Origin of the sequence: Streptomyces sp. ADI95-16 (assembly GCF_003721495.1) — a bacterium.
Lineage (GTDB): Bacteria > Actinomycetota > Actinomycetes > Streptomycetales > Streptomycetaceae > Streptomyces > Streptomyces goshikiensis.
In genome coordinates, this window is sequence record NZ_CP033581.1 from 8078121 (window position 1) to 8184000 (window position 105880).

The window sequence follows — 105880 nt, forward strand, 5'->3', positions numbered from 1 at the left end:
ACACACCAGGGTGTTCGCCGAGTTGATGAACAATCGCCACGGACACCGGCTCAAAGCCTGGATCGCACGAGTACAGGCCGACTCGATCCCAGCCCTGCAGACCTTCGCGACCGGCCTCGAACATGACCTCGACGCCGTCGTCGCCGGCCTGAGCCTGCGCTACAGCTCCGGGCCCGTCGAAGGCCATACTGACTTGAGCTCGTTGGGGTGAATCGTTGCGAAGTTCCTGATGGGTGTGGGTGGGTGACTGTATTCGTGGTGTGTGAGATATGCGGATGGGGGCGGGCTGACTCCGACAGGACGTCAGCGGCGCGAGGCGGTACGGCTGCAGGCGGCTGAACTGTTCGAGCAGAAGGTCAAGCCGTCGGAGGTTGCAGGGCGGCTGCGGGTGAGCGTGAAGTCGGCTTATCAGTGGCACCAGTTGTGGCGGGACGGCGGTGTTCAGGCTCTGGCCTCTCGCGGTCCGAGCGGGTCGCGGTGCCGTCTGTCCTCGCGGTGTCTGGAGAAGCTGGCCGTGTATCTGGAGGAGGGGCCGGCCGCGCACGGCTGGGTCGAGGACCAGGTGTGGACCGCATCGAGGGTGGTCACGCTGATCGGCAGGAAGTTCCACATCTCCTACAGCGTCTCGGGTGCCACCCGGTTGATGCACCGGCTCGGGTTCTCCCCGCAGGTGCCCGCGCGGCGGGTCGCCGAACGCGACGAGCAGGCCGTGAGCACGTGGCGGGAGGCGACCTGGGCGGAGGTAAAAGGGCCCGGGCGGCCTGCGGGGGCTACGTCTGCTTCGAGGACGAAGCCGGCTTCACCCGACGGCCGCCCCGGGGACGGACCTGGGGCCGGCGCGGCATCACCCCGGTCGTGACGGTCAGCGGGCGCCGCTCGGGACGGCTGTCGGTGGCCGGCCTGATCGCGATGCGGCCAGGCTCCCGGACTCGGCTGTGTCACCGCCTGCGGACCCACCCCGCCGGCAAAGGAACACGTCGCAGTATGGGCGAGCGGGACTTCATCGCTCTGCTCGACGGTGTCCATCAGCTGGTCAGGGCGCCGATCGTGCTGGTCTGGGACCGGCTCAACACCCACGTCTCCCGCAGGATGCAGGAATTCGTGGCAGAGCGTGAGTGGCTGACGGTCTTCCTGCTGCCCGCCTACTCACCCGACCTGAACCCCGTTGAATGGGTGTGGGCACACGTCAAACGCAGCCTCGCCAACCTCGCCGTCATGGCACTCGACCGCCTCGAAGCACTCGTCCGCAACCGGCTCAAACGCCTTCAATACCGGCCCCACACCCTCGACGGCTTCATAGCCGGCACCGGCCTCACCCTCGACGCACCAGCCTCACCTTGAAAAGCCGAAGTCAGTAACAACAAGATCAAGATGCTGAAGCGCCAGATGTTCGGCCGCGCCAACTTCGACCTCCTGCGCAAACGCGTCCTGCACGCCGCATGACGCCGGACCTCGCAGCGGCCTGGACGGTCACCAGTTCGCCGCGGACGGCGATGGTGTCGAGCATGACGTCATCGACGTGGTGGAACCAGAGGTCTTGGAGAAGAAGATCGTCGGTCACGAGGGTCCATGATCGCGGCTTCGGTGACGCTCCGTGGCTCTGCACCAAAAGTGATCCAGAACCACGATTCAAGCGCCGTCGACAGGCCCGGCCCCGAGTCCCGGCACGTCCTCAACGCCCACGTCCAGGCGCAGCCGCTTGACGCAATTCGCCGCACGCCAGCTCGGACTCATCACGCGCCGAGGCCAGCCCTCCACAGCCGTACGGCTCTTGCGAGCCGGGCTCCTCGCTGCAAGCCGGCCAGGTATGCATGTGTCGAATGGTGATCAATCTGCTGTATCGCGTTCAACGACGCCGTCTCTTGCTTGTTCGCCCAGCACGAGGCCACCAGCGGCCATGACCGTGCGGTGCGAGTGTGGGACACGGCCACCGGCGGCGCTATGGCCACGCCGCGAAGTCCGGCCCGGCCTGTTCCCGGAAAGTGCCGTGGACGCATTGCAGGGCGGCCTCGATGGCCTTGGAGTCAAAGCCGTCTGTGGAGTGGGCTTACCGGGATTTGGCTGAGCGTGGTCTGGTGGTGCGGAAGCCGCGGGTGGGGACGGTGGTGCGCAGTCGGGCGCGTGTTCGTGTTCCCCTCGAGCCGGTATGGCGCTGTGCTGCGGCCCGGTGGCGATATGGGTCCGTGGGAGACGGCGGCGGCTGGTGTGGGTGTGGGTGGCGCCGTGGTTCTGCGGGCTGTGGAGCGCATCGCCGCACCTGCCGATATTGCCGCGCTGCTGGGGCTGGAGCCCGGCACGCTTGTGGTCCGTCGGGCCAGGCACGCGCTGATCGAGGGGGAGGTCGTGCAGATACAGGAGGCCTTCTATCCGGTGGATGTGGCGGAAGCCTGTGGGCTCGACCAGCCGGGGAAGGTTGTCGGTGGTGTGCTGGGCGCGATGAGTGCTGGTGGGCTGGCTCCCGGGTTCGCTGATGAGAAAGTCACCGCGAGGATGCCGACGGCAGCGGAGGCGGCAGCGCTCGGGATGGGGGAGAGGGTGCCGGTTCTGTGTGTCGGGTGTGTGGTGCGCGGCCGTGGCGGACGCCGGTCGCGTCCTTGAAGGCTTTCATGTGGTGGGTGCCGCCGACCGGGTTGAGCTTCACTACGACGAACTGCCCTAGGCAGGGGGCGTGGTGTAGCAGCCGGGGAAACTCACCGGTGAGTCACCAGTACTGCTGTCACCTGGTCGTGATCCCGGTTGGGGCGTCATGGTGATCGGTTCGGTGACGTTCACCCTGTTGTGTCGAATATGACCTTGCCTGAAACCTTAAACGAGCCCCGCCACGAGTGGCGGGGCTCGCAAGTCCTCGTCCCGGGCCTGGTCCGCCTGGGCGGGGAAGAGCACCTAGTCGCAAGAACTGGAGGTGCGCTGAGTCATGAGCGTACGCGGAATCCCCCTGGGCGCGCCACATCGTGCCCTTCACATCGGACACGTGTTAACCCCACCATGGGTGGTGCGTTGTGGCGCTTGAACCGATTCTGTGGGCCCTGCATGACAGTCCCGTGGCCGGTACGACGGATCGGATGCTGCTGGCCGGTCTGGCGGAGAAGGCGGACTCCGACGGCTGCAACGCGTTCCCCTCACGCCGCACCCTGGCCAGGATCGCCCTCTGCGACGTGAAGACGGTCCAGCGGCGCCTGGCTTCCCTGGTGGAGCAGGGTGTGATCGTGCTGGGGGATCAGGACGTCGCCCGCTACATCCCCAAGCAGGCCCGCCCCAAGGTGTACGACCTGCAGATCCCGGCGGCCTGGTACGGCCCGGAGCGCCTTGCCCGGGTGAACCAGGACCGGGCCCACCGAGGCCTGCCGCCACTGACCAACGACAACCGCGCGCCACTTCCGCCGGCCCCGCCCCGCGCGCAGCGTAGCGACAAGGGAAAGCCGCGCCCTGGGGGAGGGGACTCTCAGTCCCCTCCCCCAGGGCACCCCGATCCCGACGGGAGGGGGGACTGTCAGTCCCCGGGCAGGGGGGACTCTGTGTCCCTTCAGGGGGGACTCACAGTCCCCCAACCCTCTCCCTTAACCCTCCCCGTAACTGAAACCCCCGTAGCGCCTACGGCGCGCAGCGCCGATGACGCCCGCAGGGCTGGTGCGGGTAGTAGTGTGCGCGAGGCCGGCGGCTCCGCCGCGCCCGCAGACGCTGACGCGCCCGCCCTGAGATCCGGTCGGGGAGCATCTGCCTCCCACCGCATCCCCCCAGCGCTGGCAGATGCCATCCGCGCGGTGGAAGCGGCATGGCCCAGGGAACTGGCCGCTCTGCTGCCAGACCACCGCCCGTCGGTGCTGAGGGAGGCGATCCTGCAAGCCCTGGACGGCGGGCGCACAGCACACCAGCTGGTGCAACGGATCCAAAGGCGATGGTGGACCCACGGCTACGCCCGCGCCCTGGCCGAGGGACAGCTCGCCTCCCCGGTGGGTGTCGCGGTCGCTCTGGTGCGCCCGTCCACGGACTGTCCTGATCCGATGTGCGAGGACGGCGTGACCCTGCACCTGGGCGATGGATGCCCGAAGTGCGAGCAGCGTCGCACGGACCGCCGCCGGGGACAGGTACCCGGATCGCGGGAGAAGGAGCCCGCGCCTCACTGGTGGGAGTGCGATGGTCAGGGCTGCACGGCTGCCGGAAAGGGGCCCCGGCCGGCTGACGGCCTGTGCTGGCAGTGCCAAGAACGGGTCGAGCAGGCTGCCGCGCAGACCGCCGTGCAGCGAGTGAGCGCAACCCTGGCAGCCGAGGCTCAGGCGGCAGGGGAAGCGGCACGCCTGCGGCAGACGATCCGCTGGGCGCGCATGCTCGACGAGGCCTACGCGGAACATGCCGAGCGCAGCAAGACGGCGCAGGAGCGGACCGAGGCGCAGCGGAAGGCAGCGGCTGACGCCGCACAGGTACGCATGCTGCGGGAGCAACTCCTGCGCGAGCACCCCGAACTGGGGGCATACGCACAGGAGCAGACGTGATCGCCTGTCCGGCTCCATTGGATGAGTTTGAGAGAGGTAGCTGCTTTCAGGGGCCCGGGTGTCGTCCCGCTGGCCGCAGGTCCGTCAACTGCCTGCGATTTCTACTAGTTTGTTCAGTCTTGTCAAACAAGGAGGTTGTGAGATGAGTTTGGTGCTGCGAATCGATGCGGACGGTGGGGCGGCCCTGGTGCCGTGGCCGGCTGATGCACTGGAGAGCGGCTTGTTGATCCGGGCCGGGGTGGGGGGCTCTGTCGATACGGCGGTCTACCACCGCCGGGCCGTGTTGCATGTCCACGGCAACGGTCAGGCTGAGCGTCTCCCGCTGAACTTGTCGGCATGGGTGCTGGCTTCGGTGTGGCGGGGGATCGAGTTGCCCTACGGTTTTTACGGCACGGTGATGGTGACCGGACCGCGGTCGGAAGCCTTGGGTGCCGATCTTGTGGAGGAGGTCCAGACCGTGTGTGCGGCGGTGGCCGAGGTCCGGGCCGAGTGGCAGGACCGGCCGCCGGTCGGCGAGAACGCTGCCCGCGCCGAACTCCTCGCGACGGGCCGGCATGCCAGGGATGCGCTGCGCGCTCCGATGGCCTGAGCCTTCACACATCAAGTGTGCTGGACGGCTGCGGGGAGCGGTGCTCCCCGCAGCCGTCCAGTGTGTGCGATGTCGTGTCAGACCCGCATGGTGTTCGCCTCGGAGGGTGCCGGCTTGCCGGAGAGGACGAGGGCGATGGTGTCCTCGGTGGTGTCTTCGAGGGTGATGTCGTACGTACGCGCCATTTGCTGGATGCGGGTGAGGGTCCGGCGGATCGCGGCGTCGTTCCCGGCGGCCCATTCGATGGTGAGCAGGTCGCGGTAGAGGACCTCGGAGGTTGCCTCGACTTCCAGGCCTTTGTGCACGGTGTGGCGGGCGGCGTCCAGGTCGGGTAGGGCGCCGTCGGTTTGCCAGCGGGCGAGGGTGTGGGCGGTGTCGGTGATCCTCGACAGCATGTCCTGGACGATCGGGTCGGCCCAGGGGAGCGTCCGGCCGTCGAAGGGCTTGCCCCGGACCAGTGCCATCGCTGCCTCCAGGTCTTCGGTCCCGGCGCGCGGACCCGCTGCGAGTCCCCGGCTGGCGAGGGCTTGGAACTGTGCCCAGTCGGAGGTGACGGCCGGGTGGAAGGTGTATCCGGCGCCGGTTTTGGGGCGGGGGAGGAGTGGCTGGCCGTCGGTGTGGAGGCCGACTGCGCCGCGCAGTTCGGACAGGCGTGAGTGCAAGGTCCGGGTGGACCAGGGGTTGGCGGGGTCCATGGCCTGGCACAGGGCGTCAGTGCTTCGTCCGGGCCGCAGGTGGATGAGGGCGGCGATGGCGGTGGTGCGCGGGCTGTGCGCGGTGCTGTCACTGCCGGTGATCCGCAGCGGCCCCAGCACCTCGATCCGCACTCCCGCGCTCTCGCCGGTGGCCGTCTGGCGGGGTAGCTGCGCGGATACCGGTGCGGGATCCGGCGCGACGACTACGGGGCTGCTGCCGGCTGCCTGCCCCGTGGCTGGCGCGCCGTCGGGTTCCGTACCGTAGTCGTTCGTTGTGCCTGCTTCGGCGGTGCCGTTGGTCTCAGCGGGCTCCGTGGAGGCAGGGATGAATCGGGCGGATCCGGCGAGGAGGGCGGGGAAGGGGTTGCCGGGGTCCAGCGATTCATCGCCGACGGCGTGCACTGTCAGCGGGGCCCCGCCGGCGGCCGCCTGGTCGTGGTCCTCGGCGTTCGCCCACTGACCGGCCGCGGCCTGCGGCTCCTGGGTGGACACCTGGAGGGCGTGGACGTACTGCCGGTATTGCTCATCGGTGATCCGCTGCAGATCCACCGACGTCTCCAGCACTGCGACGGTGGCGTCCTGGCCGCGGGCTACGTTGAGGACTTCAGCGTGGGGGAAGCACCGGCGGGCCGCCGCGGTGGCGGGCAGGACGACCGCGGTGTCCAGTGTCCGGCCGGCGGCGAGAGCGTCGGCGAGCTGCACCAGATGTTCCCCTTCCATGTCCCCGGCTCCGACGGCCAGCCACGGAAGAACCTGCTCCCCGCTCTGGTGCGCTTCCAGCATGAGCTCGCCGAGGTCGGCTGCGACGGCGGGAAGGTGCGGCATCGCCCGGATCCGGCCCTGCGGAAGGAGACCGGCGAGGCGGGCACCGAGACCGGTGGTGAGGATCTCGCTGTAGTCGGTCCACGCGCAGGTACCCAGCTCCAGCGCGACGGCACGCGCCACCTCCAGGACCGCCTCGTCGGTGCCGTCCAGGAGCAGGACCCGGCAGGTCATCAGGTCGATGAGGACCAGGCCGTCGGAGTTGGCACCGAGGGTGACCAGGCTGGGGTAGGGCGCTTGGACATCGGCGACCTCCTCGGCGGTGAAGAGTTCCGCCGTCGGGTCGAGAGTCCAGGTGCGCGTATGGGGGCCCGCGGTGAACGGGGCCACGGGCGGGGCGGGTTCGTCCAGCAGCAGGGTGACCCCGGCAGTGTCGAGGCGTGCTCCGCGCAGCGCTGGCAGGTCTCGGCCGTCGGTTGCGGCGTGGTGGGCGAGGGTGCGCAGCGCGCGGTCGAGCAGCTCGATCCCGGCTGGCCCCGAAGTCGCGGACAGGAGCTGCTCCAGCTCGGTCGGCTCCTCGTCCTTGGCGATGGTCTGCCCGGCTTTACGTTCGCGCTGTTGCAGGATCCGGCGGACGCCGAGCGCCCCGGAGAGTGAGGCGGCCAGCAGCGTTCCGATGCCGGCGATCAGCGCGAAGTTGACGTGGCTGCCCGCCGTCTCGTCTGCCGGTACCGCGGTGGCCGACAGAGCCGGCTGCGCTGCCTCGGCCGTCGCCGAGGGCGAAGCGGTCGCGGAAGTGGACGGCGACGGTGCGGGTTTCGTGGCGGAGGCGGATGGCGCCGGCGTGGGTGGTGCGGGTTTCGTGGCGGGCGGAGGGGTGGCACTGTCGTCGGTTCCGGGATCCGGTTTGGCCTCCTGCGGCGGGGCCGGGTTGGAGGCGCTGCCGGGCAGGGTGAGGTGCTGGCCGGGGTGGATCAGGTCGGGGTCCGTGAACGTCCCGCCGCCGGGCATCGGGCCGCCCTTGTTCAGGTCGAAGATCTCTCCGTACCGGCCGGCGTCTCCCAACTGAGCCTCGGCGATGCTCGCGAGGTTGTCGCCGCTCTTGACGGTGTAGGCCGTGCGGGTCGCGGTGCCGGACGGCTGCGGCACGTGCCCTGAAGCCGCCGGCACGGGGCGGGCGTCCGCGGGAAGGTGGAGGATCCATCCGGGCTGGATCGGCCCATCGGCGTGGAAGGTCCTGCCGTCAGTCATGGTGTTGCCCTCATTGAGGGCGGCGATGTCTTCCCAGCGTCCGCCGTCGCCCAGGCGTGCCTCGGCGATGGACCACAGGCTCTCGGCCGGCTTGGCGTCCCGCACCGTGTGCGTCGCCGCGGCCTGCTCCGTTCCGGCGGCCGTGGACAAATGGGTGGCACCGGTGCCGGGAACGGCAGCCGCCGTGGTGGTGGTGTGGGTGGCGGCCTGGGCGGGGGAGGGGGCCGCAGCAAGGGCGGTCCCGGTGGGCAGGGCCAGGAGGACGGCGCCGACCAAGGCGGCGGCGGCACGCTGGCCGACCAGGCCGCGGATCTGCGGGGCGGATCGGCCGCGTAGCTGGGCGGGAATCTCCAGCAGCACCGAGACGGCGAAGAGCGCCCAGCCCGTCCATCCTGCGACGGCGAGGGCGAGGAGAAACACCTGCCCGGAGTCGTCGGTGGTGAAGAGTGAACTGAGGGCTGCGAGTCCGGGGGGTCCGACGATGGAGGCGGCCCACCACAGCAGCACGGGCAGGCCGCCCAGCAGTACGAGGAGGACGGCCAGGCTGAGGAGCGCACGCAGCAGGGCGGCCGCGGTGCGCACCCCGCTGAGAGGCTTGCGGATGGTGGGCTTGGACATGAACGGGGCCCCTTCTTGCGCGGATTCGCTATTCGGGCTGGGTGACGCCGTGCAGCAGGCGGGCGCTGCCATGGCCGCTCACGCCCATGGAGCTGATCCCGGCGACGGACAGGAACTTCGTGGCGTAGGTGTCGGACACGGTGACGGTCAGCTGGGTGCTGTCCGCGGACAGGGAGACGCTGCCCTGGGTGCCGGCCCGGGCGAGGTAGGCGCGGGCGGCAGCAGCCGCAGCCTCCGGGTCGGCGCGCAGGCTCTCACCGGTCACGGCCTGGGCTGGGTCGATGGCCTGGCCGGCTGCGCGGGCGGCTTCCATCGCGACAGCGTCCGCCCGCTCTGTCGCGCGGAGCTTCCCCGCGCCGTCGAGGGCAAGCCCGATGATGCCCAGCAGGGCGATGGTGACGATCGCGGTGTAGACGGCGATCCCGCCCCTGTCCTCGCGCAGACGGCTGCGCCACAAGGCTTGTACTGCCCGCATCGGTAAGCCCTCCAGCGTCGGAAAAGTCGTAGGTTCGGCAGCTCCCGCTGTTGCAGGTTGTGCTCCGGTGCGGGCCAGGGGTGCCTCGATGGAGTGCAGTTCTTGAAGCATCTCGATGAATCGTGATGGTCTTCCGGGATTCCTGAAGCACCATTCGTCGACCACCCTGGCTTCGCCGGCACCAGCCCGTCTGCCTGACCGATCCCGCCGAACCTGGGGCAGAACCGCTCCCGTAGCCTCACGGCTATGCCCACCGGTCACACTCCCTGCCACTGCGTCCTCTGTCAGGGCATCAACGAGCTCGACCCCCGCACCCAGTCGATCGTCGACGCCATTCGTCAGCACGGCTGGCAGGTCTCGATGGTCCCCGCCGACGGCCAGGGACCCGGGTGGGCCTACACCGTTGGTCTGTGGCACCGCCACCGGATGCCCGAGCTTGCGATGTTCGGCCTGGACGTCCGCCTGATGCAGACAATCCTCAACGACCTCAGTCAGCGAGCCGTTGAAGGCCAGCCTCTGGAGCCCGGCCAAGAGTGGCACGACGTCGCAAGCGTCCCCCTGGTCCTCAGGCCCGTCGACTACCGCTGGTACAAGGCGTTCTTCGGAACCGCGATCAGCTACTACCGCAAGCCTCCGTTCCCAGTCCTCCAGGTCGTCTGGCCCAACCGCGACGGAGCCTTCCCCTGGCAGCCCGGTGGGGAAGACGCCCTGACCCACCAACCCCGGCTGGACCTGCACCCAGACGAACACCCTGCCGGCGTATGGACGCAGGACCTGTGAACGTACGACGGCGGCGTCGCGGACAATGACGATATGAGGCATTGGTTCCGCAGCTATTGGGCCGAGGATGACATTTGGTTCTACTTCGAGGTCGACGCGGACGGCTGGGTCGCCCGCCAGGTTGAACTCCAAGGTCCCCTTGAGAGGCCGCTCGCCGCGGCATCCCTGGCCGAGTGGCAAGCCGCCCAGCAGGCTGGAACGCTCGCGGGCTACGAGGCGACGTTCGGCGCCACGGCTGAGATTCCCGTCCAGGAGTGGGAAGGACACGAGCCGCACGACCTCACCCTCGACGAGTTCGAGACCGTCTGGTTCACAGCACGGGCGGCCTGCCGAGCAGGAGCCCGGAATCCCTCGACGGACGGAGCGTGAACCCGAGTACTCGCGCGCGCTCACTGCACGATCCCCATACTTCGGTTCGCACGCCATGGCCCTTCAGAATTCGCGAACCCGAGAGCTCTGGAGCGATAGGCGTCCACCACGGACGTGAACCGGCTTGTCATGGTCTTGTTGCCGGGCACTCCGGGCAGCAGAAGATCGGACACCGCCACCGTGCAGGAGATCGTGACGGTGACGGTGCCGACCTCGCCGAGGGGCACGGCCAGTCCAGAGACGTCGACGTTCGTGGATGACGACGCGCACCGGATGCCCTGGTCGTCGAGGGAACGGGCAGCCGCGGCGGCGGCCTCAGCCTGGGCGCCGCTGTAGGTGCGGGAGATCGACGCGGCCCGGGCGGCGTCCTCTGCGGCGGCATCGATCTTCGCGCCCGAGGTGACGATCCGGCCCCCGGCGATCACCAGGCACAGCAGCATCAGCAGCAGCGGGGTGACGATCGCCGCAGCGATCGTCTCACTACCCCGGTCCCCGCCCCCTGCCCGTCGGCGGACCCACGTCGCGTAGGGATTGGTCGTGATCAAGGGGTGGTCCACCGTTCACGCGGTGCGGATGCCGACTGCGAGACGCTCAGTCCGGACAGTCCCGGCATGAGGGAGAGGGCCTGGCCGGTGACGGTCACCCGGACCTCGGTCGCCGAACTTCCCGTAGTGCTCACGCTGCGGCCGGCAAGGCTGTCGCCCGCGATCCGGCCGAGAGTCTCGGTGGCCCGGGCCGCGCCCGCCCCTTCGGGGGCCTGGTAGACGCGGGCGGCCGCGACGCCTTCGCGAGCCGCGGTGAGAGCGATGTTGCGGGCGTAGACCCACATCGACGCCTGCACGACAGCCACGGTCACGAGCAGGATGAACGGGAAGACGATCGCCATCTGGATGGATGACTCCCCGCGGTCCCCGCCCCCTTGCGTGGCCTCGTCGGCACCGGGGACGCGCATGAGCCACCGAGAACGCCCAGCCCTGGCGGGCCTTCGGCCGCCGTCGTGATTCACCCCGTCTCCTTCCCGTCTCTGCGCGCCCATCTGGTCCTCTAGATGCCGGAGAGGCTGGTGTTGTACTTGGCGATCACGACGGCGATGGTCCCGGCGATCGCGAGGGCGCCGGCGGTCGCGGCCACCCAGATGATGATGGTCGTGATCGAGATGTCGCCCCGGTCGTCGGCCCCGCCCTGCTCGATACGGGACTTGAACCACGCGGCGGTGGCGGAGGCGGCGGTCGTGGCGCGGACGGCGAGCCTGGTCATCATGACGGTGTCTCCTCAGGTGTTGAGCATGCGGATGATGGCGGGGAAGGCGATCAGAAGCATCACCAGGACGGCGAGGAGCGCGCCGGGCGCGGTCATCTTCTCGCTGTCCGAGTTCGCCTCGGCTGCCTGCGCGGCCAGCAACTCGGTACGGAGGTTCTTCGCGCGGGAGCGCAGGGTCGCGTAGACGGAGGCGCCGTCGTCGGCGGACTGCCGCATGATCGCCGCGAGGTCGTCCAGGACGGGCAGGTCCAGTTTGGCGGTCAGACGGGCCAGGGATTCCCAGTGCGGGACCTTGTCGACGCGGGAGCGGGCCAGTGCTCCCTGGATCCGCAGGAACGCCCATCCGTGGCCGACTTGGGCGGCCTGTTCCATGGCCTGTTCGGCTGAGACGTTCCCGGCCCGGCGCAGCGCGACCAGGTCCAGGTAAGCGGCCATGGCGTGCGCGAACTCGGCCCGGGCCCGTTTGGCCTTGTCGCGCAGGGCGAGGTCGGGGGCGAACCACAAGACGATGGCGGCGAGAATGCCGACGATAGCGGGAAGGTAGAGGGGCAGGCCGACGAGCAGCAGCGGGATCGTGGACAGCGGCGGCAGCAGCAGACCACCCACCGCAAGTGCGACCTTCGTCAGCAGGAACCTGGCGGGGGTGGAGCCGGTCAGGGCCAGGTCCTTGTGCGGGATCCGTACGCCAGGGACGTCGGTGAGATGGTCCAGCAGCCACTGCCCCCACTGCTCATCCCGGGACGCCGGCCCGGCTGTGGGGGAGGCGGGGGCGGGCTGGTTCAGGCGGCGCAGCGCTGGCCCGAGCGCCGGGGCGGGCCGCAGCACCTCACGGACCAGCAGCGCGGCACCAGCGCCGATCGCGGCCCCGGACATGATCGCAGCGACGGGCATCATGCCGACACCTCCGTCGTCTGCGCGCTGTCTTCAGCCGGAACGGGGGCTGCGGTGACGGCGCTGCGCGGGTCGGCGATCAGGAACCGGGGGACCGGTTTGACGTCGGCGATCTGCCGCATCAGCGCGAGCACACCCACGAACCCCGCGGACAGGACGCCGAGGACCAGCTGCCCCAGGAGCGTTCCGTACGGAGCGGTGTAAGAGGGGATGAGGAACCCCGCCCCGGCGACACCGAGCGTGATGATCGTCATCCACCGCATCGTCGTACGCGGCTTGGCGCGGTCGGCCTCGATCGCCCGGCGCCGGGCCACTTCCTCGTGGACGGACTCGGCGAGGTCATCCAGCGCCTGGGCGAGCCCGGGGCCACGGTCGGCGGCCGACAGCACCAGCGCGGCGACCACCTTGTCGGCGGTCACGTCGCCCAGCGCGTCACCGAAGTGCCGCAGGGCATCCGTCGGCCGCCACCCGACGTGCAGACGGTCGACCAGGTCCCCGACCTCCCCCGCGATGTCCTCGGGACAGCCCTTCCGGGAGATCTGCAAGGCCTCATCCAGCCCGCGGCCCAGCCTGAGCACGTTAGCCAGGCGCTGCGTCCAGTCGCCGAGAGCCTCCAGCTTCCCGATCCGAGCTGCCGCCGACTTCGTGGGCGCCAGCAGCCACGGCACCCCCACCACCGCCAGGAACACCAGCGCCCCGGCGATGAATACGCCCGTGACCAGCCACAACACAACGCCAACCAAGGCACCGGCAGCCATCCGCGTACGCCGTGCCATCGCCGCGTCGCGTGAGGCCATGCTGCGCCCGGCCCGTAGACGGGCGGCCAGCGACGGCCCGGCCGGGGCACTCGTGCCGATGATCCCGGCCACCAGGCCGACCAGGCCGCCTGCGACGGCGAGCCCGCACAGCACCCACATCAGCAGTGCAGTCACAGTGCCCCGCCCCCCTCGGTCACCAGGAGCGGCAGCGCCGCCGGCCACGCCCCGCCGGGCTCACCGAGGAGAGAGGAATCGAATCCGGCGCGGCGCAGGTCGTTGATGCAGCGGGGGTGCATGAGCGGTACGGCCCGGTGCTCGTTCCACTCCGGGCGTGGTCCGAAGATGGCGTTCGTCTCCGGGCGTCCACCTTCCCCGATGCCGGTGACTTCCAGGACGTGGGAGACGAACCGGTGACGGTGCCCGCCGATCTTCGTCTCATCAGTGGAGGAGACGAACACGATGAAGTGCAGGCCGTTCGCGGCCTGCCGGTACGCCAAGGCTTCCGACATGTTGGCCTGGGCGAGGAGGTACAGCTCGGCGATCCGGTCAAAGACTACGGAGGGGTGGATGGCGTGCAGGGTGCACAGGTTGCCGCCGGCGCCGTTCGTCATGGCCTGGAGCATCGCCACGATCTCCGGGCCGCGGACCTCACCGACCACGATCCGGGTGAGCGTCATCCGCAGCGCCCGGTACATCAGATCCATCAGCGTGATCTCGCCGGCCGCGACTCCGCCGACCCTCTCGCCGTTGGACTCTCGGGCCTCCATCGGCACGACCTGCCGGTGATGGCCGTTCTCGTGGGCGAACAGCTCGTACTCGGTCTCCAGCGTCGCGAACCGCTCGTCCGGATCGATCTCCTTGAGCATGGCCCGCAACAGGGTCGTCTTGCCCGCCGCCTGCCCGCCGACGATCATCACGTTCTTCTCCGCGCGTACGCAGGCGCGCAGGAACTGCTCAAGGGTGGTGTCGAGCATGCCGCGGCCGACCAGCTCGGGCAGGTCAGCGTGGCGCATGCCGTGCCGGCGGATCGTGACGTACGTCCCAGGAGTCACGTCGATGACAGCCTGGAGACGCGACCCGTCTGACAGACGCAGGGCGAGGAACGGGTCCGCCGTCGACAGACTCCGCTCGCTCTGGCCCGTCGTCCTGCGGGCCAGGTCCCGCAGCAGTTCCCGCAGCTCGTCGTCGGAGTCGGCGACCGGCGCCACTCGCACACGCCGCCCGTCAGTGAAGTCCAGCCACACGTCCGTGTACGTGTTGATGAAGATGTTCTCCACCAGAGAGTTGTCCAGGTGCTGTTGCAGACGGCCCGCCCGGAACTGCAGGTCGAATACGGCCTGCGCGGTGGCGGCGTCCTCGGCGGCCGACGTCGCACTCCCGCGCTTGACGGCCTCGGCGTCCGACCACACCGCCACCTGCTCATTGATCAGGTGCCGGCCCTGCTGCTCCTGCGCGGCCGCACTCAGCCCCGGGCGGGAGCGCAGCAGCTCCGTGAGCCGGTCCCCGACCTCCTTCTTGATCAGGCGTACGGCGCTGTAGTCGATGGTGATCGGACCGCCCGGCGACGTCGCCGCAGCCGGTACGGGCCGGGTCCGGCGGGGATCGACCGGCACCGTACCTCCGGCAGCACCGGTGCCGATGGCGGGGCGGGGTACGGCGAGGCGGGCCTGAAGCGAGGTGTCCGCCACGACGGGGTTGTTGTGCAGGGGGCTAGCGCGCACCGTCCACACCCCCTGCCGTCACCGTGCCGGGCGGGGGAGGAACGAGACGCGAGCGGCGGATCGCCACCAGCTCCTGCACCCGCACCGCGGCTGACCGCGCCGCCCTCATCAGCTCTCCCGATTCGAACCGTCGCGGGGGCTCCGCCCCGTCCGAGAGCACCTTGGCGTCCTTGGGCCGCCACGGCAGGACAGCCGTCACCGGCACCTCCAGCCGCTTGCGGACCTCGTCCTTCGAGTACGGGCCCTCGTCCACGAGCAGCACGCCGACCTCTCCGGCGCCGCCCACCACTTCTCGCAGTGCTTTCAGGCGCACATCGGCGCTCTGCAGTCCGCGCAGCGTGTTGCGGGCCACCACGACAACAGCGTCGGCGCGCTGGGCCAGCACGGCGGAGCTGCCGACGGCGCCACGGCGGCCGAGGTCCACCAGGACGTCGTGCCTGTGCTCCTCGATCCCCGAGAACAGGCCCGCCAGCGGTTTCCACACCGGTTCCATCGCCGAAGCGTGCGCAGGGTCGTAGAGACCGGGCAGCACCAGCCGGTCGCGGGTCCCGGCATCGGTGACGTCCACCAGCTGCCGCCAAAACGCCTCACCCAACTGCCCCTGACGGCCCGCGACGGCAAGATGCCGCAACCCGTGCGTATTGCCGAGCGTGCCCTGCAGCGCGCCCGGCAGGATCGCCCCGCCGTCCGGGTCCGCCTCGGCAAGCACCACACGATGCCCCTCCAGCAGTGGCCACGTCATCAGCAATGCCATCGCCACAGTGGTGGCCCCCGGCGCACCCAGCCCGCCCGCGATCGCGACGACAGCCATCAGCCCTCCCGCGCGGCGAGAATCAGCGCCACCGCACCCGTCGCCACCCGCGCGGCAAGCGCCGGGCCGTCACTCGCGGGCACGGCCACATCCACGACCACAACCCCGGTTGCTGGAGCCGGCAGCCCCACCGCAACCACCGTGGCCGCGAGCGTCTTGGGCGCCGCCCCCGCAGCGCCCTCAGCAGGCTTCGCGCCCCCGGCCTGAGCTGCATCCGGGGTGGACACGATCAACACCTGCTGCCCTGGAGCCAGCCGGCTCGCCGGCAGCTGCGACGGCTTGAGCGCCACACCCACCAGCTGCTCACCCGGCTTGACCAGGGACACAGCAGTGACCTGCGACGGGGACAGCAGTGTCCCCGCCTTCAAAGCCACTGCGGCCCGCTGCCCGACCGTGCCCGACTTCTTCCCCACCGGCAGCGCCTTGACCGCCGGATCCAGAGCGAGGGAAGCCGTGGTCAGGTCCGCCTCGGTGATCGGCGCGCCGACCGGCACGTCCCGGGCCACCACCAGCACGGCCGTCCGCTGCCCCGACGCAGTGAACAACAGGGCTCCCGACAAGCCTCCGGCGGCGATCAGCGCGACGGACAGGGCGATCAGCCCCGGACGGCGCCGGCGCTGCCGCAGGACCCGCGGCGCGGCCGCCGACCCCCCGGCAGGACCGGCGGGCGGCGGGACGGAAGCCTGACCCGGCACGACCGGGGTGGTGGTGCTCACGTGCTGTGCCTCCTGAAAGAGGAAAAGGAAGTTTGTACGGTCGCTTGGGTCGCTACTGGCCGACGACCTGGAGTTCTCCGACTGACACGGTGAAGGGGGACTGGCGGACCTCGGTCAGTTGCCCGGTCTGTCCGCCGCCGATAACCGCCCAGTTGACCGTCCACGTGGTCGTCGCGGTGCCCTGGTACTTATTGGCTGGCTGGTGGGCCGACGGTGTGCGGTAGACGTGGCCACAATCCGGAGAGGGCGACATGCCCCGAGCCGCAGAGTAGGCAGTGCCTGGACCAGTGCATGTCACGGTGGAGCCGTCGCCCATGCGCCAACTGATGGATGACACCGTGGCCGTGGCGGTGACCGTGATACCGCCCGCCGAAGCGGAAGCAGTGTTCGGACCCCATGTCGTCGGGCCCGGAGTCACCCACAGCCACATGGGCACCCCCACCGAGTAGGTGCCTTCTGCTCTCGGGCTGGCGATCGCAGGACCCGTCAAGAGCATGCTGTCCACCGCCTGCTGCGCCAGCACCACCGGATCGACCGTGGCGGCGGCCGGATCTGCCGACCACTCCGTGGTGATGACGAAGTATCCGTCGACGGATTGAGTTGAACGGCATTCCTTGCGGTAGACCGCGCCATCGCCGGCCTGGTGTCCCTCCCATGCCGCGCTTCCCGCCGGGGGTTGGGGATTCAACAGAGTCCGGGTGCAATCCCACCGTGGCGGGGGGCCATCGCCCCTGTCGTTGCTGCCTTTGCCTTGGTGGCGGGTGCCATAGCTGCCCTCTTGGCCGGGCTTGTCGGCGCAGACGCTCACCCAGCCCGAGGCGCCCTCGCACACGCCCCCGCTGGCGTACGCCGGTGCAGGGCAGGCCAACGCCAAGGTAGCTGAGACCACGGACACCGCGAGCGCTTCTCGTCTCAGCACGTTCGGTCCCCGTGCCGGACGAACTTCGTAAGCATCCACTGCCCGCCTTGGAGCTCCGCATCGAATTCGGTGATGTAGCGCATGGGCTGCTCTGTAGGGAATGGCTTCGCCTGGCCGCTGGCACGATCGGTGATCTTCCAGGTGGACAGATCGAAGCAGTCGGAGATCGTGGCCGTTGGACGCTCGCCAGACATATTCAGCGCCGAGACCTCGGCGAGATGCCCTGGCGTGCCTTTCATCGCAGTGCCCGCTCGCTGCATGCTCGCAATATCGGTGAGTGTCTGGTTCAGCGCATCCTTGGACGCGTAGTTCACGAGCTTCGTGTCCTTCTCGGTCCCAGCCTCGTATGCCTTGACGGCTTCTCCCCAGAAGGCGTCATAGACGGCCAGAACCTTGGACTTCTCGGCTGCCTGAGGGTCGGCGGAGGGGCTAGGGGAAGCACTCGGGCTTGGGGGTGCAGGTGCGGGGTCTGCCGCCTTGTCGTCTTTGGAGCAGCCGGTGAGCAGGGCTGTGGCCGTGAGCACTGCAGCGGTGGTGGCAGTGAAGATCCGGCGGTGTACGGCGGATCGGGTACGGCGTGTGGTCACGTTGGTCTCCCCGGTTGTCGCCTGGCCGCGGTGGTCTCGGGATGCCCCTCCCCGGCGCGTGCAATCGCTGCTGCAACGGTTTGAGTTGCTGCGGCGTGTGTATTGGGCACCCTACGACGTCACTCCGGTACGTCCTATGGGGTTTCGTGGGGCGCAACTGCGCGGTCGTCGTGGTTTAGAAGTAAATACCTTCAATGTCAGTGCAGTTAATCCACTCTTGGTTGGCATGTCGTCCCAGCGCATGGGACGGTTTCGGTGCTATTTAGCCCGTCGGCAACTGCTGGCTGAAAATGGATGCTATGGCCGATTCTTTGCGCATGTGATGGTTTGTTTCGTTGCCGGTGGAGAGGGTGAAGTGGTCTTCCATCCTTGACGCCGAATGTCACCGGTTCACTCACCGGTGACGGTCGCGGAGGTCACGGTCAAGCCCCGCAACGCGTCATGCGGGGCGTTGCGTGGGGCTGCGGGTACGTTGAGGCGATCGGGATGTCGTCGCAGGTGTCGGTGAGGCAGGCTTTGCTGAAATCCCGGTCGGCGATCTGCTCCATGCCCTTGACGTGCTCGTCCTGGCACCTGCGGTCAGTCGGCCCAGCCCTCTTCGGAGAGGTCGGGCGCGTTGCCGCGGGCTTACAGCTGCGTCCACGGCTTGGGGTCGGCGGGCCCGGCGAGCGGTGTCCAGACGGGTGCTGAGGGGCTGGCTGTCTCGATGTCTTCCAGGACGGCGGCGCCGAGGGGGACGTGGGTGGCGAAGCGGGCGACGAGTTCGTGGTCCGCTGTCATGTGGCGCAGGTCCTGGATCCGCCGGGTCAGGGAGAGGCGTGAGGCTCCGGTGAGGATGAACAGGATGCGGGGGAAGCGGGGGTAGAACCGTTGCCAGGCGAGCATGGCGCCTTGTTCGGCGATGGTGTTGCGGCGTCCGGCCGGCTGGGGGGTGTAGTCGTGGAAGCGGGCGTAGGAGATCAATTTCCGGGCCAGTCGTTCGCTGCTCATGGTGGCGCGGTCGACTTCGACGAACGCCCGGTACTGGCGGCGGCGAGGGCTGGTGGCGGTGTAGTGGAACACGGCGTCGGCGATGACCTGTTCCTCGCCTCCGGTGTCCGGCAGGCGGTGGGCGGTCTCGGGCACCCAGTCCAGCGCCCCGTACTCGTCGCTCCGCTCGCGTGCGTCGGTGAGGAACGCGAGGTGGGCGCGGACGCCGGTCAGGGTGTGGGCGGCGCGCATGGATGCTGCCGCGTTGGTGAGGACGGCGGGGGCGCGGCCGCGGAGCTCGGGCCAGTCCCGGACGGTCTGCGCGCCGGCGGGGGTGAGGAAGTGCGCTTGGAGGAATTTGCCCCCTCCGAGCACGGTGTGGGCGATCAGTCCTTCGGCCCGGAGCGGCGCCAGCACTTTGTAGATCTTCCGCGGGGGGATGTCGGGGGCGAGCATCTGGTGGAGCTGGGTGCTGGTGACCATGCGGTGCTGCGCGATGAGGGCGAGGGCCTGGTGGGCGCGGGTGTCACCGGTCGGCGGGTGGCCGGCGGTATCGGTGGCGGTGGCGGTGGTCATGCGTACTGCTCCTGGGTGTCGTCTGTGCCGGCCGTGGATGTGGTTGCGGTGGTGGGGAGGGTGGTCAGGAAGGCGCGGACGGTATCGGTCTGGGCGATGGCCTGGGCGGTGAGTTCGTCCAGGGGGCGGGCGCCGGTGTTGGCGTGGGCGGAGTAGAGCAGGGCCTCGGTGTGACCGGGGCGGGCGAGGTGGCCGAAGACTTCGGCGAGGGAGGGGCCGCGTACCAGCAGCGGTCCGATCCGTTTGCCGGCCACGGTGAAAGAGGCGTAGTGCCACCACCGTTCGAGTTCGGCGGCGTCCTCGACGGTGACCTTTCCACCCCACTCACCGGTGATCTGCGCGATGGCATCCGCGGACCCGGCGGTCGTGGACAGGCAGGATGCGTTCTGCAGGAGCGCGGTGCGGGTGCCGCCGGAGAGGCGGTGCAGGAGCTGCGTCATCCCGTGGAGCCGGCACCCGAACTTCCGCAGTTGCTCGGTGATCTCTGCCAGCACCGTGGACGCGGCTCCGTCCAGGGAGATCAGCTCATCCAGGTAGAAGCGGAAAGAACTGCGGTCACGCTTGGGCAGGTCCCTGCGGGACAGGCCCGCGCGTAGGAAGTCACGGACCATGAGCGAGACCAGCAGCCGGTCGGTGGGCCCGGTCCCGGGCGGGCAGATCCACACCACGTGGCTCTCGTCCATCGCCCGTCGGATGTCGTAGCCGCTGAGCGGGCACCCCAGGAACGCCCGGATCACCGGGGACGCGGCGAGGCGGTCGAGCGGATTGAGGACGGTCAGCAGAGCGTCCTTGGGGATGTCGGGGAAGCTGGCGGCCCACCACCGGCGCGCCTCGTCATCCAGCGCCTTCAGGACCAGCTGCCGGAATGACGGTTCAGTCAGCAGCGGCCGGATCTGGAACAGCGTTGCCTGCCGCTCACCAGCCCCAGCCCCAGCCCCAGCGCCGGCTCCGGTCCCGGCGGTGGTGGTGACGGCGGCGGTGTTGACCGCGATGAGAGCTTCGACGGCCTTGGTGAGGATGGTCAGTGCGCGTGGTGCGGTGACGTCGCCCCAGCCGAGGGCGGTGGCGATCGCGTCGACGACGGCGGCGGTCACCTCGTATGGGCGCTGCCCGCTGGTCATGTCGAGCGGGTTCCAGCAGGCCAGCATCGCGTTCGTGCCGCGGATGGTGAGGTCGAACACGTGGATCCGGTCCATGACTTCGTCGTGGGCGAGGTAGGGAGCCACCTCGGTGAAGGAGTCGCCGTGCGGGTCGACGAAGGCGAGGCCGCGCCCGTTGTGGGCGCTGGCGACGGCCTGGACCTGGGCCCGCATGGTCTTGCCCCATCCGGCCTTGCCGGACTGGATCTCGAACAAGGTGTCGTCCTCGTGAGTGGCGAGCAGCCGCTCGCGACCGTCGGGCCCCTGGTACCAGCCCTGCGGCAGCAGGTCCTTGCCCGGCTCATAGGTGGGAATCTGCGCCTCGACCACCGGCACCCGTGCCGCCGCCGTCGGCGGCTTCAGCAGGCCGGCCAGCTCATCGATACGGGCCCAGCCCCCGGCGGCGGGCCGCATCAGCCCTGTCGCCCACCGAACGTCGAACCGCGGCCGCCACGGCCACCGGTCGGGCCCGATCCGCCACGGCCCGATCGACACGCCCTGCGCCCCGATCCGGGAGGCACCCGCATACACGTCCATGCCGGCGTTGACGAGCGACAGGAGCTGTTCGGCGCGGCCTTCGGTGTCGGAGGCGCAGCGCACCAGGATCTGCACGCGCATCAGGCCCGCGCTCTCGGCGAGCTTGCCCAGCACGCGCTCACGGTTGACCTGCCGGGGGCGCGGCGGCATCACGATGGGAGAGCGATGGGGCCCCTTCCACTCCGCCGGATCCAGCAGCCGGCCCACGGTGGCGGGCAGGCTGCTCGTGGACTGGGTGCCCACCCACCGCGCCTCGCGGACGGCTTCGCGGCGAGCCTCGACGCGGGCCTGCGCCACGATCTGCTGGCGGTGCAGGGCCAGCTGCCAGCGCGGGGCGGGGGAGAGGTCGACGCAGACCTCGGCGAGGTCGCCGAGTTCCGCGCGGATCCCGGCGACGGCGTCCACCAGCGGCTGCAATGGATCCGGCTCCAGAGGCACGTCTCGCAGCTTCGAGCCGGACTTCCCGTTCAACGTGAGTGCGGTCCGCACTACGTGGGTGCGCTTCTTGTCCGCGACCGGGGCGGCCGGGCTGACGGTGACGCGCGGACCGAAGGGGGACCGGTGCAGGAGCGCGTGGGCGGAGGCGGGAGCCTCGATCCGGTAGGCGAGCGGCGAGCTGCCGTCGGCCCGCAGCCGCACCCGAAGGGTGCGGGCACGTCGCGGTGTCCACCACGGTCCCGACCCTGCGGCACGGATCAGCTGCATGCCATGGCGCCAGATCTCCTCGTCCCCCGGCGAGAACTGTCCGGACGGCACCAGCTCGACACAGGTGCGCTCGGCGAGCGCCTTCGCGGCGAGGCGCTGCTGCAGCACCTGCCAACCAGCGGTCAGGGCAGCCGAGGCGAGCACCATCCACCACAGGTTCGCCCACGCCCATGCGCCCACCGCCCACAGGGCGGCGAGGACGTCACCGGCCGTTCCGAAGGCTCCGGCAGCCGACGGCGTCAGTGCATTCGGTTCCATGATCCGTCTCCGTTCTTCGTGAAGTGGACAGTGCCGGGGCGGCCATCCAGGAAAGTCCCGGCCGGGTCGGCGCCGGCCCACACCAGCCGCACCACCGCACGGCCGGGCACGCCGCCGTCGGCGGCGGTGGGGGTGTCGCGGCGGGCGGTCACCGCCTGGATCCGCACCCGCGTGTACCGGGCCGCCTCGGCCAGCCACGCCGCACGCCCCTGCCGCACCAGTAGTGCCTCGTCAGCGGGCGGAAGATCCCGGGGGCTGGCCTTGTCCATGACCTGCTGGATAAGGGGGTCGGCCGCCTCGCCGGATCCTGGGTGAGGCAATTCCGAGGCACCGGCCGCCAAATCGGCGGGCGAAGATGCCGCCGAGGGTGCGGCCGCTGTGGCAGGGGTGCTCGCCGAGGTGCTCCTGGTCCGGCCCGGTGGCCATACCGACGTCGGGGTGCCGGTGGTGGCCGGTCCCTCGTCGGCGCCAGCCATGACCGGATTGCTGGTTGTACGTACGGCCGTAGGAGCTGGCCGGGGCGCCGGCTCCTCGTCCTGCCCCTGCATGCCGAGGTGCAGTAGGAAGGTCCCGGCGCAGGCCAGGGCGGCGGCCGCGGTAATCATCCGGACCCCGCTCCACGGGGTGCTCACAGAGGCCTCGCCCCTCCGGCGTAGCCGGACATCGCGGTGACGGGGTCGATCTGCACGCGTAGGTCCGGCCGGGGAGCGTTGATCATCTGTCCGTCGCCGAGGTAGATCCCGACGTGGTGGATGCTGGCGTCCGATGTCGGGCTGTAGCCGTAGAACACCAGGTCGCCGGGTTGCAGGGCGCCGTATCCGGCGGAGGCGGGGATCCGCTGGCCGACGCCTGCCTGCGCGGCGGCCGTGCGGGGCAGGGTGATCCCGGCCTTGGCGTACGCGTACTGGGTGAGTCCCGAGCAGTCGAAGCCGGTGACGGTGCGGCCGTCCTGGCCGCGGGGGGAGCAGCAGATTCCGGTGGTGGCTCCGCTGGGCCCGCCACCGCCCCAGGAGTAGGGGATGCCCTGCTGGGCGAGGGCCGCCGCCACGACTACGCCTGCGTTCCCGGACAGGACGTCCGGGCTGGCGCCCAGGGCGTCGTAGCGGTCGATGCCCGAAATGACGTCGTCCACGTATGCCTGGGAGTGGTTGTAGACGTAGATGGCGGCACGCAGCTCTTCCCGTCTGTTCAGGTCGCGGCCGGCTCCGCACAGGTAGACGGCCGCCGAGACGGCGGCGTCGTCGGCGTTGTGCGGTGAGATGGTCCCGTCGCCGTTGCCGTCCTTTCCGTAGGCACGGAACGTCTCGGGCAGGAACTGGAACGGGCCGACGGCTCGTTCGTAGGCGCTGTCGCCGTCCCAGCGGCCGCCATCGGTGTCAGGGAAGGCGCTGGTGTTGCCGCCGGCACCGGATCCGTCCAGTCGGGGCCCGGTGATGGGCGGCGTAATGTCTCCGGCCGGGGTGATCTGCTTGCCGGCGGCGTGGTCGGACTCCATGCGGGCGATGCCCGCCAGGATCTGCCAGCGCATGCCCTTGCAGTCAGGGACGTACTCGGTGACCTGGGCGGCACCAGCCGTGTAGGCGGTGAGCATCCGCTTCGGGATACCGGCCGCCTTCGCGTCTACCGGTCCGCCCTGCCCGCCGCTTTGGCCGGCTGTGGCGGACATCAGCACCGGCGCGGTACAGCACGCCGCCATCGCCAGAAGCAGCACGAGCAGGCACCCCATCTTCCGCTTCCTCACTGCGTTCCCCCGTTGCCCTGGTCGTCCCGCGCCGCCTGGCGGCGTGCACGCATCACGGCGAGCAGCCGCGCCCGGTCGGCCGCGGCCTGGCTGGCCGCAGGGTTCGCAGCAGGAGCGGGAGACTGCGGGCTCGAAGGCCGGGATCCACTCCCGCTCGCAGTACCGGAACGGATGCTTCGGCTGGGTGCTCCTGCTCCGCTGCCGCTGCCCGGCGTGGCTCCCTGGCTGCCCGCACCTGGGGTGCCGGGACGGCTGCCGTTGCCGTTGCCGTTGGCGGTGCGGACCACGGGCCTGCTGACTGCATGGGTGCCGGTGCGTCGGGTGCCGGACGTGGCCGCGGCGGGGTTGTCCGGGCGGCTGATGCCGTGGGGGCTGGTTGTGCGTCCGCCGGCGGCCGGGGCCGTGTAGATGGCCGCGCTGATCGCGGTGTCGCGGGCGAGTCGGCCGGTGTTGACCGCGCTCCTGCCCACGGCCCGTCCGACGCCCTTCCACGCGTAGGCGTCGTCGCCGACGTAGTTGGCGGCCACCCGCAGCTGGGTACGGGCGTCGTCGGTGATCTCGCTCGCTCTTCTCTTCGCCGTGTGGACGGTGCGGGGCAGGCCGATGGTGGCGCCGTAGGCGGTGCGTCCGGCGCGGTGGGCGATGCGGTATCCGCGCAGCCGTGAGGCGTGCTTGTGGAACCGGGAGCCGAGCAGCGGCCGGTCGGTGGCGGGGTCGTGGAGAACCTCGCCGGTCCACTTGTCCACCTGCATCTGGCCCTTGGGCGCCGGTTGTCCGCCGCCGATACCTGCGTCCTTGAGGGCGGCGGTCAGAGCACGGGCGACCGGGTGCCGGTTCGCCGGCTTGGGTCCGATCAGCGCCGCGTGGGCTCCGCGCAGGGCCAGGGCGAACGGTGCCGTCCCCATGCGGGCGGCGGTGCGCGCCTCGAAGGCGGCACGCCCCAGCGAGAACGGCGCCCCACCACGGCCACCGCCTCCGGCCATCCCCATGGCTAGGCCGCGGGGGAAGCCGCTCCCGCCCAGGTTTGCGTACCGCATACGGATCGCCATGCGCTGGCCCACCGATGTCGCGGCGGCTGCTACCCGTTTGTGCATGACGAGGAAGGCGATGGCGAGGGCGTCCAGCAGGAGCAGTCGTTCCACCATCAGGTCAGGTCCGCTGTCAGAGAGCAGCACGTTGGCGGCGATCCCGAACAAGGGGATGGCCATGGCGGTGGCGAAGGTGACCAGCGCGGAGGTGACGAACACTCCCGCCCACCGCCACAGCAGCGTCCGGGTCGGGCCGGGCAGCATCGCCAGTACCCACACGACCGGTCCCGCGCCGGCCGCTGCGGCATCCGCCCCCTGGGCGCCGAGCATCACGAGGGACATGGAGACGACCATGGCCGTGACGACGGCGACGGCGATCAGCAGCGCCAGTGCCGCGAAGACACGGTCCCAGCTGGGTTCCTTGGCATACGAGGCGGCGGCCTTGCCCGCGGGCCCCGCCTTGTCCAGATCCTTCAGGACGTTGTTGAAATCGGCGCGTCTGGGGGCGGTGGAGCTTTCGCAGTACTCCCGGGAAACCCGGTCAAGCAACTCACACGGGTTCTCACGTTCGGGTTCCTCCTCGACCGGCTCACCGCTCTTGACCCACTTGAGGTGTGTCTCGTAGGCGGCTTTGTCGGTCTTGGGGTCCAGGATCCGCCCGTACTGCAGCAGCATGTACGGCTTGACGACGAGAGCGTCGGTCAGTGAGTCCTGGATGGGTTTGACCACGGCCTGCGCCCACATTCCCGAGCTCTCGCACGTGCTCTGCGCGGGCCCGTGGATCAAGTCGCAGGGGTCGGATGACGTCTTGGTGCCGAAGTAGCTGGACGTCGTGATCGACGCGACTTCGATGGCGGCCTTGTGGGTCTGGTCGAGGGGCCCGCCACGTCCGAGGAGGTAGTCGGGGCGGATGAGAACGCTCGCGGCCAGCGCCGCGATGACGAGGGTCGCGCCGATCTGCCCGAGCCCGGTGCCGACCTTGCCCCGGGCGAAGAGGATCAGCCCGAACACGAACGCCCACGCGAGCATCAGCCCCTTCAGACCGAGCGCGTCCACGATGTGGGCCTGGTAGGAGTCGGCGAGATGCTGGGCGGGACCGGTCAGCAACGTGAGCAGCGGGAAGCGGAAGACGAATCCGATGAGCCAGCAGCACAGGCCGACCAGCAGCCGGGCGAGGGTGAACAGACCGGACATCATCATGACCTGCGCCTGGCCGACGACGTCTGGCATGGCCGGCTCCGGGCGGTACGCCGCCGGGCGGCTCTCCAGTTGGTAGCCCTCCAGCAGCCCCCCTTCGGCGGTGCGCACGTTCAGCGGAGCCAGGAGCCCGCTGCCCCCGTCTGCGGTGCCGTCCGCGGCCGCGGCCACCGCCGTGTTCGTCACGAGGAACACCACCGTGAGCAGCGCGACGAACCCGGCGGCACGAAGGGTGCCGCGGTCGAAGCGGCGCAGCCTGGGCGGACGCAGTCCTATGGTCACTGGGCCCCCTCGGCTCGGGCGGGTGCCGTGGTGGGGGTGCGGCCGGGTGTGGTGAAGATCGATTTCCGCAGGCGGGGCACGAACGGGACAGCCACCTGGATTCGGCCGACTTGCATGCGGGGGTCGCGCAGCAGCATCTCGCCCTCGCGGCCACTCTGGCCGACGGGGGAGAGCCCGGTGGTGACGAGTTGCAGCAGGTGTTTGTCGTCGCCGTCCAGACCGAGGAACTTCAGCCCCTTAGCCGCACGCCTCTCGTCGGTGGTGCGGGCCAGGAACCGGTAGGCGATCAGCCCGGCGTCCTTGCCGAGTTCGTCGGCGTCGTGGGCCCCAAGGAACACGCCGGCGCCGTGCTTACGGCCGTCGTGGAGGATCTCGTGGACCAGTGCCGAGCCCTCCGCGGAGGAGGTCAGCCAGTAGGCCTCGTCCAGGGCAACCAGGCAGAACCGTCCCGGATCGGTGAACGCGGCCTGACGGGCGATCGCGGCGATCAGATACAGCACCGCCCGTCCGATCAAAGCCTCCAACGGCTGCTGCCGCAGGACTTCGGCGTCCGCGAAAGCCTCCTTCGGCGGCAGCGTCAGACCGGTGGTGGTCACCACGACCATGTCCGCGCCCAGATCACCGGCCAGCGTCACCACCGGCAGACCCGGATCGAACACCATCGCGGCGAGCGGATTGCTCTGCACAATCCCCAGCAGATCGGCCATGGTCTCAGCCGCATCAGCCCGCGTCGTGCCGCCCTGCGCGGCGAGAGCCTTCAGGACATCCAGCACCCTTCCCATCGACGGGTTGGGGCCGATGCTGACCTCTTCAACGGCGTGGTGGAGCACTGCGCCGGCCGCCGTCATCGCGCCGACCCCCAGCTGCAAGGTCAGATACGACAGGGCGTAGTGCGCGCCCACCGATCCGCCGAACACCCGCAGGGGATCGATGGAGAGCCGCGCTTGGGCAGCGTCGATGATCTGGCAGCGGTCGCCCATGGACGTCTCCGCGAAGCCGGCCCATTCGCGCATCGGGGTGCGGTCGATGACGATCGCCCGCCCGCCCCGGTCCACCACCGCCGCGGTGACCAGCTTCTCCAGCACCGACTTCCCCGCCCCCAGGTCACCGATCACCGCACTCGAAGCGCTCGCGTTGACCTGCGGGGCGTCCGCAGGGTTGAGCAGGACGGGGCGCAGGGTGCCGCAGTCCAGATCGCGGCCGATCAGGATCCCCGTCGGGTCCCCGACCCGCGACAGTGTCAGGGCGCCACAGGCAGCCCAGTCCTCGGAAAGCTGATGCTGGGTGAACTGGTGCAGCTTCGGGGCCCGCACCGCCCCGGGCAGCCCGAGGGCGAACAGTTCTTCCTGCATGCCGATCGGCCGCACCGCCCGGTAGTCACCGCCCGACAGGGCCGCCGACAGCTCCCGCGCCCGCGCATCGCACGTCGCCGCATCCGGGCCCCACACGCTCAGCACGGTCACCGCCTGGACCTCGACCTCCACCGACGTCCGCGCCATCCGCGCGTCCTGCTCCTCCAGATCCCCAGCCGCATCCCCCAGCGAATGCGGCATCCCCGTCGGCTGCGCCCCGTACTGATCGGCCTGATCCAGCAGCTCACGCTTCTTGCTCTGCACCTGCGCACGCGCCTTCTTAGCGGGCACCACCCTCAAGTCCACCGTCACATCGACGGGGAACGGCAGGCCTTCCAACTGCGCGAGAACGTCAGCACTCTCCACCGTGACCGCCGGCGGCAGCTCCGCGAGCACGAGATGGGATTGGTAGCCGGTCCCGGCCTCCGACTCGACTTGCAGCCACAACCGCCCGACCGGCGATGCAGTCCCGGCTTTGCGCCACCACGAACCTGCGCTGGCTTTCCTGTGGCTGACGTGGCGCTCCTGGCCACCTTCGGCGAGGCGGACCTGGCCGAGGTCTGCGTAGGAGGGGGAGAGCAACTGTCCGCCGTGGATCCGGCTCCCGTAGAGGGGACTGTCGGTGGCGTCGGACAGCAGCGGCTCCTCCAGCAGGCCGCGGTGCACGGCGTGCTGCACCATCCACACGATCTCCGCCGGCGACGCCGGACGCAGGCCGAGGCCGCCGCCCAGCGAAGTCTGAATACGCTCCGCGCTCTCCCGCGCGGCCTGAACCTCAGCCTGGGCGACGGGCACTGGGGCGATGTCGAGCGTCGCCGACACCTCCGCGTAGAGCACCCCGAGCGAGGCCGTGAGCGCGCCACCCTTCCCGGGCAGCGGCACGGCAAGCCATACGGTCCGCTCGTGCATCTCACCGCCGGCCAGCATGTCGACACCGGCCGCACAGGTCTCCGCCCACCCAGGCAGACGCTGCCAGTCCAGCCCCTCCACCATCCGCTCGGCCACCTCACCGGGATCCGTACGCGCCGCCAGAACGAACAGCCGCGGCTCCATCGACGGCATGGACCGCACCAGAGAGGTCACCCGGCCCAGCAATTCCTGGCGCACACGGGCCGGGAGGTAGCCGCCGGCGAGCGGCTCCACCCGCCACACGGCCCACACCACGCCCGAGGACGACCACAGAAGATGCCCGGCGATGTGCCGGAAGGGTGTCCGCGTCACGCGTCCGCCCTCCCCGCCCCGGCGAGCAGCCGGTCCAGCCCCGAACCCGCCGCCCGCACACCCGACGCATGAGCACCGCTCGTCACCACGCCCGTCGCCGGCCCGGCCGCCGCCACTCCCGCAGGGGCTGCCGCTGCGGGAGTGGCGGCGCGCGCGGGCTCGATGATGAACTGGCCCCCGAAGCAGCTGTGCTGCCTGTCGCGGGCGGTCCGGCCGCCGATCCGACCGGCAGGATGACGCGTCAGCACCACCAGGACACCCAAGATGGCTGTGAACGGGTTCTGACCGGCGATCTGCGCCCCGCGCACCGCCCACACCGACACCAGCCACGCCACGACCGGCACCGGCCCCGCCCACGACCACCAGCTGAACGTCTGGATCAGCACAAACGCGCCGCCGCCCAGCACCACCAACTGCGCCGGGGTATACGGACCGAACCACATCGTCCAGTCGCCGAGCTTCCCCAGTACCCACGGATGCCGGCGCGCGCTCGTGTACGACCGCGCGACACCCGGCCGCGTCTCCTCACTCACAGGACACCGCCCGCACCCTCGGCCCGCGGGCCGACGACGACCACGGCAGCGGCATTGGCCGGGTGGTTGATCTCGTCGGACACCATGTCCGACAACGCGTCACGGGACTTGTAGATACCCAGCGCGATGACCATGGCGATCAGCGCACCGATCGCCGCCTTCATGGACCACTTGGAGCCAATGGTCACCAGCACGAGGATGATCAGCGCGGCCGTGAGCCCGGAGCTGCCCCAGTCGGTCAGCGTCTTGATGAAGGAATCGCCGAACGCGTCGAACTTGCCCGCCAGGATGACCGAGTTCATCGAGCACCCCCGGAAACAACCGGAGCGGGCGAGGCCACGGTCGCCGAGGCCGACGGCGAGGACTTCGGCGACGTCGGCGGGGGCGCCGCGGTGGCGGCGTCCAGCGCACTGATCTCCCAACGGCCCGCCCGGGCGGTCACCTCCAGCCGATAAACCAGCGGCCAGCGCACCCCGGCACCATCCACGCCCGTCACCCGCAGACGCACCCGAGCCCGCGCCCCATCCGCCGGGGCACCGTCGGCGAGTGCACCCCGGCTGTCGGCGGCGACATCCTCGACATCCACCCGCTCATAGCCGGCCGCCGACGGCGCGGAGATGCGCACCCCGGGCGACAGGTACCGCTCGACCCCTGCACTCTGACCGCCGCCGAGGTAGGCGCGGACGAACTCGCCCAGCGACCCCGCCAGTACCCCGGTGGAGGGCACCGGTTGGTTGAATGTCTCCTCCTCGGCCGGGGCGGTCTCGGGGGCGGCGACCTCGCCCGGCGCCCCAGTCACACGCAGCGCACCGCCGTCCTTGCCACCGGTTCCGGCCACGGCGAAGTACCGCACCAGCGGCGCCCCCTCGACGGACTGCTCGCTGATCGCGGCAACGACGACCGTCCACCCAACCGGAGTGCGCGAGGTCCGGACGGCCGTGACCCGAGAAGCAGCCGGTGCCTGCTTCTCAGCACGGGGCCGCTGGGGCAGGTCGGCATCCGCAACCAGCGCCCGCACCGCGGCCGCCGCCGGACTGTCGGGCATGGACGCGTCCGCGCGCAGCCACAGGTCCACGAACATCTCCGCCATACCCGCCGGGTCGGCGACGGCCGCCTGCTGAGCGGCCGCCGCCTTCGGGGTGGGAGCGGCCTGGGCGACGGTCGTCCGCGGCACGGCAACCGCGACGGCCAGGGCCAGCGGACCAGCCGCCAGCGCCGCCCACACCCCAACCCGGGTGAACCGCGGCCCGCGCGCCACAGGCCGGCGGACCGCAACGGTCTCGGGCCGGGAGCTACGCAGCGTCGCCGTGGCGGGCCGGGAATCCGGGGCTGGTACGGGCCTGCGGCGACGGCGTGGGGAAGGGGGAGCAGGTGTCATGACGGCGTCCTTTCGTGGGAGGGAGCAAACGCTCTGCCCCACGAAACGGCGTCAGCCTCACCGGTCCGATCACCGCGGCGACCCCTGCGTAATCACGGATCGAGCACAGCCTCAGCAGTGACTCACCGGTGAGTCTCCCAACCTCCCCACCGCAGGTCACAGCGCCCACCCGCCCAGAAACTCACCGACCGCCGGTGAACTCACCAGCACCCCTGCGGCCACCGGTGACTCGTCTGGTGAACTCACCAGCGCCGGTGCGAACTCACCGGTGACATCCCCGGCAGCCTGTGCCGAACTCACCGGTGAGACGGCGAGGATCCGGGTGCGACCCGCGCGTCGCGGAGAATTCCATGCTCCCAGCAGCCTGACCAAGGTCCGGTGGACCGATGCGCGCTGGCGGGCCGCACCCACGACCTCACCGCGGTCCGCACCCACCGCACCATCCGGATCTGCGAACGCCAGGGCGTCCCGATCCTCGCCGACCGCGCCTACCAGGGCGCGGGCCCCTGGGTCACCACCGGACTCACACGGCCACCGGGCGGTGAACTCACCCTCACCCAGCGCACCGTCAACCGGGCCTTGGCCGCGGCGAGGACGCCGGTCGAACGCGGCATGGCACGGCTGAAGCCACGGCAGATCTTTCGCAAATCCCGCAAAGGCCCCAACCGCATGACAGTCATTACCAAAGCCGTCCTCACCCTGGAGAGGCAACGCTGAAAGTGCTCAGTGAACCGGGACCGGCGTGGAGCACCACGTGGTGGAAGAGTGTCCCCAGCTCGGAGAGCGGCTCGAACACCTCGGCCGCGTACGCCGGCGTGAGGACGGTCATCGGGACGATCACAGGTCCGGCGACGAGCTGATGGAGCTCGGTGATGAGACGGATGGTCAGGCGCCGCCAGGCGGCGTAGTCCTGGCAGTCGCCCACCCTTCGGGGGTGGCTGGCCATGCTCTGGCGAAGGAGAGCGCCGACGTCCTCCGGTTCTGCGATGACTGCTCCGTTCAACGCCTCGCGAAGCCCACCCGCCAGGTCGACTTGCCGGCGCCGAACGCCCCATTGATCCATGTGATCACAGCCCGGTGGCCCCTTCCCCTTCCCTGTCCTGCCCAACGCCTGGGTGGGCGGCGCCGTCACGCCCGGGCCAGCCGGTCACGATGCGCGTCTGGGCCTTCTTGACGATGTCGCCGACGGGCAGCGCGCTGTCGGGTGTCCTCGCTGGAAGGATGGTCAGGACGGGGGTGGCGCGGCCACGCAGTTCTCGGTCCCAGGTGTGGACGGCGCCGGCCATGATGTCGGCGGCGGTCTTGCCGTCGGGGCCGAAGCCCTGGACACGGAACTCCCACAGGGGCGTACCGGCATGTTCGTCGCGCTCGCGGGGCTCTACGACCATGCAGGCCAAGGGTCCGCCGGACACCATCGCCATGAGGTCCATGGTCTTCAGCAGCCGGATCGGACCGGGCCTCTCCCGGTCTCCCGTCAGCCGGCAGAACCCGGTCAGGGAGGTAGCCAGCCACAGCTGAAGGCGTTCGAAGGACTCGTTCTCGGCCACGGTCACCCCGGTCCGCACATCGGTCCCCGCCGTGGCGAGGGCCCGGCAGAGGCCAGGCCGCTTTCGCCGTTGCGGCGCAGGATGAGGTGGACGTCGCCCCGGACGGTGCTCCGGGCCCCGCTCATCGCGACACCTCGGGGCGGTGGGCGAGCAGCACGGTGAATACGCCGTCCTCGTGCAGGACTTCGTCCTGGGCGTGCTGTACGAGGAGAGCGTGGGCCTGTTCCTCGAATCGGACGTGGTCGGCGAAGAGGCCGGGCCGGGCAAAGCTGGTGGACCGCAGGTAGCCCAGGACGCCGCGAGGCGTCCAGAAGCGGGTGAAGGGGATGCGGTGCTCGGTGAGGTCACTGAATGCGGAGTCGGCCAGGTCGTCTTCGTAGCGGCGGCCGGGCTCGCGGTACGTGCCGGTGGTGCCGGCGCGGCGGTCTTCCCCAAGGTGGGACTGGATCAGGCCCCTGAGCGCGGCCGTCCAATCGGCCTGGTGGGTCCAGAGGCTGCCGTCGCCCATGACCGCGACGGCGGCGTGCGCTGCGGCCACCCGGTCGGCCATGGCCAGCACAGCGGGGCGGTCCATCCAGTGGAACGCACGGCAGCAGGTGATCAGATCAGCCTGGTAACCGGGTTGGGCGGGGACAAACTCCTCGGCCGGGACGGCGTGCACGGTGGAGGTGCGCTCGCCCAGGTGTGGTTGGAGCTCGTCGAGCGCCGTACGGAGCATGTCCTCGTCTTGGTCCACGAGGTCTAGGTGGGCCGTGGGAGGCAGAGCGGGGAGCATGGAGAGGGCGACCTGTCCGGTGCCGGCGCCCAGGTCCAGCAGCGTGGGCGCCTCAGCCTCCTCCAATTCGTGGGCCAGGAGCCGGACGACCTGGTCGGGCAGCCTGGGGCGGTAGCGGGCGTAGTGGTAGTCCACCGAGTCGAACAGGGACACGGGTCTCCGATCTCGTGGTACGGGCGTGGCGTTCAGCTGCGGGCGCGGGTGTCGGGGACCTGAGGCAGCCAGGGCACGGCATGCTCGCGGAAGCTCTGGTTGACCGGGACCAGTTCGGGCGGGTTGCCCAGCGCGGAGAGGGTGACCGCGATGCTGGTGGCTCCGTCGTCGAGGGCGCAGACCTGGCTGCCACAGTTCGGGCAGAACCCGCGCTTGGAGTCCGGCCACGTGTAGTGCCACGACGGTTCTCCGCTGCTCCATGCCAAGCCGGCCAGGGGGAAGGAGACCCATGACATCATCGGTGCCCCCGACAGACTCTGGCAGTCCCGGCAACTGCAGGTATGGACATAATCGGGCACGCCGGTGACCGTGAACTGGATGTTCCGGCACTGACAACGCCCGGTGCGCGGAGTGGCCCTGATGGCTGCGGTCATGCGTCGACTCCCTTGTCGATTACCTGCGCTGAACGGGGGTACCGGCGTGAGAGTGCGGTTGCACGGCTACGGGTCACATCGCTGCACTTGCCGCTCCCAGTTCCGCCACGAGTCCGCATCGCGGCGGGTGAGGTCAGATCGCCGGGTCGATGAGGAGCAAGCGGAAGCCGGCCGCGTCGTGCGGGAGTTGTCTCTCCTGCGGGCGGCCTTCGTCGAGGAACGTGAAAGGCAGGGGGCCGCCCGGGCCAGGGTCGACCCCTGCCGCGTACCGCGGGATCACGCGTGTGGAAATGGGGCAAAACGTTGCCGAGGGTGCAGTAGTTGGTCTTCAGAGGCCGGTAGCGAGCCTCGATGGCACGGCCGAGGTCCAGGGTCTTCCGGGAGACGCCCGTCCGCCGCACACCCGATTCCCGCCCGAGGATGGGTTCTCCGTCGTGCTGGATCAAGACGCTCTCACCGCAGTGCAGCACGTCGAGGAACTCCGCCCGGTCGGCGGGCACCGCCCAGTCCAACAGCTGCCACTGCACGGGAGCCTCGTACAACTCCGTACGCCGGACGTAGCCCTGCGGCATGAGGACCTCGCGGGGGATGGCCAGCAGGGCCTCCCGCACAGGTCCCCGGTGCAGGGCACCTTCCTGTTCGAGGCGCGCGACCATCGCGGCCCGGGCGGCCGCCGGACCGGGTCCGGGTCCTGGGAGCTGGCGGGGCACGGCTCCGGTGAGGCCGTCGGCAAGGGGCCGTTCAGGCATGGGGAGATCTCCTCGGCATCCGGGGACGGGACGGTGCGGTGCGGCAGATCTGGTGGGCTAGGTCCAGCCGAGCTCGGTGTACGTCTCACCGCGGCTGATCGCCTCGATCGCGGCCTGCGTGTACGTGACCATCGGCTTGGGAAGCCGGGCCGGGTCGGCCCAGATCCACTCCAAGCACTTTTCCGGCTCACGCACCTCGGGCGTGCCCGACCAAGTGCGGGCGCGGAAGACGAGCCCGAGCCGCGGCTGCCCGTCGGTGTTTTCGCCCTCGTCGAGCATGTGGATCGTGTGGATCAGATCCAGATCCTCGGGGGCGACAAGAAGGCCGGCTTCTTCCTCGGCTTCCCGGATCAGGCCGGCCTTGGCGCCCTCGCTCTCCAGGTGTCCGGCCAGGAAGTGGAAGTGGTCGCCGGCGAAGGCGACATCTGGGTGGCGTCGGCCGAGGAGGATCCGGCCGTCTTCGCGTTCGAGATAGAGGTGGACGCCGATCACGTTGAGCCGGGTCCGGCTCCTCCCGACCCGTGCGGGCGCGCTCGCGGACCGGGGGACCGGGACAGGGGCGGTCTTCTGGTGCAGGGCGATGACGTCGGCCGTCCATGGGCACATGGTCAGCCAGGCCGTGGTCTCGGCGGGAAACCACTTGAACATGATCCCTTCGGGACACGGCAGCGTGCTGTCGTCGCCGTCCCAGGTGCCGACGTACACCTGGATCTGGCCCTCGTCGCCGGTCGGCCCGTGGGCGTTGACGACGGTGAGGGGCTCCAGTGGGACGCTCAGGCCCGTCTCCTCGAACAGCTCGCGCTCGACGGCTTGGCGGCAGGATTCCTCGCCCTCGCGGTCACCGCCCGGGATGGACCACGTCCCCGGGTCACAAATGACCTTGTTCGCATCCCTCAAATGCAGGAGGTACTGGCCAGCAGCGTTCACGAGAAGGGCTGCGGTGCCGCGCGGCTCGGTGGAAAGGATCGTCATGGTGAGACTCCTCAAGGTCAGGGGCGAGTCGTGCCAGCGGGCGCGGTGGACGCGGGGACCGACATGGCGGTGAGGCGGGAGACCGGCGAGCGTCACAGGACGAGCACGGGCACGGTGAGTACGAACGCCCCGGCCAGCGGGACCGTCCACACGTTGGTGGCGGCGGCCAAGGCGCCCGCGGCCACCGCGCAGGCCGCCGTCGGCCGTGCCGTGGTGGTGCAGCGGCGCCAGGGCTTGGATCGGGCTGTGGTCCGCTTCAGCCCGGTCCGCCCTGTACTCGGCATCAACCTGGACCGGCTGGCTGAGCCGTCCTCGGCGTCGAAGACCACCAGGACCTCATGGCCGGCGCAATGCTCGCGGTGCGCCTTCCGCTGGAGCGCTACGAACCCGAACGCGCCGGTCACATCGGTGCCGTCCAGGTCCTGGAACCGCTTTGGGAACGTACGGCGACCGGTAGAGAAGATGGTGGCCGTCGACGAGGAGGAGCGGCGCGGTCACGTTCACGGCCATGATGGTGCCTCCGAGCATCCAAGGCGCCAGTCGCCGCGGCGCCCGGGTGCGCCGTGGCGGGCAGCCGCCAGAATGTCGGTCCCGCTCGGAGCCGGTCCTGTGATACGGAGTTCACGTCCGGTCCTCCGCGCGATCGACGACGGGCGCCCGCTGAGCGGGCACGCTGTCGGCGAAGGCCGCAGCCTGAATCAAGTAGGCGTCGCGGAATTCGCCCGTGCCGATGCTCTCGTCCATGAGCTCTTCGAACGTCCCAGACTCGGCGACCTGGCCGTCCTTCATGACGTGGATGACGTCAGCCTCACGCACCGAATGCAGGCGGTGGGTGATCAGGACAACGGTCTGACCCGTCGCGGCCACCGCGCGGATCTCGTCGAAGACCCGCTGCTCAGCTACCGCGTCGAGGGCACTCGTCGGCTCGTCGACCACCAGAATCCCGGCGCGCTTGTACCAGGCCCGGCTGATCCCGACCATCTGCCACTCTCCGCCCGAGGCCTCCTGCCCGCCTTTGTAGCCGCGCCCGAGCAGAGTGCCGAGCCCGCGGCGCAGTCCGGCGATGAACCGGTCAGCGCCGGAAAACACGGCAGCGTCCCGTACTGCCTGGTCGTCGATGGGGACGGTGGGTCGGCCGATCCCGATGTTGACCCTGACCGTGAAGGGCCAGCGGAAGAACGACTGAGACATGAGAGCGATGCGGGAGAAGATCTGGCTGCGGTCGGCCTTGGCTGCATCGACGTCGTCCCACCAGATCGTGCCGCCGCCGGCATCGGGGAGGTGCAGGCCGGCCAGGAGCTTGACCAGCGTGGACTTTCCCGAGCCGTTCGCCCCTACCAGGGCGATCACCTTGCCCATCGGGAAGGACAGGGACACCTCGCGCAGGGTCGGCTCCGGCGTCTCACCGCCGCTGCCTGGATAGGTGAACGTGACCTTCTCGAAGCGGACTTCCCGTACTTCCCCAGGGAGGTTCTCCCCGGTCTCCGGGATCGCCCGAGCCTTGGCCTCCGTGCAGAGCCGCTCGAAGTCGGCCACGAAGAGGGACTCCTGGTGAAGATCGGCCATCTGCACGACGAGGCTGTCCAGGCTGGAGGATCCGGTACGGATCGCGAGGACCGCGGTGCCCGCGACCGCGAGGTCCATCCGCCCGCTCCACAGGAGCACTCCCAGCGCCCCGTAGGTGAGGAGGGTCGCGACCCCGGACGCACCGTCGGCGATCAGCCCGATCTTCGCAGCGTTACGGGCGAGGCGGGTCTGCTCGCGTTCGCTGGTCTCGGCCATCTCGTGGAAGTGGCTGAGGAGGAACGGGCCGACCTCGTGGACCCGGACCTCGGCCGCGGCCTCCCGTTGGGTCAGCAACTGCCCGAGCAGGTGCCCGGCCCGCGCGTGCTGGACGAAGGTGTGGAAGCTGATGTAGCGCTGCTTGGAGATCGTCAGCGACCTCCACCCGCTCGGCAGGGTAATCAAGACGAGCAGGGGCAAAAGTCCGACGTGAAGGACGGTGAGGACGCTCGCCGCCGCGAGCAGGGAAATCGCCGAGTTCAGTGTGTTCGTGCAGTAACGGATCATCCGCCGGGCGGAGTCGGCACCGTAGCGGGCGGCGTCCAGCAGCCGGTGGAACTCATCGTCCTCGATCGCCGCGAGCTCGACCCGGTGCACCAGCCCCAGGTACTGCTCCGTCGCCACCCGCTGGACCTTCGGCTCCAGCTCGCCGGTCGCCGCGGTGGACGCGGACCGCAGCAGCGAGCCCACCAGCGCAGTGACGGCGACCAGCACAAGGGCCGGAACGGCCTGGAGCAGGCGCTCGTTGGTGGTGCCGCCGGCCAGGATGTGGCCCAGCACTGCATTGACCGCGACCAGCCCGATCGCCTGGGTGATGCCACGTCCGACCTCGGCGCCGAGGACCACGCGCAGGGCACGGGCATCAGCGAGGTGGGCGAGGTTCAGCCCGGTGGCGACCATCCGGGGTAAGGCCTTGGCCATGGTCCACAGGCCGAGTTTCAGCCAGGCGCCCTCGTGCCGATCCCAGCCGATGTCGTAGGCGAGCTCACCACCGAACAGCAGCCGCTCCGAGTCCGACACCGTCGCCTGCTCCACATCACCACTCGCCTCCGTGCTCACTTCGTCCCCCTCATATCCAGCCGTGCACTGCTGGTTTGGTCGCTGCTTGCGAATGGCCCGGTCTTCCCCCAAGCCGGGCCTGGGCCGTGCGCCTCGGCCGCGCTCTCTGCCGCCGGGGCTGCGGCTCCGTCGGCCGGGGCCGTTGTGGCCGCGGGCATGGCGATGGCGCTGTAAAGGGTGCCCGCGACGTACTGGTTGAGGACGGCGTGGGTCAGAGGCCGGCAGTCGGCCGGGGGACCGCCGGGGTCTGCCCACACCACCTCGCTGTACTCGCGGGGTGCGGAGTTGCGGGGCTCACCGGACCAGCGCTGCGTGGCGAAGACGGCGCACAGGCGGCCTGCGCCCCGCTCGCTGCGGTAGTGCAGGAGGCCACTGAGTTCGAGGTCCTGGACGCCCACCCCGATACCCAGCGTCTGGGAGGCTCCCCGGCAGGCGGCCTCGTCGAGCCACTCCGCCGGCCCCAGCGGTCCGCCCACCAAGGCCAACTGGCCCCGGTCGGGGTGTCGGGCCCTGCGGACCAGCGCCACCCGCCCGTCCGAGCGCAGCGCGAGCAGCACCACCTTCGTCAGCGGCCGGTACCCCGGCCCGGCCTGTTCGATTAGGGCAGCAGCCGTACGGGGGTGGTGCGTTGTCTGCACTGGTCCTCCCTGGATTGACGTGGAACCGAGCGATAGTCGAACAACCCCTCACGCCTGCGCGCCGTAACGGACACGGGAGAGGGAATTTTTCGAACTGAAATGCGATGCTGGGGTGTAAGGCAGTTCCTCTGAGGGTGGGAGCGTCTGAACTCACACGTTCGAGTGGAGATGGGATCACGGCACCCGATCAGGGTCTTGCGTGACAGATGTGCGACCTCCTCCAAGGGCGGGACGCGAGAGGCGTGCTTTCCGGTGGTGCTGATCCGTGGAGGCTGCGTGCGAGGGGCGGGGGCCTTGGGGCATCGCCTGAACTCCTGGGTTGTCCATCGAGGTCACAGCCTCTCCATCCTTCACTCGTTCGGCAACGGCACCGGCCAATCCCGATGTCAGGGTTGTCTGGTGTACGAGTACGCAACCCCGACATCCGGTCCGTCGCGGGCAGCCGAAGCCGGTCGCTGCACCGACTGCCGGCCTGACTGCCGAGTCCGGCGAGCGGGGCACAGAGCGGCTACTGTGTCGCGGGAGCGGACAATCAAGTCGTGAAGCCTTGCGCAGTCCACGAACTCGCGGCGGCGGGTGGGGAGCGACAGCCACGACCACGGGTCCGGTGCGGAGTCGAGTGCAGGTACCTCCACCAGTTCCGATTTCTTGGCTCCGCAGTGGAGGGTGCCGGGCGGCCATGTGAACTGGTCTGCGGTGCTCGGCGGGGTGACGAAGTAGACGGCCCCCGAGCCGGACGCTCGCTGGTAGATCCCGCCAGGGTGGCAGTCGAAGAGTTGGATGAGCCTGTCGGCAATCTGCTGTCCAAGCTCACTTCGGATGGTCACGACGTCGAAGTAGATGCCCGTGCGGAGAAGGATGTGTCCGCCAGCGGGAACCCAGTCGGGATGAAACGGCCTGATTCTGGTGAGGGGGGCGGCCCGGTGGATGAGGTGTGCGGTGTTCATTGACCGTCTCTCCTTGGTGAGGGGCGCGCCGGGAACGGTGCGTGGCACGGATGCAAGCGGCCCTTCAGAGGGCGTCGACGCTGCCGCCAGCCGATCCGTCGGCGGGCTTGAATGCGATGCCCGCGTACCCGGATGAGTAGCCCTTCGGTAGGGTCGCCCGCCGGGCGTGCCAGGAGTGGGTCTCGCTGAGGCCGGGCGCGAGGTGGGTGAAGTCGCCGAACAGGCCAGCGATCTGCGCGCGGCTCCGGGGCCGGAAGCCCAGGTCGGCATCGGCGAGGATGCCAACGAGTTGCGCAGTTTGGTCCGGTTGGGTGTCGGCCGTGGCGTGGACGATGGACAGTGCGCTCCCGGCAGGCAGCCATGCCCGGATCGCGGTCAGGAGGCTTGCGACGGCCTTGTCGTCCGGGATCCATTCGAGGACCTGGTGCAGCAGTACGGCAACCGGCCGCACCCTGTCGAACATGCGCAAGGCGTTCAGCAGCGCGTTGGCGTTGGTGATGTCGAGGAGCATGGCATCGTCCCCCGACGTTTCCACAACCTCGCATTTCACGTGCGCGATGACCATCGGGTCGTGGTCCACCGACACGTACCGGTACTGCGGGGACCGACCTGGGTCCGGTTGGGCGGTCTTCCTGACCAGTTCGACGAGGGGTCGGCCGTCCGCGGCTGGCAGTCCACAGCCCAGGTCGAGGAACTGGCGGATGTCGGTGTCGTCCAGGATCCGGGCAACCGCAGTGTGGGCGTACTCGCGTGCGGTGTGGGCGCTCCAGGAGAGCCAGGGAGCGACGGCCGTCGCCCTGGCGGCCAGTTCCCGATCGACAGCGTAGGCCTCGCAGCCGCCCCCGAAATGGTCGTAGAGGCGGGCCGACGTTGCGGCTTGCATCGAAATCTCGTGGACGTGCACGGCGTTCTCGGGGCTCCGTTCCCGGATTTCGTCGGTCGCGGTGGTCATACCGGCCTCCCGATGAGCGGCAGCGCTTGGTCGTGCGGGCGGCTGAAGGTGACCACGTGCTGGGTGGGGGAGCGGTCTGGGGTCACCCTGACGGTGATGCCTGCTCCAACGAGGCTGCTGAGCAGTTTCCTTAGCTGCTCCGGGTCCAGGCTGTGGCAGGTCCTGGTGCTCGCCGTGACCTGGTCCGGGACATGACTCCACTGCTCGGCCAGGTAGCGCCGTGACGCGAGATCCCCCGGGCTGGCGGGGCACGCTGAGGGCGCGGGTTCGGATCTCGGGGTCTTGTTCACCACAGGGTCGGTTCCTCTTCTGGTGTGGGGGCTCCGGGCAGGCCGGGCGGGACGGCTGCGGCGACGAGTTGGTCCCAGGTGTCGTATTGCTCGGCCATGGCCAGCAGGAGCTGGGCGGTGGCGTATGCGTCGTAGGTGGCGCGATGGCGGCCGACGGCGGGCGCATCAGTCAGGTCCGGCTGCTGCTGGATGATCAGCGCGTCGAGCCCGTAGGAGGGCAGGCCCTGGTAGGTGGCCTTCGCCAGGCGCAGGGTGTCCAGGACCCCGGCCGGCTCCCACTTCGGCAGATGCGCGGACAGGACCCGGTAGTCCACGTGCGCGTTGTGCGCGCAGATCCACGCTCCGGCCAGGAAGTTGCCCACGGCGCCGGACGTCTCCTGCCAGGAGGGGGCGGTGGCGAGCGCCTCGTTGGTCAGGCCGTGGACTCGGGTCGCGAAGGAGGTGACGGGCCGGGGCGGGCGGATGAGCCACGCCCCGGCGGTCGTCTTGTCCGGCTGGCCGTCGCGGACGGGCAGGGCCGCGACCTCGACCAGGTCGGGCGGGTTGGCGCCGTTGCCTTCGACGTCTACGACGAGGAGCTTGGTGGGCCAGGCGGTGATGTTCATGCGACTGGTGTTCCGTTCTCCGAGGTAATCCGCAGCGTCAGTTCACGAAGTTCGCGGCTGGTGTTCGTGATGTCGTATCGACGCGCGTTGTCGAGAGCCGCTCTGGCCAGAGCTTTGCGCCGGCGGAGGTCCCGACCCATCTCGTCTAGGGCCGTGGCCAGCGAGCACGGGTCACCAGGAATGTAGGGAACTCCGGTGTTCCCCAGGATTTCCCTTGCACCGGGAAGAGCCGAGTAGGCAACGGGAAGTCCGTGGGCTTGGGCCTCGACAAGGACGAGCCCGAATGCCTCCAGACCCCTGGTAGTGAATACGAAGGCGTCGAAGTCCGGCAGGCGGCGCCACAGTTCGGCTCGGGGCAGGAACGGCTCGAACTGGATCCGGTCCCGCAGCCCGAGTTCGACGGCCCGCTGTTCCAGATGCTCCCGAAGGGTTCCTTGGCCGATCACGGTCAGGTGATGAGGCTGGTCTGTCAATGCGAGGGCTTCGACGGCGGTGATCGTGGACTTGTTGTCGTCTAGACGGCCTGCGTGCACCAGGGACAGGGGTCCGGTCCCAGGCGGTTGATCGCGTACCCGGGCGTAGCCCAGGGGGATGCCCCACGGGATGACGGTGAGTCGATCGGTGAATCGGCGCCCGGTGAGACGGTCGATGCGGTCGGCTAGGGCGGAGGTCGGGGCGACGATCGCCGCGCTCGCGGCGGCAACGGCATGCAGGGATTCGCGTTCCCGCACGTCGCGCTCGGCGGCCATCACGTCGGGGCCGTGAGCGATGGTGATGATCGGAATGCTGCCGGCGGTCCGCGCGACCGCCAGGCTGAGTGCGAAACCGAGGTACTGGGCGTGGATCGCATCCGGCCGGATCTTCTCGATGAGCGCACCAACCTCACGCGTCAGCGTGTCGACGTAGAGGTCGAAGCCTGGACCTTGGGGCAGTTTGGTCGTGGAGAGGGTGATGAGCTGGTCAAATGCGGCACTCCATGCCTGATCGACCGGGTTTCTGCCCAGGAAGGTCGTGTGGGTGTCGGGCATCGCACGGTAGAGGTCGTGGGCAAGGATCATGCTCCCGGATGAGGGTTCGGAGGTGCGGTTGATGCCGGTCAGGATGTGCAGGTGCTTGGCGGTCATGCAGGTACCCCGTTCACGGGCGACCGTCGGGTGGGGATCGGCGACCGGGCTACCGGCACCAACTCGACTTGTGATCCGTCGGTGGCGTTGGGCGTCCCGCGCTGGCGGGGCGGTGCCCACCACGAGGCGAGGTGCGGGGTGGGGACTGCCGTGATCTCCTCGTCGGGGTGCAGGTAGCCCTTGCAGTCTTGTCGCGCAGTCCATACTCGGACTGCCGCTCGGGGGTAGGCGGGATTGATCCCGATTTCTCCCTTGGGGATGACTCCGTTGAAGGGGGTAGGGATCCCTTCGGTGTTCCAGTAGTCCCACGCCTCAAGGGCCTTGGATTTCTCGAAGCAGTGGTAGAGGTGCCGGTAGCGGTCCATGTACCGCATCTCACGGAAGATCATCTGGCCGATCAGCCCTGGCGCGGCTTTTCGGAGCGTGTCGAGGTCGGCGCCCTGGAAAGTGAGCGATCCCGCGTCCTGGGACGGGTGCAGCGCAGTCCGGGCAAACAGGTGGGACAGCCGACGTCGTACGTACTCGGCAGCTCCTGGGCCGAGGGCCGGTTCGATGCGTTCGACGAGCTGGACGAGCCGGTGGTGGCGCGGGTTGAAGCGGGCCAGATCGAAGAGCTGGCCCATGCTGTCGACGGCGGCGAAGGCGAGGCGTTTGTACAGCCGGTTGTTCAGCTCCCCCACCTGGGCGTAGGTCTTGGTTTCCGGGGTGGCGGAGTGGAGCATCAGGTATTCCGACAGAACCTCGAAGTACACGTAGCCGAGGAACGGCACGCCCGCGACGGCGTCGGACAGCATGTCGATGAACGCCGGTGCGGGCGTGGTGTGGCCGGCGGCGTTGCGCAGGGCGGTGTCGAGGAAGGGTGCTGCGGTGTGTAGCCCGGCCAGGATGGCGCGGTCGAGCTGTTCGTTCTCGGTTGGAGTGAGGAAGCTCTGGTAGCGCAGGTAGGTGCGCAGGTGGATGGGGCCGAGGTGCAGGTAGTCGATGCCCTTGGGCTTGATCGGGGCGTCCGGGGTGACCTCGATGACCAGGGGTGTGGTGGAGGGCTTCGTCTCCATCAGGTAGGCGCCGAGGTTGTGGGGGCGCAGCCCCGCGCGCTGGGTGACCAGGGGCGAGCAGTACAGGGCCCCGACCAGGCATCCGGTGGAGACGTGCAGCTGCCGGCTGGAGCGGACGGCTTCGATGCCCTTGGTGGTGTGCAGCAGGTACATCGGTTTTCCGCTGGCGAGCGCTTCGGTCATGGCGTTGTTTCGGATCAGACAGCCGTTGGGGGTGGAGTGCTCCAGGTGGTGGCGCCAGTCGCTTTCGGATTCGGCCAGCGAGGTAGGGGTCTGGCGCTGAGCGGGCCTGGTGTAGTCCGTGTGAGCGTGTTCCCATTCGTTGCGCAAGAGAGCTCCCGGGGATGGAGGATCAGCAGCGGGCCGGGCGGGGATTTCGAGGAGCTAAAGGGTCTCAACGTTCGGTCCCGAGAGGCGGTTTCGGCAGTCGAGAACGTACGGCGCGGTCTTCCCGATCATCGCGAGGTCGAAGGCCGCATGGTCCATGAGGAGCACCACGGCGTCAGCGGCCGCGATCTCCTGCGCGCTCGCGTCCACGAGCGGCACGTTCAGCTTGCTGGTCTCGCCGTGCGGGACGTTGGGGTCGGCGCCGCGGACCTTGGCGCCGAGGCCGATCAGGAGCTCGGCGACACGTGCCGAGGGCGACTCACGGAGGTCGGTGGCGTTGATCTTGTAAGTCAGGCCGAGCAGCAGGATCCGGGACCCGCTGATGGCCGTTCCGCGCTTGTCGAGCGCGTCCACGACACGCCGGACGACGTAGTCGGGCATGTGGCGGTTCACGTCGTTGGCGAGCTCTACGAACCGGAAGGGGACGCCGAGGTCTTCTCGGATCTTCCAGGAGAGGAACAGCGGGTCGACGGGCAGGCAGTGCCCGCCGACGCCCGGCCCAGGGGTGAACCGGGTGAAGCCGAAGGGCTTGGTCGCGGCAGCGTCGATCGCCTCCCAGATGTCCACGCCGAGGCGGTTGGTCAGCGTCGCTAGCTCGTTGATCATGGAGATGTTGACGAGCCGGAAGGTGTTCTCGATCAGCTTGGCCAGCTCGGCAACCTTGGGCTCGGACACCGGCACCGTGATCCGGAAGATGCCGTCGTAGAAACATTTGATCACATTGAGTGACTCGGCATCGATTCCGGACACCAGCTTCGGCGTCGTCTCGAACGACCACCTCTTCTTGTTGCCCGGGGCTATGCGCTCGGGGCTGAATCCGGCAAGGAAGTCCACCCCGGCCTTGAGCCCCGATGCCGTCTCCAGGATCGGCAGCAGCAGTTCCTCGGTGGTGCCCGGATAGGTCGTGGACTCCAGGACGACCGTTGCGCCCCGGCTCAGGTGCTCGCCCAGCCTCCTGGCGCAGGCCTCGATGTAGCTCAGGTCGGGCGTGCCGTCCCGCAGCGGGGTCGGCACGGTGATCACCGCGATGTCGAAGCCGGCCAGCGCGGCAGCATCGGCGGTCGCGGAGTAGGCCCCGCTGTCCAGCACCGCGCGCAGCCGGTCGGAGGTCACGTCCTCAACGTGGGACTGGCCGGCAGCCAGCTCCTGGACGCGGTGCGGGTCGACGTCGTAGCCGATGACACTGTGGCCCACCTCTGCGGCGCGTACGGCCAGGGGAAGCCCTACATAGCCCTGACCAGCGACAACGATCTGCATGGCAGCTCCTACTCGGTTGCGGTGCTTGAATGGGGAGTCGTTCCTGGTCTGGCAAGGAGAAGCGCTGTGCCCTTGGTGTCTGTAGTGATGCCCGTGTACAACTCGACCACCACTCTCGGCGCAGCTGTCCGATCGGTGCTCACACAGACCCACAGCGACCTGGAGCTGTTGGTCACCGACGATCAGTCCACCGACGGCTCCATGGATCTGCTCCGCGAGTTCGCCGAGCAGGACGAGCGCGTCCTGCCGGAGTCGGCACCCGAACAGGGCGGCGCCGGCCGGGCCCGAAACCTCGCGATCAAGCGGGCCCGCGGGGACTACATCGCCTTCCTCGACAGCGACGACATGTGGCTTCCGGAGAAGACCGAGAAGCAGCTCGCCTTCGCCGCCCAGGCCACTGCGCCCTTGACGTTCACCTCGTACTTCAAGATGGACGCTGACTACGACGGCGAGAGCACCGACTGGGTCCCGAACGGGCGGGTGGTCCGTGCGCGGGAGCGCGTCGACTACCGCGCGATGCTGCTCCAGGACCACATCGGCGCTCTCACGGCCATGTACGACCGCACTGTTCTGGGCACGAGGCTGATGCCCGAGATGCGCAAGCGCCAGGACTACGCCCTCTGGCTATCGATCATGAGGGGCGGTGCTGACGCCCGGGGCCTGAGCGAGCCGCTGGCGGTATACAGGGCCCACCAGGCGGGATCACTGTCCTCCAAAAAGCTGTCGCTCGTGCAGTACAACTGGGCCCTCTACCGCGAGCACGAGCACCTGTCGGTCCCGCGGGCGACGCGCGCGCTGGCTGGCGCCGTGTGGCAGTCGGTGCGCAACTCGCGCATCTAGCTCCGTGCACGGACCCGTGGACGCGGTGCGCGGCCGTTTCCGGCGGTGCCCCGACCGGGCCCCGCCCCGTGGCCGTGCCGCGTGCTCGGCGGCTGGACTCGGGGGCAGGGATGGGCGGGTCACCGGTGCCGTCGGCCGGCTACGTCCGAGCCGTTGCCCGTCCTCGCACGTAGGAAGAGCTGGAGGAGCAGCCGCCGCTCGGCGACCGGTACAGCCTCCTGACCGCTGTTGAGCGCCTCCCGACCATGTAGGAAGCGCCGCTGGTTCACGATGAGGTAGTCCCCGGGCTGGAGCATGAAGGCGACCTGCCCCCGGACGAGCTCCTCGGCAAGCCCCCTGGCCGCGTCGGCGTGCAGTTGGCCGAGCTGGGACCGCTCCAGCATCTTGGCGGTGAACCGGACGAACCCATCGCCCGGGTCGCAGTCCTCCAGGATCGGGAACGGCTTGTACTCCTCGCCGACACCGTGCAGGTCGAAGAAGGTCCCGTAGTGGTAGGCCGCCTCGGCCAGGAGGCCGCGGCTGTTCTCCGAAAGCCGTGCTACTGCCGCGTGGGCGTCGGAGAGGATGCTGGGGCCGCCGCCGAGCGGGTCGGGGCGAACGCACAGGAGCGTGGTGTAGTCCGGGGGCAGGGTAGCGTTCACCAGGTCCATGTGGAACGCGTTGTACCCAATGCCGCTGGACTTGCCTGGGTCCTTGTCGACCTTGACCCCGATGTCCTTCCAGAGGGGCCACCGCGGGAAGGGTGAGAAGGGGACGGCCACCTCGGCCGCGAAGGCCGTCACCAGCCGCCGGAACCGGACGCCGGTCCCCAGCGCCTTGGCGAGGTTCCCCAGGCACAGCACGGCGTATCCGCCGCCCTCCCAGGTCAGCGCGTGACGCAGGGCCGTGGCGGTCTCCTCGAACTGCGGGGCGGTCGTCAGCCGGGTCCGGTACTCCTCCATGGTGGACCGCGTCAGGAACGAACCGTCCAGTTCCCACGGCGGAAGAGAACGGTCGATCAGAGCAGCTTCGAGTTCGCTCGGGATTTTGATGAACACGTGGAGCCTCCTTCTCTACTTGGGGTTCTCGGGGTGCCGTTCGGGTGCTGCCGTCATCCGGGCGCTGAAGACGTCCCGGGTTTCGATCGGGCGAAGGTACTTGGCGATGGCGGCCTCGCTGTAGCCGTAGAACCGGCCGCGAAGAACGTCGTCGCGCCAGGCAGGCGGGATCTCTCCCCACTCGATGCAGAAGCAGGTGTCAGAGGAAGGCGGCCGTACCAGTCGCAGATCGGGGTAGCCGTGGCGGCCCTCAAGAAGGGCTCGGACGGCCAGGGCCACGGTCATGTCCGAGGTAGGGAAACTGCCGCCACGACGAGGGCCGCCGACCGCCACGGCAAGCAGCGGTGCACGGAAGACGCGGATGGCTACGCTGTAGTCCAGGACGGAGGGATCCGCCAGCTGGTCTCGGAAGTGCTCGAAGTTGTAGGCCGCGCGGGCCGGGAGAGCTGTCACGAGCAGCCGAGCGGAACCCGCCACGATCGTCGCGCCGCAGCCGAGGTCAGGGACCGGTGAGGGACGATGATCTGCCCGTCGGGCAGCAGTTCACCGGTGTCCTCGAAGAGCAGAACGCCGTTGCAGAGCAGGCTCCACCCCTGAACAGGGTGGAAGGCCACGGTGACGGCGGCATCGCGGTCGGCTCCGTCAGCTGCCGGGCACGGCGACGCGTGGTTGCACATGTTGGTCCTCGCTGGTCGTGAAGGGAGTGGGGGTCAGCTGCTTGCAAGTGCTGAGGGCGGCAGCCGGCCGAAAGCGCGGCGAACACCGGCAGGCGGGTTTCTGGTGGCCGCGAAAGTGCTGGGGGTGGAGCTGGTGGGTGGCCGTCGCACTGGCCCCTTCGCAGGGCTGCTCTTCGGCTCGTGGTCCGTCCGGAACGGTGTCGACTGGCTAGATGGCCAGGGTGATCGCTTCCGCGGCGGTTGTCGTCAGCATCAATGCGACGAGGCCCAGACCTTTGACGGAGGCCTCCGGTCACGTCGGTTGCGCGCAACGGAAGAAGGCCCACACGGCCTTCCCCGGACAATCTTCCCGCTCCTTGCGTGGTGCCGAGGTCCAGCAGTCGGAATGGGCGTTGACGAGAACCAGCCCACGTCCCCTGATGGCACCCGTGGACGGGCGGATCGTCGGGATCGGGCAACTGCTGGAGTTGTCGGTCACCATGAGCCCGAAGGCGAAGTTCGGCTTGAAGGCGAGCGCGACGCCAACGGTCTCGCTCTCATTCGACGGCCGAGTCCGTCCGTGGACAACCGCGTTGGTGACCAACTCGCTCAGGACGAGGACGACTCGGTCAATGAGAGCGTCGTCTTCATCCAGCCCCCAATCCACGAGCCGCTGTCGGACGAAACGGCGAGCCTCACCCACGTTACTGCGCTGGCTCTCGAACTCGACGGCGACTCGTTCGACGCCGTCACCGTGTACCAGTACCGCCAGGAACTGCCCACTCGACAACCGTGTCAACGCGTCTACCTCCCTGTCTGGGTAGCGACGGACACCGCCCCTCCTGGGCACTGAAGCCGGCTGGTGGGGTGGCGTCCGCCGCGGGCCCGCCAGCCGGGGCGTCAGGTTCGCCGGCCGTCGGGCAGCTTGTCGGGCTTCCGAGATAGGAAGGATTCGCCTAAAGACGGTGCCGAGCAACAGTGACGGTTCACTGATCCGCAACCGCACATCGTGGGGGTGAGTGATCCGTTCACTGATCCGCAACTTCACATCGTGGGGGTCAGTGACCTGTTCACTGATCCGCGCGGAAGTCACTGTTTTTGACGCAGAGTCGACGGGTTGTCACTACGATTTTGATGAGCGAGCCCGGTTGAGGAGGTACTGATGGACCGCACACCACACGGCCCGTCCTGTGCGAAGCGGTTACGTCAGGAGGCCACCACACACGGCGAGTCGTGCAGCCAGATCGCCGTCACGATTCAGGCCCACTGCTCCGTGTCCCTCCTGCGCGCCCACCGCCTCGCACGTGGGCTGACGCTGAAGGAAGCAGCGGAAGGACTGAACGCACTCACCGCGGGGCACCAGGGTGCTCCCCGGGCTGACGCCGATCAGCTGGGGCACTGGGAGACAGACAGGCAACCACGACCGGCCACGCTTGTGCTGTTGTGCAACTACTACGGCGGTCTGCGCCCCGAGGACCTCGGCTTCGAGAGCGCAGAGGCGACCGTACCTGCCTCGGTATCTTCCACCATGGTCCTCGCGGAACGGGCTCTGCCCTGGCCTGCTGCTCCGCGTGCTGAGATCGTCGACGAATCCCTGGAGCGGCAGGTCGATGCTGTGCGGCGCTCGGTCGATCGCACACTCGCGGCAGGAACCGTGAATTCGAATCAGCTCGACCTGCTCGACGAGCAGGTGATGTGGGCACGAGAGCAGTACGTCTACACACCACCAGCGCCCATGGTCAAGGTGCTCCTCGATCAAGTTGAGGAAGTTGATAGCCTCGCCGCAGACAGGCAGCCGGCAGCCGTACAGGTTCGCCTGTCCGAGCTGACCGCCATACTGGCGACCCTCGTCGCTGACGCCCTGATGAAGCTCGGGCACCTTCCCCGGTCCCGGTCGTGGTACGCCACAGCAAGGCACGCCGCGGACGACAGCGGCAACACGGAGCTCCGCGCCCGAGTGCGGGCACAGGCTGCCATGCTTCCCTTCTACTACGGACCCCTGGAAGCAGCGGTTGTCCTTGCCCGGGAAGCCAGGATCATCAGCCGCGGCCGTCCCAGCGCCACAGCGGCATTCGCTTCGGCAGCCGAAGCACGCGCTCTGGCCAAGCTCGGAGACGCAGAGGGAGCCGAGTCCGCACTCCGATACGCCACTGTCGCGTTCGAACAGAGCGGAGCGGGTGGCCCTGGCGACAACGAAGCCTTTGGGTTCCCTGAGCGCCGATTCAGACTCTACGAGAGCGGCACCTTGACCGCCCTCGGCCACACGAGCAGGGCACGTCGTGTCCAGGAGGAGGCCATCCGCCTATACCCGTCAAGAACCGGCATCGACCCTGCTCTGCTCAATCTTGAGACAGCACTCTGCATGGCCCACGACCACAGCCTCAGGGAAGCCTGTCAGCTAGCTGGTGACACCCTCCTGCGGGTCGCTGCGGAGCACCGCACCCCGATCGTGGAGGAGCGGGCTCGCGAAGTCATCGGGGCACTTCCCCCGGGTGCGGAGGCCAGCCGCGCGGCGCACGAATTGCGCGAGATCCTTGCGCTTCCTCCCGGACACATGTGACAGCGGGCCGGATCGTCGGCGAGCCTTGACCCATGACACAAGCTGCGCTGGCCCCTGGCGGGTTCGACGAATTCGAGATGCATCAGGTCCTGAAGCGCGGGTGTGCGGCCGTCGGCCTCGATTCCTCCGAGGCTCGCCTGCTCCGCGGCCACACCAACGCGGTTATCCACCTTGTAAAAGAGCATGTCGTCGTCAAGATCGCCCGAAAGGGATCACGCATAGACGACGTAGCTCGTACCGTCCGGTTCGTTCGCTGGCTGATGGACGCTGGCTTTCCCACCGTCTCCCTCCACCCGGTCGACCAGCCAGTGGGCGTCGGCCAGCACGCTCTCACGTTCTGGGAGTATCTGCCTCAGCCGTCCGACCCAGTGCCGGCGGCCCAGCTGGCCAAGCCGCTGTACTCGCTCCACACGCTGCCGACTCCGCCCGAGGCCCTACCGGCGCATGACAACCTCGCGGCAATCCGACGGTCCCTCAAGTCGATCACATGCCTGTCCGACGAAGCGCTCGCGTTCCTGAACGACAGCACCGAGCAACTTGAGTCAGCGCTCCATGTCGTGCAGTTCGAGCTGCCGGAGGGTGTTATCCAGGGAGATCCACAACACCGCAACGCTCTGCACACCGCCAGCGGCGGAGCCGTCCTCTGCGACTGGGACACAGTTGCAATCGGACAGCCGGAGTGGGATCTCGTCACGGTGGAGGTCCACTGCAGGCGTTTCGGCCACGGGTCGCAGCACTACGAAGCCTTCGCAAACACGTACGGGTGGGATGTCACGCGGTGGTCCGGGTACCAGACGTTGGCCGCGATCCGGGAACTACGCATGATCACGACAAACGCTCGGAAGGTTTCAGACGCTCCCACCAGCCTTCAGGAGGTCGAGCGGCGGGTAGAAGGACTCCGTTGCCATGATCGCGCCCTGCGGTGGAACATCCTCTGACGTTCTCGGCCAGTTCCATATCAGCCAAATCTAAAAGACGTTCAGGGGCCCGAGGCCAGCGAAGGGGTAGTTGCGGGGGAGAGGGCCCTGGCGCGAGGTTCAGCAGACGGTGATGGTGGTGTTCACGCAGGAACTCGGGCTTTGGGCCTTGGCGTGCTGCAGCCGATGGTGGTTCCGTCCAGGGCAATGCAGTTGCAGCTCAGTGGTCTGGCTGTCATGGCGGGGATCACGAGAAACTAACTGAATGAGAACAGCCGCCTTGCCGGTAGAGTCCTAGCTCAGGAAGTGCGGACCCCGCGCCCGCGGGGATGGTCCGAGCAGCCAGGGATCGTCCGTCAGGGAGAATCCGTGGACCCCGCGCCTGCGGGGGTGTTCCGGCCTCGGTCGCAACCCTGTCTCGGGCGGCGGGCTGTTCGCGGGCGGTGGCGGCCTCGCTCTCCTCTGCGGCGGCGAGGGCCTGTCCCCGTGCGGCTGAGTTCGCCGCGCAGGTAGGTCACCAGAGTCTGCAGCCGGGGGAAATCCGGCGGCAGGACGGACGCTCAGCCCCTTTACCGCGCCTGACGCGCGGCCCTGCACGACGCGCAAGGGCGATGCCGGAGCGCCTTCCCATACGCGAGGAGATCCGCACCTGGCACACGGGCCGGTCCGGCTGGGCACCCAAGTGCAGGCGCTCGGCCTGGCTCGCGCGAAGCGGACCCCGGCGAACCCGGTGGGACGGGAGAACTCCTGCTGCCGGTGAGCGTGATCGAGGAAGAAGGCTGCCCACCGGTCCCTCAGAGCCGCACGGTACCCGCCGTCGAGGCGTGACCGGACCAAGCCGCAGTGGGATGTGGGACAGGACGCTCGGGCTGTAATGCGGGCGGGAAGGGCTATGACACGCGGTGGCTTGGCCGGCCACGGACTCGCCGCGCTTCTGGCGGTCCCCAATGCGGCCAGGCTCGTACAGCCCGAGTGGTGACTCGCCGGTGACTCTGCAAACCTTCCGCCCCAGGCCAGAGCGCCCATCTGCCAAGGAACTCACCGGCCGCTGGTGAACTGACCGATACTCCTTCGGCTGCCAGTGACTTGCCTGGTGACCTCACCAGCGCCTGTGCGAACTCACCGGTGACCCGCCCGGGTGCCTCGTATGAACTCACCGGTGAGTCCCGAGAGGATTTGGGCGCGGCCGGGGCTTGGGAGCGGACGGCGAAGGCCGTCAGAGTGCCGGGCTGGCCCACGACGCTGGGACGGATGGCCTGGGACAGACGGGCCTCCGGCTGCTGGCCGTCGGGGCCGTACTCCTGATGATGTACTACGTTGGGTCCGCCAGCCGTAGCGGACGAGCGAGCTGGCGCATGGCGCCGTAGACCTGCCCGGTGTCGTACGAACGGCCGTCGGCGTCGATGGGGGTGCCGACGCCGATGGAGTGCATGTCGGCGAACGCGGCTGCCTCTCGGTTGTCGGTGGTGAACCGCAGGCGCCCGCTCGCGGTGTGACGGGCAAGCAGCTCGGGAAGACCGGTCTCGTAGATGGGGCACTGGCCGGAGTTCAGGCTGTCGACCTTGGCCTGGTCGACGTCCACGCCGATGACCTCGTGACCCAGTTCGGCCATCGCCGCCGCGTGCGGGATACCGAGGTGCCCGCAGCCGATTACCGAAATACGCATTCCTTGACTCTCATCCTGGGAGGGGCCCGTGTACGGGGCCGGGGAACGAGCCCAGAGGCTAGCGCTGTTCCCCGGCCCCGCCGGTTCACGTGCTGGTCACGCGAGGCTCAGCAGCCGCTCCAGCTCGCCGACCGCAGCGGCGGCCGTCTGCCGTACGACCACGTCACCGCTCTGCGGGGCCTCCAGCGGGTATTCAAACCAGGAGCCATCCGGACGGGGCCGGAGGCCAGGGTGGTCGAGCTCGCCGCATATTGCCAGGCACGGATACAGCACGGCGGAGCCCCAGCGGGTCCGGTGATGCTGGGGAGAACCGCTGTTCAGGCGCGTTCCGTGCGCGGTGGAGGCCGGGCGGTGTGAGCGTCGGGGCGCGGGCGATGTCCGGGGGAGAAGTGTTCTGAAAGCCCGCCGGCAGTCCGCTCCTCGCCCTAGGGTGAGGGCATGATTCCTGATTTTGTGTCAGATCTACGGAAAGCGGTCGGTCCCGATTGCCTGCTGTGGCTCCCGGGGGTGGTCGGGGTGGTCCTCGACGAGCACGGGCAGGTGCTCCTGCAGCGCCGGTCCGCTGCTGGTCTGTGGACGCCGTTGAGCGGGATCCTGGAACCCGGAGAGGCTCCGGCCGCCGGGGTGGCGCGGGAGGTGGCGGAGGAGACCGGGGTCCGGGTGGTGGTGGAACGCCTTGCGGCGGTGACGTCTTCCCCGCCGGTTAGGCACGGCAACGGGGACCGGGCGCAGTACCTGGAACTCGTGTTCGCCTGCCGCCCGGCAGACCCGGGTCAGGAGCCCCGGGTCTGTGACGACGAGTCGGTGGAGGTCGGCTGGTTCGCGCTGGACGCCCTGCCGCCGATGAGTGAGCGGATGCGGGAGCTCATCGGGCTGGTCGAGAAAGACGAGCCTCAGGCGTGGTTTGCCCCGTCGCCGTGACCGGGCACCGGACCAGCTCCCCGGCGCCGGGGCGGAGTCAGGCCGCTATGCGGGCACAGCTCCCGTGCGGACAGCGAATTCCCGCAGGCCCTGCACGCGCGCCGGGCTGTAGAGCAGGCTTGATGTCAGGGCCCGCAGTGCCGGCCGACGCACCTCTTGGGCCGCCTCCTGCTCGACATGGGACAGCGCGGCGAAAGCCTGCTGGCTGTTGCCGAGCGTGTGCCACATACGGGCCGTGTCGGTCCAGGCCCGGGCGCGGCGTTCGGCGGTAGGCATGAGGCCGATGTTCAGGCTCCGTGCGATCTCCACGCCCTCGTCCGGGGTGCCGAGGGTGTTGTGAACGCCGATGCGGTAAACGGCGGCCTGGGTCTTGGTGGCGTCGACGGTGAACAGCCCGCCGGGTGCCTGCGGGCGGCGCTCGACGGTCTCATCAGCTTCGTCGAGCAAAGTGAGCGCGGTTGCCCGGTCGCCGCCGGCAGCCGCCGAGTACGCCGCGGTGAGCAACAGCGTGGTCCGCACGGCTCCGGTGCGCTCCTGGGCGGGGTCGAGCGCGGCCGCCTCGGTGGCGAGGAAACGGACAGCTGAGGAGCAGTTCCCGGACCGCCGCATGGTGATGGCCAGTACGCGGGCGGCTTCTCCGACGGGGATGGGCATCCCGCTGGCCCGTGCGGCGGCCAGAGCGCGGTCGGCAGCGACCCACGCGGCGTCGGAGTGCTGCTTCGCGGCGAGTTCGGAGGCCAGGACATAGGCGCGGGCGAGGACGGCATTGGCCTGCTGGCGGGCTCGTCCGGCGGCCGATTCCCTGGTCGCCTCGGCGGCGGCCAGCAGGCCGGGCAGCGAGTTGCCAAGGTCGTTGTAGCGGGCGGCGGTGAACGCCTGGCGCGCGGAGGCTGTCTTGGCGGCCAGCGCCTGGAGCGGCGCGGGGTCGGCGCTCGGGAGCCGGAACAGCACGTCGTCGAGGTCCACGGCCGCAGCGGGCGAGGCCGCAGCCGTGCCCGTGCCGACAACAGCCGACGCCCCGGCAGCGAGCGCCCCCAGCAGTGTCCTGCGACGCATCGCATCCTCCTCGTTCGGCATCGGTACGTTCACCACGGTATCGATCACCGGGCCCGCCGGGACAGGGAACCCGCTGACCCGCTCAGGGGGGATGCGGAGCACCTGGGCCAGGCGCAGACGGGTGTCGAGGTCCACGCGCATCCGGTTGCCCTCGATCCGCGAGATCGCAGACGGGGAGTAACCGACAGCTCGGGCGACATCAACCTGCTTCAGCCGTAAAGCATGGCGTGCACTGCGGAAGATCGCGCCTAAGTCGCTCGTCTCCTGGCCCACGGGTACCTCCTGCGCACCGACGGGGAAGCACGACAGTACTGCCTGTCGCCAAACGGCAACAGGGCGTACAGGCGCACACCGTGTGCCGCTCCCGCACACCACGTGCGAGCGCGCCGATACCAGCTCCCGGACGGGTGCGTCAGGCACCACGGTTGCGGCAGCAGACGCCCGGCACACCAGCCCGGTTCGCTGCTCCCACCTTTGCGGAGGCACCCTTGAACGTCCTGATCACCGGCGGCGCCGGCTTCATCGGTTCGGCCCTCACCCAGGCGTTGCGCATCGCAGGGCACTCGGTCACCCCGTTGGACAACCTGTCGGTCACTTCCCGGCGTCCGAGCCCAACGGGCCTGATGGTCCGCGACGTCCGGTCGCTGACCGCACAGGATCTGGGCTGCGTGGACACGGTTGTGCACCTGGCCGCGCTCAAGTCCGTCCCGGAAAGCTTCGAGGTCGGCGGGTTCGAGCACAACGTCGAAGTCGACCGGCACATGCTCCACATCTTCACCGACTCGACCGCGAGGCGGCTGTTGCTGGCCTCCTCGTGCGAGGTCTACGGCCAGCAGAGCGGACCGCTCTCCGAGAACACGCCGCACGCCCCCCGCTCCCCGTACGCGGCGGGCAAGGTCGCCACCGAGCTGCTGGCCGACATCTACCGCCCGCGCCTGGAGGACGGCCGCCAGCTCGGCATCGTCAGGTTCTTCAACACCTTCGGCCCCCACGAGGACCCCGACGCCGTCGTCCCCGCCTTCCTCGACGCAGTCGCCGAGAACCGCCCGCTGACCATCGAGGGCGACGGCACCCAAGCCCGGGACCTGACGTACATCGAGGACGCGGTCACCATGCTCACCCGCATCCTGGACGCCCCCGCGCTGCTGCCCGTCGTCAACTGCGGCTCCGGCCACGCGGTTTCCATCAGCGACCTCGCCCGTGCGGTCATCCGCACCGCCGGCCGCGGCACCATCACCCACACCGCCCCCCGGATCAACGAGATCTCCTCCTTCACCGCCGACCAGACCCTGTTCGCCCGCATGTACGGGCCCATCGACCGCATGCCCCTGGACAAGGCACTGGCTCTCAGCGTCCAGACCCGCGCGCGCACCCTGGCAGCGGCCGTACCCGGCCGCTGAACGCCACACCCACCCGCGCGGACAGGTAGTCCGTGCTGCTAGCGGTCCCGGCCCGGCACCCTTGCCGGGCCGGGACCGCGAGCCCCCTCCATCACGCCCCACGCCCACGGGGAAGGAATCCGTGAACGATCAGACCTTCTTACTGCCCCGCACCGACACCCGCGCCATCCGCATCACCGGCGGCCACCGCCTGCAGGGCACGACATCGGTCCAGGGCAGCAAGAACATCGCCCTCCACCTGTACGCAGCCGCGCTGCTGGCCGACGAACCGCTGACCCTGACCGGCATCCCGCACATCCTGGACACCCAGGTCTGCGCGGAGATCCTCACCCGCACCGGCACCCCGACCAGGATCGTCGGCGACCTCTTCGAGACCACGCCGGCCACTGCCTGGCACCCCGCCGTCCCGGACGAGCTGGGCGGGCGTATCCGCACCACTGCCGTCCTCGCCGCCGGCCTGCTCGTTCGAGCCGGCCGGGTCCGCTTCCCCCTACCAGGCGGCGACGCCTTCTGCCACCGGCTCATCGACCGGCACCTGGCCGCCATGGAGGCCGCCGGCGCCACCCTGGACATCACCGGCACCCACGTCGAGGCCCACCTCACCGGCCGGGGCCCCCAGCCGTTCACCACCGACGTGACGACTCAGAAGTGGGGACCGAGCCTCGGAGCCACGGTCACCGCGATGCTGCTGGCCGCCCGCGCCCGCGGCACCTCCACCATCCTCAACCCCAACGGCGAACCCGAGGTGCTGGCGACCGCCTCGATGCTCGCGGCAGGCGGAGTCGGTATCACGTGGGAGGGCACCACCGCCCTCCAGGTCACCGGCACCGACCACATCACCGGCGGCTCCTTCCCCGTCCCGCCAGACCGGCTGGAGGCCACCACGCTGGTCCTGGCTGCCGCCATCACCGGCGGAACCGTCCACCTCGACAACTTCCCCGTCTCCGGATTCACAGCCGCGCTGGTGGCCACACTCGCCGACGCCGGAATCGAACTGGCCCCCGCCAACGGCGGCACGCTCGCCCAATGCCCAGCCGGCCCCCGCTGCGTACAGACAGCCACCGCCTCCGCCACCTGCACCGACATCCAGCCTCAGCTGACAGCCTTCCTCACCCAGGCCCCCGGCACCTCCCGCATCGAAGAGCGGATCTACACCTCACGCGCCACGCACGTCGACCCCCTGCGCGCCCTCGGCGCCGACGTCACAGCCGATGGCCCGACCATTACCGTGCACGGCCCGTCCCTCCTCACCGCGGCCCACGTGGACAGCCAGGACATCCGGGCCGTCGCCGCCCTGGTGACCGCTGCCCTCGCAGCCGAGGGCACCACCACCATCCAAGGCATCTACCACCTGCAACGCGGCTACGGCAGCCTGCTGCCCAAACTCGCCTCACTCGGGGCCGAGCTGACAGTCACACAGAAGTAGGAACCCAAGGCACGCAAGAACGCGACCGCTCCCTGCGGTCGCGTCGCAGGTGATCAACCCCAGCAAGCTGCCCGGCCCGAGCTCGGCGGCCACCATCGGCGCCCCCGTCCGGCGGTCTGCGCCCGCCGAACCAGTCGGTCTGGGCAAGCCTCCGCGCCGCCCGGCAAGCCTTCGGCTACTCCCGGCACCTGGGTCGGGTGCCGGGCCGGGACCTTTCCGCGCTGGCTGTGTGGGCGGCCGATCGAAGGCGGGTACTGCATGCGTGCGCGGGAGCGCGTCAGCGCGAAAGCCCCGGGCGCCAGAGGGCGTTCGGGGCCTTCACTGTGCGGGGTGCTTCGCTGTCCGATTCGTTCAACGGAAGACTGTCACGCGGGGCGGGACCGGGTTCAGCTGTCAGGCTGGTCGGTGTCGTCGTTCTGGCTGGCGAGCCTGCTCCGGATCTTTTTGGCTGTGTAGCCGGCACCGGTGACGAGCAGCGTGGAGAGGAGGTTGCCGAGGAGGTCGTTGCGGAGGAAGTCGTAGAGCGTGGACAGCGTCATGGTCTCCCCAAGTGACGTGACAGGTCGTGGTGCTGGGGGAGACAGTGGCCGAGTACGGGGCAGGCCAAGGCGGGCGAAAGGCGTTGTGCCTGTTCACGGCCGGTTCCGGGTTGGTCAGCGGGTGGTCGGGGTTGGACAGGGCGGGGCGGGGGAGTGGTAAAGCATGGCTCCGAGGCGGGTGATCGACGAGGGAACGGCCGCGGGCGAGCTGGCGCTGTACCTGGTCAAGCTGGTCAAGGGCGCGAAGGTTCGCGACCTAGCGCAACAGTTTGGCCGCAGCAGTTCGGCGTGGGGGAACTACCTCAACGGCGCCCAGGTGATCCCGAAGCCCGAACTGAGGCGGCTGCTGGAGGCATACACGCCAGCGGGCCCGGTCCGCAACGCCGCGGTGGTACGGGCCGGCGAGCTGTGGAAGGCCGCCAGCCTGGAGCGGCGTCTGGCCGTGACGGGCGGGGACCTGGTGCGTCAGCACCAGCGCCGCGAGGACGCGCTGGAGCAGGTGATCAAATACCAGGATCTGGCGGCGAAAGCGGAGAAGCATCTCGCGGAACTGCGGCCCATGCTCGTCTACAGCAAGATCCGGCTGGAGAACGCACAGCTCCAGCTGCGGCACGCCCGCGAGCAGGAACAGGCCCGACTTCAGAAACAGCTGGGCCTCGCCAAGGAGCGCCTGAGCCGGGTACGGACACAGCAGGAGCGTGCTCAGAGCCGCCGGATGACGGCGGAGGAGCAGCAGGAGTTCTGGATGGGCGAGGTCCTGGCCGCTCAGGCCGACATCGAGTACCTGGAGGGCCAGGTCCAGGACATCGCCGTCCCGGAGACAAGCGTTGCCCCGGTTGCCCAGGACACCATGGACGACGACGAATTCGACCACCGCCTCGAACACATCGAGGCGGAGAGCGCGGAGGACGAAGCCGCGTTCGAAGCCGCCTCGCCTCCACAGGAGGACACCCGCCCGGAAGACCGGCCTCCCCTGTCGTCGCCTGTCCAGGACTTGTCCAACACCGCATTGGACAAGTCCGCGACCAGCACATTCCCCGCCACCGGCCAGGACGGCGCGCAACGCGCGGAACTGCTCGGTCGATTCGTCTCCCATCTGGAAGCCACCCGCCGGAACCGGACCACTGCGGCCGCTGCGGGAGTCAGGGCCTTCTCCCACCGCCTGCAGGCGGCGCCGCAGCCCGCAGGTCACGGCCGGGAAATCAGCGATCGGCAGGAGAATCCGGCAGCCCCCCGGCCCGCCGATGCCACCGCCTCAACGCCTCCGCCCATTCCCTCAGCACGCACCGGCCCGCCAGAGAGCGCAGGCTCCTCAGCCGTCATCCGTCCACGGCTCGCCCAAGCCGGAGCTGTGACCGCGGAAGTGCCGGCCCGGACAGAGAACCCAGCCCGGCTCAGTCACCGCCTCCGGGAAGCGTGGGACAGTACTCAGGCAGTGGGGGTGATTCTCGGAGGCTTCCTGCTTTTCTGTCTCCTGTCCGGGTTCGGGACCGCGTACGGCGCGGCCCTTCGGGCCGAACCAGGACCATCGGTGACGCATCTCCTGCTCTTCGCGGGCTTCGCTCTGGTCAACGACGCCCTGGTGGTTGGCGCGGCAGTACGAAGGCAGCGGAAGACGGGCGAGAAGGGACTGCTGTCCATCGTGTACCTCGGCGTCGCCGCTCAGTTCATCAGCACCGTCCTGTCCTCATTCGTGGACCAGCCCGGCGCGACATGGATGGCCGACGTGATCGGGCTGCTGTAGAAACAGGCCACCGCTCGATGCACGCTGGCTCCGACGTTCCACGGCTGCCGTGGTGGACACCTGGCGATCCACGGAGTGCCACGTCAGGCTGCCCTCGCCGCAGGGATCCGGTCCGAAGCCATGTACGAAAGACGTCGAACAGATGCCGAATTTGCGCCCCGGACCGACCAGCAAGCACAGTCTCGCCGAGCAGAGCGCCGCCCCCCCCGTGCGGGGTAGACGCTGTACAACCTGACCACCAAGGGCCTGCCGGCTGTATGACGACCCGTCCGGCAGCCCGTGACTCCCCACGCTGTCTCGATCGCGGGCTCGTTTGCGGCGGACTATCCGGTTTAGCAGGTTTTGTAGTCGTATCGGGTGGAGTTGTAGGCGCAGGTGTGGTGGAGGGTGCCGTTGGTGCGGCGGAGGGTGGCGGTGTCCTTGTCGTTGTTCCAGACGTAGGCGCCGCGCTGCTGGTAGAGCGTGGTGGTGGTGTTTGTGCCGCGTCCGGTCTTGATGGTGACGGTCTTGCCTGGCTTGAGGGTGAAGGTGGGGAAGGTGTAGGCGTGGCGGGAGGTGTCGGTGAGGGTCCAGCCCTTGAGGCTGACCGCGGTGCCGGTGCTGTTGGTGATCTGGACCCACTCGCCGTTGAGCGAGGCGTTGGTGCGGGTGTCGCTGCCGGGGGAGTCGTACCAGATCTTCGAGATCCGCAGCGTTCCGGCGGCGTGCGCCTGCCCGGGCAGGAGGAGCACGGTCGCGGCGGTGAGGGCGGCGCCGGCGGCGAGGCGGCGGGTACGGGGCATGAGCAAGAGAGGGCACATCCTGTCTGACGGGACCGCCGTAGGGCTAGCGGTGCAGACCTCGGACGCTAAGGGCCCCCGCCCTCCTGCGGAGCCCCTGTGGCCATCCTGTGACAGAACGTCACCCTGTGGTGTTGATGCGCCTCGCGCAGCCCTCAGCGCCCAACCGCCCGCCCACGCGGTGCTTGGCCGGCGCCGCGGGAATCGGCCGACATCCGGCGTCTGCCTTCCCGACGGGAGTCGCCGCGGGTGAGGGCCCATCGACACCGCACCGGCACAGGCGCAGCAGCAAGCCGCTCGGCCATCCGCCCGCTGCGCCCGCTCGCGCCACCCGTCACGATCACTTGTGAATCGGTCAGGATCGCGTGTCAGAGGACACTCCATACGGGTGGGGCCCAAGCCCTGCGTCTGCGCGTCACGCGGTGGATCTGCCGGGAAGGGCAGTGGAATAGTGGTTGCGGGGAGCCGTACCTGAAGGGCCGCTCCCGGCCCCGTGGTGCTGCCGGCTGCGGGCAGGTCCGGCAGCCGTCACACGTAGCCGGTCACCGCCCGGGGCGGCAGCATCCACTCCCGGCCAGCCTGACCGCGGGCGGTAGCGGCGTCCTCCGCCCCGCGGCCAGGTCGCGGTCGTCAGGTCAGAGGGCGGGTTCGTAGGTGATGCGGGCGTTGGGGCAGGACGCCGCGTACCGCAGGAGGGCTTCCCGCTCGGCCCGGTCGACGGCGAGGCCCCAGCGGTGCTTGGTGGCGACCCACTCTCCGAGGTAGCGGCAGTGGACTGCGGCCATGGGCATCCAGGTGGCTGGGTCCTGGTCGGCCTTCTGCCGGTTCGAGCGGGCGGAGACGCCGACGAGGGTGACGTCGGAGCCGAGGTCGTTGGCGTAGCGGCGGCGGCGTTCGGTGGTCCAGCCGTAGCCGCCGGAGTCGTGGACTTCAGCGAGCGGGATCAGGTGGTCGATGTCGACTCCGGACGGCCCCTGGACGAGGACGTCGTCGTAGTACGAGTGCCACACCCCGCCGGTGAGGGCACAGCCGGCGCCGACGGTCGGCGCTTCGATGGCTTCGGCGATCAGGACATCGTTCCGGGCGGTGCAGCCGTTCTTGTCGTCGTCCTTCCAGTGCGGGTACAGCTCCCGCTTGTAGCCCTCACGGATCTCCTCGGCGACCGGCAGCGCGGTGATCCCGTCCATGAGCGTGACCTCGTCGGCCTGGGCGGGGGAAGCGGGGGCGAGCACGGCGAAGGCGAGGGCGGAGGCCAGCAGGCCCCGACGCAAGTTCTTGATCATGAACCCGGTGATACCGGGCCACCCATCACCGGATCGAGCCAGGTTGGGAAGGCTCACTCCGCTGGGTGAGCCGGTTCACCGCAGAAACGCGCCTGCTCCCTCCTTCCTCGCCGAAGTTCAGGTAGCCCCCTCACCGGTCGCCTGGGATACGTCAGGGTGGATCCGAGTGCCACATCTGAACCACTTCCGCTCCGGGATGCGCCGTAGCCGCCTCTGCTCTACGGTTCCTTGCTGCGCATCTGGTCTGCGTCGTGGCGGCGTTCGAAGTCGCGGTACATGGCGGCGAGGTTGGCGCGGGCGCTGAGGGTGTCGGGGAGGTCGGGTCCGAGGAGGCGTTCGCGGTCGGCGAGGACGGCCTCTTACAGGCTCACTGAGTCGATCGCATCGACCAGTCCAGTTCCCCGGTGGCGCCCAGTTCGTCGAGGATGACGCGGTGGAGCTTTGCCCAAACCCGGACTTCGGTCCAGTGCGTGAATCGGCGGCGAGCGGTCTGCCAGGACGCGCCGAACATGGGTGGGAGCTGTCGCCAGGTGCAGCCGGACGTGGCAACGAAAAGGATCGCGGCCAAGACTCCACGGTCGTCAGCCCTGCGGCTTCCGCCGCCTTGTGGACGCACCGGCGCTTCGGGCATCACGCGAAGGAAGAGCTCCCACAAACTGTCTGGCACCAGCTGCCGCACCATCTCCAAGCCAAGACAACGAGGACCCCGGCCAACCGTCGACAGGAGGGGTGCTCGATGCTGGCACCAGCCATTCCCGGCAAGCATCTTCGAGGGGCATGACCGCCATGACCGACTATCTGCAGGCCGTCTTCGCCATGCTCGGCCCAGCGGAGAACCGTTACAACGATCCCGCTGCCTGGCTACACCTGGAGCAGGAGATCGACAGAAGGCTTCCGGCCGACTACAAGGCGATCGTCGACGCGTACGCCCCCGTCCAGCTCAACGGGAGCCTCTACCTTTCGTCCCACCCGGCCTGTGCATGGCGGAACCTGGGCGAGGAGATCCGGTCGGATGCGGAAGTCTGGTCTGAGTGGCGGGCATGGGAGTCCGACGACCTGGAACCCGACGCTGATCCCCGCGTGATCTGCAACCGTCCGCAGATCACCTTCGGTTCCTCCGACGGCCTCATCCCTCTTGCCAGCACGGACCAGGGAGCCGCTATTTTCCTGGCTCCAGAGGTCCACGGGTACCCCGACGGAATCGTGGTCCAGGGCTCGGAGGGCGACTGGGTCGGCCACACCATGGACTTCGCCGAGTGGCTATACCGCTACCTGACCGGCGAAGAGATGGCTGGCTGGGACAGCGCGGCCCTCTACCCCGGCCCCGTCCTCCTGGCATACCTGCCCACGGGACCCGACGAGCGGACCCGCGAGGCGTACGGCCTTGCACGAGACGTGTGAGTTCGCCAAACGAGACGACGTGGCGCGTCAGCCCCGAGGCAGGGCAGCGAGCCAGCGGTCGTCCTGGAATTCGGCGGGGACTTCGTCCTCACCCGGATCGATCCCGCGGCGTTCCAGTTCGTCGAACCATCGGTCCCGCTGTGACTCGGGGAGGCGTCGCCCGCACCAGGGACAGAAGTCGATGGTGATGCTCGACGTGCCGCCGTCGTGGATGATCAGCCCGTACTCCTGGAACTTGGCGCTGAATTTGATCAGTGCGTCAGGGCAGGCGAAGGGGTCGTCGTGCTGGTCGCAGCGCACGTTCACACGGCGGCTCATCGCTTCGCAGCAGTGGTTGGTCATGACCTTGGCTTTCCGGTGATCGACTCGATGCCCAGAAGTAGATCACGGTCTGTGATGATCACCGGCTGGTACGTGTAGATCTGACGGATATGCAGTGGGTGCGGCTGGAGTCCTTGTTGCCCAAGGGCAGGAAACCCGGACGTCCACCGAGGTGGAGTCGGCGGCAGCTGATCGACGGCATAAGTTCCGTACCCGGACCGGCGTCCCGTGGCGGGATGTGCCGGAGCGATACGGGCCCTGGGCCAGGTCGTATGACCTGTTTCGCCGTTGGCAGCGGGACGGCATCTGGCAGCGGATCTTCAGCGACCTGCAGGCCCAGGCCGACGCCAAGGATCTCATCACCTGGGACCTCAACATCGATTCCACCGTATGCCGGGCCCACCAGCACGCCGCCGGAGCGCGGAAAAAGGGGACCTACAGGCCGAGCCGCCCGGCGGGTCACCGTCAGCCGGACGACCACGGCCTTGGGCGCTCGCGCGGCGGTCTGACCACCAAGCTGCACCTGGCCGTCGAGCAGGGCCAGAAGCCGATGGCCGTCGTGATCACGGCCGGACAGCGTGGTGATTCCCCGCAGTTATGGCCGGACCGGAAGCTGCTCATCACCGCGATGGACGTCGAGACCGGCGAGCAGGAGGTCTCCGACCGCGCGAGTGGCGCGCCCCTGCCCTCCGCCGTGGCGGCAAGCACGGCCTTCCCGGGCATCTACCCGCCGATCACCATCAACGGCCGCCGATACATGGACGGCTCCCTGCGGTCGGCAACCAACGCCGCACTCGCGGCCGGAGCCCGCACACTCGTCGTGATCGACCCGCAGGCGCACCTGTTTCCCCGCGAGTTGCTCCACCAGGAGCTGGCGGTCGCCGCAGCGCACACAGTGGTAACCATCGAGCCCGATCCGGCATCGATACGCGCATTCGGCTCAGACCTCAACGACCGCACGGCCTGGGAACCGGCCTACCAGGCGGGCCTTCGCCAAGCCACCGATGCCGCAGAGCAGCTCCGCCTCGCCTGGAAGACCGGATCCGACATGGACTGAGCGTCCGCCCGATCCCCAGACTGCTGCCCGTCTCGTTGACCCCGCCCTCGGCCCCGGTCCTACCTACAGCTGATTCGCGACGAGCTACCACCGCCGGCAAGCCATCCGGTCGCCAAGATCACGATCTACCGCTGGAGTATTAGTACTCCAGCAGGATTTTGATGTCTGACCTGCGGGTTTCGCTGGGCGGCTGGAGTGTAGCGGGCTGCGGTGTGGTCAGGGACGGTCTTCGTCGGACGGTCCATCGATCGTGCGACAGCGCCGCAAGTAGTGGCAGTGGCGGGCGACTGCTTGGCGCTGGCGGCGCCATTTCGACCAGCTCAGCGCGTGGTGTCGTCCTCGGTGGCCACGGAGGTGTGGGGGCCGGGGCCGACAAGCTGCCAGGAGTCGCCGAACCTCCGCCACTGTGAACTCGATTGCCCCTGCTGCCTCATCGGTGCCACCCCCTTTTCCCGGAGCTCGCGCGCCGTGGAGGCCAGGAAGGCGTGGGCGAGCATGGCGAGGGTGATGTGCCGGTACCAGCCGACGTAGCGACGGACTTCGTACTGGTCCAGGCCGCACTCGTTCTTCGCGGCCTGGAAGCACTCCTCGATCGCCCAGCGTGTCCCGGCGATCCGCACCAGCTCCTGAACAGTGGTCTCCAAGGGCGCGTAGGCGAGGTAGTAGGCGATCTCGTCGGGCTTGCGGATGCTGCGGCGGGCCAGTGCCCACCGCATCCGGTGGGGGGCCTCGCCCTGGTAGTCGAACTCCTCGACGGCCGGCAGCCGCACCGCCGCCCAGTGGTAGACGCGAGGACCTTTCGCGCCGTCACCGCACGAGATTTTCTCCCATGCCTCGGCCGGGGCCTGCGCGAACAGGCCGTCGATGCGGGGGCAGCCCACGGTGAACTGGGACTTGGGCACGGCCAGCACGTAGCCGACGCCGGACTGTTCCAGCAGTCGGCGAAAGCGGCTCTCCTGTCCATAGGCGGAGTCCGCGGTGACCCAGGAGATGGGCAGCGGCGAGGCGAGAGACCTCAGCACGATGCGGCGGGCCAGTTCACCCTTGGTGGCGAACTCCCGCTCGTCGGGAACGCGGGCCGCCCGGCAGCGTTCGCGGTCCTCGGTCCAGCTCTTGGGCAGGTAGAGCTCACGGTCGACCAGGGCCCGGCCCAAGGTGGTGGCGTAGGCGGCGAAGACGCCGATCTGGCAGTTCTCGGTGCGGCCGGCGGTTCCGGAGTATTGGCGCTGGACCCCGGCGGATGTGGTGCCCTTCTTGATGAACCCGGTGTCGTCGATGATGAGGACGCCATCGCTCTCGCCGAGCTTGTCAGCGACGTATTCCTGCAGGTCATCGCGGATGTCGTCGGGATTCCACTTCGCTCCGGCGAGTAGGTGCTGCAGACCGTCGGGGGTTGCGTGGCCTGCCTGCTCGGCCAGTTGCCAGCTGTTCTTCCGGGCCACCGGGGCGAGGAGGCCACGTACGTAGTCGCGCATGCGACGGCGTAGTTCCACCCGTCCGAACCGATGGCCAATGGTCACGAAGAGGTCGTCTAGGTCCAGGTTCCACTGCTCGCCAACACGCGCGCTGATCACCTTGGGAAGCTGCCCCGCCACTGCCACTACTTGCGGCGCTGTCGCACGATCGATGGACCGTCCGACGAAGACCGTCCCTGACCACACCGCAGCCCGCTACACTCCAGCCGCCCAGCGAAACCCGCAGGTCAGACATCAAAATCCTGCTGGAGTATTAGGCGCTATGGCCCGCGGTCGGCTTCTGGCCGTTTCGGGAGTTTCGCATCCCGAAACGTTCCGATTCCACTTGGCTGTTCGACGCCTCGCACCGACAGATGCCGCACGGGATTGTCGTAGGTGCCGCGGCTTCCGCTGGAATAAGTGGAATCAAGTCCGCCGGTGGTATCAGGACGCTTTGAGAAGTCAATGGGTGAAACCGGGCTGCAATTGTGGGGTCGCGGCCATTAGGTTCGAACATCCGTCCGCCTGGGGGGTCGATGCTGCGTGCATCGGGGTGATTCGACGAGAGGTTCTCAGACCGTGCACTTAAGAAAGTCAATTCGGCACGTCGGGGCAGGGGCCTGTGCTGCAGCGCTGGTGGTTACAGCTGCTTCGGCAGCCTCGGCGCTGCCGCCCAGCCCAGGGGCGACCGGCCGTGCGGCGCTGGCGGCAGAAGCGCCCTGGACGGCTAAGGAAGCAGATCTGCTGCTGACGCCCGAGCGCATGGCGCTGGCTCGGCCGTGGCCGGACGAGGGTCGGACCAGCGCGCCCGGTGTCCAGTCGGACAGGGAAACACTGGCGTCCCTGTTGCCGTCTACTTGGCCGGAAGGGCCGAAGGCTGGAACCCTTTTCAAGATCGGTAAGGATGCTGTGCACTTCTGTGCCGCGTCCGTTGTTTCAAGCCCACAGCGCAATCTCATCGTGACGTCGAACGACTGTGTTGCTGGTGGCGAAACTGGCGAGAAGCTCGTGTATGTGCCATCGGTCCGGAAAACTGTGAAGGGCGCCATCGAGACACCCGACGGAAAATTCGTCGTCCAGCGTCAAGGCACCCGGAACCGCGTTTGGTCTGGTCCGGGCGCCGTGACATCAACCGGCTCAACTGAGACGGTGCCCGGGACCGCCTTTGCCGTCGTAGATAAAGGTGGCGACGGCAAGGAACTGGAAGATACCTCTCCCGCGCTCCGGCTGCTCACGGGGTCGGACCGTGTGCAGAACAACGTACGACTCCCCGCCCGCCCGGGCAGCCAAGCCGAACCTTGCGTAGGCATTACCTCGGAAGCGGCCTCGGAGGGAGCATCCGCCGCAGGACTGCGTCTGGACTGCCAGACCGGGGCAGGAAGGTTCACGGCAGGGGCAGCACTGATCTCCCGGTACGACGCCGCCAGCGGCACAGGCGACATCATTGGAGTTGCCTCCGCTTCCCGGGAGCTCCACCCCTCTGCAGCCGGCCCGGCCGCGGTGTACAGCCCCTACTTCGGCTCCGACATCCAGAATCTGTACGACGAGGCAGTTCGTGGCAGCAAGCCTGCCGCCACACCGCCGGTCACGCCCGTGCCCGTCAAGCCGAGCCACTCTGCGCCAGGCACGTCGAGTTCGCCGTCTCCGACCGCGCCCGGCCAGCAGCCGAAGGCCTCTGGATCCGGCGAGCCCCCAGCTGGCGCGGAGCCGAAGGCGACACCGGAGCAGATCGCCGCTGCAAAGCGGGCCGAGGCGTACTGGACCCCGGAACGCATCGCGAGCGCTGTACCCGTGGACAACGGCAAGTCGAAGGACGGAGCCGAGTCTCCCGAGCGCGGTGCTGTGGCGGGAGCCCCGTCCCACTTCGAAAACAAGGGAGTTGCAACAGTGGGGGTGTTCCTCATAACGGAGGACGACGACCCCCAGTCCGACCCCGGTGCGCGCCCGCAGTTCTGCACGGGCTCCTCCGTGACCTCGCCGACGAAGTCGATTGTGATAACGGCGGCCCACTGCCTCAGCGACAACGACCGGTTCAAGCACTTGGCCTTCGTCCCCGGCTGGAAGCCCGACCCGGCCAATCCGTCCCGAGGCACGGCGCCCTACGGTGTCTTCCCCATCCAGCAGGGAAAAGTCTACATTGACGGCCGCTACCTGACCCTAAGAGCTGTCCCGCAATCGGCCTGCAGGGCGTGGGCTGCTTGAAGGTGGCGGTGGCAGCGTGGGCGGATACTGTGGACCGGTCATCGGGGTAGCGGTCTTGGGGGACGAGTGGGACGCAGCAGGCTGCCTGTGGAGAATGCAGGCAAGGGCGACTTCTGTCTCTTCATCGAGCCGTACGGTGAGGACTTCTATCTGCGGCCCGGGGAGGTCTTCACGGTCGCGCCTGAAGCCGAGGGGATCGATGTCTGGTTCTCCACCCTCGTCTGGGAGGGAGGCATGACGGTGTGGCCTTATGAGGACGGCGACCCGACCAAGATTGTCCTGGAGTACACAGTGACTGACGCCAACGGAACGCGGCTGGAGTGCGGTCATCAGAGGCCCCCGAAGCCTGCTGACCCTGACGTGGCTGAGCTGGGTTGACCCGCTCGGTCACTGGGTCAGGGCAATATTCTGCAGCTGGGCGATACCCAGCACGGCATGGTGGACGCCGTCACCTCTGAGTCGGCAGTCACGGAGGATCTTCCACGTTTTCATACGTGCGAAGACGTGCTCCACGCGGGCTCGGACCTGCTTGTGAGACCTGTTGTGCTCTTCCTTCCAGGGCGTGAGTTCAGCCTGGCCGCGCTCGCGGCGATGGGGGATCACGAGGCCAGTCCCTGGATAGCCGCCATCGGCAATCGTGACTGTGTCACCGACGGCGGCCTTGGCGCCAGACTCCTCCCAGGCCTTGCAGTCGTTGCGGTTTCCAGGCAGCGGCCGGCCGACAATCACAACCCGGCGGGTGTCCGCGTCGATGACCACCTGGTGGTTGGTGGAGTAGCGGTAGTTCTTGGATCGCTGGGCGAGGGTGTGATCGCGAGTGGGCACGAGCGTGCCATCCACGATGAGAACAGTGCCCTTGCGGAAGCGTTGCCGCTGGATCAATGCCAGGCGCGGCCCCAGGTCATCGACTACGCGGTCGACCGTGGACTTCGAAACGCCGAACAAGAGCGCCAGCTGTCGCATCGTCAGGTTGGTCCGCCAGTACGCAACGACCAGCAGCACGCGGTCCTCGAAGCAAAGCGTCCAAGGGCGTCCCGGGCGCGCTTCATGCGCACCTCGACGGCGTAGAGCAGTGACCAGCTTGCTGAACTGCCGAGGGGTGAGACCGCTGAACGGACGTATCCAGGACAGCTCAGACGCAGTGATCACAACAGTCACGGGGTGATCGTCCCACCCATGAACACCGTTACGGGACAGCCCTTAGGGCCGGTCAAGGGCGATGACTTGGACTTCGCGTTCCTGCGAAGCGGGCCCAACGCCAAGGGCCAGTTCCTTGAGGACGCCACCGGCACCGGGAACAAACTGACCACGATCCACTTCTCCGAACTCGCCCAGAAGAACGTCAGCCTCTTCGGGTTCCCCGGAGACTCGAAGGCTCCGCTTGTCTGCGGCCCCACCACGACCAGCGGCTACAGCGACCGCTTCCTGAAGATCGCGTGCAACGGCTACGCACCTGGTGTCTCCGGTGGGCCTTTCCTGCGCAATTTCGACGGCAGGCGCGGCGAGATCATCGGCGTCATCGGCGGATACAAGACCGGCGGCCCGACCAACGATGTCTCTTACTCTTCACAGTTCGACGGTGAGGTCACCCGGCTGTTCAACCAGGCGGTCAAGAACGAGACACCGGACCAGGGAACCCGCAGTGAGCTCGGCACTGCCGGGCTCTGGAAACACGCGGTTGGCGCAGCGGCCGGAACCTTCCACACGAGCTCCCAGCAAAACGGTGACTCCGACCTGATCGTCCGATGGGACGACGGCGAGGTGACGCTCTACCCCGGAGACCAGAACTTCGGTTTCTACCCCGGCTGCCAGAAAGACATGCCCTGCGAAACCCAGCTGGCAAAGCCGAACGATCTGTTCAAGAAGTACGCAGACCTCATCACCGCGGGAGACTACGCCGGCGGCGCAGCCTACGACCTGCTCGTCAAGTGGGTCGACGGCGAAGTGACGATCTACCCCGACATCGACCAGAACACCAAGCTCCCGACCTCTCTCGACCAGCACCTGCCCAACGAGATCACGGTGGCGCCCGCAGACTCCGTATGGAAGTACGCCCGCGGCATCGCGACCGGCAAGTACGGCGGAAACAGGTGGCCGGACGACCTCATCGTCCGGTGGAACGACGGGGAGATCACCAAGTACGTTGACGTCGACGGAGCCGGCCTTCACGCTGAGGAACAGCTGGCGGCACCGAACGATCTGTGGCAGTCGGCGGCACTCATCACCGGCGGCGACTTCGACGGCGACAGCAACGACACGACGCCCAACCACGACCTGCTGGTGGTCTGGAAGAGCGGAAAGGTCAGCATGTACCCCGACGTCAGAGTCGGCGGGGTGCAAAGCGAAACGGTCGTGTCGACCGCCGAGGGCAATGACACCTGGACCCATGCCCGGGTGATCGCTGCCGGCGAATACGGGATGAACGACTGGGAAGACGACCTCTTCGTCCGCTGGTCCGACGGCGAGGTCACCATGTACGGCAACACGCAAGCCAGCGCCATGGGGCGCGAGTACGTCCTCGTGCCTCCGTCGCCCCTCCTCCGTGCTGACGCGCCGCCCATCGTCGGCCGCCCCGAGGACCCATGCGCCGTAGTTTGCGGCCCCGAGCTCTACCGCCGCACGCACTGACATTGTCCATCTGTACGACTTCCGGGGTCTCGCGAGCACCAGACGGGGCCCCGGATCCCCCCTCTAGGATGCTGCCATGCGGATAACCCGGGCCCTCGCCGTTCTGCTTGCCACCGCTGCACTGGCTACCGCTTGCGCCCCTGACGACGGCAGCCGGGCCAGGGAGTGGGAACCCGATGACGCACTGCAACGCGCGCAGCGGGCCTTGGACGCCGACGACGCAGACACCACTCAGGTTGCCGAGGCTTCCAGTTACGTCGCCTCTGGCATTGACCGGACCTTGGACACCCCAGGCGAGAAGCCCTACCGCTTCGACATCGCCTGCGACACCGATGGCGTCTCCGCCGTGACTCTCACCGTCACTCGCGGTGAGGTCAAGCGGCTTCTCGAAGTACGCTGCGGAGACCGGCAAGCCTTACGCGTGAACGTGCCTGCAGGACCAGCCGTCGCAGTCAAGATCCCGCCCATTGATAAAGAGCCCATCCCGAGCGGCGTCATCGTCTGGAATCTCAACTCCTTGGAGCCCCACGACGTCCACGGCTGCCCAGACGACATCCAGGGCTGTAAGCAGTAACAGAGGCTCCAGCCCCCGCACCGGACACCGCCCATTCCCACAGGTCACCTGTGGTTCTTCCATGCTGGCCCGTACGGCTCAACGTCAGTCGGCCGGAAGTGAGGCGGCAGCCGAGGTGGTTTGTCAGCGCCGACGCGATTCACGACGACCAGCGCTGGTCCCCTGCATGGGCCCGCGGCGCCACGTGAGTCACTGCGGCCCGGGAGCCGGCCACGTCCAGCTCGGCCCGGCCGCGGGCCGAGCTGAGCACGGGCAAGCCCTGCGCCGGTTGGGCAAGCCGAAGTGGGCTCCTTGAGGGGGCGCTTCGGAGTCCCCTTCGGGACCCACTTGGGGGCCCGACACCCGGCAGGGTGGCAAAAATGCAGGTCAGTACGCGAATCAGCGTGAAAACCGCGCCGTCACACTTCTCCCCTCTTGTTGTCCGGATGGGAGGAGATCATCGGGTTCCAGGGAACCCGGCGCCCTCCACGACCAGACAGGTCCAGCTCACGGCTGACCGGTACAACTGATCGCGAGCGTCGAAGGGGTGGAGCTGATGGCAGGCAAGCGGCTGACGAATCCGGCGGGATCCTCGAACGACCTGCGGGGCGATGTGCTGCGCGTGCTCGGGGTGCTGAAGGTGGCCACCGCCGACCAGATCCAGCGGATCGCCGCACCACACCTGACCTACCGGCACACCATGAAGGGACCGCCTCCGAGCGGAAGACCGCCCGTACCGCCTCGCATGCGGGTGCGCTCTCGGATCTGCGCAAGCACGGTCTCGCCGAGAACGGCGGCACCAGCCGGGCGGGGGAGTCGCTGCGCAACCTGACCACCAAGGGCCTGGAAGCCGCCTCCTACGAGCTCGGGCGCCCCATGTCGGAGATGGGCTCCACCGCTCGCGGTGCGGGCTCCAGCGGGGCCACCCACCCCATGGCCGTCAACGAGACCGTCATTGCGATGCTCCGCCCCAAGCCCGACCTCCGGCTGCTCACCCGGGAGCCGGCCGAGGCCAAGGCTGCCGCGCAGGCCGCCGTCGACGCTTCGGCCGGTGTTGGCACGATCGCCTCGTACGCGACCGAGGTCCCGCTGCCCGCCACCGGCAGCTGGGGTGCGCCGGGCAAGGGCGGCGCCCAGGCCGACATCGTGCTCACCGCCCCGCAGGACCAGATCCCGCTGTTGTTCATCGAGGTTGACAACTGCCACGAGACCGCCGAGGAGATCGCGGCAAAGCTGCTGAAGTACTCCAGGTTCTTCAAGCGGCAGATCAAGGACACCGACGGCAAGGACAAGCCGATGTGGCGCACCCGCTGGATGGCCCGCGTTGCAGAGCGTGGGGAGGCCCCGCACCCGCCGGTCCTGATCGTCTTCAACCGCCTCGGTGCCCGCGACCCCAACCGCACCGTCCCGCGGCTCCAGGAGCTGACCCGGCCGCTGTGGGCGGGCGAGCCGGCCGACGGGTACAGCAGCTACGACCGCAAGATCCCGATCACCCCGACCGGACTGCGCAACCTACGCGAGCACGGCCCGGGCGGCCCGGTCTTCCTCCGCTTCGGCCGCACCCACATGCAGCCCCTCCGAGACGCGATCGGCAACCCCCGCCGCGATGCCGTCCTCGCCCGCCGAGCGGAGCGGGCGCGGGTCCAGCAGGAGGAGTACCAGGAGCAGCTGCGCCGCGCGGCCGCGCAGAAGAGGGCCGAGCGCGAGGCCGCCCGCCCTGCCTGCGCCGGCTGCGGGACGAAGTTCGACAACGACCGATGGGAGAACACCAGGTTCTCCCCGGAGCCGGGCCACCGGTGGCACCCGACGCTGTGCGAGCCGTGCGAGGACAAGACGGTCGCGGCAGCAGACCAGGCCGAACGCGACCCCTTGGAGGCGGAGGCCGCCCAGACCGCCGAGAAGGCCCGCGGCTGGCGCTCCCGCTTCCGCCCCGGGCAAGCCCCCTGATGGCTGGGCAAGCCCTCCCGCCGTTCAGCGTGGGCAAGCCTTAGGTCACCCTGGGCAAGCCCCTGCTGCGCGTTGTAGAGCTCAAGCTGACGGAACTCCGGGTCCGCTCTCGGGGCGGCCAAGAAGAGGACCCGGGCCAGCCGCGCGGCGCCCGGGGACCGCAGGAGAGAGGTAGCCGCGCACGCGGGCTGCTTTGATCCAGTCCTTGATGGTCGGCTCCGGACGGTCGAAGTGGTCGGCCAGACGCCGGTGGAGGCCAGGGCCGTTGGCGGCTTCACGGAGGTAGGCACGGGCCACACGGTGGAGGAGTTTTTCCTCGAGCGGCGGCCGCCCTCGCTGCGCGGGCTGTGCCAGTGCGTTCGCGTTCTCCAGGGCTTGGAGGGACGCTGCAGCGAGTTCTGGTCCTGCCGTTCGCGGACGACCGAAGACGGTAATGGCTTCCTCTTTCCAAGATTGGTCGGCCAGCTCGGCCTGGGCGCGGGCAACGATCAGGCCCACCGGGATGCGTCGCAGCACATCGCTCGTGATCGGCGCCGACACGGGCAACGCCGCATTCTCCTCGGAGGGGCCGACGAAGTCTCCGAAGCTGTCCCAGTACCCCCAGCCCGGGCGCCAGAGCTCTAGTTCGATCAGCCCGAGGCCGGCTCCCTCGTTGGCCAGGATGCCGTGCACTGTGACCGGCAAGTCAGCCGCCTCGTAGAGGAAGTCCGCGACGTACCCTGGCCCGCGACCCCGTTCCTTGACGAACAGAGTGAGCGAGGGGCCAGGGACCGCGTCCTCGGGGACGTCCCCCCCGTCAGGGTAGGCATCCCAGGGGTCCATCACAGTGGAGACGAGCGATGCCTTCCACAGATCCACCTCCTGAGTAGTGCGCGAACATTCGTAAGAGTGGTCACGGACACGAGGGTGGTCCGGCCGGAGACGGCGCTCGTCCTCGGGGGCCTCGGGGTTGACGAAGTCGTCGGCACGGAACTCGGGCTGCGGCATGCTCCCAGGCTAAAGACCACCGGTTCGCAAGGTGGAGGGAAAAGGCGGGTGAGAAGCCGCGCGAGACAAGTCACCCGCCCAGTGTCCTGAGCCGTGCTGACCGTACGACCGCAGGGTGCCTGGCTGTCGGTGGTGGCTGGGACGCTGGGGTGCATGGACAGGGATGAGGATCTGTTGCGCGGCCGGGTCTACGGCACGGACCACGACGACCCGAACCCGGGCCCACGGCCGGCCGCACCTACGCCGAGCTCGTCGGCGGCTCGCAGAGCTCGGCCAGTTCGGCGCCGGCGGCCGGGCCTTGCGACCCGCGCCACGGCGAGCCGCGTTGTTGCGGATCGCGGGGGCGTCCCGGTCGGCGAGGTCCTTCTCCTCCTCTTCCCCTTTTTTCGAGGGCGGCATGAGCGTCACCGTGATGTTCGGCGCCGTCGAGCCCATGCGGGCGGCACAGCCGGCGGACAGGTTGGCCTCGGCTTTGTCGGGAAGCGCCCAGCCGGTGAAGCCGGGGCGGAGGGGGACGGAGTTCTTGGGCTTGTAGTGAGGGTCGTTCCGGTTGTCTTCGATGATCAGGGTGTAGACCCCCCGGGGGTAATCGCTGTCCGCGTTGGCGCGCAGCACCTGGCACCCCTTGAACACCGCGTGATCGGTGCTCTTGCCCTTGCTCTCCCACTCCTCCGTGCTGACCTCGCCCCCCTTGCCGTCGTCGATCAGCTCCGCCGTCTGCCGGCTGAGCGCCCCATGGCACAGCGTCTGCGGTAGCGGCGGCTTCTTGTCGTCAGGCCAGAAGCTTGCCGTCACGACGGCCACCCCGGCGGCGACGAGCGCGATGGTCAGCGGCAGCCACTTCCTGTCCATGTCTACGGCTGTCCCATCTTCTTCTGGGCGTCCTCGATGCCCTGCTGGTACCAGTTCTCGGCAGTCGTCTGGAGACCGTCCTCGTACTCGCCCGGGCTCACGTCCAGCTCCTCCTTCGTGAGGCCCTTCTGGGTCGCCATCTTCCGCATCATGGCGTTCATCTGGTTCTCGCCGTTCTCGAAGTGGTTGACCATGTTCTTACGAGTTTCCTCGTCGACCTTGGCGTTGAGCTCGTTCATGTACCCGGCCGTGCCGGCGTCGACCGTGCGCTGGAGCGCGTCGCCGACGATGGGGATGGCCGTCAGGGGTGCGCCGATGGCGTGGTATTTCATCCTCTGGTTCCAGGCGTGGGTGTCCTTCTCCGCCTGGCCGAGGTCGTAGATGACGTCGCCGCGCACGCCGTCGAGGTGGCCGAGAACCGACGCCGACTGATTGACCCAGGTGCGCATCTCGGGGTCCTCCTTGCGGTACGAGTCCGGTGGGAAGCCGTTTACTCCCTCGGCGATCACCACGCTCTGCGAGTGGTGCATGACACCGAACGCCTTGGGGTCCTCGGCGACGCCGCGCATGAGACGGGTGAGGTCGCCCCGCTCGAGGATCTGGTGCACGTCCGAGGCGTCATGTTGCCCATGCTTGTGCGCATGGCCAGGGCACGGAGCTCTGGGTCCCGTGGGTCTGCTTCGTGGCGGCGGTGCAGGCTGGGCCTTCTCGCAGTGAAGCCTGAGGCCTCAGTGCTTCACTTCCTCGTGGGCGTTGCGGGCGCTGTTTTCTACTTTGGTGAGCAGTTCCTGCCGGGTTGGCTCGTCCATGGTGCGGGTCTGTGCCCAGGTGCGGGCCATGTCGACGCCCTGGGTGTGCAGGCGTTCTGCGCGTTGCTGTTCGGGGGTGTTCTTGAGTTCCTGGAGCCACGTGGCGGTGAGGCGACCGGCCGGCTCCGCCTGGTCTGCCTGTTCGGTGATCAGGCGGTCGAAGACCGCAGCATGCCATTTCCGGGCCTGGTCGGCGTCCTGGCTTGTGGCTGCGTCGGCGATGCCGTCCAGGATGCCGAGTGCGCGGGCGTTCTTCGTCGGCGGCAGCGAGAGATCTACGCCGGTCGCGTCCGCGGGGACGGCGGCGAGCTGCCCGGCTGCGGTGCGGGTTTCTGCCATCCGCAGGAGGGCGTATGCCTGGGGGTCCACCGCCACCGCGCGCAGGGTTTTTGTGAGAACACTGTTCCAGACCGAAAGGTGGTAAGTCCCCCCGGCTTCCCAGGGTGACTTGTTGTCGCCTGCGTTCACTATGTACTCGTTGTCGAGACCGGCGAGCATCTCATGTACATCGGGTGCGTAGTCGGCCAGGGCAGTGGCAAGGGGCACCCTCAATGCGGGGTCGAGCTCGATCTTCTGCGACTGCCCCCAGCCGAGCGCAAAGATGACGTCCTTCATCGCCTGCGCCTGCGCCTGGGTGTGACGCCCCGGTTGGCTGCCCGCAGTCGCCTTCACGATCGCCTCTCCGAGTGCCGCGCAGCTGATGCCGGGGTGGACAGCAGCCCCCACTGATTTCCGGACGCTCGCGTTTTCGGCCAGGCCATTGCAGGGTGGGGACGTCTCGCGCCCGAGGAGGAACCAAGTCCCGAATGCGCCGAGCAGGGCCAGGCATATTCCTGCCCCGGCCCACGCTTTCACTGGAACGGGTCGGCGTCCCGTGCTCCCCGTCATCGACGTCCCCACTTCGCTCTCTCGCTGCCCGGTCAGTTGGTCGTGTCGGTCAGGTACTTATGTGCTGTTTCAGTACCGCGGTTACGCCCTTCGAGGACGTCGCGGCTGTAGTCCTGAATGAAGCTCTCTTGGATGTCCGGCCTCTCCTTGGCCCACTCACGGATCATGATCGGCAGTTGGTTGTTGACCTCAAGGTACTCGTCCGCAATCTGAGGATTGATCTTGGCGTCGACCTCGCCCTTCATGCGGTTGCCCCACTCCCAGGCCCAGGTGTCGACGCCGCGCTGGATGGAGTCGCCGAAGGCGAGGGAGACGCCGCCGGCCGTGGTGAAGTACATGGGCGTCACCGCACCGCCGATGACGTGGTAGGCGAGCTTCGCCTTCCAGTCCGCCTCGCTGTACCCGGCCATCCGGCCGTCGTTGAGCACGTCCTCCCGGATGGAACTCATGACGCCCAGAGCGGTGCCCGCCTTGTTGATCGGGTTGGTGACGTCTGGTCCCTGTGCCCCCTTGGGAATCTGTTCCAGGGAGAGGTCGATGTAGCGGGACTCCGCCTTGTGGAGCGTTCCATAGGCTTCCGGGTCCTCGGAGAGACCGCGCATGAACTGCACCAGGTCCTTCTGGCTGACCGCCATGTGGGTCTTGTCGCCGTCCTGGAAGTATCCGGTCCCCGCGGCGGAGATGTACTTGGAGTCCAGGCCTCCGAGGATCTCGTGGGTGTCCGCGGTGTACGTGGCCAGCGCGCGGGCCAAGGGCTCACGCATGTTCTCGTGCACGCTCTGGTCGGGTCCGATCCCGCCGATCACGTCGTGCATGATGCGCGCCTGTCCCTCGGTGTGAGGGGTCGCAGGCCAGGGATCCTGGTTCGGGCCGAGCGGCGTATGGCCTGTCGTGCCGGATTCAAGGAGCAGTCCCAGACCGGTGCGGGCGTCCTTGCCCTCACTCTCGATGTCGCTGCGTGTCTCGATCTCGCCGTGCCAGACGGGAGTGTCGTCGAACTTCCAGTCGCGTTCCTTCAGCAGGTACTGGAGGTTGTCGTTCTTGTGGTCTGCACCCGGGTCGAGATACGAGGTGGCGGCGGCGGGGTCCTTGGACATGATGCCGAGCAGGCCGTCGAGCGGGTCGTTGGCGAACCAACCGCCCTTCTTGCCGCTGAAATCGCCCTGCAGATCCCAGATGTTCGGATCGCCGCCGCGCTTCCTGTCCTCCGCCGAGCGGATGTCGTCAGCGAGGTCGTGCATGAACGGCGCCGAGTAGCCGTCCCCGCTCTGCATGAGGGTGATCAGACTCTGATAGCCCCGGACCTGCTGCTCCCCGTGGCGACGACTGATGACGTTCGGAGCCTCGGCGGCTACCGCTAGGTCGAACTTCTCGACGCCGGCCTTCTTCAGCTGCTCCCGGAAGTCCTTGTAGAACTTCGACTTCGGGTCCTGCATCGCGTTGGACAGAGAGTTGGCGAGCCCCTTCTCCAGGTCCAGGTACGTCTGCTTGCCCTTCTTGTCATCGTGATACGCCAGGTCGTTGAGCTTGTTCGTGAACTTGAGCGTGTTCTGGGCACCCATCCCGTTGAGGAAGGTCTGGTTGAACTCGGTGCTCTTGGCGTTATCGCGGAAAGATCGGTCCAGCTCCGCGTAGTCGGCTGCCGACACCTTGTCGCCGCTGTTGATACGAGTGGCGATGTCCTCGGCATTGCGGGCCTCGTACACCTCGATGTCACCCTGCGCGTCGGCGTTGAAGCCGTTGAGGGTTCCATCATTGCCCTTGCCGAAGGCGTCCTTATTGCTGTCCACCACGACCGCCTCAAGAGCGATCTTGACACCCTGGTCGGCTTCGGAGACGGCCTTGACCTGATCGTTGATGTGCTGCTGCCACTTGTTGACCGCGTCACGGATGGTGGTCTGGCCGTCGGGATCGTTGTGGTAGGCCCTGCGCTCCGCGGGAGTCAGCTTGGCGTAGTCGAACGCGACGTTGCCCTGCTCCGAGACGGTCATCCCCGCCTTGATCGCGTCGTCGCGCGCGGACTCGACTCGCTTCTTCAGGTCGGCGAACTGGGTGTGGGCATCGCGCAGCAGGCTCGCGACCGCCTTGGCCTGGATCTGCGCTGCGGAGTACTCGTACCGTGTCGCGGCGAAGCTCGTGTGGGCGACGCCGACGCTGACGCCGCTCCAGTCGGGCCCCATGGTGATCTTCTGGACACTGTCGCCGTAACGGGTCTCGACCTTCTTCAGCTCGCCCGCCATCTCGTCCCACTTGCCCGCTGCCGTCGTCAGCAGGCCCAGGTCGGTCGACATCACTTCGTGGTACGTCAACATGTACTGCTCCCCCTTACAGACCGTTGAGCTTCGACCGGGCGCCCAGGGGACGGAACCCGTCCCCGGTGCCGAGGTCGTTCTGTACGAACAAGCCCGAGGCGCCGCGCAACGAACCCTTCTCAGAACCGAGCCGGCCCATCAGGACCTTCACCTGCTGGTCCCACGTGTCCGCCACCTTCTTCAGGCCCACGGCCGCGTCCCAGCCGTCGAAGCCCTTGACCGCGGTGTTGGTGCTCTCGTCCGCGTGATCCGTGGCCGTCTTGGTGTTCGGCTCAAGCTCGGTCTCGATGGTGTTGGCGGCAGACCTCTTCTGCGCCGGCGTCGACGCGAAAGTCCCCCCGCCACCGCCGTCGGCTGCCGGAGCACTGTTGAGCCGCATCGCTGCCTGGTCAGCGACCCTCGTCCTCTCGCTGCCCCACTCCTGCGTGAAGTCCCCCGACACGACCGCCCCCGTTCAACTCAAAACGCTTGGTTCCCTGCAGACCGTCAAACTGCCCATGCTTGCGGACGAACCACAGGCCGACGGTTTGGGAGCTGCGGGTGCGCTGGTCCATGCCAGCCACGTTCAGTTCTGCCGCGCGGCAGCGACCACCGGATGCCAGGCACGGCGCAACTCTCCTCGGCACAGGGCGTTCCTTGATCCTCTCCGCCGCTTCGTGGCAGCGCATTGCCGTCGACCGGCAGTCTTTACCCGCCATTCGCTGCCGGTGAAGGACCCCTTTGCCGACTATGGCAACCTGATTGCGCGTCAACGGGTTCACCGACGCGATGAGAACGGGGGAGTGCGTGACGGAGCGGGAAGCACCGCAAGACCGGCTGACGGGGTATGTCGAGTGCCTGCGTGATGCCTGTACCACCGGGCGCCGGATGACGCGCACCGAGCTGGAGGCACGCCGCGCCGAGGGGGAGCGGGCCGCGGAGCTCGGCTTCACCCTTCGCGTGATGATCCGCGAGCACCTGGCCGTGTCCCAGGAGGTCCTCACCCGGGTGCCGATCCAGCAGGCAGGCTCCCTGCTTGTGGTAACCGAACAGGCCATAGACGCCTTCGTCGAAGGCTATGAGCGTGCCCAGCACCAGGCCGTGCGTCAGGAGGAGGCCGCGCGCCGCGAGTTCATCGACGACCTCCTCTACGGGCGCAGCGATCTCGGGAGGCTGGCGGAGCGCGCCGAACGGTTCGGGCTGCGTCTCTCCCAGGCCCACGCGGTGGCCGTGGCGAGCGGACCTGAGCCGTACGGGGACGGCTACCCGGTGGCCCGCGGGATCGAGTCGGCGGTACTGACCCGGTTCGCGGGCCGGCAGATCCTGCTCACCACCAAGGACGGGCGGCTGATCTGTGTGGCCCCCGGCGACCAGCCGGAGGTTCTGGCGTTCTTCGCCAAACAGGCGTACGCCGCCACCGACGGCGGCAAGGTGGCCATAGGCCGCTCCCATCCCGGCGCCGGCGGCGTGGTGCACTCCTACGAGGAGGCACTCAACGCCCTCGACCTGGCCGAGCGGATGGGCCTGGACGGGCCGGTGCTGCACGCCGCAGACCTGCTGGTCTACCCGGTCCTGACGCGGGACCGGCAGGCGATGGCCGACCTGGTGGAAAACGTCCTGGGCCCGCTCCGTAACGGGCGCGGCGGCGCCCAGACCTTCATCGACACCCTCACCGCCTACTTCGACAGCGGCTGCGTGGCGACCGAGGCCGCGCGCCGGCTGTCGCTGAGCGTGCGGGCGCTGACCTACCGGCTGGAGCGGATCCACAGCCTCACCGGCGCCGACCCGGCCGACCCGGTCAACCGCTACACCCTCCAGACCGCGGTGATCGGCGCACGCCTGCTCGACTGGCCCGACACCGAGGTGTGAGCCCCCGCCTCAGGGCGTGCGGTTCCTGCGCGCCGCCGCCCAGTGCTGGATGTGGCAGCGAAGCCAGCGGGCCACTTCGCCCCGAGGCTGATCAGCAAGGCGGCGCTCGCCGCACACGCCACCAGCGAGGCAGGCATGTCCCTGAGGTGCCCTCCACCCCACAACAACACGGTGAGCGCACCCCACCACAGGGCGATGGAGACGGCCTCCGCGCGCCGGCTGCGTGCCATGCCAAGCTCCCTTCCCCCCTCCCCAGGGGGAGGGGGCGGTCGGTTCTCACGCCAGGGCGAAGTAGCGCAGCCACAGGTAGAGGGCGGAGATGGCGATCGTGACGGCGGTGACGATGAGGCCGTATTTGGTGAACTGCCAGAAGGTGATGGGGTGGCGGTTGCGTTCGGCGATGCCGAGGACGACGACGTTGGCGGAGGCTCCGATGGCGGTGGCGTTGCCGCCGAGGTCGGCGCCGAGGGCGAGGGCCCACCACATGACGTGGTCGGGGTCGCCGCCCATGTCGGTGACGAGTTCGCTGGTGATGGGCGCCATGGTGGCGACGTAGGGAATGTTGTCGACGATCCCCGACAGCACGGCCGATCCGCCCAGCAGCAGCATCGTGCCGCCCAGTTGGGCTCCGCCGATGACGTCCGCGAGGGAGCTCGCGAGTTCTCCGATGACGCCGGTCTCGATGAGCGCGCCAACCATGACGAACAGGCCGGCGAAGAAGGCCAGGGTCGGCCATTCGACCTCGCCGAGGACCTCCCCGGTCTCGACCTTGGAGATCGCGATCAGCAGACCTGCGCCCAGGAGAGCGACGACGCTGGGCGCGTAGTGCAGGACGGGGTGCAGGACGAATCCGGCGACAACCAGAGCAAGGACGCCCAGGCCCTGAATCAGCAGGCGCGGCTCCTTGATCGCCTCCCGTTCACGCAGCTCCATGATCGCGGCGGCGCGCTTCGCGTCGTAGACGAAATGCTTGGCGAACATCACCCGGCACAGCAGCACCAGGACGACGGTAAGGACCGCTGCCAGGGGGGCGAGGTGGACCAGGAAGTCGTTGAAGGTGAGGCCTGCCCGGCTGGCGATGATGATGTTGGGCGGGTCTCCGACAAGGGTGGCGGTGCCACCGATGTTGGAGGCGAACACCTCGGCGAGCAGGAACGGAATCGGGGAAAGCTTCAGCCGGTCGCAGACCAGCAAGGTCACGGGGGCGACCAGCAGCACCGTGGTGACGTTGTCCAGCAGGGCGGAGGCCACCGCGGTGATGACGACGAGCATGGCCATCACACGGAACGGTCTGGCCTTGGCCTTCTTTACCGACCAGATCGCGAGGTACTCGAAGAGACCGGTCCTTTTCAGGACCCCGACGATCATCATCATGCCCAGCAGCAGGAAGATGACGTTCCAGTCGACGCCGGTCTTGTCCGAGTGGAAAGCGGCTGTGTCGTCCGTGGCGCCGATGGCCAACATCAGGGCCGCGCCGCCGAGGGCTGCGGCGACGCGGTGGATCCACTCGGTGATGATCAGCAAGTAGACGCCGACGAAGACGGCGACCGCGGCCCAGCTCTGCCAACCGCTCACCCCTGACCCCCCACGTCGAGAAGATGACGCATCAAAGAAGCGGACGAGACCACTCCTAGGAGCCGCCGTCCTTCGTCGTCGCGGTCGATGACGGCGACCAGCGGCACATGGGTACGTGCCATGAGCGCAGCGATCTGTAGCGCCCCGGCCTCGGGGCCGACGAATGCCGGCTTGAAGGAACGCGCCGGGATCCACTGAGCGACGGTCTTCCCGGCAAGGCCCTCGGTGAGGGAGTCGGCGTGCCGGTCATCGATGACCGCGGCCAGCAGCGGATCCTCCATGACGTACTCGGGCACCAGCTGCCGCACCAGCTGGGAGCCGGGGACGACCGCATACGGGGTGCCGTCCCTTTCCAGGACCAGGAGCGCGGCGAGGTCGTGCTCGGCGAGCAGGCGTACCGCGTCCACGGCCTGGTCGTCGGTCGTCACATGCGGGTAGGGCTCGGCTAGATCACGGGCGATCATGCTGCTTCTCCTGGTCGAGTGCACTGCGCGGGGCGAAAACGGTGTCGGTCTGCTCGACGGCCTGGTCGTCGTCCGGTATGCCGGTGAGGTCTTCCACCTCGAAGAGGCGGGCGATCGGTACATCGGTGCTGGAGTGGGCGACGATCGAGAAGGCGATACACACGGCGATCAGCGTGTACGCCTGTTCGCCCTGCGGGATTCCGGCCTGGAGCACGAGCAGGCCGTAGACGACGGACGCGAAGCCCTTGGGGCCGAACCAGGCGGCGACCAGCTTCTCCCGCCGCTCGATCCGAGCCCCCAGCAGCGAGACCAGCAATGAGGCGGGGCGGATCAGAACGATCGCCAGCACCACGGCCATGTACCCGCCCACCGACAGATCGCCGAAGAGTGCCGGCGTCAACAGCGCGCCGAAGACGAGGAGGGCTGCGAACTTCGCCAGCTCCGCGAGCATCTCGCCCAGCGGCTCGAACACTGTCTTCGCCTCGGGCGAGACGGACGCCAGGACGGCCCCGGCGGAGAACGCCGCCAGGTAGGGGTTGGCGTGGGTGAGGTGGCACAGCCCGTACAGGATGATCCCGGTCGCGAGCGGCAGCAGCGGCTGGAGCTTCGGCTCCGCCCCCAGCAGTCGCAGTCGGACCAGGCCCGCCACTACCAGCGGCAGGACGACACCGAAGACCAGACCGAGCCCGAGTTCTAGGGCGATCTGACCGATGGAGGCGTCCGCCTGACCGGAGGTGGGGCCGGCCGCGGCGATCAGGAGCAGGACGACGGGCAGTGCGAGGCCGTCGTTGATGCCGCTTTCCACGTTCAGCAGCTGCCGCAGCTTCGCGGGAACTTCCTTGCGGCCCACGATCGCCGAGGCGAAGACCGGATCGGTCGGCGCGAGCACGGCGCCGACGAGGAAGGAGGTCGTCCAGTCCAGCCCGACCAGGTAGTGGGTGATCAGCGCCATGCCGGCCATGACCAGCGGCATGCCGAGACCCAGCGCGCGGGCCGGGTTCTTCCAGGTCTGCCGCAGCTTGGGGAACGAGACGTGCATGCCGTCGGTGAACAGCACCGCGAACAGGGCGAGATCAGCGGTCACGGAGACGATCGCGCTGTCGGCCGTGATGTGGATCAGCCCGAGGAACCCGTCACTGACCAGCGCCCCACCGAGCAGGAAGAGCAGCGAGGTGGACAGGACCGTGCGGGCGGCAAGCCCGGACAGCAGCACGGCGACCAGCAGTGCCACACCGAAGACTGCGACGAGCACCATGACGTGAAAACCCCGATCCGCGAAGAGAGCTATCCCTATCGCCGACCAGGCTTCCCGGCACACCACGGCGGACTTTACACGTTCCATACGCGCCGTTGACGGTTCCCTGACAGCAGTTCGACCCACCGGAACTTGCCGGACTCCGGCATGAACAAGTCACGAGCACCCCGTCTATCGTGGGCGTCCGACCCAGGAAGGTACCGATGAACGGCAACCCCACCTACCACGCGATCGCCCTCGCGGCCGGCACACTGCTCGTGCTGCCCGTCCCCTTGGTGATCCTCACCGGCTGGACGCCACGCGGCCTGCGAGGTCGACAATTGGCCGCCCGCCCCTACGCCTGGGCCGTCCTCTGCTTCTACACCCTCATGCCGCTCAACGCCGTCCCTCGAATGCTGGACGCATCCGCGGATGCCGTGATGGCCTGCACGGTCCTCGGCTTCGTCTTCATCGCGGCCGCTGTCGGCTGCTGCATCCAGGCCGAGCGCACGGCACGCCGAGCCGGCCCCAAGCAGGTGGCCTGACCAATGGACGGCCGCAGCATCACAGCGTGGGCGCGCCGCAACATCACCGAGCGCCGCCTGGCGGTCGCCATGGTGATCGCAGGAACGCCCACCACCCTGGCCGGCGTCGCCCTGTACGTCCTTCCCGGCCCCGGCTTCCCCTTCCTGGTCATCGGGCTCTCCCTGCTGATCACTGGTCTCGCGATGCTGGGGGTGGCCCGCAAGGGCACCTGACCGCCCGAGGTGAAGCCGAGCGGGCGCGTGTACACCTGGCGCGAGGTGTGTACGAGCCGCATGACATCCCTCACCCCCGCGTTCGTCCTGCGTGCACGCCTCTTCGTGCGCTGCGGACCAGGCGGACGAGTGTGCCGCGTCCGCGCCGCCGGAACGCGTGCCGTGTCAACCGGTCACCGCTGCTTGGCGGAGATCCACACGGCTGCCACGGCCGCCACGGCGAACGCGCACAGGGCAAGGAGTGCACTGCTGTACTCCGGCAGCGCGTACATCGCCGCCCCGGCGACGGTCAGCACCGCGCCGAAGACGGACAGCGGCGAAGGACGCCCGATGCGGGAAGGGCGGGGCATGGCGAGTACTCCTGGCAGGGAGGGAGTCGAACCATCAGGCTCCCATGCCCCTGGGCGCCCAGTACAGCCCATCCCGCCGCCGGTTTCGCCACAACCGGATCCTTCGGGTCAGGAACCTGAGGCGTGGATGTCCCGTCGGCCGAGGAGCTCGGCCAGCCCCCGCCGCGTGGCGGCGAGCACGACCCGGTCCTGGGCCTTGAGGACGTATCCGGGATGGAGGTCCCACACCAGACGGGCGTGGGGCTCAGGCCGCCTCGCCGGGCGTTGACGACAGGTCCGGTAGCCGTTGCGCCGGCGAAGCGGTGTCCAGGGCGATCACCCGCCACGCCCCCGGCCTGAAGGATTCGACGACGGTACGGCCTTCCAGCTGCGGGTGCCCGGCGACGTCCAGGGCCGCGAAGAGCAGCACGCGCCGCTCCACCGGGATGGCCCCGAGAATCTGCCGGCCCATCATGGCGCCGGCGAAGGCGGGAGCGGCCAGGTGCGTGACGCTGCGGCTGCGGGTGAGGGCGGCCGGGTGTGCGGCGCGCAGCGTGCGGTAGACGGCGGTGGCGAAGTCGTCCTCGTACAGCCGCATGACGACCCGCAGGTCCGGTCTGACCGCGCGTGCGTACAGGGCGGCCTCCAGGTTGGTGGTGTCGGCGCTGGTGAGGGCCAGGAGCGCGTGGGCGCGGTGGATCCGGGCGGCCTCCAGCACACCCTCTTCGGTGACATCCCCGAGGACGACGGGCACCCTCATACGGCGGGCCAGCGCGAGACCGCGGGCCTCCGGGTCGGACTCGACGCACACCACCGGGATCTCCAACTCCCGCAGCCGGACCAGGACCCGGGCCCCGATCTTGCCGAGCCCCAGCAAGACCACATGCCCGGACAGCCCGCGGGGCGGACGGCGCAGCGCCGTCGCGCTGCGGAAGGCCCCCAGGCCCTCCAGCGCGGCCGCGACCAGCACCGGCAGGAGCAGCAGACCGAGGAAGCCGGCCAGGATCTGCAGCGTCTTGCGCTCGGGAGCCTCCTCGAGGGCCGGGTGGTTGATCGCGAATATGTCGAGCAGGGTGATGTACGCGGCGTGCAGGGGGTGGTCGCCAGTGGTGAGCCAGGACGCCACCGCCAGGCCTGTCACCGCGGCCACGATGCCGGCCAGCGACCAGCGCAGCCGCCGCGAGAAGAGCGACGCCACCGGCAGCGCCGCCGCCAGACGACGCCCCGGCACGGCCGGACCCACATGCGTCATCGCCTCGAGCGCCACGATGCCCCGCCCGGTCGCGGCAGCTACCGCCCGGTCGTCGGGCAGCAGTTGCGGCCCCTGGTCACCGCTGCGGTCCGAGCCTTCGCTTCCGGCCGGATCGGCGGCGGTCGCGGACAGCAGCGCGAGGGTGCACATGCCCGGATCGGCCACCTGGCCCGCCCCGGCGGGGTACGCTCCACCGCACGCAACAGCAGGCCGTCCGCCTGGATGACCTTGCTGGTCCCGGCGATCGCACTTGCCGCGAGCGCCGGCGCGGCGGTGTCCGCGTCCGAGAGGACAGTCGTCGACGAGTCCAGCTCGCGCAGGCCGATACCCGGCTCGGCAACGACCGCCGCCTGGTCCAGCAGCTCCTCAAGGTGCTGACCGAGCTTGCAGTTGTACAGACGGATCACCAGCCGCAACCTTGGGTTGAGCCGACGAGCCAGGAGCGCGGCCCGTACGTTCGTGTCGTCATCCTCGTACACCAGCGCCAGCGCGGCCGCCCCTGCCACCCCCGCCAGGACCAGCGCCTCCTCGTCCGGGTCCGCCGCCTCAACGACACGCAGATCCCGGCTGCCTGCGCCCTCTGACAAGGGCCGTCCCGGCTGCCTGCTGCCGGGTATACGCCCGCGCAGTCCCAGGCCCCGTACGGTCCACCGGCCGACAGCCCCGTGCGGGGCGTGCGCGCCCGCCGGTACTACGAGCGTCACCCGCTCCCGGTACACCTCGCGCAGCTCGGCGGCCAGCCGGCGGGCCAGGCCGTCATCGCCACAAACAACCATCTGACCAGCGGGAAGAGGAAGTTGAGCCTGCAGGGAATTCGACACGGCCCCAGGATGCCTTGTACCCGGCAGCCACGCGCGCCCCCGTTCCGGCTACGGCGCTCCGCGCGGTGCCGCGGCCGGCTGGCAAGCGGGCCCCCGACTCTCGACGATGTGCGTCAAAGAGGCGTAAAGATTGCCGACCACAGGCAATGTGCGAGCCCGCGTCCCCCTGCCAATCTGCAGTTGTCCAGCGGGAAGGCAGCGGTCAGACGGGGAGGGCCCATGGGCTTGTTTCTGGGTTTCGGCATCGGGGGAGTCGTGCTGCTCGCTGCCTCGCTGGTGTTCGACGGGGTGCTCGAAGGGGTCTTCGACGGCGTCCTGGACGGACTGTTCGACGGGTGGCTGTCGCTGCCGGTGATCGCGGGCTTCGTTTCGATGCTCGGCTTCACGGGGGCGATCGTGCTCGGGTCCACGGGGCTCGGGCAGGGAGCGGCAGCCACCGCGGGGGTCCTGGCCGGAGCAGGCGCGGGCTGGGCCACGTACGGTTTCAGCCGGGCCCTGCAACGGGACGGCGACGGCAGCGCACCCCACCAGGCGGACCTCGTCGGTTCAGCGGGGCGGGTGGTCACCGCCATCCCGGCCGACGGCTACGGCGAGGTACTGCTGTCGCTCGGCGGCCAGCCGCTGAAGTACGCCGCGACCGCCGACGCCCCGCTGGAGCGCGGGGCCGAGATCTGGGTGACGGCCACGCCGTCCACGACTTCGGTCAGCGTCCGCGCCGTCAAGCGCTGAGCAGCGTAACCAAAGCCTTCCACCTTCCGATCCTCTTTCCATCAACCCTTGAGTCTGCCCCCACCCGGGAGGCAGGGGGGAACCACCATGAGTCCTGTTGTCACCGCGGTCGTAGGAGTCGTCGTACTCCTCGTCCTGCTTGCCCTCGTCGTCGTCACCCGCTACAAGGTCGCGGGCCCCAGCGAGGCATTCATCATCACCGGACGCCGTGGCAAAAGCTCCACCGATCCGGAGACCGGTCGGATATCGACCGACAACACCGGCCAGAAGGTCGTCGTCGGCGGCGGTGTGTTCGTCGTCCCGTTCGTCCAGCAGCGCTACACCCTCGACCTGTCGAGCCGTCACATCCCGATCGCCGTCCGGGGCGCGGTCACGCTGCGCGGCATCAAGGCCAATCTCGAAGGCGTCGCGATCGTCAAGGTCGGCGGCAACGAGGACGCCATCCGCGCCGCCGCGCAGCGGTTCCTGCAACAACAGGACGGCATCGTCGGCTTCACCCAGGAAGTGCTGTCGGGCGCGCTGCGCGCCATCGTCGGCCGGATGTCGGTCGAGGACATCATCCGTGACCGGGCCGCGTTCGCCGGCCAGGTCGCGGAGGAGGCCGAGGCCAGCCTGTCCGGCCAGGGCCTGGTGCTGGACGCCTTCCAGATCCAGGACATCACCACGGAAGGCTCGTACCTGGAGGACCTCGGCCGTCCCGAAGCCGCCCGCGCCAAGCAGGAGGCCGACATAGCCGAGGCCAACGCCCGGCAGGCCGCCGAACAGGCCCGGCTGAAGGCCGAGGAGGAGATCGCGGTCGCGCAGCGCACCCTGTACCTGCGCCAGGCCGAGATCAAGGCCGAGACCGATGCGGCCACCGCCCAGGCGAACGCCGCCGGTCCGCTGGCCGACGCCGACCGGCAGCAGCAGATCCTGGCCGAACAGGAGAAAGTCGCCGAACGGCAGGCCGCGCTGACCGACCGCCAGCTCGACACCCAGGTCCGCAAGCCCGCCGACGCCCGCCGCTACCAGGCCGAACAGGAAGCCGAAGCCCTCCGCGTCGCCCGAGTCAAGCAGGCCGAAGCCGAGCGCCTGGCGGCCATCGCCGCAGCCCAGGCCGAGGCCGAACGCGCCCGCTTGACCGGTGAGGGCGAGAAGCAGCGCCGCTCCGCCCTCGCGGAAGCCGAGGCCATCGAGGGCGCCAAGCGAGGCGAGGCCGAACGCGCCCGCCGCGCCGCCATCGCAGAAGCGGTACGCCTGGAGGGCGACGCGGAGGCCGCGGCCATCTTGGCCACGGGCGCCGCCGAGGCCGAGGCCATGCAGAAGAAGGCGGACGCCTTCGAAAGCTACGGTGACGCCGCGATGATTCAGATGATGGTCGAGGCACTGCCCCAGATCGTGGCCAAGGCCGCCGAACCGCTGTCCGCCATCGACAAGATGACCGTCATCTCCACCGATGGCGCGAGCAAGCTCTCCCGCACGGTCACTGACAACGTCGCCCAGGGCATGGAACTTCTCTCCTCCACCACCGGCGTCGACCTCGCCGGGCTCCTGGGCGGGCTGACCGCCGCCAAGACATCCGCCATGCCCGAGCCGAACTCATCCAACGGCAAGATCGAAATCGTCGGCTAGCTCGCACATCCTTGGGGCCCGCTGAGAGCGGGCCCCAAGACGCGGGCGGCGGCAGACGCGAAGCGAGGGGGATGCCAGGTGAACTACGACCGTGAGCCGGTGTTCAAACGAAGCAAGTGGGGCACCCAGAGGTACTACTACAATCCGCGCAACCCCATCGGACTCACCCTGATCATCGTCTCCCTCCTCTTCGCCGGGACGATGATGCTCCTCATGGCGAACCGGGCAGGCCCGTTCGCACCGGAGCCCGCGCCCACATGGAGTCCGCCACGATACGAATACTCGGGGCCACAACCGGCGAGCACCCCCACACCCTGGCCGGCCCCGCCGCCCACCAGCCTCCCCGAGCCTTGAAGCGGCCAATCCGCTGGTGCGTGGCCCCGAGAGCCGCCGAGCGTCTCTGAACGGTGGAGCACGTTCTACCCGCGTGCCACAGCCCATACATCCCTCCGGTCCGTGAGGCGGCGGTCCCCTCGCTGATCCGGTATGGCCGAAGCCCTGGACCTGCTCGGCACACTCCTTGACCGGGTGAGCGTGCCAGCGTTGATGGTGCTTCTCGGGCTTCTCGACGACGCCGAGCTGCCCGAGGACATCCGCCGGGCCGTCGGCGAGATGTTGTTCGCCTCAGCTCCCGCCTCGCCTGAACCGCGGGAGCCGGCGGCCATTCACGAGACCGTCGGCCCCGGGCGGAGGCCCCGGTGCTCAGCGCCCGGCCACCCAGGTGCCCGACCGCGCGGCAGTGACCGCTCCGCCGGGGCCCTGCCGTCACTGCTCCTCGCAGCGCCCGCCGGTGGTGGGGGTGATCACGTCGTCGTCCGGGCCGGCGTCGACGGTCCCGCCCACCTCGAACCAGAACACCTCAGCCGTCGCCGTACAAGACGACGACGCAGTCCTCAACACCAGTTTCGGGGAGTTCGGCGTCGTCGAGGGGCCCGAGGAGCACCGTCAACGCCTGTCCTTTGTCGGCGCTGATCAGTTTCAGGCGTGGCTCGCTCACTCTGTTCGGTTCGGCGGGCGTGTTCAGCGGGCCAGGTGCAGCCGGGTGTGGAAGTACCCTGCCGACTCTTTCCCTGCCGGGTCTTCTCCGAGCGCAGTGACGGTGGCCACCGCGCGTTCCCGTTCCCGGGGGTCGGTGAAGCGCCGTTGCGGCTGGGTGGTGGCGGCCCGCTCGACGGTGAGGCCGTACGACTTCAGGCAGCCGGAGATCGCCCCGTAGTCGTGGGTGCGCAGGACGAAGGCAGCCACCGGCACGGGGTGGCCGATGGCGGTGAATAGCCGGGTGAAGGTGCGTTCGGTGAGGAAGCTGGTGCCGCCGGTGACGGTGATCAGGCCCGTTCCGGCGAGTGAAGCGCGCAGCCGCTTCTCCGGCTCGGTGTGCTCCAGGTCCACGCAATGCCCCTCGTCGAGCAGCCCGACGGCCACGGCGTAGTCCAGGGCGGGGCGCGAGACGTCGATGCCGATGGCTCGCACGGCGTCGGGGCGGCGGCGGACCGCGTAGAAGTCACGGTCGCGGTCGGCGAGTTCGGCGGTGGTGAGTTCGGCCGCACGAGCTGAGGTGTAGTGCGCGAAGAGTTCGTCGAGGGTGACGTCGTGGTTGAGGAGGGCGGCGTTGATCCCGTAGGAGCAGCACACGTCGAGGACCGTACGCCGCCCAGGCCCGAGTTCGGCGGCAAGCGCGCGGAAGACCGGCTGGGCGTGGCCCGGGGTCTGGTACTCGTACGGCCCCAGGGCGGTGAAGTACCCGCGGGGATCGGGGAGAGCGTAGACGTCGTCGAAGCTGGTCATGCCGACTGGGGTCATCGGGGTGCGCCTCCATGGCGATCGGCGGGAGTAGGGGCGGGGCACGGGTGCCCAGTCGTATCCGGCCATGCACCGGCGACGAAAGGCCGCCGATCCGGCCACCGGCGCCGGCCGGTCCGGATGTCGGCCACTGACTTCAGGCACGGGACCGGCGGCCGCCTGACGGCGGGTGGCCGCCGGCAGCCGGTCCCGGCAGGAAACCGCTGACCGGCGCAGCAAGTGCGGGCTGTCACCTTCACCGGGTGGCGGCCCCGCACGGCCGTGTACCGGGCAGGCACCCAGGCTTGGGACCTGACCGCAAGGGCTGCGAGGAAGGACGTGGAGGCGATGACACGCTGGCGGCGTCGCGTCGGGGACAGCGTGCCGACAGGAGCGAGGCCGCCGCATGCGGCTGGTGCGCCCACCGGTCCGGGCATGAGTCCGCAGCCCTGTTCCCGAGCCTGCCCGGCCGGGGCCGTCGCGCTGAGACCGAGGGGCGGTTCCCCACTCGTGCGTACAGCATCAGCAGCCGGCGGCAGCACTGTGAGGTATGGACGCGTTCGCACGCAGCCACAAGCCACGAACATCTTCGCCGTGCCCGCCGGGTCGGCGGCGGCCGCCTGCTGAGCGGCCGCTGACTTGGGGCGGGTGCTGCCTGGGCGACGATTGTCGGCGGCGCGGCGCGGCGCGGCGCGGCGACGGCGGCCACCACCAACGGACTAGCCGCCAGCGCCGCCCACATGCCGAGCGGGGTGAACCGCGGGACCGCGCGCCACAGGCCGGTGTACCGCAACGGTCTCGGGGCGGGAGCCACGCAGACCTCACTAGTCCGATCACCGTAGCCCCCTGCGCAATCACGGATCGAGCGGTGACTCACCGGTGAGTCACCCGATCTCCCCGCCCCAGGTCAGGACGCCCACCCACCCATGGTCGCCGGTGAACTCGCGGGTGAGTACCTGTGTCTGCTCTTCGCCGGTATCGCCGGCGTTCGGGGGCCTGGCACGGGTGAATGCGACGGCGTATCTGGTAGCTGAGGGAACCGAAGGGGCGCCCCAGGCAGGTGGTCGGCACTTCCTGTGGTGCCCCCCGGCTGCTTCTCGCCGAGTGTCGGATATCGGTGAGTCGCCATTCGTCCGCTCATGTCACGCCGTGGCGCGGGCTGTGCCTGGTGTATCCCTCTGCCTCTGCACCTCATCCGTGGCTCGCCGCGGCGGGGTGGGGTGCCGGTCGGCTTCTGCACAGGACGAAGACCTACCTTGGTCGTGAGTCTGGCTCGTGTCCTTTTAGGCGGCGGCTTTCTGTGTCGCGACGGCTTGGACGCGTTCTCCGAGCTGGCGTACCGCGCGGGTACCTGGCTGGGCTTTGACGTGGGTGCGCAGTGTTGCGAAGTGTTCGTCGCCGCGTGCGGTGGACAGGGCGGTGTAGTCGTTGAGGAAGGTGTCCCATGTGGCGCAGGCGGCTTCGATGTGTCCGAGCTGCCATTGGCGGGTGGCGAGGATGCCGTTGGCGTGGACGCGGCCCTGCCGTTCGGCGGCGGGTCGGGCCCGGTTTGAGCGCTGCATGGCTTTGATGGATCCGGGGAGGTCGCCGAGTTCGGCGAGGACGTGGGAGACGTGGAACTCGTAGGCGGTTCGGTCGTAGCCGCCTACGGCGTCGTTGCGGCCGTCGGCTCGGGAGAGGGCGTCTTCGGTCTCTCGCAGGCGGGCGAAGGCTTGGCGGCGGTCCTTGACCATGGCGGCGCCGTGGGCCTGCTGGCCGCGCAGGAACGCCACGAGTCGGGGGCCGGCTGCCGGTGCGGCCTCGGCTGCCGAGTCGGCGAGTTCCAACGCTTTCGTCCCGTATCCGAGGTTGGAGGCTTGCAGTGCCATTCCGCGCAGGGTCCGGCAGTAGGTGACGTGGTCGCGGGCGTCGTCGGCGAGGCCGAGGGCTTGGACGAAGTACTGCTGTCCGAGGCCGTGCGCTCTCTCGTACATGGCCATCCACCCGGTGAGGTAGACGAGATCGGCGGCCGCGGCGAGCATCTGCTGGCGCACCTGCGGCGAGGTCTCGGCGGAGATCCACGGCATGACCGTGTTGGCGAGGAACGCGGCAGCCATCGGCCGGGCGTGGCCGCCACCGAGCTCGTCGAGAATGCCCGCGATGTGGTCTGTCATCCGCTGCACCGTGGCGACTTCGCCCGCGCCGACGTGGACGGTGCGCCCTGCCTTCACATCCTGGTCTGCCGAGTTCAGGCGGTCGCCGAGGTCGGAGTAGACGGGGACCATGAGGGCCGCCGAATAGAGACCGGCGCTCAGCACGCGCCGTCGTGATGGGTCCATGTCGCCCCTTACGAGGTCGGACAGGTCGCCGACCGTGTCCGTGCCGATGCCGGGGAACCCGGCCTCCGCGCACGTTATCGGGCGGCCGATACGACGGGAGAGCGCTTCGGTGATGACCGACGGGACTCCCTCGCGGGGCATCGTGCCCCTGAGCCAGTACGTCACGGTGCTCGCCGAGTAACTCAGCTCCATGCCTGCTTCGGCGCCGGTCCGGTTCACGGCCCGTGCGAGCTGGCCGTTTCCCCATTCGGCCTCGGTCATCAGGCCGGCGAGCGCTCTGTTCGGTTCGCGTGTCATATCGAACCCCCTGCCATTCAACGGATTCAACGGGTCCTCCAGCATGACCTGTTCTCCCGGCGGTTGTACCCCCGTTGAATGAGTACCAGCCACCCGGCGCCGTGATCGTAAATCCCCCGGGCCCCTTCCCTGGGGTCGACAGCGCCGGTGGGTTCCCGCCAGGCCGGTTTCCTTTTCTGTCCCCCTTCCGGGGGACCGGCTGGCCCACGACCAGGAGGTGAACGGCATGAAGATCGGTTCGTTCGGTCACGAGGAAGATCACGGACGGCTCGGCAGCACCGCCCCCGACGTCCCCAGCGGAACCGACGTCCGGCTCGCCGGCATCAGGAAGCCGGAGGCTCATGGGCGGCCGGCCGATGAGAGCCCCGTCAATTGGTGCCACTGGCACATGGGCCCGTCCCAGGCCGCCCTGCCGGTCCAGTTCGGTGCCCGCTCCTGCGGCCCGCCCATCCTCATGTATGCCTGTACGTCCTGCCGCGAGCAGCATGAGCTGACGGTACGAAGGAGCCGCACATGACCTCCGCGGCAACGGGTGTCCGCTGCCAGGACGTCCCCCTTCCGACCGCACACGGCCTCACCTGGGACCAGGCGGCCGGCCGGGCCTGCTACGCCTGCGGCAAGCTCCTCTCCTCCGGCGCGGTACTGGGCGGTCTGGCATTAGGCCGAAGCGGCGCACACCGCCTCGACACCGAGGTGTGGGCCTGCCCTGACCAGGAGGCTGAGCAGTGACGGCCATGGGACGGGGCGATCTGCATCAGCCCCAGAGGGCGCTGAACAGGCCTCGCGACGGGGTCGTTGCGACGCTGGGGCCCGAGGGAACCGACGCCCACGCGGAAGCACTGCGCCACTTCGGCCAGGTCGTCCTGACCGAGACCTTTGACGCCGCCGTCCGGTCCGCGTACGAGAGCGACACCTACGCCTTGGTGGCCGCCGGGTTCGTGGAACGGACCGGGCGCGACGTCAGCGACATGTGGGTGAACATCCACTTCCGCAACCTGGACCGCATGCACCTCCATGACGTGTGGGTGAGCCCGACCAAGCAGATGTGTCTGGCTACGCGACGGACCGGACGCCCTGACACAGCCCGGTCCATCGCCTTGCACCCCGCAACCCAGGTCTTCGCCGACGCCTTCGCACCGGCCGGGGCCCGGCGGCAGTACGTGGACGCCAAACCGGTGGCCGTCCGCCTCGTCGCCGAGGGACAGGCCGACTGCTGCATCGCATCGGTCGACATCGCGGAACGCCACGGACTCCGGATCCACCACGTCTTCCAGCCGACGATGGTCTGGTGCCTCTACGGCCCACTCCCAGACAGGGAGAAAACGTAATAGACCCTACCTAACCGCTGCTAGGCTCGCGCCTCACAGCCTCGGCCGCACGCCCAACAGCGCTGGCCGACCATCGACTTGGGAGCAATCCGTGAAGGTTCTCATCACCGGCGGCGCCGGCTTCATCGGCAGCACCATCGCCTCCGCATGCCTGGACCAGGGCATCGAACCGGTCATCGTCGATGACTTCTCCACCGGCCGCCGCGAGTTCACCCAGGGCCGTGTCTGCTACGAGGGGGACATCTGCGACGGGCCGCTCATCGACCGGATCTTCGCCGAACACCCGGACATCGAAGCCACGGTCTGCTGCGCCGCCAAGATCGTCGTTCCCGAGTCGGTAGCCGAACCGCTGTACTACTACACAGAGAACGTCGCCAAGGGCCTCGCGCTCCTGGGTCACCTGCTGCGCAACGGCTGCCACCGGGTGCTGTTCAGCTCCTCCGCCGCGATCTACGAGTCCGGCCTGGGCATCACCGAGTGCGCCCCCCTGAACCCGCTCAGCCCCTACGCCCGCACCAAGGCCGTGTTCGAGAACGCCCTTGAGGACATCACGGGCGGCAGCGCCCTGCGGGCGATCTCCCTGCGCTACTTCAACCCGATCGGAGCCGACCCCAAGATGCGCTCCGGGCTCCAGGTGATGAAGCCGACGCACGCCCTCGGCGTCATGATCGACAAGTTCCACGCCGGCCAGCCCTACCCGGTCACCGGGACCGACTGGGAGACCCGCGATGGCACGGGCATCCGCGACTACGTCCACGTCTGGGACCTGGCCCGCGCCCACACCGCGGCCCTGCGGGCCTTCGACACCATCGTCCCCGTATCAGGGGACACCTACCGCGTCATCAACCTCGGCTCCGGCACCGGCACCACGGTCCTCGAACTGATCAAGGCCTTCGAGAACGTCACCGGTCAGCCCATGCCCACCCAGCTGACCGGCCGGCGCCCCGGCGACACCGCGGGCGCATACCCCGACATCACCCTCGCCGACACCCTCCTGGACTGGCGTCCGGAACTCTCCGTCGAGCAGGGGATCGCCGACTCCCTCGCCTGGTACACCCAGCGCGAGACCATCCTCCGTGGAGCAGACGAATGACGGCTTCCTTAGCCTCCGCTCGACCGGCGATGAGGATCCTCGTCGCCGGGTACGGCGTCATGACGGCAGGCATCATCCCCCACCTGGTGAACCTGCCCCACACCCGAGTCACCATCGCCAGCAAGCACCTCGCCGCCGCGCCCCTGCCCAGCACGACGCTGACGCGGCCCCACGACGTCGCTCATGCAGAGCCTGACGTCATCATCGGATGCTTCGCCGACGAACCCGACAGCCAGGCCTTTTGGACATCCGCGCAGACCACGGACCACCTGGCCAGCCACAATCCGGTGTGTATCGAGCTGTCCACGATCAGCCCCGCCTGGGCCGAGGACTGGCACAAGCACATCAGCGGCCACGGCGGCATCCCCGTGGAATGCCCCGTCACCGGCAGCCGGCCCGGCGCCACCACCGGAACCCTCACCGCGTTCCTCCACACCCCGGTCCAAGACGACCGGACCGAGACAGTCCTGGCCGCCTTCACCGCCCACCGGTACGCGTTCACCCGGCCCGGCAACCCGGCCCGCTTCAAACTGATCTACAACGCGTGGGGCGCCTCGATCCTCCACAGCCTCGGCGTCTTCGCCCGCCAGCTCCCGGCCCACCTGGGCGAGGACTACCCCATCGCAGCGAAAGCCGTCACCACCGACGGCTGGATGTCCACCATCGCGGCCTCCAAGCTCCCGCGCGTGGCACGCCAGGACTACGCAGACCCCGACTTCGCCGCCCGCCACATGCTCAAAGACCTCGAACACGCCCGCGATCTCCTCGGCGCCCTACCCCTGATCGACCTCACGATCGCAGCCTTCGCCCAGACCGTAGCCAACCAAGGGCCGTACGCCGACTTCACCGCCGTCGCCGACCCGGGACCAGCATCATGAAGCGCACCGACATCCCCGACCTCCTGCACCACCTGCGCAGCGCACTCGCGAAGACCACAGGCATGTCGGTGGCGCTCTCCGGATCCCTCGCACGCGGAGACTTCCGCACCCGGACCGACGGCACGATCACCTCCGACCTGGACCTGATCCCCATCGTCCCCACCCCCGCCGACGTCGCGGCCGCCCGCGCGCAGCTCCAGCCCGTCCTCCAGAGCACCGCAGACCAGTTCGGAATCACAGCCACCGCCGCGATCACCCTCCAGGACAAATGCCTGAACGTGCCCCGCGCCCGCTACCTCACCAGCATGACAGCCCACCCCTGGCTCGCCGACCCCCTCGACGTAGCCCCGCGCCTGGCAGCCGCCAGCACCGCGGCGCTGAAGACCACCTCAGACGACCCCGACCTGCCGTGGCTCATCCAGCCCATCACCTACTACCTCGCCAAAGCCACCCACGAGGACCCTGTCACCAACATCGCAAAGGCACGCACCGCCGCGTCGCACCTGCTCAGCCACCTTGGCCACACCGGCTGCACCAACCCGACAGACCACGTCCCGCAGATCGTCACCGCGATCCGCGACCTGCACTCCGTGAAACCCCTGCCATCTTCCCAGCGGTTCCTCACCACCCCCACCGCGCAGGACGTATTCAGCACGGTCCGCGACCTGGTCTTCACCGAAAACCAGGGCATCGGCTTCACGGCCTCCGCGATGGCAGCCACTCCCCGGATCCCCAACTGATCAGGAGGCCGCTCCCATGACCCGAACCCACATCGAGATGCTGCCGCCCCACCCCTTGCGCCCCGGCTACGACCGCTCCGCCGAACGCGGCAGCCTCCACGACGACTTCCAGCAACGCCTCGAACCGGCGAACTTCAACACCACCTACTTCGACACCCTTGCCCAGCGCCTCCAGAACGCGGCGGACCACGCGCCAGCCGATCAGGACCTCTGCTACATGCTCGCCTTCGTACTGCTCCAGAACAACGCCGATACAGCCGCGGTAGCCCGCGCGGCCGCCCTCCTCGCCGGCACCACCACCGCCCGCGGCCGCCGTCTCCTGGACCTGATCGACGGAATCACCACCAGGGCATCCGCCCACCGTCCCGTGAACCCCACGGTGAAGCGCGTGAACTGGTCGATCAACAACCGCTGCCCCATGAGCTGCACGGGCTGCTACAACCCCTTCGTCACCGACCAGATCACCTACGAGCAGGCGCTCTCGATCGTCGACAAGCTCGCCGCCCACGGAACCACCGACCTCGTCCTCGCCGGCGGCGACCCCCTCCTGTGGCCCCCGATCTTCGACGTCATCGACTACGCCACCAGCTCGGGTATCAGCGTCGCCCTGGACACCACCGGCTACACCCTGACCGCCGACAAGCTCCAGCGCCTCGCCCCGCTCTCTTCCCTTCGCCTGCCGCTGGACGGCACCACCCCCGCCGTCCAGCGCGCGTTCCGCCACAGCCCGGACCGCGACCTGCCCACCCGCTTCCGGCAGTCCCTGCACCTGTGCGACGACGCCGGCTTCCACAAGGTCCGTGTCCACACCGTCGCCTCCCGCGCCAACATCAGCGACCTGGCCGCCATCGCCGACTGCGTCATGAGCCACCCCAGCGTCCGCCAATGGGTCGTCTTCCAGTGGTGGGGCCGACGAGCTCCCAAGTCCCTCACCGAGACCATGGCCATCAACGCCGAATCGCTCAGGGACGAACTCACCAAGATCCGCGACCGGTACCCCAACAGAGAGATCATCTTTGCCGAGACCACCGAACGGGCATTCCTGAACTGGATGATCCAGAGCAGCGGGCAAGTCGTCACCTTCGGCTCAGGCCCCGAAGAAGAGTTCATCATCGGCAACCTCCTGACCGACGAGATCTCGGACATCAGCCGCCACCCCATCCTCGACTTCGAAGCGATGGCCCGAGGCGTGCCAGTAACCCCGCCGTCGTGACCACGGTCCTGCCGGCGCAGGGCCCGACTCGCCGAGCTTGGCGGGTGTGACCACGGGGGTGAAAGAAGGGGGAGAGATCGGGGGAGAGATGGGGGGAGAGATCGGGGGAGAGTACGGGGGAGAGATGGGGGGAGGCGGTAATCGCGTCCTAGCCGCATCGTGCCTGGTCAGACCCCAAAGTGCAGCCGGTGACTAGCCGGACTTATAGGTAGGAGGGGGTAGTGATGAGAAGAGCGGGTGAGGGAGGAAAGCGGTTGAACGTGAGTCGAGAGCGGAGGGGGATGGACGGATGGAAGGGGAGGAGGAGCGGGGAAGGAACGACGGATGAGGAGAGGCAGAGAGTAGGGCAGGGGGACTGGGATGGGGGTGAGGAGAGCAGGGTGGAATCGGGGATGGGGGAGCGTGTCAGTGGGGAAATGCATGTGGCCGGCGCCCACTTCCGCTGAGAGCGGGTGGCAAGGGCGCCGGCCGACCGAAGAACACACCACGAGAGAACCCGTGAGCGTCATCGTGGCCATTGTAGCCGCCGGGCCCGGGCAGACGCAGGCACACACCCATCCTGCTCATTGAGTGCGGTAGCATTTTCCCGCTTGTGTGGGCCGCTCCGGTGGACTCGCATGAGTCGGCGCGCGCTGGCGCGCCTCACTCATCGGGAGGTCGGGACCGTGATCCGCGCTGGACGAACCGCCGTGGGTCGGCGGGAGCTTGCCGACGTCCTGGGGATGACGTGGGCCACCTTCTGCCGCGTCAAGCCGTACAACGCTGACGACTTCCCCGCGCCGGTCAGCTCGGCGGGCGCACTGGTGATGCTGTGGGACCTGGAGCAAGTCGCCGCCTACCGCGACGGCGGGGTGCAGCCGGCGATCCCGGCCACCGAGGACGACAGGGACCTGCTCGACCGCCGTGACGCTGCCGCCGTACTCGGCGTGAAGCCGCGCAGCGTCGACAGCTACAAGACCGATGGTGGCCTGGCCGACCATGTCGTGGTGGTGTGCGGGGTCGATCACTGGCCCCGCGCCGCTGTGCGCGCCTACGGCGCCGCCCGCGGAACCATGACCGCGCCCAGCGGCCGGCCGAAGGGGTCCGGTGACATGGTCCCCCGGGACCTACTCCCCGGCCGCATCGCCGAACTCCTCGACGCCAACCCCGCGGTGACCGCCGCCCACGCTGTCGACGTCCTAGGCGTATCTGTCCCCACCGCGCAGAAGCATCTGCAGCAGGAGCGGGCGGCGCGTATCGCCGCGCGGATGCGAGCGGAACCCGGCCTCGACGCGGAACAGGCCGCGGACCGCCTCGGCTACCCAACCGTGGTCCGCCGCACCGCCTTGAGGGCCGCGCAGGAGCTCTACGACACCCCCTGACACCAACTCCTCCTGAGGGGGCCCCAGCCGTCCGGCTGGGGCCCCCTCAAGGCATTTCAGCCCGGTGGGGGGCGGGCGTTGCGGGTCCGGTGCCGACGGGGTGGGCGGCTCCGCTGCGCTGCGCCGCCCACCCCGCCCGTGGTTGTGGCGGGGACCGCGGGCGGAAGGCGTGCCGGACTCCGCTGCGCTGCGTCCGGACCGAGCGCTCCGCGCTCTCACGCTTCTCGCCCGCGATCCCCGCCACAACCACGGGGCCGCGGGCCGCACTCCGCTGCGCTCCGTCACTCCGCTTCGCTGCGTAGAGCGCCCACCCGTCTCCGCTTCGCTGCGCCGGCCGTGCACTCTTTGCCGGCCCGCGCTGCGGGGTGGGATGGCGGGCCGAAAAGCCAGAGGTGCGCGCTGCGCGCGCAGAGTACCTCTGCCTTTCCAGCCCGCCACCCCACCCCTTGCCCTCCGCGCTCCGCGCTCCGGAGCCAGCCGGCCCCAGACCCGCAATGCCCGCCCCCCACCGGGCTGAAAACCCCTGTGACCTGCGAATACATCACTCTTTTGAGTCGGCCCGGAGGGGCCATTTCCACCCCCAATGCCTTCAGATCGCGGTAGTATTCTTTTGTCGGTGAGGGGATGGGGCAAGAACCCTCCGGCCGAACCACCCCACCTCATTCCAAGGGAGAACTATGACTTCCACGCAGGCAGCCGCGCCGTACGCGCTGATGATCCAGCCTGACGGCTGGTTCGAACTTGCTGACTGGGCTTCCACCTGGACGGCGGCAGCCGACTCCCTGAGCTGCCAGGCCGTCCGCCCGGTCGCTCTGACCGGTCAGCTGACCATGTGGGTTGACGAGGACGCCGTACCGCGCGGCCTCCCGTTCAACCGCCCGGCCGCCAAGGTCCTGCGCGTCTTCCGAGCCGAGGCACTCCCGTACTTCGGCCCGGTCCTGTTCACCGGCCGCATCGACACCGCCGCTGACCGAGGCGCCCACGGACTGACGGAAGACCAGGCGCTGGAACTGATCGAGCAGTACCTCACCCGCGCCGCGAAGATCCCCCAGCAGCGCACTCGCTGAGACCCACGAAACGGCCGGCCGGGCCCCACCCGGCCGCCCCCCCGCGCGGGGTCGGGAGTGGCACCCGGCCCCACACGCCGACCGGACGACACCCAGAGAAAGGCCCCACCCCATGAGCGGCAATCCGACTCCCGCTGACGGCCCCCAGGACACCGGGCAGACGCTCGCCAACGTGTTCGGGATGAACGTCATCACGGGCGCCACCCGCGCCCAGCTCCTCGCCGACGGCTTCCTGATCGCCGTCCCGGAGCAACTCCTCGCCGACGCCGGGATCCTCCTGCCGACCGCCCTCACAGCGGCCGCGTGGGCGGACTGCGTCGAATGGAGCGACGCCGACAGCGACGCGCAGACCCCGCAGGACGAGACCGGCCGACTCTTCGACGTCCTGATCACGACGGCGTACGCGGCCCGTACCTCCAAGTTCCCCACGAGGCAGGTGACCGTGGAGCTGAACCGCATCCCGCGTGACGGCATCTCCAACATCCCCCGCCCGGCCCGCCTGAAGGCCGTGTGCGGGCCCGGGGACAACGCCGAGCCCGTACTCACCATCATGCGCCCCGACGAGGACTGACACCCGCCTGTGGGGCCGGGAGTGGCACCCGGCCCCACAAGCCCGACCGGACAACACCCAGAGAAAGGCCCCACCCATGAGCTGTATCCCGACGCCCGACAGCAGCGCCTTCGACCCGGCCAGCCTGGCCCGTCGCTCAGTGGGCTTGGTGAGGTCCATTGCCCGCGCCGCCGGTGAAGGCGCCCACCACCTGACCGTGGTCCTGGTCGCCTCTGATGGCGCCGACCAGGCCGAGTGCACCATCACCGGCCCCGTGCTGGACGAGAGCACCCCGGACGAAGCCCTGGTGCAGACCGCGTTCCTGCTCGCCGGGACCACCATCGGAGGCATGGCGATGACGGTCCTGCGCACGGTCGGCCTGGACGGCACGGTCACCCTCATGTCCTGGGCGGTCAGGGACCTGGTCGCGCGCCCCGCCACGGCCGAGCAGAGCCGCATTGCGTACCGCATCAGCGAGGACGACTTCGCGGGCCCGTCCCCCGAAGTGACGTTCGTGGACGCGCCCGCGCTTGTCTGACTCGGGCTCTGGTGGCCGCTCAGGGAGCGGCCGCAACGGCGCCCCGCAGCACTGATCACCAGCCCACCAGCGGCGGGGGAGTGGCACCCCCGCCGCCACCGGAGAAACACCCCACGAAAGGCAAACCCATGAAAGCCCCGACCCTCCCCACCCAGCGCGCCGAAAACCTCCTGTACGCCCTGTTCGACGCGGCCGGAGACGGGTGTCACGTCATGACCGCCAGCGCAGGCGTCTCCACGGCCGTTGTGCCGTTCCACAACACGGGAGACAGGACCTACCTCGGCCAGGGCATCGAACTGGCCGACGTCGTCGAGGCCACGTCGCTCACGCTGGTGGGCGGCCCCTGCGGCATCGTCCTGCGCACCAACGAGGAGGAGGGCACCAGCCGGGTATGGGGCTGGCGCCTCGACGGCGACGCCGCCACCCCCCTCACCGCCGGTGAGCTCTGCCGCGTCTACTCGACCGATTGGCTGACCGGCGCTCCCCTCCCGCAGGAACCGGGCCTGTACTACGACGACGCCCCCCACCTGCCCCTGATCTAGCGACCAGCCCCCCCGGCGGGCACGCACGGCGCGCCAGCAGCCGCGCCCCCTGCGTGCCCGCCCCTCCACCCCATCAAGGAGCAGCAATGCGGCAGATCGAAGTCAGGCACCTCTATGAAGGCGCCGTCATCCTCGATGGCTTCCGCCCCGCGACCGTGACGGCCCTGGAGAACCGCAGCCCGTACACCGTGGCCGTACGCCTGCACAGCACCGGAGACAACTGGACCGCCCTCTACAGCCCTGCTGCCGTGGTGCTGCTGTGCGTCGTCCCGGCCGTCGCATGGCGCGTTCACCACCAGCAGCGAGACCGGACCACCGGCGAGGGCAAAGGCGCGACCCACAGCAGTTCCCGCCTCTCGCCCGTCCACGCGGTCCGGCGGTACTGGGCGTACGGAGTCGACCACCAGACCGTCGTCAGGCTGGAAGAAGAACACACCGTGGTCACCTCCACCCCCATCACCCTCGACCAGCTACCCGGGAACGGCCAGCCCACCCCCCAGCCGACAGAATGCGGCGACCGCCGTTTCTACCAGCTCCACCGGCGCGGCCCCCTCGTACTACGCACCGGCGACGACGTCCGCCAGCAGCTCACGAACATCGCTGAACTCCACGACCGGGAGCACGGCAAACGGGACGAGCGCGGCAACCGGCTCGCCCCCCTCCACTCCGCCCAGCGCTGCTCCCGCTGCGTTGTCGGACCCCATGACCTGGAACCGGTCGAAGTCGTCATCACGCGCCGATACCACGACATCGACCTGTCGGAACTTCCCCAGGAATGGGACTACGAACTCAGCCCCGCGCAGGCACACGCGCGCATCACTGCCGCCTCGCTGTAACGCCCAGAAACCCCCTGGCGGGGCGCAGCACAAGCGCTGCGCCCCGGCCAGCGGCGGGGGAGTGGCACCCCTGCCGCGCCGTGTGAACACCTTGAGAGAGGGAATCGCATGACCTACGTGGACGAGACGGAAAGTCGAACCGTAAGCACCTTGACGATGTCGGCCCGTATCTCGGAGTCGGGCCGCATCACGCCGCTGCCGGAGACAGTCCGCCCCGTGCGTTGGACGGAACTGTGGGCCCGCTCGGGGAAGTCCCTGGACCGGATCGTGCAGCTGCGCGTGAAGGCATGGGTGGAACCGTTGCTAAAGGCGATCGAGACCAAGGCCATGCCGGCCGATTCGGCGCACCTGTGGAAGTCGCAAGAGCAGTGGCGGGCCGCGACGATCCGGGAGACCCGCCGAAAGGCGACGGACCAGGCACACGCGCGGGTGACCAGCGAGCTGCGCCGCGAAGCGCTCGCGGAGATCGAGGCCGAGGGATCCGGCTTCTGGCCCGTCCGCTGGGAGGAGTCCACGAAAGTGTTCCTCGTACAGGGGGAATGGACCGTCACCGTATCGGTCAGCGGAACCGACCACACGGCCGTCAGGTCGGCTTTCGCATCCGACCTGCCCCCACTGATCGCCGACATCGTCGCAGACGCTCAGAACCGCATCCCGCGCCCCAAGAAGACCGTCCCCATCTCCGCCTCTACCGACACCCCGGCCAAGGTCCGCAAAGCCTGGAAGCGAGACCGCGCGAAGGGGACGGCACCCAAAGCCGCTAATGGCGCTTACACCCCCGGCAGTTGGGTCATCTGGCAAGACCCGGAATCGGGCCGCACCATCAATGGCATCGTCACACAGTGGACACCGGGATGGACCCACGACAGCAGCAAGCGGGGTGTCATCCCGTCAGACGGAAGCGACCCGGTCGTGATGCAACTGGATTCCGGAGCACATCGCTCAAAAGGCCCATGGAGGGTGTCCTACGGGGACGGAGTCACCTCCCGCGTAGAACCGGGCGCGGTCCAACTGGAACTGACGCTCTGAAACCCGACGCCCCGATATCCGGAACCTCCTCCCGAGCGGTGGACAGTGAGGATTCCCATCCCTAGCTGTACACTCATTTTGAGGCAGGCGCCGACCCGGCCAGAAGCCCACCGAACACCTCTGGCCCGGTCGGACCCTGGGTCCAGGTCCGACTCACCCCCCGCCCCTTGCTGCCAGCCGCCCGCGCAGCGGGCCTTGGGCCGGGGAGCGCAGCGACCGGGCCCTGACGGCCGCGCAGCGGCCGCCCCAGGGCGAGCAAAGCGAGACCCGCCCGTGGTGGGAAGCGCAGCGGACCACCACAAGACCGGGGAGCGCAGCGACCCGGTCGGTCCCGCGAAGC

98 protein-coding genes and 7 pseudogenes (1 of these 105 running past the window's edge) are annotated in these 105880 nt (G+C 69.0%); 43 read left to right on the forward strand and 62 right to left on the reverse strand.

Annotated features, from left to right (window positions below; all coding sequences use genetic code 11):
• The 7 genes and pseudogenes from EES41_RS36260 to EES41_RS36285 form a co-directional block, all read left to right on the forward strand.
• Window positions 1-211 (forward strand): annotated as a pseudogene (locus tag EES41_RS36260) (ISL3 family transposase); its annotated part reaches 1049 nt to the left of the window's first position; the annotation flags it as partial.
• Between the two features lie 75 nt (window positions 212-286).
• Window positions 287-859, forward strand: coding sequence for a winged helix-turn-helix domain-containing protein (locus tag EES41_RS36265; protein ID WP_302186193.1), 573 nt, complete (start codon window positions 287-289; stop codon window positions 857-859).
• Window positions 835-1341: pseudogene (locus EES41_RS36270) on the forward strand (transposase); the annotation flags it as partial. The gene EES41_RS36265 and the pseudogene EES41_RS36270, both read left to right, overlap by 25 nt.
• An 897-nt stretch (window positions 1342-2238) precedes the next feature.
• Entirely contained in the window at window positions 2239-2598 is a 360-nt protein-coding gene (locus EES41_RS41800) for a UTRA domain-containing protein (RefSeq protein ID WP_164496063.1), read from the forward strand.
• A gap of 464 nt (window positions 2599-3062) precedes the next feature.
• A pseudogene (locus EES41_RS44280) lies at window positions 3063-3191 on the forward strand (helix-turn-helix domain-containing protein); the annotation flags it as partial.
• Between the two features lie 570 nt (window positions 3192-3761).
• Window positions 3762-4490 (forward strand): hypothetical protein, encoded by a 729-nt coding sequence (locus EES41_RS43440; protein ID WP_254211705.1) that lies wholly within the window; start codon window positions 3762-3764, stop codon window positions 4488-4490.
• A 142-nt stretch (window positions 4491-4632) separates the two neighbouring features.
• Window positions 4633-5079 (forward strand): hypothetical protein, encoded by a 447-nt coding sequence (locus EES41_RS36285; protein ID WP_123082082.1) that lies wholly within the window; start codon window positions 4633-4635, stop codon window positions 5077-5079.
• A gap of 77 nt (window positions 5080-5156) precedes the next feature.
• Here EES41_RS36285 and EES41_RS36290 read toward each other — a convergent pair whose 3' ends face one another.
• Together EES41_RS36290 and EES41_RS36295 are read right to left on the reverse strand one after the other, a co-directional pair.
• The gene (locus EES41_RS36290; protein ID WP_123082083.1) at window positions 5157-8405 is read right to left on the reverse strand and encodes a LysM peptidoglycan-binding domain-containing protein; all 3249 of its coding nucleotides are present in this window, start codon (window positions 8403-8405) and stop codon (window positions 5157-5159) included.
• Between the two features lie 28 nt (window positions 8406-8433).
• Window positions 8434-8880: a hypothetical protein gene (locus EES41_RS36295; protein ID WP_123082084.1), complete on the reverse strand. Its 447-nt coding sequence runs from the start codon at window positions 8878-8880 to the stop codon at window positions 8434-8436.
• Between the two features lie 246 nt (window positions 8881-9126).
• Here EES41_RS36295 and EES41_RS36300 point away from each other — a divergent pair, with 246 nt between their 5' ends.
• Both EES41_RS36300 and EES41_RS36305 read left to right on the forward strand, forming a co-directional pair.
• Window positions 9127-9660, forward strand: a complete 534-nt coding sequence (locus EES41_RS36300) for a DUF4262 domain-containing protein (protein WP_254211706.1) — start codon at window positions 9127-9129, stop codon at window positions 9658-9660.
• 33 nt (window positions 9661-9693) lie between these two features.
• Window positions 9694-10029 carry a hypothetical protein gene (locus EES41_RS36305; protein WP_123082086.1) on the forward strand — a complete coding sequence of 112 codons (336 nt, stop codon included), beginning with the start codon at window positions 9694-9696 and terminating at the stop codon, window positions 10027-10029.
• A gap of 20 nt (window positions 10030-10049) precedes the next feature.
• On the opposite strand, the gene EES41_RS36310 is transcribed toward EES41_RS36305, so the two are convergent.
• From EES41_RS36310 to EES41_RS36400, 19 genes are all read right to left on the reverse strand, one after another.
• Window positions 10050-10574 carry a TadE/TadG family type IV pilus assembly protein gene (locus EES41_RS36310; RefSeq protein WP_254211707.1) on the reverse strand — a complete coding sequence of 175 codons (525 nt, stop codon included), beginning with the start codon at window positions 10572-10574 and terminating at the stop codon, window positions 10050-10052.
• Window positions 10571-10915, reverse strand: a complete 345-nt coding sequence (locus EES41_RS36315; protein WP_123082912.1) for a TadE family protein — start codon at window positions 10913-10915, stop codon at window positions 10571-10573. Before EES41_RS36315 ends, EES41_RS36310 begins: the two co-directional genes overlap by 4 nt.
• 158 nt (window positions 10916-11073) lie before the next feature.
• Window positions 11074-11289 (reverse strand): hypothetical protein, encoded by a 216-nt coding sequence (locus EES41_RS36320; protein WP_123082087.1) that lies wholly within the window; start codon window positions 11287-11289, stop codon window positions 11074-11076.
• Between the two features lie 12 nt (window positions 11290-11301).
• Window positions 11302-12183: a type II secretion system F family protein gene (locus tag EES41_RS36325; protein ID WP_123082088.1), complete on the reverse strand. Its 882-nt coding sequence runs from the start codon at window positions 12181-12183 to the stop codon at window positions 11302-11304.
• On the reverse strand, window positions 12180-13097 hold the full coding sequence (locus EES41_RS36330) for a type II secretion system F family protein (RefSeq protein ID WP_174261868.1): 918 nt from the start codon (window positions 13095-13097) through the stop codon (window positions 12180-12182). Before EES41_RS36330 ends, EES41_RS36325 begins: the two co-directional genes overlap by 4 nt.
• A gap of 11 nt (window positions 13098-13108) precedes the next feature.
• Window positions 13109-14659: a CpaF family protein gene (locus EES41_RS36335; protein ID WP_254211708.1), complete on the reverse strand. Its 1551-nt coding sequence runs from the start codon at window positions 14657-14659 to the stop codon at window positions 13109-13111.
• On the reverse strand, window positions 14649-15470 hold the full coding sequence (locus EES41_RS36340) for a hypothetical protein (RefSeq protein ID WP_123082089.1): 822 nt from the start codon (window positions 15468-15470) through the stop codon (window positions 14649-14651). Before EES41_RS36340 ends, EES41_RS36335 begins: the two co-directional genes overlap by 11 nt.
• Window positions 15470-16186, reverse strand: a complete 717-nt coding sequence (locus EES41_RS36345) for an SAF domain-containing protein (RefSeq protein ID WP_254211709.1) — start codon at window positions 16184-16186, stop codon at window positions 15470-15472. Before EES41_RS36345 ends, EES41_RS36340 begins: the two co-directional genes overlap by 1 nt.
• A 52-nt stretch (window positions 16187-16238) precedes the next feature.
• Window positions 16239-16874 carry an ATP/GTP-binding protein gene (locus EES41_RS36350; protein ID WP_254211710.1) on the reverse strand — a complete coding sequence of 212 codons (636 nt, stop codon included), beginning with the start codon at window positions 16872-16874 and terminating at the stop codon, window positions 16239-16241.
• 224 nt (window positions 16875-17098) lie between these two features.
• Window positions 17099-17692 carry a hypothetical protein gene (locus EES41_RS41805; RefSeq protein ID WP_164496065.1) on the reverse strand — a complete coding sequence of 198 codons (594 nt, stop codon included), beginning with the start codon at window positions 17690-17692 and terminating at the stop codon, window positions 17099-17101.
• Window positions 17693-18319: 627 nt separating this feature from the next.
• Window positions 18320-19237 (reverse strand): replication-relaxation family protein, encoded by a 918-nt coding sequence (locus tag EES41_RS36360; RefSeq protein WP_123082091.1) that lies wholly within the window; start codon window positions 19235-19237, stop codon window positions 18320-18322.
• Entirely contained in the window at window positions 19234-21876 is a 2643-nt protein-coding gene (locus EES41_RS43955) for an ATP/GTP-binding protein (RefSeq protein ID WP_216827295.1), read from the reverse strand. Before EES41_RS43955 ends, EES41_RS36360 begins: the two co-directional genes overlap by 4 nt.
• On the reverse strand, window positions 21858-22145 hold the full coding sequence (locus EES41_RS36370; RefSeq protein WP_123082092.1) for a hypothetical protein: 288 nt from the start codon (window positions 22143-22145) through the stop codon (window positions 21858-21860). Before EES41_RS36370 ends, EES41_RS43955 begins: the two co-directional genes overlap by 19 nt.
• A 359-nt stretch (window positions 22146-22504) precedes the next feature.
• Window positions 22505-23602: a bifunctional lytic transglycosylase/C40 family peptidase gene (locus tag EES41_RS36375; RefSeq protein WP_123082093.1), complete on the reverse strand. Its 1098-nt coding sequence runs from the start codon at window positions 23600-23602 to the stop codon at window positions 22505-22507.
• Between the two features lie 11 nt (window positions 23603-23613).
• A complete protein-coding gene (locus EES41_RS36380; protein ID WP_123082094.1) occupies window positions 23614-26124 on the reverse strand; it encodes a hypothetical protein in 2511 nt (836 codons plus the stop codon).
• Window positions 26121-28697: an ATP-binding protein gene (locus tag EES41_RS36385; protein WP_123082095.1), complete on the reverse strand. Its 2577-nt coding sequence runs from the start codon at window positions 28695-28697 to the stop codon at window positions 26121-26123. Before EES41_RS36385 ends, EES41_RS36380 begins: the two co-directional genes overlap by 4 nt.
• The gene (locus EES41_RS36390; RefSeq protein WP_123082096.1) at window positions 28694-29230 is read right to left on the reverse strand and encodes a hypothetical protein; all 537 of its coding nucleotides are present in this window, start codon (window positions 29228-29230) and stop codon (window positions 28694-28696) included. The genes EES41_RS36385 and EES41_RS36390 overlap by 4 nt, the downstream gene beginning before the upstream one ends.
• On the reverse strand, window positions 29227-29532 hold the full coding sequence (locus tag EES41_RS36395; protein WP_123082097.1) for a hypothetical protein: 306 nt from the start codon (window positions 29530-29532) through the stop codon (window positions 29227-29229). Before EES41_RS36395 ends, EES41_RS36390 begins: the two co-directional genes overlap by 4 nt.
• Window positions 29529-30320: a conjugal transfer protein gene (locus tag EES41_RS36400; RefSeq protein ID WP_216827296.1), complete on the reverse strand. Its 792-nt coding sequence runs from the start codon at window positions 30318-30320 to the stop codon at window positions 29529-29531. Before EES41_RS36400 ends, EES41_RS36395 begins: the two co-directional genes overlap by 4 nt.
• 678 nt (window positions 30321-30998) lie before the next feature.
• On the opposite strand from EES41_RS36400, the pseudogene EES41_RS36405 reads away from it, so the two are divergent.
• Window positions 30999-31325 (forward strand): annotated as a pseudogene (locus EES41_RS36405) (transposase family protein); the annotation flags it as partial.
• On the opposite strand, the gene EES41_RS36410 reads toward EES41_RS36405, so the two are convergent.
• The 13 genes from EES41_RS36410 to EES41_RS36480 form a co-directional block, all read right to left on the reverse strand.
• Window positions 31303-31554, reverse strand: coding sequence for a hypothetical protein (locus EES41_RS36410; protein WP_164496067.1), 252 nt, complete (start codon window positions 31552-31554; stop codon window positions 31303-31305). The pseudogene EES41_RS36405 and the gene EES41_RS36410 sit on opposite strands and share 23 nt — an antisense overlap.
• Window positions 31555-31675: 121 nt before the next feature.
• On the reverse strand, window positions 31676-32155 hold the full coding sequence (locus tag EES41_RS36415; protein ID WP_164496068.1) for a hypothetical protein: 480 nt from the start codon (window positions 32153-32155) through the stop codon (window positions 31676-31678).
• 121 nt (window positions 32156-32276) lie between these two features.
• A complete protein-coding gene (locus EES41_RS36420) occupies window positions 32277-33083 on the reverse strand; it encodes a methyltransferase (protein ID WP_254211711.1) in 807 nt (268 codons plus the stop codon).
• Between the two features lie 32 nt (window positions 33084-33115).
• Window positions 33116-33517, reverse strand: coding sequence for a GFA family protein (locus EES41_RS36425; protein ID WP_123082101.1), 402 nt, complete (start codon window positions 33515-33517; stop codon window positions 33116-33118).
• An 806-nt stretch (window positions 33518-34323) separates the two neighbouring features.
• Complete coding sequence (locus tag EES41_RS36430) at window positions 34324-35238, reverse strand: NUDIX domain-containing protein (protein WP_123082102.1); 915 nt, start codon at window positions 35236-35238, stop codon at window positions 34324-34326.
• 92 nt (window positions 35239-35330) lie between these two features.
• Entirely contained in the window at window positions 35331-35522 is a 192-nt protein-coding gene (locus EES41_RS41810) for a hypothetical protein (RefSeq protein WP_164496069.1), read from the reverse strand.
• A 337-nt stretch (window positions 35523-35859) separates the two neighbouring features.
• The gene (locus EES41_RS36440) at window positions 35860-37860 is read right to left on the reverse strand and encodes an ATP-binding cassette domain-containing protein (protein WP_367995803.1); all 2001 of its coding nucleotides are present in this window, start codon (window positions 37858-37860) and stop codon (window positions 35860-35862) included.
• On the reverse strand, window positions 37857-38498 hold the full coding sequence (locus EES41_RS41815) for an NUDIX domain-containing protein (protein ID WP_164496070.1): 642 nt from the start codon (window positions 38496-38498) through the stop codon (window positions 37857-37859). Before EES41_RS41815 ends, EES41_RS36440 begins: the two co-directional genes overlap by 4 nt.
• A 1011-nt stretch (window positions 38499-39509) precedes the next feature.
• Window positions 39510-40397 (reverse strand): SAM-dependent methyltransferase, encoded by an 888-nt coding sequence (locus tag EES41_RS36455; RefSeq protein WP_123082106.1) that lies wholly within the window; start codon window positions 40395-40397, stop codon window positions 39510-39512.
• 286 nt (window positions 40398-40683) lie between these two features.
• Window positions 40684-41292, reverse strand: a complete 609-nt coding sequence (locus EES41_RS36465) for a 3'-5' exonuclease (RefSeq protein ID WP_123082108.1) — start codon at window positions 41290-41292, stop codon at window positions 40684-40686.
• Window positions 41289-42416, reverse strand: a complete 1128-nt coding sequence (locus tag EES41_RS36470; protein ID WP_123082109.1) for a glycosyltransferase family 4 protein — start codon at window positions 42414-42416, stop codon at window positions 41289-41291. Before EES41_RS36470 ends, EES41_RS36465 begins: the two co-directional genes overlap by 4 nt.
• Entirely contained in the window at window positions 42413-43801 is a 1389-nt protein-coding gene (locus EES41_RS36475; protein WP_123082110.1) for a hypothetical protein, read from the reverse strand. The genes EES41_RS36470 and EES41_RS36475 overlap by 4 nt, the downstream gene beginning before the upstream one ends.
• Before the next feature lie 54 nt (window positions 43802-43855).
• Window positions 43856-45115 (reverse strand): nucleotide sugar dehydrogenase, encoded by a 1260-nt coding sequence (locus EES41_RS36480; protein ID WP_123082111.1) that lies wholly within the window; start codon window positions 45113-45115, stop codon window positions 43856-43858.
• Window positions 45116-45181: 66 nt separating this feature from the next.
• Here EES41_RS36480 and EES41_RS36485 point away from each other — a divergent pair, with 66 nt between their 5' ends.
• Window positions 45182-45955, forward strand: a complete 774-nt coding sequence (locus EES41_RS36485) for a glycosyltransferase family 2 protein (protein WP_123082112.1) — start codon at window positions 45182-45184, stop codon at window positions 45953-45955.
• A 119-nt stretch (window positions 45956-46074) separates the two neighbouring features.
• Here the strand turns inward: EES41_RS36485 and EES41_RS36490 are convergent, their stop codons facing one another.
• The 4 genes from EES41_RS36490 to EES41_RS36505 all read right to left on the reverse strand — a co-directional run bounded on the left by EES41_RS36490 (window position 46075) and on the right by EES41_RS36505 (window position 48447).
• Window positions 46075-46992, reverse strand: coding sequence for a TauD/TfdA family dioxygenase (locus tag EES41_RS36490; RefSeq protein ID WP_123082113.1), 918 nt, complete (start codon window positions 46990-46992; stop codon window positions 46075-46077).
• Window positions 46993-47007: 15 nt separating this feature from the next.
• Window positions 47008-47445 carry a DUF6302 family protein gene (locus EES41_RS36495; protein ID WP_123082114.1) on the reverse strand — a complete coding sequence of 146 codons (438 nt, stop codon included), beginning with the start codon at window positions 47443-47445 and terminating at the stop codon, window positions 47008-47010.
• Window positions 47442-47669, reverse strand: coding sequence for a DUF5999 family protein (locus EES41_RS36500; RefSeq protein WP_123082115.1), 228 nt, complete (start codon window positions 47667-47669; stop codon window positions 47442-47444). The genes EES41_RS36495 and EES41_RS36500 overlap by 4 nt, the downstream gene beginning before the upstream one ends.
• Window positions 47670-47961: 292 nt before the next feature.
• Window positions 47962-48447: an anti-sigma regulatory factor gene (locus EES41_RS36505; protein WP_123082116.1), complete on the reverse strand. Its 486-nt coding sequence runs from the start codon at window positions 48445-48447 to the stop codon at window positions 47962-47964.
• A 363-nt stretch (window positions 48448-48810) separates the two neighbouring features.
• Here EES41_RS36505 and EES41_RS36510 point away from each other — a divergent pair, with 363 nt between their 5' ends.
• Complete coding sequence (locus EES41_RS36510) at window positions 48811-50208, forward strand: XRE family transcriptional regulator (RefSeq protein WP_123082117.1); 1398 nt, start codon at window positions 48811-48813, stop codon at window positions 50206-50208.
• A 32-nt stretch (window positions 50209-50240) separates the two neighbouring features.
• Window positions 50241-51146, forward strand: a complete 906-nt coding sequence (locus EES41_RS36515; protein WP_123082118.1) for a phosphotransferase family protein — start codon at window positions 50241-50243, stop codon at window positions 51144-51146.
• Window positions 51147-52467: 1321 nt separating this feature from the next.
• On the opposite strand, the pseudogene EES41_RS36520 reads toward EES41_RS36515, so the two are convergent.
• Window positions 52468-52791, reverse strand: a pseudogene (locus EES41_RS36520) (UDP-glucose 6-dehydrogenase); the annotation flags it as partial.
• 96 nt (window positions 52792-52887) lie between these two features.
• The gene (locus EES41_RS41820) at window positions 52888-53064 is read right to left on the reverse strand and encodes a hypothetical protein (protein WP_008736375.1); all 177 of its coding nucleotides are present in this window, start codon (window positions 53062-53064) and stop codon (window positions 52888-52890) included.
• Window positions 53065-53229: 165 nt separating this feature from the next.
• On the opposite strand from EES41_RS41820, the gene EES41_RS36525 reads away from it, so the two are divergent.
• A complete protein-coding gene (locus EES41_RS36525; protein ID WP_008736377.1) occupies window positions 53230-53712 on the forward strand; it encodes an NUDIX domain-containing protein in 483 nt (160 codons plus the stop codon).
• Window positions 53713-53757: 45 nt separating this feature from the next.
• Here the strand turns inward: EES41_RS36525 and EES41_RS36530 are convergent, their stop codons facing one another.
• Complete coding sequence (locus EES41_RS36530; protein ID WP_254211713.1) at window positions 53758-55041, reverse strand: helix-turn-helix domain-containing protein; 1284 nt, start codon at window positions 55039-55041, stop codon at window positions 53758-53760.
• A gap of 215 nt (window positions 55042-55256) precedes the next feature.
• On the opposite strand from EES41_RS36530, the gene EES41_RS36535 reads away from it, so the two are divergent.
• Together EES41_RS36535 and EES41_RS36540 are read left to right on the forward strand one after the other, a co-directional pair.
• Window positions 55257-56168 carry an NAD(P)-dependent oxidoreductase gene (locus tag EES41_RS36535; protein WP_164496071.1) on the forward strand — a complete coding sequence of 304 codons (912 nt, stop codon included), beginning with the start codon at window positions 55257-55259 and terminating at the stop codon, window positions 56166-56168.
• Window positions 56169-56289: 121 nt separating this feature from the next.
• Window positions 56290-57594, forward strand: a complete 1305-nt coding sequence (locus EES41_RS36540; protein ID WP_164496072.1) for a UDP-N-acetylglucosamine 1-carboxyvinyltransferase — start codon at window positions 56290-56292, stop codon at window positions 57592-57594.
• Window positions 57595-57980: 386 nt separating this feature from the next.
• Here the strand turns inward: EES41_RS36540 and EES41_RS41825 are convergent, their stop codons facing one another.
• Window positions 57981-58133, reverse strand: a complete 153-nt coding sequence (locus EES41_RS41825) for a hypothetical protein (protein ID WP_164496073.1) — start codon at window positions 58131-58133, stop codon at window positions 57981-57983.
• A 178-nt stretch (window positions 58134-58311) separates the two neighbouring features.
• On the opposite strand from EES41_RS41825, the gene EES41_RS36545 reads away from it, so the two are divergent.
• Window positions 58312-59877, forward strand: coding sequence for a hypothetical protein (locus EES41_RS36545; RefSeq protein ID WP_164496074.1), 1566 nt, complete (start codon window positions 58312-58314; stop codon window positions 59875-59877).
• 332 nt (window positions 59878-60209) lie between these two features.
• Here EES41_RS36545 and EES41_RS36550 read toward each other — a convergent pair whose 3' ends face one another.
• The 3 genes and pseudogenes from EES41_RS36550 to EES41_RS36560 all read right to left on the reverse strand — a co-directional run.
• Window positions 60210-60659, reverse strand: a complete 450-nt coding sequence (locus EES41_RS36550) for a lamin tail domain-containing protein (protein ID WP_164496075.1) — start codon at window positions 60657-60659, stop codon at window positions 60210-60212.
• Window positions 60660-61291: 632 nt separating this feature from the next.
• Window positions 61292-61939 carry an HNH endonuclease family protein gene (locus EES41_RS36555; RefSeq protein ID WP_123082122.1) on the reverse strand — a complete coding sequence of 216 codons (648 nt, stop codon included), beginning with the start codon at window positions 61937-61939 and terminating at the stop codon, window positions 61292-61294.
• Between the two features lie 365 nt (window positions 61940-62304).
• Window positions 62305-62621 (reverse strand): annotated as a pseudogene (locus EES41_RS36560) (transposase); the annotation flags it as partial.
• A 95-nt stretch (window positions 62622-62716) separates the two neighbouring features.
• On the opposite strand from EES41_RS36560, the gene EES41_RS36565 reads away from it, so the two are divergent.
• A complete protein-coding gene (locus tag EES41_RS36565) occupies window positions 62717-63340 on the forward strand; it encodes a hypothetical protein (RefSeq protein WP_123082921.1) in 624 nt (207 codons plus the stop codon).
• 27 nt (window positions 63341-63367) lie between these two features.
• On the opposite strand, the gene EES41_RS36570 is transcribed toward EES41_RS36565, so the two are convergent.
• Window positions 63368-63682: a hypothetical protein gene (locus tag EES41_RS36570; RefSeq protein WP_123082123.1), complete on the reverse strand. Its 315-nt coding sequence runs from the start codon at window positions 63680-63682 to the stop codon at window positions 63368-63370.
• Window positions 63683-63899: 217 nt separating this feature from the next.
• Between EES41_RS36570 and EES41_RS43450 the strand changes: the two genes are divergently transcribed.
• Window positions 63900-64718: a patatin-like phospholipase family protein gene (locus EES41_RS43450; protein WP_254211714.1), complete on the forward strand. Its 819-nt coding sequence runs from the start codon at window positions 63900-63902 to the stop codon at window positions 64716-64718.
• A gap of 320 nt (window positions 64719-65038) precedes the next feature.
• On the opposite strand, the gene EES41_RS36580 is transcribed toward EES41_RS43450, so the two are convergent.
• On the reverse strand, window positions 65039-66259 hold the full coding sequence (locus tag EES41_RS36580) for an IS701 family transposase (RefSeq protein ID WP_123082218.1): 1221 nt from the start codon (window positions 66257-66259) through the stop codon (window positions 65039-65041).
• A gap of 873 nt (window positions 66260-67132) precedes the next feature.
• Between EES41_RS36580 and EES41_RS41830 the strand changes: the two genes are divergently transcribed.
• Together EES41_RS41830 and EES41_RS36590 are read left to right on the forward strand one after the other, a co-directional pair.
• Entirely contained in the window at window positions 67133-68374 is a 1242-nt protein-coding gene (locus EES41_RS41830; RefSeq protein WP_164496076.1) for a hypothetical protein, read from the forward strand.
• A gap of 87 nt (window positions 68375-68461) precedes the next feature.
• Window positions 68462-68752, forward strand: a complete 291-nt coding sequence (locus EES41_RS36590; RefSeq protein ID WP_123082125.1) for a hypothetical protein — start codon at window positions 68462-68464, stop codon at window positions 68750-68752.
• A gap of 9 nt (window positions 68753-68761) precedes the next feature.
• Here the strand turns inward: EES41_RS36590 and EES41_RS36595 are convergent, their stop codons facing one another.
• Window positions 68762-69532 (reverse strand): transposase, encoded by a 771-nt coding sequence (locus tag EES41_RS36595; RefSeq protein WP_123082126.1) that lies wholly within the window; start codon window positions 69530-69532, stop codon window positions 68762-68764.
• Between the two features lie 18 nt (window positions 69533-69550).
• Here EES41_RS36595 and EES41_RS36600 point away from each other — a divergent pair, with 18 nt between their 5' ends.
• The 3 genes from EES41_RS36600 (at window position 69551) to EES41_RS36610 (ending at window position 73502) form a co-directional block, all read left to right on the forward strand.
• Window positions 69551-71002: a hypothetical protein gene (locus EES41_RS36600; RefSeq protein WP_164496077.1), complete on the forward strand. Its 1452-nt coding sequence runs from the start codon at window positions 69551-69553 to the stop codon at window positions 71000-71002.
• A 76-nt stretch (window positions 71003-71078) separates the two neighbouring features.
• Window positions 71079-71576, forward strand: a complete 498-nt coding sequence (locus tag EES41_RS36605; protein ID WP_123082128.1) for a hypothetical protein — start codon at window positions 71079-71081, stop codon at window positions 71574-71576.
• 417 nt (window positions 71577-71993) lie between these two features.
• Window positions 71994-73502 carry a replication-relaxation family protein gene (locus tag EES41_RS36610; protein ID WP_254211836.1) on the forward strand — a complete coding sequence of 503 codons (1509 nt, stop codon included), beginning with the start codon at window positions 71994-71996 and terminating at the stop codon, window positions 73500-73502.
• 81 nt (window positions 73503-73583) lie between these two features.
• Here EES41_RS36610 and EES41_RS42475 read toward each other — a convergent pair whose 3' ends face one another.
• From EES41_RS42475 to EES41_RS36640, 6 genes are all read right to left on the reverse strand, one after another.
• Window positions 73584-74489: a hypothetical protein gene (locus EES41_RS42475; RefSeq protein ID WP_216827298.1), complete on the reverse strand. Its 906-nt coding sequence runs from the start codon at window positions 74487-74489 to the stop codon at window positions 73584-73586.
• A 9-nt stretch (window positions 74490-74498) separates the two neighbouring features.
• Window positions 74499-75341: a hypothetical protein gene (locus tag EES41_RS42480; RefSeq protein WP_216827299.1), complete on the reverse strand. Its 843-nt coding sequence runs from the start codon at window positions 75339-75341 to the stop codon at window positions 74499-74501.
• Between the two features lie 2 nt (window positions 75342-75343).
• Window positions 75344-75949, reverse strand: coding sequence for a hypothetical protein (locus tag EES41_RS36625; protein WP_123082129.1), 606 nt, complete (start codon window positions 75947-75949; stop codon window positions 75344-75346).
• A gap of 120 nt (window positions 75950-76069) precedes the next feature.
• Entirely contained in the window at window positions 76070-76822 is a 753-nt protein-coding gene (locus tag EES41_RS36630) for a hypothetical protein (protein ID WP_164496078.1), read from the reverse strand.
• A gap of 248 nt (window positions 76823-77070) precedes the next feature.
• Window positions 77071-79350, reverse strand: a complete 2280-nt coding sequence (locus EES41_RS36635; protein WP_123082131.1) for a hypothetical protein — start codon at window positions 79348-79350, stop codon at window positions 77071-77073.
• A gap of 13 nt (window positions 79351-79363) precedes the next feature.
• Entirely contained in the window at window positions 79364-79729 is a 366-nt protein-coding gene (locus tag EES41_RS36640) for a hypothetical protein (protein WP_123082132.1), read from the reverse strand.
• A 389-nt stretch (window positions 79730-80118) separates the two neighbouring features.
• On the opposite strand from EES41_RS36640, the gene EES41_RS36645 reads away from it, so the two are divergent.
• Complete coding sequence (locus EES41_RS36645) at window positions 80119-81198, forward strand: CdaR family transcriptional regulator (RefSeq protein WP_164496152.1); 1080 nt, start codon at window positions 80119-80121, stop codon at window positions 81196-81198.
• A 276-nt stretch (window positions 81199-81474) separates the two neighbouring features.
• Here the strand turns inward: EES41_RS36645 and EES41_RS36650 are convergent, their stop codons facing one another.
• The 3 genes from EES41_RS36650 to EES41_RS36660 are packed head-to-tail and all read right to left on the reverse strand — an operon-like array spanning window position 81475 to window position 84492.
• Entirely contained in the window at window positions 81475-82773 is a 1299-nt protein-coding gene (locus tag EES41_RS36650) for an SLC13 family permease (RefSeq protein ID WP_123082133.1), read from the reverse strand.
• Window positions 82770-83237, reverse strand: a complete 468-nt coding sequence (locus EES41_RS36655) for a CBS domain-containing protein (protein WP_123082134.1) — start codon at window positions 83235-83237, stop codon at window positions 82770-82772. The genes EES41_RS36650 and EES41_RS36655 overlap by 4 nt, the downstream gene beginning before the upstream one ends.
• Entirely contained in the window at window positions 83224-84492 is a 1269-nt protein-coding gene (locus tag EES41_RS36660) for a sodium:proton antiporter (RefSeq protein WP_123082135.1), read from the reverse strand. The genes EES41_RS36655 and EES41_RS36660 overlap by 14 nt, the downstream gene beginning before the upstream one ends.
• Before the next feature lie 203 nt (window positions 84493-84695).
• Here EES41_RS36660 and EES41_RS36665 point away from each other — a divergent pair, with 203 nt between their 5' ends.
• Window positions 84696-85016, forward strand: coding sequence for a hypothetical protein (locus EES41_RS36665; protein WP_123082136.1), 321 nt, complete (start codon window positions 84696-84698; stop codon window positions 85014-85016).
• A gap of 3 nt (window positions 85017-85019) precedes the next feature.
• Window positions 85020-85229: a hypothetical protein gene (locus EES41_RS36670; RefSeq protein WP_123082137.1), complete on the forward strand. Its 210-nt coding sequence runs from the start codon at window positions 85020-85022 to the stop codon at window positions 85227-85229.
• A gap of 173 nt (window positions 85230-85402) precedes the next feature.
• Here the strand turns inward: EES41_RS36670 and EES41_RS41835 are convergent, their stop codons facing one another.
• Both EES41_RS41835 and EES41_RS36675 read right to left on the reverse strand, forming a co-directional pair.
• Window positions 85403-85579, reverse strand: coding sequence for a hypothetical protein (locus tag EES41_RS41835; protein ID WP_164496079.1), 177 nt, complete (start codon window positions 85577-85579; stop codon window positions 85403-85405).
• A gap of 108 nt (window positions 85580-85687) precedes the next feature.
• Window positions 85688-87586: pseudogene (locus EES41_RS36675) on the reverse strand (TrkA family potassium uptake protein).
• 264 nt (window positions 87587-87850) lie between these two features.
• Here EES41_RS36675 and EES41_RS36680 point away from each other — a divergent pair.
• Complete coding sequence (locus tag EES41_RS36680; RefSeq protein ID WP_123082138.1) at window positions 87851-88360, forward strand: hypothetical protein; 510 nt, start codon at window positions 87851-87853, stop codon at window positions 88358-88360.
• Window positions 88361-88447: 87 nt separating this feature from the next.
• Entirely contained in the window at window positions 88448-89971 is a 1524-nt protein-coding gene (locus EES41_RS36685; protein WP_123082139.1) for a flotillin family protein, read from the forward strand.
• An 859-nt stretch (window positions 89972-90830) separates the two neighbouring features.
• Here EES41_RS36685 and EES41_RS41840 read toward each other — a convergent pair.
• The 3 genes from EES41_RS41840 to EES41_RS36705 form a co-directional block, all read right to left on the reverse strand.
• Window positions 90831-90968 carry a hypothetical protein gene (locus EES41_RS41840; RefSeq protein ID WP_164495650.1) on the reverse strand — a complete coding sequence of 46 codons (138 nt, stop codon included), beginning with the start codon at window positions 90966-90968 and terminating at the stop codon, window positions 90831-90833.
• Between the two features lie 23 nt (window positions 90969-90991).
• Complete coding sequence (locus EES41_RS36700; protein WP_254211715.1) at window positions 90992-91771, reverse strand: hypothetical protein; 780 nt, start codon at window positions 91769-91771, stop codon at window positions 90992-90994.
• Window positions 91772-93033: 1262 nt separating this feature from the next.
• On the reverse strand, window positions 93034-94365 hold the full coding sequence (locus tag EES41_RS36705) for a hypothetical protein (RefSeq protein ID WP_123082143.1): 1332 nt from the start codon (window positions 94363-94365) through the stop codon (window positions 93034-93036).
• A gap of 226 nt (window positions 94366-94591) precedes the next feature.
• Here EES41_RS36705 and EES41_RS36710 point away from each other — a divergent pair, with 226 nt between their 5' ends.
• From EES41_RS36710 to EES41_RS36780, 14 genes are all read left to right on the forward strand, one after another.
• Complete coding sequence (locus tag EES41_RS36710; RefSeq protein ID WP_123082144.1) at window positions 94592-94882, forward strand: hypothetical protein; 291 nt, start codon at window positions 94592-94594, stop codon at window positions 94880-94882.
• A complete protein-coding gene (locus tag EES41_RS36715) occupies window positions 94879-95094 on the forward strand; it encodes a hypothetical protein (RefSeq protein ID WP_123082145.1) in 216 nt (71 codons plus the stop codon). The genes EES41_RS36710 and EES41_RS36715 overlap by 4 nt, the downstream gene beginning before the upstream one ends.
• Window positions 95091-95693 (forward strand): hypothetical protein, encoded by a 603-nt coding sequence (locus tag EES41_RS36720; RefSeq protein WP_216827300.1) that lies wholly within the window; start codon window positions 95091-95093, stop codon window positions 95691-95693. The genes EES41_RS36715 and EES41_RS36720 overlap by 4 nt, the downstream gene beginning before the upstream one ends.
• Before the next feature lie 91 nt (window positions 95694-95784).
• Window positions 95785-96786, forward strand: a complete 1002-nt coding sequence (gene galE / locus EES41_RS36725; RefSeq protein ID WP_123082146.1) for a UDP-glucose 4-epimerase GalE — start codon at window positions 95785-95787, stop codon at window positions 96784-96786.
• Entirely contained in the window at window positions 96783-97664 is an 882-nt protein-coding gene (locus tag EES41_RS36730; protein ID WP_123082147.1) for an NAD(P)-binding domain-containing protein, read from the forward strand. Before galE ends, EES41_RS36730 begins: the two co-directional genes overlap by 4 nt.
• Window positions 97661-98404 (forward strand): hypothetical protein, encoded by a 744-nt coding sequence (locus EES41_RS41845; protein WP_164496080.1) that lies wholly within the window; start codon window positions 97661-97663, stop codon window positions 98402-98404. The genes EES41_RS36730 and EES41_RS41845 overlap by 4 nt, the downstream gene beginning before the upstream one ends.
• Window positions 98405-98420: 16 nt before the next feature.
• On the forward strand, window positions 98421-99617 hold the full coding sequence (locus EES41_RS36740; protein ID WP_123082148.1) for a radical SAM protein: 1197 nt from the start codon (window positions 98421-98423) through the stop codon (window positions 99615-99617).
• A 722-nt stretch (window positions 99618-100339) separates the two neighbouring features.
• Window positions 100340-100978, forward strand: coding sequence for a hypothetical protein (locus EES41_RS36750; RefSeq protein WP_123082149.1), 639 nt, complete (start codon window positions 100340-100342; stop codon window positions 100976-100978).
• 677 nt (window positions 100979-101655) lie between these two features.
• A complete protein-coding gene (locus EES41_RS36755; protein ID WP_123082150.1) occupies window positions 101656-102045 on the forward strand; it encodes a DUF3846 domain-containing protein in 390 nt (129 codons plus the stop codon).
• Between the two features lie 112 nt (window positions 102046-102157).
• Window positions 102158-102616: a DUF6573 family protein gene (locus tag EES41_RS36760; RefSeq protein ID WP_123082151.1), complete on the forward strand. Its 459-nt coding sequence runs from the start codon at window positions 102158-102160 to the stop codon at window positions 102614-102616.
• A 148-nt stretch (window positions 102617-102764) separates the two neighbouring features.
• Window positions 102765-103133, forward strand: a complete 369-nt coding sequence (locus tag EES41_RS36765) for a hypothetical protein (protein WP_164496081.1) — start codon at window positions 102765-102767, stop codon at window positions 103131-103133.
• Between the two features lie 128 nt (window positions 103134-103261).
• A complete protein-coding gene (locus EES41_RS36770; protein WP_053065706.1) occupies window positions 103262-103675 on the forward strand; it encodes a hypothetical protein in 414 nt (137 codons plus the stop codon).
• An 86-nt stretch (window positions 103676-103761) separates the two neighbouring features.
• Window positions 103762-104511 carry a hypothetical protein gene (locus EES41_RS36775; RefSeq protein ID WP_073799284.1) on the forward strand — a complete coding sequence of 250 codons (750 nt, stop codon included), beginning with the start codon at window positions 103762-103764 and terminating at the stop codon, window positions 104509-104511.
• A gap of 108 nt (window positions 104512-104619) precedes the next feature.
• Complete coding sequence (locus EES41_RS36780; protein ID WP_047960353.1) at window positions 104620-105540, forward strand: hypothetical protein; 921 nt, start codon at window positions 104620-104622, stop codon at window positions 105538-105540.
• Window positions 105541-105880: the final 340 nt, after the last annotated feature.

What these genes read in the sequence shown, in the direction of transcription:
- EES41_RS36330 (WP_174261868.1), bottom strand. Translation starts at nt 13,097, where the DNA reads ATGTGGGTGCTGTGCGGGCTCGCCGTCGCAGGCGGCCTGGTCGGCCTG.
- EES41_RS36290 (WP_123082083.1), bottom strand. Translation starts at nt 8,405, where the DNA reads ATGTCCAAGCCCACCATCCGCAAGCCTCTCAGCGGGGTGCGCACCGCG.
- EES41_RS36780 (WP_047960353.1), top strand. Translation starts at nt 104,620, where the DNA reads ATGACCTACGTGGACGAGACGGAAAGTCGAACCGTAAGCACCTTGACG.
- EES41_RS36340 (WP_123082089.1), bottom strand. Translation starts at nt 15,470, where the DNA reads ATGGCTGTCGTCGCGATCGCGGGCGGGCTGGGTGCGCCGGGGGCCACC.
- EES41_RS36660 (WP_123082135.1), bottom strand. Translation starts at nt 84,492, where the DNA reads ATGGTGCTCGTCGCAGTCTTCGGTGTGGCACTGCTGGTCGCCGTGCTG.
- EES41_RS36465 (WP_123082108.1), bottom strand. Translation starts at nt 41,292, where the DNA reads ATGAACATCACCGCCTGGCCCACCAAGCTCCTCGTCGTAGACGTCGAA.
- EES41_RS36395 (WP_123082097.1), bottom strand. Translation starts at nt 29,532, where the DNA reads ATGAACTCGGTCATCCTGGCGGGCAAGTTCGACGCGTTCGGCGATTCC.
- EES41_RS41810 (WP_164496069.1), bottom strand. Translation starts at nt 35,522, where the DNA reads ATGCCGAGTACAGGGCGGACCGGGCTGAAGCGGACCACAGCCCGATCC.
- EES41_RS36305 (WP_123082086.1), top strand. Translation starts at nt 9,694, where the DNA reads ATGAGGCATTGGTTCCGCAGCTATTGGGCCGAGGATGACATTTGGTTC.
- EES41_RS36430 (WP_123082102.1), bottom strand. Translation starts at nt 35,238, where the DNA reads ATGACGATCCTTTCCACCGAGCCGCGCGGCACCGCAGCCCTTCTCGTG.
- EES41_RS41845 (WP_164496080.1), top strand. Translation starts at nt 97,661, where the DNA reads ATGAAGCGCACCGACATCCCCGACCTCCTGCACCACCTGCGCAGCGCA.
- EES41_RS36320 (WP_123082087.1), bottom strand. Translation starts at nt 11,289, where the DNA reads ATGATGACCAGGCTCGCCGTCCGCGCCACGACCGCCGCCTCCGCCACC.
- EES41_RS36750 (WP_123082149.1), top strand. Translation starts at nt 100,340, where the DNA reads ATGACGTGGGCCACCTTCTGCCGCGTCAAGCCGTACAACGCTGACGAC.
- EES41_RS36570 (WP_123082123.1), bottom strand. Translation starts at nt 63,682, where the DNA reads ATGACCAACCACTGCTGCGAAGCGATGAGCCGCCGTGTGAACGTGCGC.
- EES41_RS36480 (WP_123082111.1), bottom strand. Translation starts at nt 45,115, where the DNA reads ATGCAGATCGTTGTCGCTGGTCAGGGCTATGTAGGGCTTCCCCTGGCC.
- EES41_RS36740 (WP_123082148.1), top strand. Translation starts at nt 98,421, where the DNA reads ATGACCCGAACCCACATCGAGATGCTGCCGCCCCACCCCTTGCGCCCC.
- EES41_RS36710 (WP_123082144.1), top strand. Translation starts at nt 94,592, where the DNA reads ATGAAGATCGGTTCGTTCGGTCACGAGGAAGATCACGGACGGCTCGGC.
- EES41_RS36655 (WP_123082134.1), bottom strand. Translation starts at nt 83,237, where the DNA reads ATGATCGCCCGTGATCTAGCCGAGCCCTACCCGCATGTGACGACCGAC.
- EES41_RS36550 (WP_164496075.1), bottom strand. Translation starts at nt 60,659, where the DNA reads ATGCCCCGTACCCGCCGCCTCGCCGCCGGCGCCGCCCTCACCGCCGCG.
- EES41_RS42480 (WP_216827299.1), bottom strand. Translation starts at nt 75,341, where the DNA reads ATGGACAGGAAGTGGCTGCCGCTGACCATCGCGCTCGTCGCCGCCGGG.
- EES41_RS36510 (WP_123082117.1), top strand. Translation starts at nt 48,811, where the DNA reads ATGGACCGCACACCACACGGCCCGTCCTGTGCGAAGCGGTTACGTCAG.
- EES41_RS36375 (WP_123082093.1), bottom strand. Translation starts at nt 23,602, where the DNA reads ATGGGGTGCCTGCTCGTGCTGCTTCTGGCGATGGCGGCGTGCTGTACC.
- EES41_RS36775 (WP_073799284.1), top strand. Translation starts at nt 103,762, where the DNA reads ATGCGGCAGATCGAAGTCAGGCACCTCTATGAAGGCGCCGTCATCCTC.
- EES41_RS41835 (WP_164496079.1), bottom strand. Translation starts at nt 85,579, where the DNA reads ATGCCCCGCCCTTCCCGCATCGGGCGTCCTTCGCCGCTGTCCGTCTTC.
- EES41_RS36425 (WP_123082101.1), bottom strand. Translation starts at nt 33,517, where the DNA reads ATGACCGCAGCCATCAGGGCCACTCCGCGCACCGGGCGTTGTCAGTGC.
- EES41_RS36755 (WP_123082150.1), top strand. Translation starts at nt 101,656, where the DNA reads ATGACTTCCACGCAGGCAGCCGCGCCGTACGCGCTGATGATCCAGCCT.
- EES41_RS36370 (WP_123082092.1), bottom strand. Translation starts at nt 22,145, where the DNA reads ATGGACAAGGCCAGCCCCCGGGATCTTCCGCCCGCTGACGAGGCACTA.
- EES41_RS36665 (WP_123082136.1), top strand. Translation starts at nt 84,696, where the DNA reads ATGAACGGCAACCCCACCTACCACGCGATCGCCCTCGCGGCCGGCACA.
- EES41_RS36635 (WP_123082131.1), bottom strand. Translation starts at nt 79,350, where the DNA reads ATGTTGACGTACCACGAAGTGATGTCGACCGACCTGGGCCTGCTGACG.
- EES41_RS36315 (WP_123082912.1), bottom strand. Translation starts at nt 10,915, where the DNA reads ATGGCGATCGTCTTCCCGTTCATCCTGCTCGTGACCGTGGCTGTCGTG.
- EES41_RS36645 (WP_164496152.1), top strand. Translation starts at nt 80,119, where the DNA reads ATGAGAACGGGGGAGTGCGTGACGGAGCGGGAAGCACCGCAAGACCGG.
- EES41_RS36680 (WP_123082138.1), top strand. Translation starts at nt 87,851, where the DNA reads ATGGGCTTGTTTCTGGGTTTCGGCATCGGGGGAGTCGTGCTGCTCGCT.
- EES41_RS36525 (WP_008736377.1), top strand. Translation starts at nt 53,230, where the DNA reads ATGATTCCTGATTTTGTGTCAGATCTACGGAAAGCGGTCGGTCCCGAT.
- EES41_RS36605 (WP_123082128.1), top strand. Translation starts at nt 71,079, where the DNA reads ATGCGGATAACCCGGGCCCTCGCCGTTCTGCTTGCCACCGCTGCACTG.
- EES41_RS36360 (WP_123082091.1), bottom strand. Translation starts at nt 19,237, where the DNA reads ATGACCACCGCCACCGCCACCGATACCGCCGGCCACCCGCCGACCGGT.
- EES41_RS36470 (WP_123082109.1), bottom strand. Translation starts at nt 42,416, where the DNA reads ATGACCGCCAAGCACCTGCACATCCTGACCGGCATCAACCGCACCTCC.
- EES41_RS36515 (WP_123082118.1), top strand. Translation starts at nt 50,241, where the DNA reads ATGACACAAGCTGCGCTGGCCCCTGGCGGGTTCGACGAATTCGAGATG.
- EES41_RS36325 (WP_123082088.1), bottom strand. Translation starts at nt 12,183, where the DNA reads ATGATGCCCGTCGCTGCGATCATGTCCGGGGCCGCGATCGGCGCTGGT.
- EES41_RS36770 (WP_053065706.1), top strand. Translation starts at nt 103,262, where the DNA reads ATGAAAGCCCCGACCCTCCCCACCCAGCGCGCCGAAAACCTCCTGTAC.
- EES41_RS36295 (WP_123082084.1), bottom strand. Translation starts at nt 8,880, where the DNA reads ATGCGGGCAGTACAAGCCTTGTGGCGCAGCCGTCTGCGCGAGGACAGG.
- EES41_RS36455 (WP_123082106.1), bottom strand. Translation starts at nt 40,397, where the DNA reads ATGACCACCGCGACCGACGAAATCCGGGAACGGAGCCCCGAGAACGCC.
- EES41_RS36730 (WP_123082147.1), top strand. Translation starts at nt 96,783, where the DNA reads ATGACGGCTTCCTTAGCCTCCGCTCGACCGGCGATGAGGATCCTCGTC.
- EES41_RS36555 (WP_123082122.1), bottom strand. Translation starts at nt 61,939, where the DNA reads ATGATCAAGAACTTGCGTCGGGGCCTGCTGGCCTCCGCCCTCGCCTTC.
- EES41_RS36685 (WP_123082139.1), top strand. Translation starts at nt 88,448, where the DNA reads ATGAGTCCTGTTGTCACCGCGGTCGTAGGAGTCGTCGTACTCCTCGTC.
- EES41_RS36565 (WP_123082921.1), top strand. Translation starts at nt 62,717, where the DNA reads ATGACCGCCATGACCGACTATCTGCAGGCCGTCTTCGCCATGCTCGGC.
- EES41_RS36400 (WP_216827296.1), bottom strand. Translation starts at nt 30,320, where the DNA reads ATGGCGGAGATGTTCGTGGACCTGTGGCTGCGCGCGGACGCGTCCATG.
- EES41_RS36285 (WP_123082082.1), top strand. Translation starts at nt 4,633, where the DNA reads ATGAGTTTGGTGCTGCGAATCGATGCGGACGGTGGGGCGGCCCTGGTG.
- EES41_RS36500 (WP_123082115.1), bottom strand. Translation starts at nt 47,669, where the DNA reads ATGTGCAACCACGCGTCGCCGTGCCCGGCAGCTGACGGAGCCGACCGC.
- EES41_RS36700 (WP_254211715.1), bottom strand. Translation starts at nt 91,771, where the DNA reads ATGACCCCAGTCGGCATGACCAGCTTCGACGACGTCTACGCTCTCCCC.
- EES41_RS36670 (WP_123082137.1), top strand. Translation starts at nt 85,020, where the DNA reads ATGGACGGCCGCAGCATCACAGCGTGGGCGCGCCGCAACATCACCGAG.
- EES41_RS43955 (WP_216827295.1), bottom strand. Translation starts at nt 21,876, where the DNA reads ATGGAACCGAATGCACTGACGCCGTCGGCTGCCGGAGCCTTCGGAACG.
- EES41_RS41825 (WP_164496073.1), bottom strand. Translation starts at nt 58,133, where the DNA reads ATGACGCTGTCCACGCTCTACGACTTCCTCCGCAACGACCTCCTCGGC.
- EES41_RS36760 (WP_123082151.1), top strand. Translation starts at nt 102,158, where the DNA reads ATGAGCGGCAATCCGACTCCCGCTGACGGCCCCCAGGACACCGGGCAG.
- EES41_RS42475 (WP_216827298.1), bottom strand. Translation starts at nt 74,489, where the DNA reads ATGCCGCAGCCCGAGTTCCGTGCCGACGACTTCGTCAACCCCGAGGCC.
- EES41_RS36410 (WP_164496067.1), bottom strand. Translation starts at nt 31,554, where the DNA reads ATGGCCAGCCACCCCCGAAGGGTGGGCGACTGCCAGGACTACGCCGCC.
- EES41_RS36715 (WP_123082145.1), top strand. Translation starts at nt 94,879, where the DNA reads ATGACCTCCGCGGCAACGGGTGTCCGCTGCCAGGACGTCCCCCTTCCG.
- EES41_RS36705 (WP_123082143.1), bottom strand. Translation starts at nt 94,365, where the DNA reads ATGACACGCGAACCGAACAGAGCGCTCGCCGGCCTGATGACCGAGGCC.
- EES41_RS36300 (WP_254211706.1), top strand. Translation starts at nt 9,127, where the DNA reads ATGCCCACCGGTCACACTCCCTGCCACTGCGTCCTCTGTCAGGGCATC.
- EES41_RS36600 (WP_164496077.1), top strand. Translation starts at nt 69,551, where the DNA reads ATGAACACCGTTACGGGACAGCCCTTAGGGCCGGTCAAGGGCGATGAC.
- EES41_RS36640 (WP_123082132.1), bottom strand. Translation starts at nt 79,729, where the DNA reads ATGCGGCTCAACAGTGCTCCGGCAGCCGACGGCGGTGGCGGGGGGACT.